Annotated in this window: 103 protein-coding genes, 1 tRNA gene, 1 pseudogene and 4 other annotated features (2 of these 109 running past the window's edge); of the genes and pseudogenes, 12 read left to right on the forward strand and 93 right to left on the reverse strand. The window is 39.3% G+C overall.

Going from position 1 to position 115343, the window contains the following annotated elements; translation table 11 throughout:
* The 3 genes in view from mreD to NSQ84_RS13020 are tightly spaced (at most 16 nt apart) and all read right to left on the reverse strand, a layout consistent with a single transcriptional unit that may run on beyond the window.
* Positions 1–351 carry the 5' portion of a rod shape-determining protein MreD gene (gene mreD / locus NSQ84_RS13010; RefSeq protein WP_144597691.1) on the reverse strand. It extends 168 nt beyond the left edge of the window, so the window shows 351 of its 519 coding nt (coding positions 1–351); it begins with the start codon at positions 349–351; its stop codon lies off the left edge, out of view.
* On the reverse strand, positions 348–1232 hold the full coding sequence (gene mreC, locus NSQ84_RS13015; protein WP_063387943.1) for a rod shape-determining protein MreC: 885 nt from the start codon (positions 1230–1232) through the stop codon (positions 348–350). The genes mreD and mreC overlap by 4 nt, the downstream gene beginning before the upstream one ends.
* Before the next feature lie 16 nt (positions 1233–1248).
* Complete coding sequence (locus tag NSQ84_RS13020) at positions 1249–2271, reverse strand: rod shape-determining protein (protein WP_063387942.1); 1023 nt, start codon at positions 2269–2271, stop codon at positions 1249–1251.
* Between the two features lie 1145 nt (positions 2272–3416).
* Here NSQ84_RS13020 and NSQ84_RS13025 point away from each other — a divergent pair.
* Positions 3417–3645, forward strand: a pseudogene (locus NSQ84_RS13025) (hypothetical protein); the annotation flags it as partial.
* 707 nt (positions 3646–4352) lie between these two features.
* Here the strand turns inward: NSQ84_RS13025 and NSQ84_RS13030 are convergent.
* From NSQ84_RS13030 to NSQ84_RS13050, 5 genes are all read right to left on the reverse strand, one after another.
* Positions 4353–4481: a hypothetical protein gene (locus NSQ84_RS13030; RefSeq protein ID WP_327873567.1), complete on the reverse strand. Its 129-nt coding sequence runs from the start codon at positions 4479–4481 to the stop codon at positions 4353–4355.
* A 263-nt stretch (positions 4482–4744) separates the two neighbouring features.
* A complete protein-coding gene (locus tag NSQ84_RS13035; protein ID WP_327873568.1) occupies positions 4745–5116 on the reverse strand; it encodes an iron chaperone in 372 nt (123 codons plus the stop codon).
* A gap of 131 nt (positions 5117–5247) precedes the next feature.
* Entirely contained in the window at positions 5248–5958 is a 711-nt protein-coding gene (locus NSQ84_RS13040) for a B3/4 domain-containing protein (protein ID WP_327873569.1), read from the reverse strand.
* A gap of 79 nt (positions 5959–6037) precedes the next feature.
* Positions 6038–6676: a LysE family translocator gene (locus NSQ84_RS13045; protein ID WP_327873570.1), complete on the reverse strand. Its 639-nt coding sequence runs from the start codon at positions 6674–6676 to the stop codon at positions 6038–6040.
* A 54-nt stretch (positions 6677–6730) separates the two neighbouring features.
* Positions 6731–7351 (reverse strand): FMN-binding negative transcriptional regulator, encoded by a 621-nt coding sequence (locus NSQ84_RS13050; protein WP_327873571.1) that lies wholly within the window; start codon positions 7349–7351, stop codon positions 6731–6733.
* Positions 7352–7472: 121 nt separating this feature from the next.
* Between NSQ84_RS13050 and NSQ84_RS13055 the strand changes: the two genes are divergently transcribed.
* On the forward strand, positions 7473–8852 hold the full coding sequence (locus NSQ84_RS13055) for a PLP-dependent aminotransferase family protein (RefSeq protein WP_327873572.1): 1380 nt from the start codon (positions 7473–7475) through the stop codon (positions 8850–8852).
* Between the two features lie 600 nt (positions 8853–9452).
* Here the strand turns inward: NSQ84_RS13055 and radC are convergent.
* From radC to NSQ84_RS13080, 5 genes are all read right to left on the reverse strand, one after another.
* Entirely contained in the window at positions 9453–10130 is a 678-nt protein-coding gene (gene radC / locus NSQ84_RS13060) for a DNA repair protein RadC (protein ID WP_339211965.1), read from the reverse strand.
* An 18-nt stretch (positions 10131–10148) separates the two neighbouring features.
* A complete protein-coding gene (locus tag NSQ84_RS13065) occupies positions 10149–10715 on the reverse strand; it encodes a Maf family protein (RefSeq protein ID WP_094246292.1) in 567 nt (188 codons plus the stop codon).
* A 199-nt stretch (positions 10716–10914) separates the two neighbouring features.
* Positions 10915–11850 (reverse strand): SPOR domain-containing protein, encoded by a 936-nt coding sequence (locus NSQ84_RS13070; protein ID WP_161939813.1) that lies wholly within the window; start codon positions 11848–11850, stop codon positions 10915–10917.
* A gap of 125 nt (positions 11851–11975) precedes the next feature.
* A complete protein-coding gene (locus NSQ84_RS13075) occupies positions 11976–13259 on the reverse strand; it encodes a folylpolyglutamate synthase/dihydrofolate synthase family protein (protein WP_066249739.1) in 1284 nt (427 codons plus the stop codon).
* A 106-nt stretch (positions 13260–13365) separates the two neighbouring features.
* Positions 13366–16008 carry a valine--tRNA ligase gene (locus NSQ84_RS13080; protein ID WP_066249741.1) on the reverse strand — a complete coding sequence of 881 codons (2643 nt, stop codon included), beginning with the start codon at positions 16006–16008 and terminating at the stop codon, positions 13366–13368.
* Positions 16009–16061: 53 nt separating this feature from the next.
* Positions 16062–16284: a binding site (T-box leader), on the reverse strand.
* Positions 16285–16430: 146 nt separating this feature from the next.
* Here NSQ84_RS13080 and NSQ84_RS13085 point away from each other — a divergent pair.
* Positions 16431–16622, forward strand: coding sequence for a hypothetical protein (locus NSQ84_RS13085; protein ID WP_063387843.1), 192 nt, complete (start codon positions 16431–16433; stop codon positions 16620–16622).
* 18 nt (positions 16623–16640) lie between these two features.
* On the opposite strand, the gene ysxE is transcribed toward NSQ84_RS13085, so the two are convergent.
* The 8 genes from ysxE to hemA all read right to left on the reverse strand — a co-directional run bounded on the left by ysxE (position 16641) and on the right by hemA (position 25229).
* On the reverse strand, positions 16641–17654 hold the full coding sequence (gene ysxE, locus NSQ84_RS13090) for a spore coat protein YsxE (RefSeq protein WP_066249750.1): 1014 nt from the start codon (positions 17652–17654) through the stop codon (positions 16641–16643).
* A 73-nt stretch (positions 17655–17727) separates the two neighbouring features.
* On the reverse strand, positions 17728–18870 hold the full coding sequence (gene spoVID / locus NSQ84_RS13095) for a stage VI sporulation protein D (RefSeq protein WP_327862657.1): 1143 nt from the start codon (positions 18868–18870) through the stop codon (positions 17728–17730).
* A gap of 133 nt (positions 18871–19003) precedes the next feature.
* The gene (gene hemL, locus NSQ84_RS13100; protein WP_144597683.1) at positions 19004–20287 is read right to left on the reverse strand and encodes a glutamate-1-semialdehyde 2,1-aminomutase; all 1284 of its coding nucleotides are present in this window, start codon (positions 20285–20287) and stop codon (positions 19004–19006) included.
* Between the two features lie 16 nt (positions 20288–20303).
* The gene (gene hemB / locus NSQ84_RS13105; protein ID WP_130156106.1) at positions 20304–21287 is read right to left on the reverse strand and encodes a porphobilinogen synthase; all 984 of its coding nucleotides are present in this window, start codon (positions 21285–21287) and stop codon (positions 20304–20306) included.
* A 3-nt stretch (positions 21288–21290) separates the two neighbouring features.
* Complete coding sequence (locus NSQ84_RS13110; protein WP_130156108.1) at positions 21291–22088, reverse strand: uroporphyrinogen-III synthase; 798 nt, start codon at positions 22086–22088, stop codon at positions 21291–21293.
* Positions 22085–23026, reverse strand: a complete 942-nt coding sequence (gene hemC, locus NSQ84_RS13115) for a hydroxymethylbilane synthase (protein WP_063387469.1) — start codon at positions 23024–23026, stop codon at positions 22085–22087. The genes NSQ84_RS13110 and hemC overlap by 4 nt, the downstream gene beginning before the upstream one ends.
* A gap of 23 nt (positions 23027–23049) precedes the next feature.
* On the reverse strand, positions 23050–23871 hold the full coding sequence (locus NSQ84_RS13120) for a cytochrome c biogenesis protein (RefSeq protein ID WP_063387468.1): 822 nt from the start codon (positions 23869–23871) through the stop codon (positions 23050–23052).
* A gap of 20 nt (positions 23872–23891) precedes the next feature.
* Positions 23892–25229: a glutamyl-tRNA reductase gene (gene hemA / locus NSQ84_RS13125; protein WP_066249765.1), complete on the reverse strand. Its 1338-nt coding sequence runs from the start codon at positions 25227–25229 to the stop codon at positions 23892–23894.
* Positions 25230–25424: 195 nt separating this feature from the next.
* On the opposite strand from hemA, the gene NSQ84_RS13130 reads away from it, so the two are divergent.
* The gene (locus NSQ84_RS13130) at positions 25425–25898 is read left to right on the forward strand and encodes a hypothetical protein (RefSeq protein WP_063387466.1); all 474 of its coding nucleotides are present in this window, start codon (positions 25425–25427) and stop codon (positions 25896–25898) included.
* A 70-nt stretch (positions 25899–25968) separates the two neighbouring features.
* Here NSQ84_RS13130 and yihA read toward each other — a convergent pair whose 3' ends face one another.
* The 13 genes from yihA to ilvB all read right to left on the reverse strand — a co-directional run bounded on the left by yihA (position 25969) and on the right by ilvB (position 43114).
* Positions 25969–26553 (reverse strand): ribosome biogenesis GTP-binding protein YihA/YsxC, encoded by a 585-nt coding sequence (gene yihA / locus NSQ84_RS13135; RefSeq protein ID WP_063387465.1) that lies wholly within the window; start codon positions 26551–26553, stop codon positions 25969–25971.
* Entirely contained in the window at positions 26550–28874 is a 2325-nt protein-coding gene (gene lon / locus NSQ84_RS13140) for an endopeptidase La (protein WP_066249767.1), read from the reverse strand. The genes yihA and lon overlap by 4 nt, the downstream gene beginning before the upstream one ends.
* Before the next feature lie 187 nt (positions 28875–29061).
* Complete coding sequence (lonB, locus tag NSQ84_RS13145; RefSeq protein ID WP_063387463.1) at positions 29062–30720, reverse strand: ATP-dependent protease LonB; 1659 nt, start codon at positions 30718–30720, stop codon at positions 29062–29064.
* 201 nt (positions 30721–30921) lie between these two features.
* Positions 30922–32187, reverse strand: coding sequence for an ATP-dependent protease ATP-binding subunit ClpX (clpX, locus tag NSQ84_RS13150; RefSeq protein WP_066249773.1), 1266 nt, complete (start codon positions 32185–32187; stop codon positions 30922–30924).
* Between the two features lie 274 nt (positions 32188–32461).
* Complete coding sequence (gene tig, locus NSQ84_RS13155; RefSeq protein WP_063387461.1) at positions 32462–33748, reverse strand: trigger factor; 1287 nt, start codon at positions 33746–33748, stop codon at positions 32462–32464.
* A 204-nt stretch (positions 33749–33952) separates the two neighbouring features.
* Positions 33953–34933 carry a tetratricopeptide repeat protein gene (locus NSQ84_RS13160; RefSeq protein WP_063387460.1) on the reverse strand — a complete coding sequence of 327 codons (981 nt, stop codon included), beginning with the start codon at positions 34931–34933 and terminating at the stop codon, positions 33953–33955.
* Positions 34934–35025: 92 nt separating this feature from the next.
* The gene (leuD, locus tag NSQ84_RS13165; RefSeq protein ID WP_063387459.1) at positions 35026–35619 is read right to left on the reverse strand and encodes a 3-isopropylmalate dehydratase small subunit; all 594 of its coding nucleotides are present in this window, start codon (positions 35617–35619) and stop codon (positions 35026–35028) included.
* A 16-nt stretch (positions 35620–35635) separates the two neighbouring features.
* On the reverse strand, positions 35636–37051 hold the full coding sequence (leuC, locus tag NSQ84_RS13170; RefSeq protein ID WP_063387458.1) for a 3-isopropylmalate dehydratase large subunit: 1416 nt from the start codon (positions 37049–37051) through the stop codon (positions 35636–35638).
* 85 nt (positions 37052–37136) lie between these two features.
* Complete coding sequence (gene leuB / locus NSQ84_RS13175) at positions 37137–38249, reverse strand: 3-isopropylmalate dehydrogenase (RefSeq protein ID WP_063387457.1); 1113 nt, start codon at positions 38247–38249, stop codon at positions 37137–37139.
* 23 nt (positions 38250–38272) lie between these two features.
* Positions 38273–39817, reverse strand: coding sequence for a 2-isopropylmalate synthase (locus NSQ84_RS13180; RefSeq protein ID WP_063387456.1), 1545 nt, complete (start codon positions 39815–39817; stop codon positions 38273–38275).
* Entirely contained in the window at positions 39804–40829 is a 1026-nt protein-coding gene (ilvC, locus tag NSQ84_RS13185) for a ketol-acid reductoisomerase (protein WP_327873353.1), read from the reverse strand. The genes NSQ84_RS13180 and ilvC overlap by 14 nt, the downstream gene beginning before the upstream one ends.
* A 45-nt stretch (positions 40830–40874) precedes the next feature.
* Positions 40875–41393 carry an acetolactate synthase small subunit gene (gene ilvN, locus NSQ84_RS13190; protein WP_063387454.1) on the reverse strand — a complete coding sequence of 173 codons (519 nt, stop codon included), beginning with the start codon at positions 41391–41393 and terminating at the stop codon, positions 40875–40877.
* Positions 41390–43114, reverse strand: coding sequence for an acetolactate synthase large subunit (gene ilvB, locus NSQ84_RS13195; protein WP_063387453.1), 1725 nt, complete (start codon positions 43112–43114; stop codon positions 41390–41392). The genes ilvN and ilvB overlap by 4 nt, the downstream gene beginning before the upstream one ends.
* Before the next feature lie 87 nt (positions 43115–43201).
* Positions 43202–43453 (reverse strand) — a binding site (T-box leader).
* A gap of 539 nt (positions 43454–43992) precedes the next feature.
* On the opposite strand from ilvB, the gene NSQ84_RS13200 reads away from it, so the two are divergent.
* A complete protein-coding gene (locus NSQ84_RS13200; RefSeq protein ID WP_063387491.1) occupies positions 43993–44352 on the forward strand; it encodes an MmcQ/YjbR family DNA-binding protein in 360 nt (119 codons plus the stop codon).
* 375 nt (positions 44353–44727) lie between these two features.
* Here the strand turns inward: NSQ84_RS13200 and NSQ84_RS13205 are convergent.
* From NSQ84_RS13205 to NSQ84_RS13260, 12 genes are all read right to left on the reverse strand, one after another.
* Positions 44728–44804: transfer RNA gene (locus NSQ84_RS13205), tRNA-Arg, on the reverse strand.
* 125 nt (positions 44805–44929) lie between these two features.
* The gene (locus NSQ84_RS13210) at positions 44930–45442 is read right to left on the reverse strand and encodes a metallophosphoesterase (protein WP_339211967.1); all 513 of its coding nucleotides are present in this window, start codon (positions 45440–45442) and stop codon (positions 44930–44932) included.
* Positions 45420–46037 carry an XTP/dITP diphosphatase gene (locus tag NSQ84_RS13215; protein ID WP_066252188.1) on the reverse strand — a complete coding sequence of 206 codons (618 nt, stop codon included), beginning with the start codon at positions 46035–46037 and terminating at the stop codon, positions 45420–45422. Before NSQ84_RS13215 ends, NSQ84_RS13210 begins: the two co-directional genes overlap by 23 nt.
* Entirely contained in the window at positions 46034–46804 is a 771-nt protein-coding gene (gene rph, locus NSQ84_RS13220; RefSeq protein ID WP_063387450.1) for a ribonuclease PH, read from the reverse strand. Before rph ends, NSQ84_RS13215 begins: the two co-directional genes overlap by 4 nt.
* Before the next feature lie 104 nt (positions 46805–46908).
* Positions 46909–47952: a GerMN domain-containing protein gene (locus NSQ84_RS13225; protein WP_339212786.1), complete on the reverse strand. Its 1044-nt coding sequence runs from the start codon at positions 47950–47952 to the stop codon at positions 46909–46911.
* Positions 47840–49870: an IS1182 family transposase gene (locus tag NSQ84_RS13230; protein WP_339211969.1), complete on the reverse strand. Its 2031-nt coding sequence runs from the start codon at positions 49868–49870 to the stop codon at positions 47840–47842. The genes NSQ84_RS13225 and NSQ84_RS13230 overlap by 113 nt, the downstream gene beginning before the upstream one ends.
* A 111-nt stretch (positions 49871–49981) precedes the next feature.
* Complete coding sequence (gene racE, locus NSQ84_RS13235) at positions 49982–50809, reverse strand: glutamate racemase (protein WP_339211970.1); 828 nt, start codon at positions 50807–50809, stop codon at positions 49982–49984.
* A gap of 10 nt (positions 50810–50819) precedes the next feature.
* On the reverse strand, positions 50820–51254 hold the full coding sequence (locus tag NSQ84_RS13240; RefSeq protein ID WP_063387447.1) for a MarR family transcriptional regulator: 435 nt from the start codon (positions 51252–51254) through the stop codon (positions 50820–50822).
* A gap of 237 nt (positions 51255–51491) precedes the next feature.
* Positions 51492–51716: a response regulator transcription factor gene (locus NSQ84_RS13245; RefSeq protein ID WP_063387446.1), complete on the reverse strand. Its 225-nt coding sequence runs from the start codon at positions 51714–51716 to the stop codon at positions 51492–51494.
* Between the two features lie 247 nt (positions 51717–51963).
* Positions 51964–52728, reverse strand: a complete 765-nt coding sequence (gene sdhB, locus NSQ84_RS13250) for a succinate dehydrogenase iron-sulfur subunit (RefSeq protein ID WP_063387445.1) — start codon at positions 52726–52728, stop codon at positions 51964–51966.
* Between the two features lie 29 nt (positions 52729–52757).
* Positions 52758–54509 carry a succinate dehydrogenase flavoprotein subunit gene (gene sdhA / locus NSQ84_RS13255; RefSeq protein WP_066247775.1) on the reverse strand — a complete coding sequence of 584 codons (1752 nt, stop codon included), beginning with the start codon at positions 54507–54509 and terminating at the stop codon, positions 52758–52760.
* Positions 54510–54545: 36 nt separating this feature from the next.
* Positions 54546–55154: a succinate dehydrogenase cytochrome b558 subunit gene (locus tag NSQ84_RS13260; protein ID WP_094246310.1), complete on the reverse strand. Its 609-nt coding sequence runs from the start codon at positions 55152–55154 to the stop codon at positions 54546–54548.
* A gap of 300 nt (positions 55155–55454) precedes the next feature.
* Between NSQ84_RS13260 and NSQ84_RS13265 the strand changes: the two genes are divergently transcribed.
* Positions 55455–55904 (forward strand): YslB family protein, encoded by a 450-nt coding sequence (locus tag NSQ84_RS13265; RefSeq protein WP_232515579.1) that lies wholly within the window; start codon positions 55455–55457, stop codon positions 55902–55904.
* A gap of 59 nt (positions 55905–55963) precedes the next feature.
* Here NSQ84_RS13265 and uvrC read toward each other — a convergent pair whose 3' ends face one another.
* The 11 genes from uvrC to zapA form a co-directional block, all read right to left on the reverse strand.
* Positions 55964–57736: an excinuclease ABC subunit UvrC gene (gene uvrC, locus NSQ84_RS13270; protein WP_094246311.1), complete on the reverse strand. Its 1773-nt coding sequence runs from the start codon at positions 57734–57736 to the stop codon at positions 55964–55966.
* A gap of 117 nt (positions 57737–57853) precedes the next feature.
* Complete coding sequence (gene trxA / locus NSQ84_RS13275) at positions 57854–58168, reverse strand: thioredoxin (protein WP_063387440.1); 315 nt, start codon at positions 58166–58168, stop codon at positions 57854–57856.
* 182 nt (positions 58169–58350) lie between these two features.
* Positions 58351–59331, reverse strand: a complete 981-nt coding sequence (locus NSQ84_RS13280; protein WP_327873917.1) for an electron transfer flavoprotein subunit alpha/FixB family protein — start codon at positions 59329–59331, stop codon at positions 58351–58353.
* A gap of 30 nt (positions 59332–59361) precedes the next feature.
* Positions 59362–60135, reverse strand: a complete 774-nt coding sequence (locus NSQ84_RS13285; protein ID WP_063387438.1) for an electron transfer flavoprotein subunit beta/FixA family protein — start codon at positions 60133–60135, stop codon at positions 59362–59364.
* 38 nt (positions 60136–60173) lie between these two features.
* Positions 60174–60764, reverse strand: a complete 591-nt coding sequence (locus NSQ84_RS13290) for a TetR/AcrR family transcriptional regulator (RefSeq protein ID WP_063387437.1) — start codon at positions 60762–60764, stop codon at positions 60174–60176.
* A gap of 120 nt (positions 60765–60884) precedes the next feature.
* A complete protein-coding gene (locus NSQ84_RS13295; RefSeq protein ID WP_327873918.1) occupies positions 60885–62561 on the reverse strand; it encodes a long-chain-fatty-acid--CoA ligase in 1677 nt (558 codons plus the stop codon).
* A gap of 221 nt (positions 62562–62782) precedes the next feature.
* A complete protein-coding gene (locus NSQ84_RS13300) occupies positions 62783–63193 on the reverse strand; it encodes a DUF350 domain-containing protein (protein ID WP_063387435.1) in 411 nt (136 codons plus the stop codon).
* Between the two features lie 23 nt (positions 63194–63216).
* On the reverse strand, positions 63217–65577 hold the full coding sequence (locus tag NSQ84_RS13305; RefSeq protein WP_130156116.1) for an endonuclease MutS2: 2361 nt from the start codon (positions 65575–65577) through the stop codon (positions 63217–63219).
* Between the two features lie 29 nt (positions 65578–65606).
* Positions 65607–67325: a DNA polymerase/3'-5' exonuclease PolX gene (gene polX, locus NSQ84_RS13310; protein WP_327873920.1), complete on the reverse strand. Its 1719-nt coding sequence runs from the start codon at positions 67323–67325 to the stop codon at positions 65607–65609.
* A gap of 120 nt (positions 67326–67445) precedes the next feature.
* On the reverse strand, positions 67446–67994 hold the full coding sequence (locus NSQ84_RS13315; protein ID WP_327873922.1) for a CvpA family protein: 549 nt from the start codon (positions 67992–67994) through the stop codon (positions 67446–67448).
* 8 nt (positions 67995–68002) lie between these two features.
* Complete coding sequence (zapA, locus tag NSQ84_RS13320) at positions 68003–68260, reverse strand: cell division protein ZapA (protein ID WP_063387431.1); 258 nt, start codon at positions 68258–68260, stop codon at positions 68003–68005.
* 151 nt (positions 68261–68411) lie between these two features.
* Here zapA and rnhC point away from each other — a divergent pair, with 151 nt between their 5' ends.
* Positions 68412–69320, forward strand: a complete 909-nt coding sequence (rnhC, locus tag NSQ84_RS13325) for a ribonuclease HIII (RefSeq protein ID WP_066247788.1) — start codon at positions 68412–68414, stop codon at positions 69318–69320.
* 32 nt (positions 69321–69352) lie between these two features.
* On the opposite strand, the gene NSQ84_RS13330 is transcribed toward rnhC, so the two are convergent.
* The 4 genes from NSQ84_RS13330 to NSQ84_RS13345 all read right to left on the reverse strand — a co-directional run bounded on the left by NSQ84_RS13330 (position 69353) and on the right by NSQ84_RS13345 (position 75881).
* On the reverse strand, positions 69353–71167 hold the full coding sequence (locus NSQ84_RS13330) for an IS1182 family transposase (protein WP_339211974.1): 1815 nt from the start codon (positions 71165–71167) through the stop codon (positions 69353–69355).
* A 175-nt stretch (positions 71168–71342) separates the two neighbouring features.
* Positions 71343–73754, reverse strand: coding sequence for a phenylalanine--tRNA ligase subunit beta (gene pheT, locus NSQ84_RS13335; protein ID WP_327873872.1), 2412 nt, complete (start codon positions 73752–73754; stop codon positions 71343–71345).
* 14 nt (positions 73755–73768) lie between these two features.
* Entirely contained in the window at positions 73769–74803 is a 1035-nt protein-coding gene (gene pheS / locus NSQ84_RS13340) for a phenylalanine--tRNA ligase subunit alpha (protein ID WP_063387428.1), read from the reverse strand.
* 45 nt (positions 74804–74848) lie between these two features.
* Positions 74849–75079 (reverse strand) — a binding site (T-box leader).
* A 49-nt stretch (positions 75080–75128) separates the two neighbouring features.
* Complete coding sequence (locus NSQ84_RS13345; RefSeq protein ID WP_327873871.1) at positions 75129–75881, reverse strand: RNA methyltransferase; 753 nt, start codon at positions 75879–75881, stop codon at positions 75129–75131.
* Positions 75882–75978: 97 nt separating this feature from the next.
* Here NSQ84_RS13345 and sspI point away from each other — a divergent pair, with 97 nt between their 5' ends.
* Positions 75979–76203 carry a small acid-soluble spore protein SspI gene (gene sspI, locus NSQ84_RS13350; protein WP_063387425.1) on the forward strand — a complete coding sequence of 75 codons (225 nt, stop codon included), beginning with the start codon at positions 75979–75981 and terminating at the stop codon, positions 76201–76203.
* Positions 76204–76217: 14 nt separating this feature from the next.
* On the opposite strand, the gene NSQ84_RS13355 is transcribed toward sspI, so the two are convergent.
* Positions 76218–77303, reverse strand: a complete 1086-nt coding sequence (locus NSQ84_RS13355; RefSeq protein WP_063387424.1) for a M42 family metallopeptidase — start codon at positions 77301–77303, stop codon at positions 76218–76220.
* 49 nt (positions 77304–77352) lie between these two features.
* Positions 77353–77841, reverse strand: a complete 489-nt coding sequence (locus tag NSQ84_RS13360) for a dUTP diphosphatase (protein WP_063387423.1) — start codon at positions 77839–77841, stop codon at positions 77353–77355.
* A gap of 122 nt (positions 77842–77963) precedes the next feature.
* Here NSQ84_RS13360 and NSQ84_RS13365 point away from each other — a divergent pair, with 122 nt between their 5' ends.
* A complete protein-coding gene (locus tag NSQ84_RS13365) occupies positions 77964–78374 on the forward strand; it encodes a hypothetical protein (protein ID WP_063387422.1) in 411 nt (136 codons plus the stop codon).
* Between the two features lie 617 nt (positions 78375–78991).
* On the opposite strand, the gene rplT is transcribed toward NSQ84_RS13365, so the two are convergent.
* Genes rplT through infC form a run of 3 tightly spaced genes read right to left on the reverse strand, consistent with a single transcriptional unit; the run spans position 78992 to position 80123 of the window.
* On the reverse strand, positions 78992–79351 hold the full coding sequence (rplT, locus tag NSQ84_RS13370) for a 50S ribosomal protein L20 (RefSeq protein ID WP_063387420.1): 360 nt from the start codon (positions 79349–79351) through the stop codon (positions 78992–78994).
* Between the two features lie 34 nt (positions 79352–79385).
* The gene (gene rpmI, locus NSQ84_RS13375; RefSeq protein WP_063387419.1) at positions 79386–79586 is read right to left on the reverse strand and encodes a 50S ribosomal protein L35; all 201 of its coding nucleotides are present in this window, start codon (positions 79584–79586) and stop codon (positions 79386–79388) included.
* Between the two features lie 15 nt (positions 79587–79601).
* The gene (gene infC / locus NSQ84_RS13380; RefSeq protein ID WP_222422773.1) at positions 79602–80123 is read right to left on the reverse strand and encodes a translation initiation factor IF-3; all 522 of its coding nucleotides are present in this window, start codon (positions 80121–80123) and stop codon (positions 79602–79604) included.
* A gap of 68 nt (positions 80124–80191) precedes the next feature.
* Positions 80192–80322 (reverse strand) — a sequence feature (ribosomal protein L20 leader region).
* A 179-nt stretch (positions 80323–80501) separates the two neighbouring features.
* Between infC and NSQ84_RS13385 the strand changes: the two genes are divergently transcribed.
* Positions 80502–80681 (forward strand): H-type small acid-soluble spore protein, encoded by a 180-nt coding sequence (locus NSQ84_RS13385; RefSeq protein ID WP_094246321.1) that lies wholly within the window; start codon positions 80502–80504, stop codon positions 80679–80681.
* Between the two features lie 20 nt (positions 80682–80701).
* Here NSQ84_RS13385 and coaW read toward each other — a convergent pair whose 3' ends face one another.
* The 26 genes from coaW to dnaE all read right to left on the reverse strand — a co-directional run bounded on the left by coaW (position 80702) and on the right by dnaE (position 113666).
* A complete protein-coding gene (gene coaW, locus NSQ84_RS13390; RefSeq protein WP_144597650.1) occupies positions 80702–81505 on the reverse strand; it encodes a type II pantothenate kinase in 804 nt (267 codons plus the stop codon).
* Positions 81506–81560: 55 nt separating this feature from the next.
* Positions 81561–83492 carry a threonine--tRNA ligase gene (gene thrS / locus NSQ84_RS13395; RefSeq protein WP_066247800.1) on the reverse strand — a complete coding sequence of 644 codons (1932 nt, stop codon included), beginning with the start codon at positions 83490–83492 and terminating at the stop codon, positions 81561–81563.
* A gap of 351 nt (positions 83493–83843) precedes the next feature.
* Positions 83844–84671: a putative sporulation protein YtxC gene (ytxC, locus tag NSQ84_RS13400; protein ID WP_063387414.1), complete on the reverse strand. Its 828-nt coding sequence runs from the start codon at positions 84669–84671 to the stop codon at positions 83844–83846.
* Between the two features lie 86 nt (positions 84672–84757).
* Complete coding sequence (dnaI, locus tag NSQ84_RS13405) at positions 84758–85693, reverse strand: primosomal protein DnaI (RefSeq protein WP_339211977.1); 936 nt, start codon at positions 85691–85693, stop codon at positions 84758–84760.
* An 18-nt stretch (positions 85694–85711) separates the two neighbouring features.
* Positions 85712–87106: a replication initiation and membrane attachment family protein gene (locus NSQ84_RS13410; protein ID WP_063387412.1), complete on the reverse strand. Its 1395-nt coding sequence runs from the start codon at positions 87104–87106 to the stop codon at positions 85712–85714.
* Positions 87107–87152: 46 nt separating this feature from the next.
* Positions 87153–87614 (reverse strand): transcriptional regulator NrdR, encoded by a 462-nt coding sequence (gene nrdR / locus NSQ84_RS13415; protein WP_063387411.1) that lies wholly within the window; start codon positions 87612–87614, stop codon positions 87153–87155.
* 430 nt (positions 87615–88044) lie between these two features.
* Complete coding sequence (gene speD, locus NSQ84_RS13420) at positions 88045–88425, reverse strand: adenosylmethionine decarboxylase (protein WP_063387410.1); 381 nt, start codon at positions 88423–88425, stop codon at positions 88045–88047.
* Positions 88426–88686: 261 nt separating this feature from the next.
* Positions 88687–89712 (reverse strand): glyceraldehyde-3-phosphate dehydrogenase, encoded by a 1026-nt coding sequence (locus NSQ84_RS13425; protein ID WP_063387490.1) that lies wholly within the window; start codon positions 89710–89712, stop codon positions 88687–88689.
* A 153-nt stretch (positions 89713–89865) separates the two neighbouring features.
* A complete protein-coding gene (gene coaE / locus NSQ84_RS13430; RefSeq protein ID WP_063387409.1) occupies positions 89866–90465 on the reverse strand; it encodes a dephospho-CoA kinase in 600 nt (199 codons plus the stop codon).
* A gap of 20 nt (positions 90466–90485) precedes the next feature.
* Positions 90486–91130 carry a sporulation membrane protein YtaF gene (gene ytaF, locus NSQ84_RS13435; RefSeq protein WP_063387408.1) on the reverse strand — a complete coding sequence of 215 codons (645 nt, stop codon included), beginning with the start codon at positions 91128–91130 and terminating at the stop codon, positions 90486–90488.
* Between the two features lie 93 nt (positions 91131–91223).
* Positions 91224–92048, reverse strand: coding sequence for a DNA-formamidopyrimidine glycosylase (gene mutM / locus NSQ84_RS13440; protein WP_063387407.1), 825 nt, complete (start codon positions 92046–92048; stop codon positions 91224–91226).
* Between the two features lie 63 nt (positions 92049–92111).
* Entirely contained in the window at positions 92112–94742 is a 2631-nt protein-coding gene (gene polA, locus NSQ84_RS13445) for a DNA polymerase I (RefSeq protein ID WP_063387406.1), read from the reverse strand.
* A gap of 89 nt (positions 94743–94831) precedes the next feature.
* Positions 94832–95746: a protease modulator HflC gene (locus NSQ84_RS13450; protein WP_063387405.1), complete on the reverse strand. Its 915-nt coding sequence runs from the start codon at positions 95744–95746 to the stop codon at positions 94832–94834.
* A complete protein-coding gene (hflK, locus tag NSQ84_RS13455; RefSeq protein WP_094246330.1) occupies positions 95733–96743 on the reverse strand; it encodes an FtsH protease activity modulator HflK in 1011 nt (336 codons plus the stop codon). Before hflK ends, NSQ84_RS13450 begins: the two co-directional genes overlap by 14 nt.
* A 205-nt stretch (positions 96744–96948) precedes the next feature.
* Complete coding sequence (locus tag NSQ84_RS13460) at positions 96949–98709, reverse strand: ATP-binding protein (RefSeq protein ID WP_066247809.1); 1761 nt, start codon at positions 98707–98709, stop codon at positions 96949–96951.
* On the reverse strand, positions 98702–99424 hold the full coding sequence (locus tag NSQ84_RS13465) for a response regulator transcription factor (RefSeq protein ID WP_063387489.1): 723 nt from the start codon (positions 99422–99424) through the stop codon (positions 98702–98704). Before NSQ84_RS13465 ends, NSQ84_RS13460 begins: the two co-directional genes overlap by 8 nt.
* A 243-nt stretch (positions 99425–99667) precedes the next feature.
* Positions 99668–100606, reverse strand: a complete 939-nt coding sequence (mdh, locus tag NSQ84_RS13470; protein WP_094246539.1) for a malate dehydrogenase — start codon at positions 100604–100606, stop codon at positions 99668–99670.
* Positions 100607–100701: 95 nt separating this feature from the next.
* A complete protein-coding gene (gene icd / locus NSQ84_RS13475) occupies positions 100702–101973 on the reverse strand; it encodes an NADP-dependent isocitrate dehydrogenase (protein ID WP_066247811.1) in 1272 nt (423 codons plus the stop codon).
* A gap of 96 nt (positions 101974–102069) precedes the next feature.
* Complete coding sequence (gene citZ / locus NSQ84_RS13480; protein ID WP_063387400.1) at positions 102070–103188, reverse strand: citrate synthase; 1119 nt, start codon at positions 103186–103188, stop codon at positions 102070–102072.
* Positions 103189–103488: 300 nt separating this feature from the next.
* Positions 103489–103878 (reverse strand): FxsA family protein, encoded by a 390-nt coding sequence (locus tag NSQ84_RS13485; RefSeq protein ID WP_339211980.1) that lies wholly within the window; start codon positions 103876–103878, stop codon positions 103489–103491.
* A gap of 136 nt (positions 103879–104014) precedes the next feature.
* The gene (gene pyk, locus NSQ84_RS13490; protein WP_339211982.1) at positions 104015–105775 is read right to left on the reverse strand and encodes a pyruvate kinase; all 1761 of its coding nucleotides are present in this window, start codon (positions 105773–105775) and stop codon (positions 104015–104017) included.
* Between the two features lie 49 nt (positions 105776–105824).
* A complete protein-coding gene (gene pfkA / locus NSQ84_RS13495) occupies positions 105825–106784 on the reverse strand; it encodes a 6-phosphofructokinase (protein WP_063387397.1) in 960 nt (319 codons plus the stop codon).
* A gap of 179 nt (positions 106785–106963) precedes the next feature.
* A complete protein-coding gene (gene accA, locus NSQ84_RS13500) occupies positions 106964–107938 on the reverse strand; it encodes an acetyl-CoA carboxylase carboxyl transferase subunit alpha (RefSeq protein WP_063387396.1) in 975 nt (324 codons plus the stop codon).
* Positions 107932–108795, reverse strand: a complete 864-nt coding sequence (accD, locus tag NSQ84_RS13505; protein WP_066247816.1) for an acetyl-CoA carboxylase, carboxyltransferase subunit beta — start codon at positions 108793–108795, stop codon at positions 107932–107934. The genes accA and accD overlap by 7 nt, the downstream gene beginning before the upstream one ends.
* A 192-nt stretch (positions 108796–108987) precedes the next feature.
* Positions 108988–110220, reverse strand: a complete 1233-nt coding sequence (locus tag NSQ84_RS13510; RefSeq protein ID WP_066247817.1) for a malic enzyme-like NAD(P)-binding protein — start codon at positions 110218–110220, stop codon at positions 108988–108990.
* 107 nt (positions 110221–110327) lie between these two features.
* Positions 110328–113666, reverse strand: a complete 3339-nt coding sequence (gene dnaE, locus NSQ84_RS13515; RefSeq protein ID WP_339211984.1) for a DNA polymerase III subunit alpha — start codon at positions 113664–113666, stop codon at positions 110328–110330.
* A 213-nt stretch (positions 113667–113879) separates the two neighbouring features.
* Here dnaE and NSQ84_RS13520 point away from each other — a divergent pair, with 213 nt between their 5' ends.
* Entirely contained in the window at positions 113880–114218 is a 339-nt protein-coding gene (locus NSQ84_RS13520) for a YtrH family sporulation protein (RefSeq protein ID WP_063387392.1), read from the forward strand.
* On the forward strand, positions 114215–114718 hold the full coding sequence (ytrI, locus tag NSQ84_RS13525) for a sporulation membrane protein YtrI (RefSeq protein ID WP_094246336.1): 504 nt from the start codon (positions 114215–114217) through the stop codon (positions 114716–114718). The genes NSQ84_RS13520 and ytrI overlap by 4 nt, the downstream gene beginning before the upstream one ends.
* Positions 114719–114764: 46 nt before the next feature.
* Here the strand turns inward: ytrI and NSQ84_RS13530 are convergent, their stop codons facing one another.
* Positions 114765–115343, reverse strand: the 3' portion of a protein-coding gene (locus tag NSQ84_RS13530) for a bifunctional oligoribonuclease/PAP phosphatase NrnA (protein WP_130156151.1). It continues 360 nt past the right edge of the window; only the last 579 of its 939 coding nucleotides appear in the window; its start codon lies beyond the right edge, outside the window — the gene reads right to left on this strand; the stop codon is at positions 114765–114767.

The following is a 115343-nucleotide window of genomic DNA, read 5'->3' on the forward strand; positions in this document are numbered from 1 at the left end:
GAAAAATTCAAGCAATGCAACGGAAAGCTCAGTTAAAAAAATTAAAACAAAAATATTGGGATTGAGCACCCGCAAAGCTTGCATCACTAAATATGCCAAGGTCGGAAATGAGAAAGCATATATGCCGATAACTTGCGTGTAAACAACATCGAACAATAAACCGAAAACAATTCCATAAATGACGGCAATTTTCCGAGAGCCGTACGCTGCCAAGATGACAATCATCAATAGTAAAAGATGGGGAACTGCCACTTGGTGATCTGAAAGAAAAGGGATCGGAACAAGATCAACGATGATGCTTTCCAATACGAAAATAAACATAACCATTACGGGGAGGAAAAACGTTCTCAAGAGTCTTCCTCCTCTTCCAATTGATTGATATCAACTGTTGGAAGAACCCGCTCGATGATCATGACACGATCTATATCATAAAAGTCAGCTGATGGGGTTATATAAGCTATCTTTGTTAATCCGTACGAATCAAGTTCGACTTTTTTTACTTTTCCGATCACTAAACCTTCAGGAAACACTCCGCCAAGGCCAGAAGTCGCTACAATTTGATTTTCTTTGATTTGAGCATTTGATTCAATGATGTTCATTTCAAGAGCATTTTCCTGCTCACTGTAGCCGACAATGAGGCCGAATACCTTTCCGTTATTCGTATGAACCATTGCTGAAATCCGGTTTTTTCTGTCGGAAGCACTTAAAAGCTGAACGGTGGACGTAAATTCAGAAGTATTTTTCACTTTCCCGATCAATCCTTTTGCCGTTATAACCGCCATGTCTTTTTTGATTCCGTGCTGTTCGCCTTTATCAATTTTGATATAATCATGCCAACGATCAGGATTTCTTGCGATGACTGTCCCTTGGATCGACTTATATTTTCTTATATCGTTATCAGCAGATAATTTTAATTCTTCTTTTAATTGTTTGTTTTCCTGTTCTAATTCCTGCAGCTTTTCCTCCAATTGAATATAATTATTCAGTTGTTTGCGAAGCAGCTCGTTTTCTTCGTATGTATTTTTTAAATGATTCAAATTCTCAAAGAAGCCCGCAATATATTGTGCGGGCTGATGAAATACCTTCTGGACTAGTCCAACCGAATCTTGAATAAACTTCTCCTGCCACGAAAGATTGCGGTCTTCCTTTAGGGAAAAACCAATCAATGCCACCAAAATAATGATCCCGACAAGGAGCACAATTAATCGTTTATTTAGAAAAAATTGTGGCATGATTTACACCTCTAACTTATCTGTGGTCTTTTGTACGATTTTTGAATAGGTGGATATGTTCAAGAGCTTTTCCTGTTCCGACCGCTACACAATCAAGAGGATTTTCCGCAATGATTACAGGCATTTTCGTTTCGTCGCTTATAACTTTGTCTAAATTGCGAAGAAGGGCGCCCCCACCCGTTAAAACAATTCCTCGATCCATAATATCCGCCGCAAGTTCAGGCGGAGTTTTTTCCAAAGTAATTTTTACAGCATCTACGATCGCATAGACAGTATCGCGTAATGCCTCTGAAATTTCTGTCGCAGTAATTTCAATCGTTTTCGGAAGGCCTGTTAACAAATCTCTTCCGCGAATTTCCATGTTTTCAACACCTTCCGGAGCGCTTGCAGAACCGATTTCAAGCTTCACCGCTTCCGCTGTCCGATCACCAATCATTAAGTTGTAGGTTTTACGGATATAGTTAATGATGGCTTCATCCATTTCATCACCGGCAACACGTATAGATTGGCTTGTCACAATTCCGCCGAGAGAAATGATGGCAACTTCCGTTGTTCCCCCGCCGATGTCTACAACCATGCTTCCGGTCGGTTCCCAAACTGGAAGGTTGGCTCCAATAGCAGCCGCAAATGGTTCTTCGATCGTATACGCATCTCTAGCGCCTGCTTGTCTCGTTGCATCAATGACCGCACGTTCTTCAACCGCAGTTATTCCCGAAGGAACACAAACCATCACATAAGGTTTTCGCGAAAAAATACCTGCATTTTTTGTTGCCTGTTTTATGTAGTATTTCATCATCGTAGCAGTCGTTTCATAATCAGCAATCACTCCGTCTTTCATTGGTCGAAGTGCTACAACATTTCCAGGCGTACGCCCGATCATATTTTTTGCATCATTACCAACTGCAACAATTTGCTTTGTATCAGTTTGCAAAGCAACAACAGATGGTTCACGCACTACAATACCTTTTCCTTTCACAAACACTAACGTATTAGCTGTCCCTAAATCTATTCCAAGGTCTCTCGTACCAATTCCAAACATAGCTGTTGTATCTCCCTTTCTTCCAAAATAAATACGTTTTTATATTCATGTAAATGTCTAATCATTATTGAAAAAACCCATAAATTATATTATAACGTAATTTTTCAAAAAAAAAAGTGCTATCAATACCCTGCGTAAAATAAAAATTTGCGAGGTATTTTTCATGAAACTTGATGAAAAGCTGATCATTGTGTTGGACGCCTCAAAAATTTTTACTAAAAAATTTTCCTAGTGGAGAATAGAGGATGAAAAATAGATGTCACAGCAAATACCGCCCGTATGAAAGCCTTGATTTAATTTATCCATTGAGAATAATAACTTAAAAATATTACAAGTCCATACAAAAAATATTATTTTATGTTTACAAATCCCCCCTTTGCACTCTTTATTAGCAATGGTTTAGAATGTCATAAAAAATAATGGTTTTTTCAGTTGATTGTGTTTCAATTCAAATGACTCCAATAAAGTATTACATAACAATTCTGCCGAAGTTTCAAGTTCATCTATTATTGAAAATCACTAAAATATGAGCTTTTTCTCCAACTTTGGCTCTTCTTATGTCGCAAACCCTTTGTAAATGCGGACATCATTTGGAGCTCGCGAGGCCGTGCAAATGTTTTTTGAAATTCCTTCTATCATGCACTTACGCGTTGTAATAACGTTAATGCCCAGCTTCAAGCAGCTTTTTATCGTGCTTTGCGCGGCTGGTCAGTATGTTATATACCGTTGATGTCTCCCATCTGTCCCCCTGCAAATTCAGCAAGACGGTGGTTGTTCGCATTACGTGTCTAGAAGCGCAAAAATCTGTCCGAAAAAGCGCTAGCAGTTCAGAATCCAAAGCTATTAACTGTAATACGTGTTAGGATTGATTTTAAATGAAGGCATACTTTTTCACCCATTTATAACTCGGGAAAATAAGTTTTTTAACCATATAAAGTGTGTAAAAATAACTCCTTTTTCGCAATGACAAAATTTTGGGTGAAATGTAATAATTAATACATATAAGTGGGTTTTCATAAAACTTTTAAGTGGTTTTCATAAAATTTTGTTGCCGGAACTGAGGTAGAATGACTAGAGTAAAATGAATTGTGATTTTTCAATAACTAAGATGGTGTTGCAAAACTAGAGTAAAAACTCGAAGTTAAGCATAAGGATTCAACATAATTTTGTTATATTCCTCGTACGAGCCGAAAACAGAGGAAGAAAAAGCTGGGAAGAGGAGCTGTTCATTTCCGAAAACGCCCGTTTCATACTGCGGAAAATGTTGCAATTGATCAACCATACGATCATATTTACGCGCTAATAAACGATGTAGATCAGCTGATTGAACCGAAACCCTCGACGCGTTCCCCTGCTATAATGTCAAGCATTTGAAGGGGGCTTCGAGGGATGTTTTTTAAAAATATTTAGTAGAAGTTCTTTTTTAAATATATTTGTTGTAAGGTACATTCTCTCATCCGATTCGTTTTGACGATCCATTGACGATCCATCCCGCGCCTATCTTCTCGGCAAGATGCCTCCCTGCCTGCGGCAATCCGTCTTAAGCCTCCGAAGCCGGCGCTTGGTCCATTTGAAGAAGTATTGTGCAAGCCGACTCATTCCGCAGCTATGCGAAGCATCTCCAGGAAGCCGCTCATTGCATCGTTGCGAGAGGAGAGAAAGCCCAATCAAAAGAAAAAACGAGGCTGTCCTCACAAGGTCATTTTATCGACCTTTTGGGACAGCCTCTGTTTCTTTTTCTTACATTTGGTTGTTTATTCCTTTTTCGAAGCAAGAATTTCTCCTTATTTCCGAATTTTATCCTTTTTCACGGCTGTTGATTATCCAAAATTAGGAATGCTTCTCCCGTAAATTTGAGCATACTTAAATAAGGCAGCTACCATCTCTGATTTCCATTCGAGAGGGAAAGGTGCTCTTTTTTCTATATTTTTATGGATATTATTGGTTAATTAACACGCGTGTTAATATATCCATTCTTTCTCCCTGTTTTGTGAAATTAACCGAAAAACTTGGCGTGTCATTTGTGCAGTCAAAATATACTCGCTCAAATTGAACAGTTCGTCACCAGAATTTCGGAGCACTCACCATTTTATCGGCGTTTTGTCCGTGACGTCCGCCCTCTTCGGATAAGTGCCAAAAGTAATTATTTCGCCATGCTTTGCGCTCCGGTGCGGTTTTGTATTAACTAAATCGCATGTTTCATTTTCCATGTTACTCGCCCCTTTATAACGTAAACGTTGTCTCATAATTGCTGGCCATTTTTGTGCGAATGTCTTTACGCAGACCGATAATATAACAGATAAGCTGTCCGGGTTCTTCACGACCATATGATACGCTCGTCATAAGGCTCTCCGTCAAAAGTTGCGTGGGCTTTTACTCTGCCCTTGCCGAATTCCATTTTTACATAATACGGAAATGCGCCATCTATGTCGAGGGAGCCGTCCCTATGCGTCTTTTGATAAGGTGCGATGTATTATTTCCGCCAAAAACTCGAATTCTCCGCCTTATCCTTGATATTAAATTCAATGATCTTCTCGAGCAATTCGTAATTAACTGGTTCAGTCCATTTAATTCGGAACAAGCGTGAAGAAGCGCTGTAGCCAGCTTGGGCGATATCATCGGCAAAATGCACCATTGTCTTTTCTTCAGGTAAAATGCTCAAATGGTTCTTTGCTGCGGCAAACATAATGATATATGTGCAATGATCGTTAAATGTGGGCTTGTTCCACTTAATTTGCGGCTCCAAATTCGGGAATTTATTAACAACCCTCATCAAAATCTCCTCTGTTCGGCTACGATGGTCGGGGTTGTCGATACCTGCTAAATATTTCGCAAAAACTTCCATGTCTTTCTTTTTTCATTTAAGTTATTTCCGCTAAAAATTCGACTTCTTGCCTTTGATGTATATTCATCGATGACAAGAAGATTTTTGTCCATATCGACTCACAGGGAATCATTTTTCAACGCAATTTGATCTTAACCAAAGATTGTAATTTCCTTATTATTAATATCTAACACTTCAATCCTCACCATACCACCCAGATTCTGTGCCACTAAATCAGACAATTCTTTAAGCGCCCTATGAAATTCATCGCTTCTTGTTTCGTCTATTAATTCAATACAAAGGAATGCATTTTTCGTATTTTCTGTTAGCATCGTCCTTTGAGCTTCACGCCAATTCCAACATCTACATATTACACCGATATCATCTTTATAAACAATCTCCCCATCATATGGCGAAGCATTTTCATCACTTCCCAATGGGATAAATGGTTCGTTGCCATTTGCTTGCGTCAGCCGAATATCGCCTACAAAAGTGTCGATATCTTCCCCACCACAAGGAAGTCCATAACGCAATGAAATGGAATTATAGATATCAACAAGCGGGTTTATTGTTTTAATGTGATTGCCATTTTTTACTCTTTTTAATAAAGCTTCAATGGAACACCTTGCCCCTTTCTTTGTCTTGAATTTCTGAAAAGCTTCTCGCCAAACAGCTATGACGGGATTACGACTGAATTCCTCCAGACGGAGAAATTTATGTGCTTCTTTCTCTGCCTCCCGCAACAGCTTCTCATACCTTTCAACATCCCTTATTGAATTATCAATCCCTTGACAAATAACGGTGCCTATTTTCGCCTGAGGGAATAACAACCAAAAATCATCTTCAATGATAAATCTAGCCATAACCTATCTCTCCATTTCATTTTGTTTATTGCCTTGGTAAAATGGTAATTCGTTGTTTCACAACATGAGGACACCACTCTTATGTTTTAGAAGGGCTCGCAAAGGCGGAGAATACCCCTAGGACAATATATAAATAACCAGTTATCCGGTTCATTAACTTCGAGTTTCCTTTCCTACCTACTATCCACTTTCGAATACTTGCTGCAAGAATGGCATATAAACTATCGCTAATAAAAGCTAGGATAATAAATATCGTTCCTAAAAGCAAAAATTGTACTGTGACCGAGCCAGCAGAAGATGCTATGAATTGCGGAAAGAAAGCTAGAAAAAAGAGTGCTGTCTTAGGATTCATCACTTCTACGAGAGCTGATTCGTAAAAAATCTTCAATAATTTTTTATGGTTCGTTTTTGGACTTTCTGAATGATTTCCATTAGATGTGGAAAATAAAGTCTTACACCCTAGATAGATAAGATAAATAGCACCCAAATATTTAACGATAGTAAAAGCTGTTGCTGATGTCATAAGGATCGCAGACACTCCAATTGCTCCTGCTAAAACATGAACAGCACCACCAAGAGAAACACCAAGAACCGATACGAGACCCGCTTTCTTCCCTTGGTCTATACTTCTTGCCATAATATAGAACACAGCTGGTCCAGGCATGACTAACAATGCAGCCGTAGCAATAACAAATAGCCAAATAGTCGAAGGCTCCATCATATGCAACTCCTTTTTTAGTGATTGGACTCCTCTTCATCGATGAAAATAAAGCTACATTTTATTTTTCAAGTTCGCTTTCATCAAAGAGGCGATTTGTTGCTCGTTTGGAAAAGGAATTTGTTCCAATTGTTTTATAATGAGCTCTTGTCTATGTAAAGAATGGTTTTGACTTAACTTTGCTTTCCCTTCCATCTTATTGATTTTTATTTTGAATCCTTGAATTCCTTTCGTCATACCGCGAAGAAGTTCAACATCTACATCCTGCAATCTGTAAGAGTTATCAGGGGCTTCATACTCCAATACCATATCATTTAAAGAGCTCATTAACTCGTGTTCATCCTCGATTAACTCAACCTCTCCATACACATGAAGGGTCACATAATTCCACGTTGGCACTGCTTGATTCGGTTCTTCATACCAAGAGGGAGAAATATAACAATGTGGGCCTTGGAAAACGGCTAAAACCGTTTGATTTTGAATATCTTTCCATTGTGTATTGGAACGAGCAAAATGACCATACAAATACGTTTTCTCCTTATTTAACAGCAAAGGTAAATGTGTAGCGAAAGGCTTTCCTTTGTGAACGGAGAACAATGTTGCAAAACTGTTCTCCTGTATCACCTTGTAGGCAACAGTTGTTTCTGTCATCGCAAAATGCTCCGGGATATACACGGAAACTCTCCCCCATCCTATTTTTTTGATATAAACTAAATATCTACAAAGTATGATATAATTTAAACTGACATTCAAAAAGGTACAATAATAAGAAAATTAACATGTCAGGGTGATAAAAATGAAAAATACAATTTTTACCTTAAACGATCACTCTCCTAAATACAAACAAATCTACGAAAAATTCAAATCTTTTATTGAGCAAGGCGACATAAAGCCGAATGAGCCATTGCCATCTATTCGTCAACTTGCAGATTCTTTACACGTAAGCCGTAATACAACATTAATGGCATATGAGCAACTTGTTGCTGAAGGGTATATTCGTGGAGAGAGCCGAAAAGGTTATTTTGTAAATGAGTTAGAGCCCCTTTTCGTTCAAGAAGTTCGCATCGCTTCTAATCCTAAGCAAACAGAGCCCGAGTCATCTGTTTGTGTTGATTTCCGTGCAGATGCGGTCGATCAATCGCATTTTCCTTTCAAAACGTGGAGGAAAATCTCCAATCAAGTATTGACAGTAAAGGACAGCTTTCGGTATGGAGAGCCTTTTGGAGAATTATGCCTCCGCGAACAAATCGCAGCCTATCTTCTTCAATCCCGTGGGGTGAGAACAGATCCAAATGCAATTATTATCGGAAGCAGTACCCAGCAAATGCTTGTATACCTTGGGCATATACTAAAGGATGAGTTCCAAAGTATTATCGTTGAAGACCCTGGTTACGACGGTGCTAGGGAAGCTTTTCAATTTCATCGTTTTACGTTTGAAACGTTACCAGTGTATGAAACGGGCGCAGATCTTTCCAAACTAGAACAAATGCAATCGCGATTAATTTACGTAACCCCTTCTCATCAAAGTCCAATGGGAGTAAGCATGTCTATTCAACAACGGCAAAAGCTTATTCATTGGGTTAACAAGATGCGTGGATATATTATTGAAGACGATTATGATAGTGAATTTCGCTATACACAAAAACCGTTTCCTGCTCTTGCCTCCATTGATTCAGCAAGAGTCATTTATCTAGGGAATTTCTCAAAATCTTTTCTTCCAGGAATTCGTTTAAGTTACATGGTGTTGCCGCAGCCCCTTTTAGATCGTTATCAACATCAATTTCGTCATTTCGAAAGCACCACGTCCATTCTTAGCCAACTCGCTATGGCGAAGTTTATGGAAGAAGGAGAATGGAGTCGCCACATTAAACGTATGCGTCTTGTTTATAAGCGAAAAATGCAACACTTAGTATCATTATTAAGAAAAGAATTTGAGGATACTATATCGATTATTGGTGAACAGTCTGGTTTATACGTATTAGTCAAAGTACACTTGAACCGTTCAGAAGAATGGCTTATCGAGCGAGCTTTCTCTTATGGTGTAAAAGTGTATCCTACTTCATGCTACTTTGTTAAAAACAATCCTGACAAACCAATGATTAAACTTGGGTTTAGTAATCTTTCTTTTGATGAAATTCAGCTTGGAGTGAAGCTCTTGAAAAAAGCGTGGTCTTGACCTTCTCCCCGACTTACGGTTGAAGTGGGGGTTCCCACTCTCTTTTGTAACGTATGAGCAAACGACATTTTAGCGAATCGATAGCTGCTTGGTATTGTCGTGTCTATGCTCTCGGTAATAACTTTCTTGCGGAAAATAGTTAGCAAAACAAATTCTTTCTTTTTCTAATAATAAGTTAGCTGGTCTGATGTGGTTGCCAAAAAAAGAACATCAATATAAATTCAAGTGCACAATCACTTAGGCAGCAGTGCGACGAGGATCTTAACTTCAGAAGTCTGTAATCTTAAATGAAAACATGCTTCCTTACAATTCATTATAAAAGACAGGAGCATCATATGAGTAATATAAAATAGAACCTTATATATGGAAGTTTTCCAATAAAGTAAAGGGATGCTATTGATTATATATCAATCCATTCTCCATCAGCAATAGATATTCAAAGATAAAAATTCATAAAACTACTAATGTCATTTTTAAGCTTAAAAAATTGGAAGTCATTTATCAATAATTTCATAGATCTAATCTTCACACATCATAAAAAGAGATGCACTTCATATCCAGTGCACCCCAACAATTGACATAGAACCTTTTAAAAAAACGTTATAAATATCCCTTTTCTTTTAAACTGACGTATTTACGCTCTCCGATTATGATATGATCTAAAAGTTCAATCCCGATCAGCTTTCCGCATTCGGACAAGCGCCTCGTGACTTCGATATCCTCTTTTCTTGGGGAGGGATCTCCTGATGGATGATTATGGATACAAATAAAAGATGCAGCTGAACATTTCAATGCCTCCTTGAAGACTTCTCTTGGGTGAACAATTGATGTATTTAAACTGCCAATGAAAATCGTTTGCTTATGCAGCACTTGGTTTTTTGTGTTTAAATATAAACCTACGAAATGCTCTTGTTTTAAAAAGCGCATTTCTTCCATGACATAATTGGAGGCATCTTGTGGAGAACGAATGACATACCGATCTTCGTATGCGAGCTGATGAATTCTTTTTCCCAATTCTAATGCTGCTATAATTTGCACCGCTTTTGCTTTTCCAATGCCGGGTATGCCCATAATTTCCTGAACTGACGCCTCTTTTAACATTCTAAGACCCCCGAAAGTTTTTAAAAGCTTATTCGCCAGTTCAAGCACTGATTCTCCCTTTGTCCCTGTTCTCAATAAAATTGCCAGCAGCTCATGGTTGGAAAGGCCTTTTGGTCCGTTGTGTATCAATCGTTCCCTTGGTCTTTCTTCTTCTGGAAAATCTCGAATAGCGAGCATATCTTTCCCCCTTGTTTGTTACCAGTGAAATCCAAAATTTTTTAATTCTCTGTACAGTCTTGAAACAGGAAGACCGACAACTGTAAAATAATCGCCATCAATTTTTTTCACTAGCAATGAGCCGAAATGTTGAATTCCATAAGCACCCGCCTTGTCCATCGGTTCGTTTGTCTCAATGTATTCCAGGATTTCATCGTCTGAAAGCGGCCAAAAAGTAACTTTTGTTGATTCAGAAAATGTCGTATGCTTTTCACCATGAATAATCGAAACTGCTGTTAAAACAGTATGTGTTTTCCCAGAAAGTGATTTTAACATGTAATAGGCGTCACGGCGGTCTTTCGGCTTTCCTAGTATTCGATTTTCGAGGATCACCGCCGTATCTGCTCCGATGACATATGCATCTTTATACCTTTCGGCTACATGAAAGGCTTTTTGAAAGGCAAGTTTTTGAATGGCTTTTTCGGGTTCAGCTTCTTCGTCCAGCCTCTCTTCCAAATTGCTTTCAATCACAGCAAATGGTATTCCTAACAGCTTGAGGAGTTCTTTTCTTCGCGGAGAGCTTGATGCAAGTATGAGGCGTTCCATTTTTATTTCATCCTTTCAACCAATACTATCCGTATGTTATCAAAAAAGGCTTTTGCAAACAATTTTTCAAAAAAGAATTATCTAATCGCCATTAATAAAAACATTTATTCAATTTACAGAAAAAACTACATTATCTAAGGAAAACTGCTTGTGAAAATAAAAAAAGAAAACGTATGCTCGAGCAAACGCTTTCCCGTTATCAAGAAAGTTTTTCAAAAAAATCTAGCAGCGACTGCTGCAGGCTCCATAGCTGTTCATTTGCCGATTTTTCTGTTTGCAGTTTTTTTACTGCTGCCAAAATTGAATCGTCTTTTATTTGACCAGCCTCATTTAATAATGACTCTACTTTCTCTTGTTCCGGGGCGGTTCCATTCACAAAAGACGAAGACAGCTTCAGCATCTCCTCAACGACCGTTTTTGTTTTTTCGTTTTCCACCTTTCCTTCCCATTTCATCTTTTTCACAAACGTTTCAATTTGATGTGATTCAGCCATGTTTTTCAACTCTTCTGCTGTCTTTTTATCCAACGCTGCCCCAACGAATACGTAATGATCGCCGCCTTGTGGAACGATAACAGAAGGCAATCCTTTAGCCTTTATCTGCCCGCTGACGGTTTCCGCCCCTTCTTTTTTTGTGAATTTTCCGGCTTGTACCATATAAACTTCAAAAACGATGTTTTCCGCACCGCTTGGCGCTGAAGCATTGCTAACATTCTGTCTTTGAGGAGACTTTGACACATCCCTCAATTCAGATGATACAGGCATTGAATCGTTTGAAATAAATTGCAGGGCTAAAACACCAAAACTCAGTCCAAGAATAACAGCAAATATGATCGATATCACATAATTTTTTATTTTAGGAGGCAGCGTTCTGCTATTGTTCTTTGAGAAGGCTATTTTCGGGTTTTCTTTCTTATCCTCCTCATCATCCGGCAAAATCCAAGGAAAAGATGTCTCCTCTTCGTTCTTATCCTCTGATGCTGCCATTTCTTTTTCAGCCTTCACCTTTTCCTCCCAGCTGGATACTTTTAATTGTTTGCCAGTTTCACTTGGTTCAGCAGAAACATCCGTGTCGTTGGAAAAATTGTTTTCCTGACCGTTGATTTTAATGGTTATTTTCGATGATGGCTTGTCCAAAATGATCACCGCCCTTTTTATGCTGGACAAACTTTTTTTTATGCTAACATATGTAAAATAAAAAAGAACGAGACATTTGTCGCCTCGTTCATAATTGTTGTCGTTATTTTTCGACATCCTCGTACTCATGAGCTATGTTTTATATGTTTTCTCACTTCACCGATAAAATAAAGGGAACCTGTAATAATGAGAACCGTTTCGTCATCCATTGTGTTGATAATCTTTTCATAGGCAAGCTCCCAATTGTCTTCATACTCTTTATCCTTCATGTCGCAAGCCTCGTATAATTCTTTCGCATCAGCTGCTTTCGGGAAATGAAAGGTTGTAAAAATAATTCGATTTGCCGTTTGTGCAGCCTGCTCGATCATTTCTTTATATTGCTTGTCCTTCACACACGAAAATAACATGATGATTTTCTTATCAGGGTAAAACTTTTGTACAGTTTCTTTCAACGCTGCCATTCCTTCCGGATTATGTGCTCCGTCCAAAATGACTCTCGGTTTTTCCTTTACTTCTTCAAACCGCCCTTTCCAAAAAGTGCGCTTCAGTCCTTCCTGTATATGCTCCTCCTCTATGATAAACGAATAATAAACTCTTAAATAATCAAGCGTCATGACACTCAGTGCAGCATTGATCGCTTGATGGTTTCCTTTCATCTGTAATGAAAGGCTGTTATATCGTTTAAAGGGGGTTTGTACAAAAAATTCATCAAAATCTCCTGCGTGAAAATCCCTAGTGAGCCAATAATGCTTTGCTTTTTTTTCTTTTGCAACACGCTCAATGACATCAAGGGCTTCCTTTTGTTCCACAGCTGTAATGACAGGAACTCCGTTTTTAATAATACCTGCCTTTTGCTCTGCAATCTCTTCTATCGTTGAGCCAAGGATGTTTAAATGATCATGTCCAATCATTGTAATCACTGAAAGAATAGGATTCGCAATATTCGTAGAATCCCATTTTCCCCCGAGTCCTGTTTCTAATAAAACAACATCCGGCACGTTGATTTTACCAAAATAATAAAACATCATCGCAGTAATGACTTCAAACTCTGTCGGTGCTCCAAGCTCCGTTTTCTCAAGCTCGTCAACAACCGGTTTGATCACATTGGATAGCTGCAATATTTCCTCTTCAGAAATGGGATTGCCATCTATCGTAATTCGTTCATTGAATGATTCCAAATAAGGCGAGGTGAAAGCACCTACTTTATATTCAGCGGCTTTTAACACCTCTTGCATAAAAGCAATCGTTGATCCTTTCCCGTTTGTTCCGGCTACATGAATGAAGCGGCATCTTCTTTCCGGATGATCAAGCTTTTCCATCATCCATTCCATTCGCTGGAGACCAGGCTTTATTCCAAAGGTTAGGCGGGAATGTATCCACTTGAGTGCTTCTTCATATGTTTGAAACATATAAATTTCCCTCCTTGAACTCTCGAACATTTTCAATGAATTTGAATGGCCGGATGTATCATAAACGTTTTGATGGAAGAAAATCCGGGGCATACCCGGATTTGTTTTAGCCTTTCAGCTCCTGAAGTCGTTTTAACACCGCCTGCTGTTTTTCTAAATAGTCCTTTTCTTTTGCCCGCTCTTCTTCTACGACTTCTTTCGGTGCTTTTTTAATAAATCCTTCATTGGCAAGCTTTTTCTGAACGCGCTCGACTTCTTTATTCCATTTCTCTAATTCTTTTTCAAGCCGTTTGATTTCTTCTTCCACATTAATGAGTCCTTCAAGAGGAAGAAATACTTCTGCCCCGCTCACAACAGCTGTCATAGCCTTGTCAGGAGCTTCAATGTTTGTATCAATTGTTAATGAGCTAGGATTGCAAAATCTCTCTAAATAGCTGCGGTTTTTCTCCAACTGGTTTTTAACTTCTTCACTATGAGCATGAATGATCATATCCACCTGCTTCTTCATCGGCGTGTTCACTTCAGCGCGAATATTACGGACTGAGCGAATCACATCAACTAGAAGCTTCATTTCGTTTGCAGCTTTTTCATCAGAAAGCTCCTGACGTACAACCGGCCATGAAGCAATTGTAATCGATTCTCCCTGATGAGGAAGGTGCTGCCAAATTTCTTCTGTTATAAACGGCATAAAAGGATGAAGGAGTCGCAATGTTTGATCTAACACATATGCCAAAATGGAACGAGTTGTCTTTTTCGCTTCCTCATCATTTCCGTACAGCGGAATTTTTGCCATTTCAATATACCAGTCGCAAAAATCATCCCAAATAAAATTGTACAGCACCCGACCGGCTTCGCCAAATTCATATTTTTCCGCAAGTCTTGTGACAAGCTCAATCGTTTCATTTAACCGTGTGAGAATCCATTTATCTACCACTGATTTTTTTCCGTTTAAATCAATTTCTTCATATGTTAAACCGTTCAAATTCATCAGTACAAAGCGGGAGGCGTTCCATATTTTATTGGCAAAATTCCACACGGCTTCTACTTTTTCAAAGCTGAATCTTAAATCCTGTCCTGGGCTTGAGCCGGTAGCTAAAAAGTAGCGCAAAGAGTCCGCACCGTATTTGTCAATAACATCCATCGGATCGACGCCATTGCCTAATGATTTGCTCATTTTTCTTCCTTCTGAATCGCGCACAAGTCCATGAATCAAAACATCTTTAAACGGTCTTTTCCCAGTAAACTCCAATCCTTGGAAAATCATCCGCGAAACCCAAAAGAAAATAATGTCATACCCGGTAACAAGGACATCTGTCGGATAATAGCGTTTATAATCTTTTGCCTCTTTATCAGGCCAGCCCATTGTTGAAAACGGCCATAAAGCAGAGCTGAACCATGTATCTAACACATCTGGATCCTGCTCCCAATTTTCAATATCTTTAGGCGGCTCATGATCAACATAAACTTCGCCTGTTTCCTTATGATACCAAGCTGGAATGCGATGTCCCCACCATAACTGACGGGAAATACACCAGTCGCGAATGTTTTCCAGCCAATGCAAATACGTTTTTTCAAATCGTTCAGGAATAAAATGAACTTTCCCTTCTGTTTTCTGAAGGTTCAAAGCAGCTTCGGCCAAAGGCTTCATTTTCACAAACCATTGAGTTGATAAATACGGCTCGATAACTGCTCCGCTTCGTTCACTATGGCCTACGGAATGGATATGCTCTTCAATTTTAAATAAAATTCCTTCCTCCTGCAGGTCTTTCACCAACTGCTTCCGGCATTCAAAGCGATCCATTCCTTCATATTTTCCAGCTTTTTCATTCATTGTCCCGTCTTCATTCATGACTAATATTCTTTCTAAATTGTGGCGGTTTCCGATTTCAAAGTCGTTCGGATCGTGTGCAGGAGTTATTTTTACTGCTCCTGAACCGAATTCCATATCGACATATTCATCTGCGACGATCGGAATTTCCCGTCCTGTTATTGGCAGCTTCACTGTTTTTCCGATTAAATGCTTATACCTATCATCATCAGGATGAACAGCCACTGCTGTATCCCCAAGCATCGTTTCCGGGCGAGTGGTCGCGACTTCAATATATCCGGATCCATCAGCCAGCGGATATTTTAAATGATAAAGAGCCCCTTTCACTTCTTTATAAATGACTTCGATATCGGAAAGGGCTGTTTTTGTCACCGGATCCCAGTTAATAATGTACTCTCCTCGATAAATAAGACCTTTTTTATAAAGCGATACAAAAACCTCTCTTACAGCTTTTGAAAGACCTTCATCAAGGGTGAACCTCTCTCTTGTGTAGTCAAGACCTAGGCCTAATTTTGCCCATTGTTTGCGAATATGGTCTGCATATTCTTCCTTCCATTTCCATGTTTCTTCTACAAATTTTTCCCGCCCGAGATCATACCGACTTTTCCCTTCTTCGCGCAGCTTTGCTTCCACCTTGGCTTGTGTGGCGATTCCCGCATGATCCATCCCTGGCAGCCACAAAACATCGTACCCTTGCATTCGCTTCATTCGGGTAATAATATCTTGAAGAGTTGTATCCCATGCATGTCCAAGGTGAAGCTTACCGGTGACGTTTGGCGGAGGAATAACGATCGTGAAAGGAGTTTTCCCCTCATCATCTTTTGCTTCAAAAAATTTTCCCTCGAGCCAAAATGCATACCGATCCTCTTCAACCGTTTTCGGATCGTATTTTGGGGAAAGAGTGATTTCTGAATTCGACATATTTATGAAAACCTCCTTATTTTCATTCTAAAATATAAAAACTCCTTCCATCCTAAAAGGACGAAAGGAGATGTTTTCGCGGTACCACCTTTTTTCACAGATACATCTGTGCACTTCTTTCAGGTAACGGCTAATGCCGGCTCCCTTTACTAAAAGCTTTCAAGGAAGCTGCTCCAGGGCGACTTTCCAACGGGATCTCCTAGGAAATCTTCCAGCCTGCGATTTCCCTCTCTGGAAGGAGTCGTTCGTTGTACTACTCCCCTTCAACACATTTTCACAAACTATATAAATTTCTATATTTAATAGTACTAAAAAATTGTTTTTTTCGTCAATATTTTCCCCATCTTCCTTAACCTTTAAACAAAAATCACAAAATGTTCTTTATTTCATAATATAAATTAACAAAGTTGAAGGTGATCAACATGAGAAAAAAAATAAAACCATACTATATTCAATCGTTTATTAAACAATTCCGATCTACTCTTGAACAGTTCATCGTTCCTTTAACGATTTTTCAGGGAATTCGAACAATCCTTTTACCAACTATGTTTGATATTATTTTATTAGCCATTTTACTATTTCTAGCAGCCGCGTTGTATATGGAACGGGGTTAAAGCTGACAGATCCCCCATTCATTCTGATGCCAATGAATCGTTTTCTAGTTTTTCATTCCATTTTAAAGCAATGTACCCGGTATTTTTCATTTGCCAGTATGCTCTTAACAGCTGTTTGCAATATTCTAATTCTCCCTTTTCGCTTTTCTTTTTTTGATATTGCCGGACAAGCTTTAATAATTTGGCTGGATAAGATAAATAGCTTACCAACAGCAATCTCTCAGTTTTTGTTAAAGGAAGCACTTTTTCGTAATCTGATATATATTGCACATTTTCATCACTAACGGTTGGTTCCGCTTCGGAGAGGTTCATAAACATTAAGAAAAGGTCATAAATTGGAGTAGCAAATGCTGCATCTTCCATATTAATAAAATAAATTTTCCCTTTTGGATCTAACAGAAAATGAGATAAGGAGACATTTACTTTGTTCAGTGCAATTCGCATGTGAGGGGATTGCTTTATTTCGTTATACCACTCATCAAGCTTTGCTTCAGCAAATAAGATGGCTTGCCTCGTTTCAAAATAATAGCTGAAGACCGCCAATTCAAAAGGCGACATATACCATTTTTTTTCGATTTGTTCCATAAATGCTTCCAGCAGGTTGAAATTTCTCTTCCACTTGTTCTGAATCTGTTGATACACATTTTCGAGCTGAACTAGAGGTATGTTGATTTCCTGTTTTGTTTTTTTATGGAGTTTCGCTAAGTGGTAAAAAAGGATTGAGGCATTTTTTTCATCAACGATTGAACCTTCCATCCAAGGCATTAAATAAAACGATTGCGTTGAGTCATTAACAAACACATTTCCGTTCGTTGTCCTATAAATCGGCACGATTCCTAAAGATGGAAAGTCGTGAAAAATTGAATATAATTTTAGAATGTTTCTTTGCTTTTTAATCGTTGTTCGTTTTAAAGCATATGTTCTTTTTTCACAATGAATTTTCAAGACATTTTTTGTTTTTTTCTCTAAATAAATCGGTTTGATTGGATAATGCTGCAAAATCCTCATGGCCGTTTTCAGATCATCGCTCATCTTCCCACACGCCTTTAAAGAAAATAAAGAAAAGCTTGAGGTGGTTGGATCCCTCTCAAGCCGCTTGCAAAAATTACGTTTGTTGTGTTTCAAGAACCGGGATATATAAAATGTCTCCTTCACTAATCTCTTTATCATGGTGAAATTGATTTACTCGATTGAGCTGCTGGAGCGTAATGTTGTAGCGTTCGCAAATATTTTCGAGCGAGTCTCCCTGCTGGACAATGTACATTCTTAATTTAGAAAATTCTTCTTCCTCATTTTTCGTAAACAATTTCGTTAAATATAAGGTGTTATCATTTTTCCTTACAGATTCTTTTTCTTCATCGTCTTTTTCGACATAATTGGAAATTTTATTGATCACTGGCTTTTCTTCTTCTATGCGGCCTTTCTCTTCCAAACTGACTTGATTTTTCTTCGCTTCAACAGTGAATGTATCGTAATCCGTTTCCGTTTCTTCTTCTCTCTTTAATGGCATCATAAAAACAATGTCTGCCGTCTCTTCATTGTCATCCTTTTGAACAGCATCACGATCATGTTCGATTTGCTCATTTTGATCGCGTTCGGCTGTATCGAATTCGAAATATTCATTAAGACTTTTCTGTTCATTGTCTTTTTCAATATTTTCCGCTTTGTTGATTGGTTCATCGTTGAAACGATTTTCTTTGATCGTTGATTCGGTTTCATCTTCTTCCCTTTCATCAGACTGTCGAACGGATGAGATTTCCGCTTCAGCATCTATGATCTCGTCCACTTCATTTGCAGCAGTTTCTTCCGCCTTCTCTTCTCGAATTCCGTAAATGGATAGATCAGCTATAAGCTTTAAACCATTTGCTTCCGGAAAATCATAATCAAATGATTCAATCGCCACAAACACCTCTTCTAAATTGGCAATTCTTTTTTTCGGTATTGTAATATCGACCGGAAGCTCGTGTCTAAATTCCATTACACCGTCATTTCTCGCTTCTACATTTTGTATATAACGGGCGATGGAGGAGGTTTGAAGAAGTTTATCATTCTGTTGCTCCTCTCCATCGAATTTGTATTCTCCGGAAAGCTCTAGAGCACCTTTTATCGTTACATATCCATCATGTTCTTCAATTGAGATGTCAGGTTCCAGTGAAATGGACAATAGTTCAGAAGGTTGAAAATGATGGCGAAACAAGACCGATTCCTCTACCGAAAATCGTAAAACGGACGTTTCTTCAATGGACATGCGGACTTCCTCCTTTCTCCAATCAATCTAATTTATCGTGCCATTAAAGATGTATGAAGGAGGATGGCAAAATATGCACGGGAAACAAAAATAAAAGGACCAGCTTCAATCAGAAGCTAGTCCTTTTAGCTCGTTATCTCAAAACCGAAAAAGCTTTTTCACATGCTTCTATTGTTTTTTCAATATCTTCATCCGAATGCTCTGTTGACAGAAACATTCCTTCAAATTGGGAAGGAGGCAAGTAAATGCCTTCATCCGCCATAACACGATAATACTTTGCAAAAAAATCAAGGTTTGATGTTTTTGCTTTTTCGTAATTGACAACATCTTCATTTGTAAAGAAAAATCCGATCATTGATCCCGCTCTATTAATTGTATGAGGGATTTCATATTTTTGAGCAGCTTTGCGCAATCCTTCCTCTAATTTATCCGCTTTTCTTTTAAATTCTTTATATGTGTCTGGTGTAAGCTGAATGAGTGTTTCATATCCGGCTGTCATCGCAAGCGGATTTCCTGAAAGTGTCCCCGCTTGATAAATAGGACCGACAGGAGCGATTTTTTCCATGATGTCCGCCCGTCCGCCATAGGCTCCGACTGGAAGTCCTCCTCCAATGACTTTTCCTAAACATGTCAAATCCGGAGTCACTCCAAAGTATCCTTGGGCGCAATGATAGTCAACGCGAAAACCGGTCATCACTTCGTCAAAAATCAGAAGCGATTCGTATTGTTTGGTGATCTCGCGCAAGCCTTCTAAAAAGCCTTCTTTAGGCGGTACAACACCCATATTTCCGGCTACTGGCTCGACGATCACGGCAGCTATGTCTTCGCCAAATTTTTCAAAAGCAAAGCGGACGCTCTCTAAATCATTATATGGAACAGTAATCGTATGCTGGGCAATTCCTTCCGGCACCCCTGGACTATCCGGAAGCCCTAATGTGGCAACTCCTGATCCAGCCTTAATGAGCAGCGAATCTCCATGGCCATGATAACATCCTTCAAATTTTAAAATTTTATTTCTTCCCGTATATCCGCGGGCAAGGCGCAATGCGCTCATTGTCGCTTCCGTACCAGAGTTCACCATCCGCACAATTTCAACGGAAGGAACCCTCTCCACAACAAGCTCCGCCAGCTTATTTTCAATCAAGGTCGGTGCCCCAAAGCTCGTTCCTTGCTCCGCTATTTTCTTTAATGCTTCAACAACTCTGTCATTGGCATGTCCTAAAATTAACGGTCCCCATGAAAGAACATAATCAATATATTCGTTGCCATCAATGTCATACACTTTAGAACCTTTTCCGCGCTCAATAAAGATCGGATTCATTTGAACGGATTTAAACGCGCGCACAGGGCTGTTGACCCCGCCGGGCATCAATGTCTTCGCTTTTTCAAATGCTTTTATCGAACGTTCATATTTCATGAAATGAGCCCCCTTTTCAATAATCAGACTGTTCATCTAACCAACGGGCAACATCTTTTGCATGGTACGTAATAATTAAATCCGCGCCGGCTCTTTTCATGCTTGTAAGCATTTCAAGGACAGTGCCTTTTTCATCAATCCATCCATTTTCAGCTGCCGCTTTAATCATTGAGTACTCGCCGCTTACATTATAAGCAACGACAGGAAGGTTAAAATGATTTTTAACATCACGGACAATGTCTAAATAAGAAAGCGCCGGTTTCACAATTAAAAAATCGCATCCTTGTTCAACATCTGCTTCTGCTTCCCTTAATGCCTCCAGCCTGTTAGCCGGATCCATCTGGTACGTCTTCCGATCACCGAATTTCGGCGTGCTTTCAGCTGCTTCCCGGAACGGTCCGTAAAAAGCACTGGCATATTTGACCGCATATGACATAATTGGAATATGAACAAATCCTTCTTCATCAAGCGCTTCCCGAATGGCTGCGACAAATCCGTCCATCATATTGGATGGAGCAATTATATCCGCCCCGGCTTTTGCCTGACTGACAGCTGTTTTGGCTAATAATTTTAACGAAGCATCATTTACAATTTGTCCGTTTTCCACAACTCCGCAATGACCGTGATCAGTATATTCGCATAGACAAGTATCTGCGATAACGACAAGATCAGAATGCTGCTGTTTAATTTGAGCGATAGCCCGCTGCACGATGCCATGATCATGGTATGCTCCTGAACCGACTTCATCCTTTTCATGAGGAATGCCGAATAAAATAACTGATTTAATTCCCAGCTTGACAACTTCTTCAATTTCTTCATTTAACAGGTCCAATGAAACTTGAAAAACTCCCGGCATCGATTGCACTGGATTTTTTTGATTTTCTCCTTCGACAACAAAAATCGGATATATTAAATCTTCTTTATGAAGGCGGGTTTCCCTGACCATAGCCCGCAGATTAGCTGTATGCCGCAATCGTCTGTGCCGTGCAAAACTCAGCATGATCTATTCCTCCCTTTTTTCTGCGTATGTACACATTTTTTCCAGCATTCCATCAATTGTATATTTTTCCGGCATAATGCAAGTACACTTTATTTTATAAGACAGCAATTTATCTCTTGTTATCGGTCCGATGCAAACAAACACAATATCCCGAACCCTGTTTTCCAACCCGTTTCTTTTGACAATTTGCATAAATGCAGAAGCTGTGGAAGAACTCGTCAGCGTAATAAAATCAATCGTTTTATTTTCAAGCAAATGCAACACTTCTTTTTCATTTTCCAACAATTGTATTGTTTCATAAACAACAAAATCAAAGAAAAAAATCTTTTTTTCTGTTAATACTTCACGTAAATAAGTGCGTGCCAAATTCCCGCGGGCAATTACTATTTTGCTGTCTTGCCGAACATGATCGATTAATTCTTCGGCTAAGCTTTCGGCACGAAACTCTTCAGGACATAAAGAAACCTTCCATCCTATTTTCTCCGCAGCTGTTTTTGTCTTTATACCGACACAAGCAACGTTGACGTTTTTCAGATCTTCTAATTCCAATGACAAGTCTTTTACATGTTCGGAAAAATATTGAACGCCGTTTGCACTAGTAAAAACAATCCAGTCTTTAGATGTTAACTGTTTTAAAACGGGGAGGGCATTGAAATCCGTTTCTGTTTTCCTCGTTGCAATTAACGGAACTTCTATAGGACAGCCTCCCGCCGCTTGAATTTTCTTTGAGAATTCGGCAGCCTGGCTGTTCGCTCTCGTCACTAACACATTAAAACCATTCAATGGTTTTTCAGCACTCATTCATGGTTTAGCTCCTTTCTCACTTGTTCGACCAGCTCTTTGGCGCCTTGAGACGATAGAAGTGCTGCCATATCCTTTCCAAGTAAATTCGGATCTTTTCCAGTTTTCGTCTCTTTATATACCGTTTTTCCATTCGGAGATGCAACAAGTGCTGTTAACACAATTTCTTCATTTTCATCAACTTGAGCTAAACCGGCAATAGGCACTTGACAGCTTCCTTCCATATCATGCAAAAAAGCCCGCTCTGTTAAAACGGCTTTCTCCGTCCGTTCGTCATTTAGTTTTCTTAAAGCTGCAAGCAGTTCATGATCATCTTCTCGGCATTCTATCGCCAAAGCTCCCTGACCGACTGCCGGAACGCACATATCAGGCGGTAAAAAGTACGCTTTTTCCAATTCGTCTTTCCAGCCCATTCGTTTAAGACCTGCTGCTGCTAAAATGATTGCATCATAATCGTTGCCTTCCCGCAGCTTCTTTAGACGCGTATCAATATTTCCGCGAATCCAACGGACGGTTACATCGGGGCGGACGGCTAAAATTTGGGCGCTCCTTCTTAAGCTGCTCGTTCCAACAACAGCGCCAGCTTTCAAATCTCTTAAAGTTTGGCAATCCTTCGAAATCAAAACATCGCGGTAATCTTCTCGTTTAGGAATGCAGCCGATCGTCAAGCCATTCGGCAAGACAGACGGCACATCCTTCATGCTGTGCACGGCCATATCAATATCACCGTTTAGCATAGCCTGCTCAATTTCTTTTACAAAAAGGCCTTTCCCGCCTACTTTTGAAAGAGTGACATCAACTATTTTATCACCTTTTGTGACAATTTCTTTTATTTCGAATTCAAATGGGGCTCCAAGCTCTTTTAATCTCTCGATCACCCAATTTGTTTGGGCGATTGCTAACCGACTTCGCCTTGACCCGACAATAATTTTTCGCATAAACATCCTCCTGAGCACATGCATTAATGGAAATTCGATAAGCTTCCAAATAAAAAGAAATTAACTAACAGCACTAAAAATGAGGCAACGTTTAAAAAGGCAATTCTTTTCCATTGCCACTCTTTTACTACTCTGGCATACAAATAAAAACTGTATATGCCTAAAACAGAAAATGAGCCGATCACTTTTGCATCATACCAGTTCAAATTTGGCACTTTTAAATAAGCCCATATCATTCCTAAAATGAGAGCTAATAGCAATATAGGTACACCGATCATATTTAAAACATATGTCATATAATCCAGTTTTGCCAAATCTTGAATGCGATGAAGCCTTTTCCCCCATTTTTTCTTTTTTAATAAGTTGTGCTGTATCAAATAAAGAATGGAAAAAACAAATGAAAGCGAAAACGCTCCGTATGATAGTATCGCCATCGTGATATGGATCAATAACAGTTCTGAAATTAACCTGCTGGATACTTCAGTCGATACTGCCTCTGAAGGAGCAAACGTCCGGATGGCCATAATGATAAAACCAATGACATTCGTAAAGAAGACAATAAAATCGACTCGAAGCAGCCGGTTGATCACAAGGGAAAGAGTGACCAATACCCATGCATAAAAATAAAGACCTTCCGCTATGTTTAAAACCGGAAATCTGCCCGTTTGCGCCATTTGCGAAAATAAAAAAAAGGATTGTAAAACCCAGACAATAGAAAGTAACCAGAAGGCTATTTTGTTTGCCTTCCGGTTATGATGCAAAAAATCTATAAAATATAAGAAAACGCTCAATGCATATAAAACAATCATCAATTCGTTTAATCTAATGATATTCCAATCAAACATATATTAGTTTTTCCTTTCACTTACATTTCAAGTGAAACATTTTTTGAATGCGTTTTTAATTGAACGGAAGGAGTTTGTTCTATTAATTCTTCATCTAAATCTAAATTAAAAATCTCTTTAAATAATTCCAAAGATTGTTCGCCATTTGGAAGAGCAGCCAGCTCTTTCACTTTTAAAATCGGATCTCTCAACATTTGATTGACAATGCTTTTCGTATGTTTATTTAATATTTTTCTTTCGCGTTCTGTCAAATTCGGCAGCTTCCGTTCAATACTTTTCATTGTTTCCGATTGGATAAGAAGAGCTTTTTCCCTCAATGCAGCAATAACCGGAACAACCCCTAATGTATTCAGCCATTTCGAAAACTCCAAGACCTCTCGCTCGATCATGATTTCAATTTGTTCAGCCGCTTCTTTTCTTTCCTGCAAATTCGCTTCGACAATTCCTTCCAAATCATCAATATCATATAAAAAAATGCTGTCTATTTCACTCAATGCAGGATCTAAATCGCGTGGAACCGCAATATCCACCATCAGAAACGGGCGGCCTTTTCTTAACTTTTCAACATCTAACATCATGTCTTTCGAAATCACAAAACTCTTTGCACCTGTTGAACTAATTAAAATATCTGCCTCAATAAGCGCACACTGAAGCTCAGACATCATTTTTGCTTGTCCGGAAAAACGCTTCGCCAATTCACTCGCCTTTTCAAATGTACGGTTCATAACCGTAATTTGTTTGACTCCGCTGCCATGTAAATTTTGTACGGCAAGCTCTCCCATTTTTCCTGCGCCTAAAATAAGCACATGCTTGCTGGATAGGTCGCCGAAAATTTTTTTTGCCAATTCTACGGCAGCATAGCTGACGGAAACAGCATTTGAACCGATTTCCGTTTCCGAATGGGCTTCTTTAGCCAATGTTACTGCCTGTTTAAACAGTTGATTAAAAATCGTTCCGATCGTGTTATGTTCTTGAGCTAATAAAAAGCTTGAACGGACTTGTCCTAAAATTTGCGTTTCGCCTAAAATCATAGAATCCAGGCCGCATGCCACCCGAAACAAGTGCTGAACAGCCTGTTCATTTTCAAAGTATTTTAGATACGAATCGAACTCCTCAATGTCCATATTGAACCATTCAGCTAAAAATGCTTTTATATAATAACGCCCTGTATGAAGCTGATCAACAACTGCATAGATTTCTGTCCGGTTGCAGGTGGAAACGATCACGTTTTCCAAAATGCTTTTTTCATTCTTCAACCGTTTCATTGCAGAAGCTAAATCATTGCTGCTAAAACTCAACCTTTCGCGAATTTCAACAGGGGCTGTTTTATAATTTAACCCAACAGCTAAAATATGCATCTCCGACCCCCCAAAAGCAAATACATACTGACTTTATTATAACAAAATATCGACAAAAAAATGTGAACAGTATATGAAACTGTATGATATGATGATAAAGTAAGAAACAGATATAAATTATATTAATTATTATATTAAAAATATTATCAAAAAAGAGAGCCGGAATCAAGTCATCAAAACAGAGGTGATCGTTAAGTGCGTTGGACGTTTGTTGCTATGATTATGCTGGAGATCGGGCTTTATTTCTTGTTGAAAAATTTCGATCTCTTTTTCAATATGAACATGAACACTTTGCCTTTCTTTTTTATCATGTTTGGCATCGCCTTTATGGTTCAGGCAAAAGCGGAAAAGGATGACCAAGCAATCGTTCCTGCCGTTCTGCTGCTTGGCCTTGGCATCCATTTTTTATGGGGAAAATCATTCCCGTTCTGGCCTGATGATTTAACCGCAATGATCTGGATCATTGCCCTTGCTTTCATTATTCGGTCTGCTCAAGCAAAAAGCGGATTTGCACAAGGATTTATCCTTCTTTTGATCGGAAGTTTCCTTTACTATTTTCCTTCCGCTTTGACATCTTTTATTCAAAAGAGCGTTTCCAATTGGCAAGCCTTTTGGCCGATTCTTTTTGTTATTGCAGGTTTGTATTTATTGTTTTTCAGAAAAAAATAAAAGGAAACAGCTCGAAGCGGTTAAGCTTCTCGAGCTTTTCCTTCTGTATCCAGCCTAAAGCAATTTCATTTTATGATAGGAATGGATAAATGGCTGACCATGCATCCTCTTTTCCGTAACCAGTTTCTGCTGAAAAAAGAATAAGCGGATCATTTTTTTCCATTTTTAGCGTTTCTTTCACTACTTTTAAGTGTTTTTGCCATTTTCCTTTAGGAATTTTATCCGCCTTTGTGGCGACAATTACAGCAGGAATTCCATGATATTTTAAAAATTCGTACATCATGACATCATCAGATGTAGGTGCATGGCGGATGTCTATGATAAGAATACATGCTTTAAGCTGTTCTCTTTTGAGCAAATACGCTTCGATCATTTTCCCCCATTTTTCCCGCTCCCTTTTCGACACTTTGGCAAATCCATATCCGGGAACATCAACGAAATAAAATTGATCGTTAATTAAATAAAAGTTTAACGTTTGCGTTTTCCCAGGCTTTGAAGAGGTTCTCGCCAAATTTTTTCTATTGATCATTTTATTAATAAACGAAGATTTCCCGACGTTAGACCTTCCTGCCAGAGCGATTTCTGGAAAATCGGTTGATGGATATTGATCAGATTTAACCGCACTTATGACAATTTCTGCTTTTGTTACCTTCATTCTTTTTCTCCTGCCAATGCATGTTTTAATACTTCATCCATATGTGAGACAAGAACAAAAGTCAATTCTTTTCTCACGCTTTCCGGTATATCATCTAAATCCTTTTCATTTTCCTTCGGCAAAATAATTTTCTTTAAACCGGCACGATGGGCGCTTAATGTTTTTTCTTTTAAACCGCCTATCGGCAGAACGCGGCCTCTTAAAGTAATTTCACCTGTCATTCCGACTTCTTTTCGAACCGGTCTTCCAGTTAATGCTGAAATAAGCGCCGTTGCCATCGTAATGCCTGCAGACGGTCCATCTTTTGGAACAGCTCCTTCAGGCACATGAATATGGATATCATATTGTTCGTGGAAATCTGGATCTATCTTTAGTTCTTTTGTTCTAGATCGAATATAGCTGAAAGCGGCTTGAGCCGATTCCTTCATGACATCTCCGAGCTTTCCGGTTAAAATCAACTTGCCTTTACCCGGAGAGATGGACACTTCAATGGACAGCGTATCGCCGCCGACCGTCGTATATGCGAGACCGGTCGCCACACCGATTTGATCCTGCAATTCTGCCTGACCGTATCGAAACAATTTTTTGCCCAAAAAGTCTTCAAGAGTTTTAGCGGTTACAACAATTCTTTTTCTTTCACCTGTTACAATCGTTTTCGCTGCTTTTCGACATATTGCTGCGATTTGGCGTTCTAACCCTCTTACCCCTGCTTCGCGCGTATAATAACGAATTATATTTAAAATTGCTTCTTCTCTTATTTGCAAGTGACCTTTTTTCAGTCCATGCTCTTTTAATTGTTTTGGAAGAAGATGATCTTTGGCGATATGAACTTTTTCTAATTCGGTATAACCGGCAATTGTGATAATTTCCATTCTGTCGCGCAGCGGACCTGGAATAGTTGCTAAATTATTAGCTGTCGCAATAAACATGACTTTTGATAAATCATACGGCTCTTCAATATAATGATCGCTGAAATTATGGTTTTGCTCCGGATCCAGCACTTCAAGGAGAGCAGCTGAAGGATCACCACGAAAATCGCTGGACATTTTATCAATTTCATCCAGCAAAAATACCGGATTAATCGTTCCCGCTTTTTTCATCCCTTGAATGATCCGACCCGGCATCGCACCGACATATGTTCTTCTATGGCCTCTTATTTCCGATTCATCCCGAACGCCGCCAAGAGAAATTCGAACGAACTTTCTATTTAATGATTTTGCAACAGAACGGGCAAGAGATGTTTTCCCAACGCCAGGCGGTCCCACTAAACATAAAATAGGGCCTTTAAGCGAATTTGTTAATTTTTGCACTGCTAAATATTCAAGCACCCGTTCCTTTACTTTATCTAGTCCGTAATGCTCTTCATTTAAGATCACTTCCGCCAGCTTTATATCCAGTCTGTCCTCTGTTGCCTTGTTCCACGGCAAGGAAATGAGCCAGTCTAAATAATTGCGGATCACCGCACTTTCAGCGGATGTTGAAGGGATTTTTTCATATCGGCTGAGCTCTTTCATAGCCGTTTTATAAACATGTTCCGGCATTCCCGATTTTTCGATTTTTTCAGTCAAATCTTCTATTTCGCCCGTTTTCCCTTCCTTTTCTCCGAGCTCTTTTTGAATGGCCTTCATTTGTTCGCGCAAATAATATTCTTTTTGCGTCCGTTCCATTGATTGACGGACCCGCTGGCCTATTTTCTTTTCAAGCTGCAGAACTTCCTTCTCATTATGGAGCATTTGAATAATTTTATTTAATCTTTCTTTCACATCAAATGTTTCTAATATTTCTTGCTTATCTTTCAGCTTGATCGGCAAGTGGGAAGCAATAATATCGGCCAATCTTCCTGGTTCATCTATATCCAAAACGGTTGCAAACGTCTCACTTGAAATTTTTTTAGACATTTTTATGTATTGCTCAAAATATTCAAGCGCAGTTCGCATCAAAGCTTCTTCTTCAACATCTTTTTGAAGCGGTTCTTCATAAGTATCAACTTGTACAGAAATATATGGTTCCTTGCTTTCAAAACTTTTGATTTCGCCTCTTTTTTGTCCCTCGACAAGCACGCGAATGGTGCCGTTCGGCAGTTTGAGCATTTGCTTAATTTTCGTCAGCGTTCCAATATGGTATAAATCATCCTCTTTTGGATCATCTATTGAAACTTCCTTTTGTGTTGTTAAAAATATCATATGATCATCCATCATCGCCTTCTCAAGCGCCTGTACAGATTTATCGCGTCCTACATCTAAATGTAGCACCATCGATGGATAAACTAACAAACCTCGAAGCGGTAGGAGGGGGACGATTCTATTCTCTTTTTTCGCCATATTTTTACACCTCCATCATGTGAAAAATAGATTATACAGCGTCCTTGTTCAATTCTATCCTATTCTTTCTGCACTGTCTATTTTCAAACTTATCTTTATTGAAAGGAATAAATAACTGCCTCAACAAAAATAAAGGTTCAGTGCCACGGCCTGAACCCTGTTAGGCATTTGGAATGAAGACGCTGCTTTAAACCGATTTTTTCTCTATGATTGTCTCTGGATAAATTTGCTCCGTTGGAGGATTGATGAGCGCACAATCTAACACTTCCTGAAAGCTTCGAACAGGAATAATTTCAATGTCTTCAATCGTTTTTAAAATTGACTGCATATTCTCCTCTGGTATGATCACTTTTTTGGCACCTGCCATCTTGGCAGCTTTTATTTTTGGAATAATTCCGCCAATCGGTTTTACATTCCCATGAATGCTGATCTCTCCAGTCATCGCAACGGTATTATCAACAGGAATTTTGTGGATAGCAGAAAAAATGCCGGTTGCCATCGCTATTCCTGCACTCGGTCCATCAACAGGTACCCCGCCGGGAAAGTTTACATGAATATCATAATCATGGGCATTAACTCCCATTGATCGTAACACTGTTATGACATTTTCAACGGAGCCTTTGGCCATGCTTTTTCTTTTGATGGATTTTCCGCGGTCGCCAATGTTTTCTTCTTCTACAATACCTGTAATGTTGATCGTTCCTTTTTCTTTTGCCGGAATAACCGTCACTTCCACCTCTAATAAAGAGCCGCTGTTTGGTCCGTAAACAGCAAGACCGTTCACCAGTCCAACTTTAGGTTCATTTCCAATTTTCTTTTCATATTTTGGTGTAAGCTGGCTGGAATGGACAATCCATTCAATATCTTCGACTTTCACTTCATTTCGGTCCTCGGTGATAGCAATTCCAGCAGCAATTTGCATCATATTGGCAATTTCTCTTCCATTGCGGGCATAAGAAGTTAAAATGGATATTCCTTTTTCTGAAATTTTTACATTTACTTTTTCAGCCGCTTTCCGAGCAACGACCGCGAGTTCATCGGCCGTTAAATCTCTAAAAAATACTTCAAGGCAGCGCGAGCGAATGGCGGGCGGTATTTCAGATGGTGTTCTTGTAGTTGCCCCGATCAAGCGAAAATCAGCCGGGAGACCGTTTTGGAAAATATCATGAATATGACTTGGAATTTGAGAATTTTCTTCACTATAATAGGCGCTTTCTAAAAAAACTTTTCGGTCTTCAAGTACTTTTAACAGTTTATTCATTTGAATGGGATGGAGTTCGCCAATTTCATCAATAAACAACACGCCGCCGTGTGCATGAGTCACTGCTCCTTGTTTCGGCTGTGGAATTCCGGCTTGTCCCATCGCCCCAGCACCTTGATAAATGGGATCATGAACAGAACCTATTAAAGGATCAGCTATTCCCCGTTCATCAAATCTCGCTGTTGTTGCATCCAATTCAACAAAAACAGCATTATGTTGAAAAGGAGACTTTTTATTTCTTTTCGCTTCTTCAAGAACGAGCCTTGCAGCAGCCGTTTTTCCTACACCAGGAGGTCCGTAAATAATAACATGCTGGGGATTCGGCCCGCATAAAGCCGCTTTTAATGCTTTGATGCCATCCTCCTGTCCGACGATGTCAGAAAAGCTTTTTGGACGAATTCGTTCTGAAAGCGGCTTTGATAATTGGATAGCTCTCATTTTTCTCAATTGTTCCATTTCTTTTTTCGACTCGCGGTCAATGGAAATTTTTTGCGTCCGCTGATTCCGCAATAAATTCCAAAAATAAAGACCGACAATGACTCCGAAAATTAATTGTATGAAAAGGGCAATCCCTGTCCAGTTCATCCTGAGTTTCCTCCTCAACAAATGTTTATCCCCTATTATCTCCTTTGCATATACGGATTAAACATATGTTGAGGACGGATTTTAATGAAAAGAAGGATCGAGTTGTATGAACTCGATCCTTCTTATTTTTATGAGAACAACTATCCTTTTACAAAACCAAACTGCTGCAAATTCAGACTAAAAAGCCCGTCAAAACGTGTCTTATGCGGAAGTTTTCGTATCTTCATTTATAATGGTTCCATCATTTGCAATCAGCTTCGGAGGAATTTTTTCTCTTACAGTGTTTGCCGTGATGACACATTTTGTAATATCATCACGAGACGGCAATTCAAACATCACATCAAGCATAATGCCTTCAATGATAGAACGAAGGCCGCGCGCACCTGTTTTTCGTTCAATTGCTTTTTTCGCAATTTCTGATAATGCTTCTTCTTCAAATTCCAGCTCAACGCCATCTAGCTCGAGCATTTTTTGATATTGTTTAACAAGCGCGTTTTTCGGTTTTGTTAATATTTCGACAAGTGCTGCTTCATCAAGCGGTTCAAGGCTGGCAATGACAGGCAAACGCCCGATAAATTCCGGAATTAACCCGAATTTTAATAAATCCTCAGGTAGCACCTTTGAAAGCAGCTGCTTTTGATCAAGCTCTTTGTTTCGGCTATCTGCTCCAAATCCAATGACCTTTTGCCCTAATCTGCGCTTGATGATTTGCTCTATGCCGTCAAATGCTCCGCCGCAAATAAATAATATATTAGTCGTATCGATTTGGATAAATTCTTGATGCGGATGTTTTCTTCCGCCTTGTGGAGGAACACTTGCTACAGTTCCTTCCAAAATTTTCAGAAGTGCTTGTTGGACGCCTTCACCAGACACATCTCTTGTAATGGATGGATTTTCTGATTTTCTAGCAATTTTGTCAATCTCATCGATGTAAATAATTCCTTTTTCCGCTTTTTCCACATCGTAATCAGCAGCTTGGATTAGCTTCAGCAAAATATTTTCAACATCTTCCCCAACGTATCCAGCTTCCGTTAACGACGTTGCGTCAGCAATTGCAAATGGAACATTCAAAATGCGTGCAAGCGTTTGTGCAAGCAGCGTTTTTCCGCTTCCTGTCGGCCCGATTAACACAATATTACTTTTGGACAGCTCAACATCATCAATTTTATTGTTTGAATTAATCCGCTTATAATGGTTGTAAACTGCAACCGCCAAAGATTTTTTTGCCTGCTCCTGCCCGATTACATATTCATCTAAGATGCTGAGAATTTCTTTCGGTTTCGGAACATCCTTAAATTCAGCCTCTTCTTCCGTGCCAAGCTCCTCTTCTACAATTTCTGTGCAAAGTTCAATACATTCATCGCATATATAGACGCCAGGACCAGCAACCAGCTTTCTCACTTGATCTTGAGTTTTTCCGCAAAACGAACATTTTAACTGTCCCTTTTCATCGTTAAACTTAAACATGATATCACCCCTTAATTTCCTTCATTGCCTCCCCACCCATATATAAACCGCACGCATGAATCGGGGAACAATGCTTTTCAAACAAAAGAAAAGTATGTATCGCATTTTATCATAAAACAAAAGAAAAGCGGTAATGAAAAGTATGTATAGTTATGTGACAATTATTATGTACAGTTTCGAACGATTTAACGCTTTTCATTTTATAAAACAAGGCACGATCAAATCGCGCCTTGTTATCAACTTTATCAAAGATCATGATGTTCCTGTAACTATATTATGCAACATCTTTTCTATTTTCTACAAGAAAATCGACCGCTTTTTTAATTTTTAAATCTTCTTTTATTCCTTCTGTTGAACCGAGTGCTCTCTTAACGCTTTCAACTGGCATATTGTACATGTCAGCCATTTTTTGCAGCTCTTCATTTACTTCTTCTTCTGTCACATCAATGTTTTCAGCTTTCGCAATTGCTTCTAATGTTAAGTTATATTTCACGCGCTTTTCAGCGTCTTTTCTCATTTGTTCACGCAATTCTTCTTCGCTTTGGCCAGAGAATTGGTAATACAGTTCTAAGTTCAAGCCTTGCAATTGCAAGCGTTGTTGAAATTCATTCATCATTCTTTCAAGTTCATTGTCAATCATCACTTGCGGAATGTCCACTTCAACATTTTCTGCAGCTTTTTCAACAAGTTCATCACGAAGTTTATTTTCAGCTTGTGTGTTCTTTTGCTCTTCTAAACGCTCTCTAATTTTCGCCTTTAATTCTTCAAGTGTTTCAACCTCATCGTTTACATCTTTTGCAAATTCATCATCCAATGCAGGGAGTTCTTTCGTTTTGATTTCATGAATTTTCACTTTAAAGACAGCCGGTTTTCCAGCAAGCTTTTCCTCATGATATTCTTCAGGGAACGTTACTTCAACATCCTTTTCTTCGCCTGCTTCAAGCCCGATCAACTGATCTTCAAAACCAGGGATAAATGTGCCGGAGCCGACTTCCAAAGAATAATTCTCAGCTTTTCCGCCTTCAAACGCTTCGCCGTCAACAAAACCTTCGAAGTCGAGGACGACTGTATCTCCCTCTTCCACTTTTCCTTCTTCTTTCACAACCAATTCAGCATGCCGTTCTTGAAGCTGTTTTAATTCGTTTTCCACATCTTCATCCGTAACGGTTGTATCTTCTTTTTGGACATCCAAACCTTTATATTCGCCAAGTTTCACTTCTGGTTTGACCGTTACTTTAGCCGTAAAAATAAGCGGTTTATCTTTTTCAATTTGTTCAATATCAATTTCAGGACGGTCTACCGGTTCAATTCCAGCTTCTTCAACCGCTTTTGGATAAACTTCTGGAAGCAAAATATCAAGCGCATCTTGATATAGCGCCTCAACACCGAATCTCTTTTCAAAAATAGGGCGCGGCACTCTTCCTTTGCGGAATCCTGGAACGGCTACATTTTTTACAACTTTTTTAAATGCTCGATCCAGCGCTTCTTTAAATGTTTGTGCATCTACTTCAACGGTTAAGACTCCTTCGTTTTTCTCTAATTTTTCCCATTTAACTGACATTTGTTTCCCTCCAACAATCTATAAATATTATTCGTGAGTACACGATAAAAATTTTTTATATGCCTTGTCCGTAAAGAAACAAGCCATAAAATAAATATGTCAAAAAAGGATAACCGGCACCAATAGCAAGAAAGGTGCATACAAAAAATATACATTTTACAACCATTTTATTATACCATAGGATACAATCCTTTCAATAGGACTCTACCATCTAATGTTTGAAATTTCTTCAATTTGTCTAATTTTATCGCAAACTGAAATAAACTCAGCACTTTTTATGTTGTAAATCCGCTCAACTTCCGTCAGCTTGATGACGATCCCAAAAATTTCGTAGCCAACGTAATGAAGCGCTGCTGCCCAAATATTTGCATTTTCCGGTTTAGGATGAAAAGGATACATGACATATAAATGACGAATCCATATATCTTTTACAGCTTCGAAAAGGGTTGGATTTTCATTTCCTAAAAAATCGTCCAAAAGATTGAGCACTTTTTTGGCAAACGTCATTTCTAATAAATCTTGAAGATGGATAGGATTTACAGCGGTAGTTTCCCCGAATTTCTCAACGGTCATTATTCGTGCTATTTCATGATCTCGCAATATTTGCAGCAGCATTGTTTTCACAACCGGATGGACCGTTTTTGACTGAAGCATCTCTTCAATCGTATGTAAATTTTTTTTAACATTATTATTATTTTTGATCGAATGTATGTAGGAAATTTGCTTGTCCAGCCTGCTGAAAAGATCATCGTCATTCGGTTCTGGACTGATTTGCTCTTCGCTCATCCTCCGGCTAAAATGAAGCAGCTTGTAAAACTGTTCTGCATGTGCTGCCGGAAGTTTATTTTCTTCCAAAACCGCTTCAATCGTCGTTTTTACCTCATCATATTGTCCAAGCTGTACTAAAATCGTTAAATACATCTGCAATATTTCAAAATAATTTCCTTTTGCTTCGTGAAGCATTTTTTTACAAATTTGTTTTGCTTCCTGATATTCTCCAAGCTCCATTAAGCATAAAGCAATTCCTATTTCAATATCAGGGTGATTTGAATTCCAAGATCTCGCCTCTAAAAAAAGGTCGAGCGCTTGTTCAAATTGTTTATTATGTAACGCATTCATTCCTTTTTCAATCAATCGTTCTTTAAGTCGGGGAAAGGGAATGATTTTTCCATTCGCTTTTTTCATTGTAGAAAACCTCTTTATGATTTTGCTACAAGTTTACCAGCTGGGCAACGAGAAAACAAGAATCAAAAGAAAAAGCGGAGGATGCAATATCATCATCCCCACGCTTTTGCCTTTTGTTCAAATTGGCTGATCTGCTCTTCATATAATAATGTAAATCCTATTTCGTCGCGTCCATTTAAAAGCATTTCCTTCCAATGTTCATTAATGTCAAAATGAAACTCAAATCCTTCTTGATCAAATACTTTTTGCTGTTCTAAATCAATCGTACATTCGTACACATTTCCTTCCGCTTTTTTGAGCAATGTTTCAAACACTTCTTCATTGACCCGTATCGGCAGGATTCCGTTTTTTAAACAGTTTTGATAAAAAATATCTGCGAAGCTAGGCGCGATAATTGCGCGGAAACCAAAGTCTGCTAAAGCCCATGGAGCATGCTCTCTTGATGAACCGCAACCGAAATTTTCGCCAGCTAGCAAAATTTGTGCGCCTTTGTAGACTGGCTGATTTAACTCGAATTGTGGATTTTCCTCACCATTATCTAAATATCTCCAATCAAAAAAAGCAAATCTTCCATAACCTGTCCGTTCAATTCGTTTTAAAAATTGTTTCGGAATGATTTGGTCCGTATCCACATTTGTTCTATTTAATACTGCAATATGGCTAGTTAATGTTGTAAAAGGCTGCATGCTGCTTCTTCCCTCCTCATTTTACTGCTTCAAGCTTCTCTGTCCGAATATCAACAAACTTACCATAAATTGCTGCCACTGCTGCCATTGCAGGACTCACTAAGTGAGTTCTTGCCCCTTTCCCTTGACGTCCTTCAAAGTTGCGGTTGGAAGTAGACGCACATCGTTTTCCAGGAGGCACGACATCGTTATTCATGCTTAAACACATGCTGCATCCAGAATCTCTCCATTCAAAACCAGCATTGATGAAAATTTCATGCAATCCTTCTTGTTCTGCTGCTTGTTTTACTTTTTGGGAGCCTGGAACTACGATCGCTTTCACATTTGGAGCAACCTTTCGTCCTTTAATTACATTCGCCGCTGCACGCAAATCAGTTAGTCTTGAGTTTGTACATGATCCAATGAATACATAATCGATTTCAATGTCTTGAATGTTCGTTCCCGGTTCAAGTCCCATGTACTCATACGCCCGTTTGAAGGAAGCTGCTTCATTTTCATTGCGTGCATCCTCAAGTGTCGGAATCGAATGGTCAACAGGCAGCACCATGCTTGGATTTGTACCCCAGGTAACCATCGGTGCGATGTCTTCCCCGCGGATTTCAATTGTTTTATCAAATGTAGCTCCTGGATCAGATCTTAAAGATTTCCAGTAAGCAACTGCTTTTTCGAACTCTTCCCCTTTCGGAGCATATTTTCTTCCTTTTATATAATTAAAGGTTGTTTCATCCGGAGCTATTAAACCGGCGCGGGCACCTGCTTCGATTGACATATTGCAAATAGTCATCCGTTCATCCATTGATAAGCTTTCAATCACTTCACCCGAATATTCAATAACATAGCCTGTACCGAAATCAACACCAAATTTTCCAATAATGTAAAGGATGACGTCTTTGGCCGTGACTCCTTCTGACAAAGATCCTGTCACTTTCACTTGCAAAGTTTTCGGACGGTGCTGCCATAATGTTTGAGTGGCCAAAACGTGTTCTACTTCACTTGTTCCGATTCCAAATGCCAGCGCCCCAAAAGCGCCGTGTGTCGATGTATGGCTGTCTCCGCATACAATAGTCTTTCCTGGAAGAGTAAGCCCTAATTCCGGACCGATAACATGGACAATTCCTTGATCATCGCTGTCTAATCCTGCCAGAGTAATTCCAAATTCTTGGCAGTTTCTTTCTAAAGCACTTATTTGGTTTTTAGCTACATCATCTTCAATGACAAAGCGGTTCACGGTTGGGATATTATGATCCATTGTGGCAAAGGTGAGATCAGGACGTCTCACTTTCCGTCCGTTTTGTCTCAATCCTTCAAAAGCTTGCGGTGATGTAACTTCATGTATGAGATGAAGGTCAATATAAAGCAGATCCGGTTTTCCCTCTTCCCTTACGACCACATGATCATCCCAGATTTTTTCTATTATGTTTCGAGGCTTCATTTTCTTTTTCCCCCTATTTCCTGTTTTGTATCTATTAAGAAAACGGTGAGCTCCTCCTGCCGGAAAAGCCCACACCCCCCCCATTTTATTCGTAGGAATCGATAATATTTAATAGTGCATAATCGTTCGCAAGCACTTCTTTGATTTCTTCCACCATTTCAGTTGTATGAATAAATGCACCTTCATTATTTGTTAAATCTCTCGTGCACTTTCCGGAATCCAACACATGTTTAACCGCTTTTTCAATGGCTCTAGCTTCTTCATGAAGATCAAAGGAATAGCGGAGCATGAGCGCACCAGATAAGATCATTCCGACAGGGTTTGCCAGGTTTTGGCCGGCAATGTCAGGAGCTGATCCATGCACTGGTTCATATAAGTGCAATCCACTGTTTGATAAGCTTGCTGAAGGAAGCATGCCCAACGATCCAGTGATCATGGATGCTTCATCGCTTAAAATGTCACCGAACATATTTTCCGTCACAATCACATCAAACTGACTTGGCATGCGGATCAATTGCATGGCCGCATTATCAACAAGCATATGCTCCAATGTGACATCAGGGTATTTTGAAGCCAATTCTTCAGCAATTTCACGCCAAAGCTTGCTAGTTGTAAGCACGTTTGCCTTATCAACAGACGTTACTTTTCCTCGGCGTTTTTGCGCCATTTGAAAAGCTGTTTCTAAAATGCGTTCAATTTCTTTCCGTTTATAAAAAAGCGTGTCAACCGCTGCTTCTTCTCCGTCTGAAACGATTCTTTCACTCGGTTTCCCGAAATAAAGTCCGCTTGTCAATTCGCGTACAATCACCAAGTCAACATCTTCTATTTTTTCTCCCTTTAACGGAGATATTTCTTGAAGGGCTTTATAAGTTTGAACAGGGCGGATATTTGCAAATAAGTCCAACTCTTTTCGAATGCCTAGCAATCCTTTTTCCGGACGGAGTTCAGGAAGATTTTTATCCCATTTCGGACCGCCTACAGCTCCTAATAAAACCGCATCGCTTGAACGACATAATTCAATCGTTTCTTCAGGAAGAGGTGTCCCGCACTTATCTATCGCTTCTCCGCCAATTAAGCCGAATTCAAATTCAAAATCATGTTTGTAATATTGTCCAATAGCCTTTAAAACCTCAATAGCTCCGTTCGCTACTTCTTTTCCAATGCCGTCTCCCGGCAAAACAGCGATTTTTTTCTTCATCACGTTCCACCCCTTTCATGATTTTATACAGTCGCCTGATGTTTTTCCTTCGCTGTATGTTTGAGTAATATCGCCCTGTTGACAGCATTTAGATAGGCTTTGGCAGATGCTTCAAGCACATCCTGGGCAATGCCGCGTCCTCCCATTTCAATTCCGTCCACGTTAACTTTTACATATACTTGCGCTAACGCATCGCGTCCTCCTGAATTAGATTGGATTCGGTAGTCCAGCAAAGTGACGGACTGCTTCAAACAGCGTTCTAACGTATTGTAAATAGCTTCTACGCTTCCATTTCCTGTCGCAGCCTCTTGAATTTCCTCGTTTTCTTTCGTTTTCAGCGTCACAGTGGCAGACGGGACTCCAGTCGTACCATATGTTACCTGCAGCGCCGCAAGTTCATATGTTCCTTCTTCACCTGTTAATTGTTCTTCTAATACAAGAGCTACAAGATCATCTTCCGTCAATTCTTTTTTCTTTTCAGAAAGTTCCTTAAAAGCAGTGAATAAACGATTTGTCGCTTCTTCATCCATTGTAAAGCCTAATTCCTTGAGCTTTACCCGAAATGCGTGACGACCAGAATGTTTCCCTAATACTAAACTGTTGGACTGTACCCCAACAAGTTCAGGAGATATGATCTCATATGTTGTTTTTTCTTTCAGCACACCGTCTTGATGTATGCCAGATTCATGGGCAAAAGCGTTTTTCCCGACGATCGCTTTGTTTGGCGGAACTATCATTCCTGTCAATTTGCTCACTAAATCACTTGTTCTCTTAATTTCATTTAAGCGTATGTTTGTTTCAACTTTGTAATAGTCTTTTCGAATGTACAGAGCGACAGCCACTTCCTCTAAAGCTGAATTGCCCGCACGCTCTCCAATTCCGTTAATCGTACCTTCAATTTGCCCTGCTCCATGTTCTACAGCGCTGAGAGCGTTCGCTACTGCCATTCCTAAATCGTCGTGGCAATGAGCGGACAAAATGACTTGATCAATGTTTTTCACATTTTGTTTTAAATATTCAAATATTTTGCCATATTCAATCGGAGTGATATAGCCTACAGTATCAGGAATATTGATGACTTTCGCGCCGGCTTCAATCACTTTTTCAACAATTTCCGCCAAAAAATCGAGTTCAGTGCGGCAGGCATCCTCTGCAGACCATTGTATAATAGGGAAAAATTTCGCTGCATATTTGACGGATTCTACTGCACGCTCGATCACTTGCTCCTTCGTCATTTTCAATTTATATTCCCGATGAACAGGCGATGTTGCAATAAACGTATGAAGTCTTGGCTCCGCCCCGTCTTTCAATGCTTCCCACGCCGCATCGATATCTCCTTTAACAGATCTCGCCAATCCTGTAACAGAAGAATTTTTGATTGTTCTGGCAATTTCCTGTACTGAGCGAAAATCGCCTGGAGAGGAGGCAGGAAAGCCTGCCTCAATAATGTCCATTCCAACTCGTTCCAGCTGTTTTGCGATTTCTAATTTTTCTTTTAAGTTTAGGTTTACTCCAGCGGATTGCTCGCCATCTCTTAAGGTTGTGTCAAAAAAGTTAATTTTTCGCACCAGTTACCACCGCTTCCTTATTTTTAGGCTTTACAAACGGCATCATGTCTCTTAACACTCTTCCGACCTGTTCAATTTGATGCTCATTTTCACGATTGTTGATCGCGTTAAACTGCGGTCTTCCTACTTGGTTTTCCAAAATCCATTCTTTCGCAAATTTTCCAGTTTGAATATCATTCAATACAGCTTTCATGTTTTCTTTTACATGCGCATCGATTACGCGCGGTCCAGATACGAAATCACCCCATTGAGCTGTATCGGAAATGGAGTATCTCATGTTGGAAAGCCCGCCTTCATACAGTAAATCCACAATTAATTTTAGTTCATGCAAACATTCAAAATATGCAACTTCAGGCTTGTAACCTGCTTCAACAAGCGTTTCAAATCCAGATTTCACAAGGGATGTTAACCCGCCGCAAAGAACTGCTTGCTCACCGAAAAGATCCGTTTCTGTTTCTTCTTTAAACGTTGTTTCAAGAACGCCGGCACGTGCGGATCCGATTGCTTTTGCATATGCTAAAGCCAATTCTTTCGCTTGACCTGTTACATTTTGTTCAACAGCAATCAATGCCGGAACCCCAGCTCCTTCAGTGTAAGTTCTTCGCACAAGATGACCTGGGCCTTTAGGTGCAACTAAAAATACATCCACATCGCTTGGCGGAACAATTTGATTGAAATGAACGTTAAATCCATGGGCAAATACGAGAGCATTTCCTGCTTTTAGTCCCGGCTTCACTTCATTTTCATAAAGCTCTCTTTGCTTTTCATCCGGAACAAGCACCATGATAATGTCTGCTTCTTCAACAGCTTCACGAACTGTTTTAACTTCCAATCCATCCTCTTGAGCTTTTTCAAATGATTTACCTTTTCTAACGCCAACTACTACATCTACGCCGCTTTCTTTTAAATTTAAAGCATGCGCGTGACCTTGAGAACCATATCCTAAAATCGCTACTTTCTTCCCTTCTAATACAGCTCCGTTAATATCTCCGTTATAGTATACTTTTGTCATTGTACATCTCCCTTTCTTAAATGTTTTACTATATTTAAAAATGTATTAGACGATTGAAAAAGTTTTTTCGGACTGCTGCAGCTTTTGTGTACCGCGAGGAAAAGCTGTCAGTCCTGTTCTGGCTATTTCCTTGATGCCGTACGGTTTCAATAAGTCAATCAGCGCTTCAATTTTGTTCGGCTCACCTGTTACCTGTACGACAACGCTGTCTCTGCTAACATCAATGATCGATGCGCGAAACGGTTCGATCACACCGTATATTTCCATTCTTGTCGATGGATTTGCAACAACTTTAATTAATGCTAGTTCTCTTGCAACAATTGATTGATTTGTGATATCCATCACTTTCAACACATCAATTTGCTTATTTAATTGCTTTGTAATTTGTTCAACTTCTTTTTCTTCTTTAACATTTACAACAAATGTAATTCGCGAAACGCCTTCTATTTCCGAATGGCCGACAGAAATGCTTTCGATATTATAGTGTCTTTTCGTAAACAGGCCAGTAATTCGGTTTAAAACTCCTGATCTATTCATGACAGTCAGCGTAATGATTCGCTTCATTTCTTTATCCCCACCATTTCATTCAGTCCTTTGCCAGGAGCAATCATTGGATATACGTTTTCTTCCGGTGCTACGACGATTTCAATCAGCTCCGGCTCTCTGTTTGCAAAGCTTTTTTCCAACACTGTCTTAAGATTTTGATGATTTTGGATTCTTACTCCTTTTATTCCAAACGCTTCTGCCAATTTAATAAAATCAGGCTGCGTTTGAAAGACGGAATGAGAATAACGTTTTTCATAAAAGAGTTCTTGCCATTGGCGAACCATACCGAGCGAATTGTTGTTCAGAACGATTACTTTGATTGGCAAATTGTGCTCTTTGATTACCGCAAGCTCTTGGAAGGTCATTTGGAACCCTCCATCACCCAATATCGCGACAACCGTTCTGTTGCGGTCAGCAAACTGCGCGCCGATAGCTGAAGGGAGTCCAAAGCCCATCGTTCCAAGTCCGCCCGATGTCACCCATCTGTTTGGCGAATTAAAGCGATAATATTGCGCAGCCCACATTTGATGCTGGCCTACATCTGTTGTAACAATTGCTTCTCCTTTTGTTTGTTTATAAATTTCTTCGATCACTTCTTGAGGTTTGATTTCATTTTCAGATTTTTCATACCATAATGGATATTCTTTTTTATATTCAGCAAGATGCTGAATCCACTCTTGATGATCGCCTTTATTTCCTTCCTGCTCGATCAAAAGCTTCAATACTTGCTTCGCGTCGCCGACAATCGGAATTTGTGTGGGAACATTTTTACCAATTTCGGCAGGATCAATGTCAATATGTGCTACAGTTGCATTAGGCGCAAAATGTTTAAGATTTCCTGTTACTCTGTCATCAAAGCGGGCTCCGATGCTAATCAATAAGTCGCATTCATAAAGAGCCATGTTAGCCGCGTATGTTCCATGCATTCCTGCCATTCCTAAAAATAGAGGATGATCCGCTGGGAAACTTCCTAATCCAAGTAGAGTGTTTGTGATCGGAATTTGCTGCTGCTCAACATATTCTCTCAGTTCATTCGCAGCATTGGCATGGAGAACGCCGGCACCAGCTAAAATCACCGGTTTTTTTGCACTGCTGACCGATTCCACCAGCCTGCGGATTTGCAAGTAATTCGGCTCTAATTTCGGCTGGTAGCCAGGCAATGACAATTCCATATCATATTCGAAATTGCCTTCCGCCTGTGAAATATCTTTTGGAATATCGATCAATACAGGTCCTGGTCTTCCAGTTGTTGCGATATGAAACGCTTCTTTAACAATTCTCGGTAAATCATTTATATCCCGAACTTGATAATTATGTTTTGTAACGGGCATGGTAATTCCGATCACATCTGCTTCTTGGAAAGCATCAGAACCGATCACAGTTGTTGCTACTTGCCCTGTAAAGACGACGAGCGGCAAAGAATCAATTAATGCATCCGCAAGCCCTGTCACTAAGTTGGTTGCACCAGGTCCTGAAGTGGCAATGACGACACCCGGTTTTCCGGATATACGTGCATATCCTTCAGCAGCATGGATTCCTCCTTGCTCGTGTCTTGTTAAGACGTGAAAGACTCCAGAATTATATAGCTTATCATATATTGGCAAAACGGCTCCACCGGGATAGCCGAAAATGACTTCTACATTTTCCCTTTTTAAGGCTTCGATGAGCATTTCCGACCCCGTCATGGTTGTTGTTGTACATTTGGTTTTCAACTCATCCAACTGTACATTCGCAGTCATGAATATATCCTCCTTTTAAACAGATGTGATAGAATTTTTAGATAATGAAAAACCTTCCCGCCCCTATGAAACCCACTTATAGCAGGCCAAAGGGGCGAGAAGGTTGAATTCCCGCGGTACCACCCTTCTTCGTGATCAAATCGATCACCTCATGAACGGAATATCCGTTCTTTTCCTAACGAGTGCATTGGGATGCACCCGGCCAATCCTACTCGCTGTCCGCTTTCGAAAAGGCACTCGGAGGCGAGTTCATCCTTGGTGATAACGCCGGTTTTCAGCTCCCCCGGCTCTCTGGAGTTATCTTAACCAAAGATTACTAATCCTCTTCATCGTTTTCATCTATAAATTTTTACATTCAATCCTTATACGAAAATTTATGTTTGAGCCTTATAATACGCTGATTTTTCAAAAGTGTCAACACCATTTTTATGAATTATTTGATTATTTTTATGAAACAGTTTTTTGGTAACGTTTACAAACTCATTATTTCAACATTTTATAATACAATGAAAATTTTTTATGCTCTAAATTGAAATAAATATCGATTCCAAACCATTAGGCAAAATGTGCGTAATATTTTATTTAAATTAATTTGAATAGCCAACGTTTTCAACAAATGCGGCAAAAGAAAAAACATCCATTTTATTCGAAATTACACCAGTTTTTCTTAAAGGCTCGGCAACCCGAACACTTCAGAAAGAGGGCTGTAATCTGTTTTAAACAGTAATGCAGCATATGTATGTTCTAAAACCTTGAACGTTATTCGATTTTAAATAAAAACCCTTCACTTGAAACGAGCAATTTCGGAAGAAGGAAAAAAGACAAAGTATGTTGTATAAAAAATATTTGGAACAATATATGGTGGAGGAGATTATATGATGAACAAACAAAAGCTTGAATCTTTCTGTCTCAAACTTCCCGGTTCTGTTCATGATTACCAAATTGATTGGGAAGCAGACCGATATAAAGTGGGAGGCAAAATATTTGCGATTATAGGATGTGATTCTGAAGGAAAGCCAATCATCACGTTAAAATGTGATCCGCATCATTCTGAACAATTAAGAGAAAATTACGATGGCGTCATTCCAGGCTACTATATGAACAAAAATCATTGGATCTCAATATATTTTAACACGAACATCCCGGAGGAAATTTTGGAAAACCTGATTTTTCGTTCCTACGAACTTGTTTTTCAAAAATTGCCGAAGAAAATACAAAAGCAAATAAAACTGCAATAACTTAGGAAATAATGACATTGCTGTTTTGGGCGTCACTTATTAGATGTGAACTCCTCCTCAGTGAAAAGCCTCAAATCTTTTTAAATGGAGCTTAGAATTGGATTTGCATCCACGGATTTCGCTTATACACATGCTAGTCTTTTAATGCATAGAAACCATAGGCCTGCAGCAATAAATTTTTAAACATTGAAACGATAAAAAGCAGAGCAAGCTAAATCCTTACTCTGTCTAATAAACTGTATTAATTATTTTTTTAAATTACTAATTGTTCAAACTCTTTATCAGAAAAGCAAAAATTAAAAGCTCATAAATATTGACATATCAATATCTATGAGCATTATGTAATAAATTCATCCTATTCAAAATTAACATAAATGGCGTCCCAGGAGAGATTCGAACTCCCGACCGACGGCTTAGAAGGCCGCTGCTCTATCCAGCTGAGCTACTGGGACATCGGATAATTTTTTATTATTTTTTCGAAAGACAATGTTTATTATAATTTCATGCTAAAAGTATGTCAACTACTTTTTTAAAAAAATTTTTTGAGGGAGGAAAATTCTCCCTCAAGGAAGAGTGGTTAAGCAAATTGGAATTTAGTGGACAAGTTTGAAATTTTCTCTCCATGAAGATTGTAAAAATCTACAATTGCTTGGCCATTCATCAATTCTAGTATAGCATAAGTTTTTTCATTTCTCATCCTCGGAAGGAAAATACTTCCTGGATTAATAAACAATGTCCCGTCTACAAGCTCGACTCCGGCTATATGCGAATGGCCGAAACAAACAATGTTTGCTTGCACTTCCTCTGCACGATATTTTAATTTCATTAAAGTCGTTTTGACAGAATATAAATGGCCATGGGTGATAAAAAAGCGATAGGTTCCAATTGTTTCAATGATTTCATTCGGGAAGTTTCCAAGGAAATCGCAATTTCCTTTCACGATCAACATATCTTGAATTTGTTCCGCTCCATCATTCAGCTCTGAATCACCGCAATGGATGATTGCTTCTACTTCGTTTATATGCCTTTTCTTAATTTCCACAAGCTCATCCGTAAGACCGTGACTATCACTTATAATTAAAACTTTCACGATTAGCCTCTCCCCAATCGCCTATTAATTTTTCTAGTTTCTTCAAAGCTTTTGCACGATGGCTGATTTCGTTTTTTTCGAACTGCTCTAGTTGAGCCATCGTTTTTTCTTTGCCGTCCACAAGAAAAATAGGATCATATCCAAAGCCATTGTCACCGCGAGGTTCAGTTGTAATTTGTCCTTCACACACACCTTCCACCGTCATCGTTTCAAGGTCTGGAGCAGCAAACGCCAAAACACATATGAACCTTGCTTTTCGATTTTCAACGCCTTCCATTTTTTTTAAAACCTTTTGAATATTTTTTTGATCATCTTTTTCATTTCCTGCATATCGGGCCGAATAAACCCCCGGTTCGCCATTTAAAGCATCAATCGAAAGCCCGGAATCATCTGCAACAACGGGTTTATTAAGCAATTGGCTGATTGTCTCCGCTTTTAGAACAGCATTTTCATAAAAAGTTTGGCCGGTTTCTTCAACATCTGGCAAATTCGGATAATCCAACAGTGACTTGACCTGTATTCCTTTTTTTTCTAACATCGCGCGAAATTCTTCGATTTTCCCTTTGTTTTTGGTGGCGATCACCAATTCTTTCATGAGCATCCCTCTTCCCGCTGATCCCTGTTATTGATAATTTTTGCAGTCCATTCCCCTAATGCCGCTTTTTGTTTTTCGATTAGTTCCAAAATTCCTTTTTCAGCATATTCCAACAGTAAGTTCAGCTCTTCTTTTGAAAACGTGGATTCTTCCCCAGTTCCCTGCAATTCAACAAAATGGCGGCTTGATGTCATAACAACATTCATATCAACTTTTGCCGCTGAGTCCTCTTCATAATTCAAATCTAAAATGACTCCGTGTTCAGGAACGATCCCTACAGACGTAGCTGCTAAAAAATCTGTTACTGGATATGTATCTAGTACACCGTCATTGAATAATTTACCGAGAGCGAGATTTATTGCAACATAAGAACCTGTTATGGAAGCCGTTCTCGTTCCCCCGTCCGCTTGAATTACATCGCAATCAATCCATAATGTTCTTTCACCCAGTTTCTCCAAATCAACTACTGCACGCAAGCTTCTTCCAATCAGCCGTTGAATTTCCATTGTCCTTCCGGAGATTTTTCCTTTTGATGCCTCCCGGACCGTTCTTTGAGCCGTTGCACGCGGAAGCATGGAGTATTCTGCGGTAATCCATCCTTTCCCTTCACCTCTCATAAAAGGAGGGACACGGTCTTCTACACTTGCGCTGCATATCACTTTTGTATCTCCAACCGTTATTAAAACAGACCCTTCCGGATGCTTCAAATAATCCGTTACTATTGTGACTTCTCTTAACTCATCTTGATTTCTGCCATCAAGGCGCATTGTTTTCCCTCCTACCAACTGCAATGTACGAAAACATGAAAGAAGAGGCAGCTATCATGCTCGCCTCTAAAGTCTCATTCTTATAGTATATCAAAAATAGATGTTTAAAAACTACCTGTGTTTACATTTTCAGGTCTTGACACTGGCTCTGACAAACTTTTTCCATCTTCATTCACAAGGTCTTGCTTGCCGTTCACTTTTAGTGCTACTTTTTCTATTCCTTCCTGCTCCGTCAATGTAAGCACAAGGGAGTTTATAACATGATTGGAAACGATCTTTTTCTCCTCATCATAGCTTCCATAAATCGCTTCGTTGAAGTTTAAAGTGACTTGACCGTCTTCATATTTTGGCTTTTCAATCAGCTTCACTTCAGACTGAAACTCGCTTAATAATCCGCTTGAACGGTCTGGACCTTCAACTAATGCGTTAACAGCAGCTACGACTTCGTCTTTTTCTTCATTGCTGATCCTCTTTGTCACGGGAACATAATATACGTTATCCCCTTCCTCCCCAATATAATACACGGTTAGAGGATGAGTATCCGTAATATCAACGGCATCGCTCGTATCAATATTGATGCCGTCTTTTCTAGTCGTTCCTTCGCCGATTGGGGTTCCGTTTACTGGCATTTCTTTCAGTTCATGGCCGTTCACCCAGAGCTTTACTTTATTAATATTTTTAAATTGGGTTAATGTCCATGTAATTGCCTGCAAAATTTTTTCTTCATCTTCCGGCTTGTAGTTAGTAAATTCATTTGAGAAATCTACAATAGCCGTTCCGTCTTTAATATCTACTCCTTTAACAACTGTATCTTCCGGCAATACCGCACGGAACCCGTTCGGGAGAATGTTTGAAACGGGCCCTCCAGCCACTAAATATTCAACGGCTTGTTTGGCTACTTCCTTCGTGTTAGGCAGCTCCAATGTTTGTGGAACGACCATTCCATTTTTGTCAATTAAATACAGAACTCTTTTCACCGTTTCCTTTGAGGATTCCTCTTTGTCGGACGTTGATTTCGCTGAGTCTAATTGTTGATCAAGCTGATCCCCGTCCTCCAAATAGGTAATATCCTGCGGCGGATCTATTTCTTGTTTTGAACTCTTGCTTCCAAATGAAGAACACCCTGAAAGCAAAACAAAAGTAGCCAAAACTGCTGCTGTCACATTCACCCATCTGTTTTTTGGCATAACAATCCCTCCTAAGGCAGTTTGTACTACTATGTATACGAGCATTGAAAAAAAATAGACCAGCTCCAACCAAAAATTCAATGGACAAAAAAACGGGGCTGTCCGATAAGTCCCTAAAATGAAGCAAGTGGAGAAAAACAATGCGTTTCTCTCCACTTGCTTTTATATTTTTTCGATTTTTATCTGAAAGTAGCTGGCGGATGCCGGCTACTTTCAGGAAGTTGTGGGCTAATGCCACAATCCCAAACTCAACATGTACTTTGTCGAGCCCCCGTAAAGAAAATCTGCGGAACGACCGATTGCCCTTGATGTGACCGAACACACTTTCTGCCTCGACTTTGCGTCGAGCGTAGATGGCGGCTTTCTCTTCACATTCAAGGGCTGTTTTGGCCTTTGCTTTCATTTCTTCGAAGATGGGATTCCAGTGAACTTGACGATTTCCCTTCGCTTTTGTGCATTTCGCTTTCAATGGGCAATCGGTACAATCTTCACATTCGTATATTTTGAAGCTTTGTTCATAGCCAGATGGATTCTTTTTGTTTTGGTATTTTTTAAACGTTACTCTCCTTCCATTCGGGCAAATAAAACAATCATCCTCTTCACAATAGGTCCAGTTTTTGGCATTTTTAATGTCTTTTTTGTATGTACGTGTTTGTTCTTTTACATAGCTCCCATAAGGAATTAGAAACTCAAACCGGGGCTCTTTCTCATCACCAACTGCATATACATAGTTTTCTTCACTACCATAGCCTGCATCCGCAATAACTGTTTGGGGCATCGGTAATGAAGTGGAGGCTAGCTTCTCCATATGTGGGATAAAGCAACGTGTATCGGTTGGTCGTTGATGAATGGTATAAAACAAGATAAACTGATTCTCTGTCCCGATTTGCACATTATACCCTGGCTTCAGTTGACCATTTTTCATATGATCTTCTTTCATTCGCATAAAAGTTGCGTCTTTATCCGTTTTTGAATAGCTGTTACGATCGCCAAAGATTTCATTCTGTTCCTTGTATTTGGCTAGTCGAGGTAAAAAATTTTCTCGAATCCGTTTTAAAGGTTTTTTCCATTTCTTGCGTTCTGTTCGTTTTTCCTTCCGAACTTTTGTATCAGATTCCTGTTCGATTTCCTCTGTTAGGATTTCGACTTTTTCTTCTAATTTTTGAGCGATGGCTTCCAAGTTCTGTTCCGTGATTTCTGGATCTTCTTTCGCCTCTTTTTGTGCTGTTCCTGCTTCTAATTGGGTTAATTCTTGAATGTACTGAAGTGTTTCTTGAATTTTTTCTCTTACCTTCGCTTCAAATTTCAAGGTTGATTTTTTCCACACGAAAGAATACTTATTGGCATTGGCTTCAATTTTAGTACCATCCAAAAAGTAGTTTTCCATCGTGATGTAATTTTCTTCAATCAGCTTCAGAATCATCGCTTCAAATAACTCATCCATTAGGACCTTCATCCGTCCGCCTCGGAATTCGTTGATTGTCCGGAAATCTGGTTGTTGCATCGCTGAAAGCCACATGGCAGGAATATTTTCTTTAACGAGTTTTTCGATTCCTCGACAAGAATAAACCTTTTGAGAATAAGCATACAGAATGATTTTCAGCATCATTTTGGGATGATAGGAGCTTCTGCCGCCGCCTTTATAATGAGAAAACAATTGTTCATCTGGTATCGCCTCCACCATTTCGTCCACGACACGTGCCACGTGATGTTCGGGTATGAGCGATTCAATATCATAAATCATTTGAACTTGACGGTTGTCATATGGTTTGAAAGTAGGAGCTAAATTTCTTTTAGCAGGAGTTTTTTCTTCTTTTCCATCTAGAGGAAGTGTCATTTGTGTGTTATAATTTTCAGGAGTAATCATTTGATTGCTCATAAAAAATCGTCCTTTCTGTAATGTTGTGTCGCAACTTCATTTTACTAGAAAGGACGATTTTTTTGTGCATTTTTTTTAAAAGTGAAAAAATGAGGGGCTCCAAAAAGTCAGTTACCCTGACTTTTTGGACAGCCCCGTTTTCGTTAAAGTTATACTTTCTACATGATCAATGTGATGACCGAACCATTTTGAAGCAATCTTTTGAAACATTTGTTTCGACCCAGTAGTTAAAAATTTGTGGTTTTTATTGCCATCCTCTTGGTTTAAACAATGATGAAAGGATAAAATAGCGCTCACTTCCCGGGCTGTTTCATCTCCCGAGGTGATTATTTTTACGTCTTTCCCGATATATTTTTGAATTAAAGGCCGTAATAGAGGATAATGTGTGCATCCTAAAATAAGCGTATCAATTCTCTTTCCTTTAAAAGGAAGTAAAGATTCTGCAACAATATATTCCGCCCGTTCACCTTCAAATTCGCCGCTTTCTACTAACGGCACAAACTCAGGGCAAGCGAGACTCTCCACAATGACGGAACTATTAATCGTTTTGAGCGCACGAACGTACGCGCCGCTCGATATAGTTCCTTTTGTTCCGATCACACCAATATGCCCTGAGCGTGTAGCATTTATGGCAGCTCTTGCCCCTGGTTGAATTACACCAATCACAGGGATATCAAGTTGTTCTTGAATTTCTTTTAATACAACTGCTGTTGCAGTATTACAAGCAATGACAAGCATTTTGATATGAAAGTTTGAAATTAAATAGTTGGTCAGCTCCCATGTAAATTGTCGAATTTCCGTTTTCGGCCTCGGGCCGTACGGACATCGGGCGGTATCACCCAAATAAATTAATTCTTCTTTTGGAAGCTGCCTCATCAACTCTTTAACAACAGTTAATCCACCAACACCTGAATCAATAACTCCAATTGGTCTATTCAAAAAATCGCCTCTATTCTTTCATTTCTTGTTGCAATTTTGCTAATAGCTTTTCCAATTGAACAATTTCTTGATCCGAGAAGTTTTTCAAAACTTCTCTTAAATATTCTTGCCGCTTCGCTAATGCAGCCTCGATAACGCGTTGTCCATTTTCAAGCAATTGAATCCTGACTAATCGACGATCCTTTTCGTCTTTCACCCGTTTAACAAGGTTGTTTTTTTCCATTCGATCAATTAAATCCGTGATCGTGCTGCATGCAAGATACATTTTATTTGAAAGTTCTCCAATTGTCATGTTTCCTGATTCATTCAATAACAGAAGCGCGTCAAATTGCGGAGGAGTAATCGAGTAGTTGCTTAAAATATCACGGCCCTTCTTTTTTAAGATCGCAGCTATGCAGCGGAGGGATTTTTCTATTTCTTCAACAGTATTGAAAACGTACGTCATAACGGGGAACCCTTTCTTTCAAGATTAACAGATAAGATCAAATCTATTTTCCATTTTTTTATGTAAAATTTCAAGCATAGCCGTACTTTCAAAATGTGGAAAGACGAATTTTTTCAAAAAGTCACAAGCCTTTTTAAGAAGCCAATGATTCATAGAAAAAGAGTAAAACAAACTCTTTCCTTATCAATCTAAAAAAGGCAGCCGACGGCGAAGTTCCACTAAGGCTGCCTCTTCTGTTTAAAGCTTTAGTTCTCCCATACGAAGAAGTTCTACGACTGCTTGTGAGCGCCCTTTCACACCTAATTTTTGCATAGCATTTGAAATATGGTTCCGCACCGTCTTTTCGCTTATGAAAAGTTCACTGGCTATTTCTCTTGTAGTCTTATCTTGCACTAATAACTCAAATACTTCTCTCTCTCTCTTTGTTAGCAGCGGCTTTGGCTGAAAATCCTTCTCATTCAAGTATTGTAACCCTCCTTGCAGATGAGAGCCAGTCGACAGGATGGATTTAAAAATTGTCACCATATAGTATGATCGCAAAAAGATGACCGTGACTAGATTCATAAAAGAAAGGTGCATTTTAGGCGAAAAGAAGCTTTTTTACGTTAAAGGGACTCGTTTGAAGGAGGAAATGTTCGAGAAAGATTCAACCGTTTCTAAAATTAGGAACACCTTGACATAGCAAGGTGTTCCTTTTTCACAATATACATCAGCTGTCAATATAGTCGCTTCCGAACATTTTACGAAATGCGTGAACAGTTGTTTCTCTATTTAATGCTGCAATCGATGTTGTAAGCGGAATTCCTTTTGGACAGGATTGAACGCAGTTTTGGGAATTTCCGCAGTTCGCAAGTCCGCCGTCGCCCATAATAGCTTCCAAGCGTTCTGATTTATGCATCGCGCCTGTCGGATGAGCGTTAAACAAACGAACTTGTGATAATGGCGCTGGACCGATGAAGTTCGATTTGCTGTTTACGTTTGGACAAGCTTCAAGGCATACGCCGCACGTCATACATTTTGAAAGCTCATATGCCCATTGGCGTTTTTTCTCAGGCATTCTTGGTCCTGGTCCTAAGTCATACGTACCGTCAATTGGTATCCATGCTTTTACTTTTTTCAAAGAGTCAAACATGCGGCTGCGGTCTACTTGAAGATCGCGAATAACCGGGAATGTGCGCATCGGCTCGAGACGAATAGGCTGTTCCAGCTGATCAATAAGCGCTGTACATGATTGGCGGGGCTTCCCGTTAATGACCATTGAACAAGCACCGCATACTTCCTCTAAACAGTTCATATCCCATGTAACAGGCGTTGTTTTTTCGCCTTTGGCATTAACAGGATTACGGCGAATTTCCATTAAGGCCGAAATAACGTTCATATTCGGACGATATGGCACTTCAAATTCTTCTTGATATGGTTCCGTGTCTGGTCGATCCTGTCTAGTGATAATAAACCGCACTTTTTTTTCACTCATTGTTTACTCCCCCTTTTCTCCCAGCTTTTTTAATGTTTCTTCGTATAGTCACGCACACGAGGCTTAATGAGTGATACATCAACATCTTCGTAGTGGAATTTAGGAGCTTCCTTCAAGCCGGCAAACGTTGCCATAGTTGTTTTGAGCCACTCTTCATCATTTCGTTCCGGAAATTCTGGTTTATAGTGAGCACCTCGGCTTTCATTACGGTTATAAGCCCCAAGCGTAATAACCCGAGCCAACACAAGCATGTTTCTCAACTGGCGAGTAAAGCTTGCGCCTTGGTTGCTCCATTTCGCAGTATCGTTAATATTAATTCTTTCCCAACGTTCCATAAGCTCTTGAATTTTTTCATCTGTTTTTAGAAGTTTATCATTGTAGCGTACGACTGTAACATTATCCGTCATCCATTCACCAAGCTCTTTATGAAGAACGTAAGCATTTTCGTTTCCATCCATTTTCAGGATTTCGTCCCATTTGCTTTGTTCTTCTTTTACGCGTGCATCATATAATGTGGATGGTAAATCATCAGCTGATTTTTCCAATCCATTCATATATTCAACAGCTTTTGGTCCTGCAACCATACCACCGTAAATTGCAGAAAGCAATGAGTTTGCTCCAAGCCGGTTCGCACCATGCTGAGAGTAATCGCATTCACCAGCTGCAAACAAACCAGGGATGTTTGTCATTTGATCGTAATCGATCCATAGACCTCCCATAGAATAATGGACGGCAGGGAAAATTTTCATCGGCACTTTTCTTGGATCTTCACCCATGAATTTTTCATAAATTTCGATAATACCGCCTAGTTTAATATCAAGCTCTTTTGGATCTTTATGAGAAAGATCAAGATATACCATGTTTTCGCCATTAATGCCTAATTTCAAGTCTACACATACATGGAATATTTCTCTCGTTGCAATATCACGAGGAACAAGGTTTCCATATGCCGGATATTTTTCTTCAAGGAAATACCATGGTTTTCCGTCTTTATATGTCCAAATTCTTCCGCCTTCGCCGCGTGCAGACTCGCTCATTAATCGAAGCTTGTCATCTCCAGGGATGGCTGTCGGATGAATTTGTATAAATTCCCCGTTTGCATAATAAGCTCCTTGCTGATAAACGATAGAAGCAGCCGATCCCGTATTAATCACAGAGTTTGTTGATTTACCAAAGATAATTCCAGGTCCTCCTGTCGCCATTATTACGGCATTCGAACGGAAAGCTTGAATCTCCATTGATTTTAAATCTTGAGCAACGATGCCACGGCAGCGTCCTTCATCATCTTGTATGATTCCTAAAAACTCCCAGCCTTCATATTTCGTCACAAGACCTGCTACTTCGTGACGTCGAACTTGCTCGTCCAATGCATATAAAAGCTGTTGTCCAGTTGTTGCTCCGGCAAACGCTGTCCGGTGATGCTGTGTTCCTCCAAAACGACGGAAATCCAACAATCCTTCTGGTGTACGGTTAAACATAACACCCATGCGATCTAAAAGGTTAATAATTCCCGGTGCTGCTTCACACATCGCTTTAACCGGTGGCTGGTTAGCCAAAAAGTCTCCGCCATAAATCGTATCATCAAAATGGATCCACGGAGAGTCTCCTTCTCCTTTCGTATTTACCGCCCCGTTGATCCCTCCTTGAGCACATACTGAATGGGAACGTTTTACAGGTACTAACGAGAATAAGTCAACAGACACCCCGGCTTCCGCAGCCTTTATAGTTGCCATTAAGCCAGCCAAGCCGCCGCCGACAACAATTAATTTTCCTTTACTCATTTTTTCGCCCACTCCCTTGAACGCAATTTAGTTAGATTAGACAAACGCAAAAATGGCACGAAGACCTACGATTGAAAGCAACACAAAAATACCTATTGTCACATAAGTTGAGACTAGCTGAGATTTTGGAGTAACCGTAATTCCCCAGCTGACTGCAAAAGACCATAGACCGTTGGAAAAATGGAAAATCGCTGAAAGAACGCCTACTATGTAAAACACTAAACTAACAGGATTGCTTAAAATGGATTCCATCATATCAAAATTAACTTCAGCCCCAAACATCGCGGCAATACGAGTTTCCCATACATGCCATGCAATAAAAACAAGGGTAATAATACCAGTTACACGTTGAAGCAGGAACATCCAATTGCGGAAATAGCCAAAGCGGCCCACATTGTTTTTTGCTGTGAAAGCAATATAAATCCCATAAATGGCGTGGTATAACAGAGGAAGGAAAATAACGAAAATTTCCAGAAAATAGCGGAATGGTAAATTTTCCATAAAATGCGCTGCGTTGTTAAATGCTTCTTCGCCCCTTGTGGCGAAATGGTTGACAGTCAGGTGTTGAATTAAAAATACGCCAATCGGTACAACACCTAAAAGAGAATGTAGTCTGCGGTTTGCAAATTCTCTGTTTCCAGACATATGCGTTTACCCCCTAATCTTAATAAATTGAAAGATTTCTTAAAATCTCCTGCTCCCCCTGCTTGGCATGTAAAAATCCGCCGACAAAATATGACGAAATCTTAAAATAATAGGACAAATTCATTGTACTCCCATAAAGTAGTACCGTCAAGAAAACGTCTACAAAGTATTATTCAGTAATATCATTTTTTCTGATCGGAAAATAGAATATTTCCCGTATCCGAAATTGATTTTATAAACTCTTTCATCTTATGTGAAAGCTGATATAATATAATTGTTCGCTAGAAAGAGGGGAAACGATTGAAAGAGCTGTCATATCACGATCAATTAAAAGAATTAGAAGAAATAACCTTACATCCTTTTAGCGTTTTGCTGCTTCGCGACTATTTACTTCCTGAACTTCTAGGAAAAGAGCATCATTCCATTTTGTATTGGGCAGGCAAACAGCTAGCTCGAAAAATTCAATTATCTACGTTAGAAGAACTTATATCTTTTTTTTCATCAGCCGGATGGGGCGATCTTCATATTATTCGCCAGAAAAAAAACGAAATGGAATTTGAATTAACAGGCCAATTGATCGAAAAAAGGATGAAGCTTTTCAAAGATTTATCCTTCCAACTAGAAGCAGGATTTATCGCGCAGCAAATCGAATGTATGAACGGTGTCGTCACAGAAGCGTATGAACAGATAAACAAACGCTTAAACAAAGTTATTTTCATTGTAAAATGGGATGAAAAAGATAAAATTTAACAGAATGAAAGGGCAGTAGGAGGATTTAAAAGCTTCCTCCTATTTGTTTTATTACATCGCTATTCGCTGAAATATTGTAAAATGTTTTGTGCTGTTTTTTCAGGCATTCCTGCCTGTTTTAGCTCTTCAAGCGATGCCTTTTTAATATTTTCAACGGAACCGAACGATTTTAACAGTTGTTTTTTACGCTTAGGTCCTATGCCGGGGATTTCATCTAATACAGACTTAAACGTATTCTTTTGGCGGACTTGTCGATGAAACGTAATGGCAAAGCGGTGCACTTCATCTTGAATGCGCTGAAGCAAATAAAATTCTTGGCTGCTTCTTGACAATTGAACAGCAGCTTCCCGGTTGCCGAGAAGCAAATCGCTCGTTTTGTGCTTGTCATCTTTCACAAGCCCGGCAACAGGAACGTCAAGTCCCAGTTCGTTTTCTAATACATCCATAGCTGCTTGTACCTGTCCTTTTCCTCCATCAACAATAATAAGGTCCGGCAACGGCAGCTCCTCCTTCAGCACTCTAGTATATCGCCTGCGAATTACTTCCCTCATCGATTCATAATCATCAGGCCCGCTGACTGTTTTTATTTTAAACTTTCGATACTCTTTTCTCGCAGGTTTTCCATCTATGAAAACAACCATAGCCGAAACAGCGTCCGCGCCTTGAATATTGGAATTGTCAAAAGCTTCAATCCGATGTGGTGTAGGAATATTCAACTGCTTTCCTAAATTTTCAATTGCTTTGATCGTCCTTTCTTCATCTCGTTCAATGAGTGAAAACTTCTCTTTTAACGAAATTTTTGCATTTTGATAAGCTAGCTGTACGAGATCTTTCTTTTTTCCTTTCTTTGGTTTGCTGACCTGTACTTGTACTAAAGCTCGAACCATTTCCTCATTGACATCTTCCGGAATGACTATTTCTTTCGGAAGAAAATGGTCGTTCTTTGCGTAAAATTGACCAATAAATGTTAAAAATTCCTCCTCTGGCTCTTGGTACAGAGGGAAAATGGACACATCCCGTTCTATCAGTTTTCCTTGTCTGATAAAAAATACTTGGACGCACATCCATCCTTTATCGTAATAATAAGCAAATACATCGCGATCAATAAAATCATTGAGAACCATTTTTTGCTTTTCCATTGTTGCTTCGATATGCGCGATTTGGTCCCGATATTCTTTTGCCCTTTCAAATTCAAGATTTTCTGCACATTTCAGCATTTTTTCTGTTAATTCTTTTTTGATCTCCTTATATCCGCCATTTAAAAAACGGATGATGCTTTCCACCATTTGTTTGTTCGTTTCTTCGGAAACTTCGTGAACACAAGGCGCAAGACACTGGCCCATATGATAATAGATGCAAACCCGGTCTGGAAGCGAATTGCATTTTCTCAAAGGATACATGCGGTCAAGCAGCTTTTTTGTCTCTCTCGCAGCTTGGACGTTTGCATACGGTCCAAAGTATTTTCCCTTATCTTTTTTTACTTTTCGTGTGACGATCAGCCGCGGATGGCGCTCGGAAGTAATTTTAATATACGGATAGCTTTTATCATCTTTTAGATTGACATTGTATTTCGGTTCATGTTTTTTAATTAAATTCATTTCTAATAGAAGCGCCTCAATATTCGAGGATGTTACGATATATTCAAAATCGGCAATTTCTTGAACGAGTCTTAACGTTTTTCCGTCATGTGATCCAGTAAAGTAGGAACGAACCCGGTTTTTCAATACTTTTGCCTTTCCAACATAAATGACGGTTCCGTTTTTGTCCTTCATTAAATAACAGCCAGGCTTATTCGGAAGAAGCGAAAGTTTTTCTTTTAAATGCTCATACATCGGTAAAACACTCCAACTTATTCTAATCTGTGCTGGATTTATTCAGCCGTTTTCATTTAAAAGCAAGAAGGCGCTCCAAAAGGTAACTTTCGAGAGCGCCTCTTTTTATATTTTATATTACAAATGTTTGTTAAGCAATTGCGCTAAAGCTTCTTTCGGCTGGTAACCGATCGCTTTATCCACTGCTTCACCATTTTTAAAGACGATTAACGTCGGAATGCTCATGACTCCGTATTGACCGGCAGTTTCTTGATTTTCATCCACGTTAAGCTTAACAATTTTTACTTTGTCACCAAGTTCTTGATCCAATTCTTCAAGGACTGGGGCAATCATTTTACATGGACCGCACCAAGGCGCCCAGAAATCTGCCAATACTACACCCTCGCTTGTTTCTTGGGAAAAATTCTGGTCAGTAACGTTTACAATTGCCATCTTAATTCCTCCTAATTCACTTTTTCTATGTGAAGTATACCATGTTCTTTCGCTTGAAGCGAATGTTTTGATCTGCAACTATTTTTTCATATTTTTTGTATTTTATGTACGTCGTGACCCGTCTCCACTTATACTAGGAGGAATGGATTTGTTCAAAAAAATACGAGTCCATTCAGGACACGTTAAGAGGAATGGATTTTTAATTTTTTAAATTCTTCCATAAGCATTGGCACAACTTCAAATAAATCTCCGACAATACCGTAGTCTGCGACGTTGAAAATGTTCGCTTCCGGATCTTTATTGATTGCAACAATTACTTTAGAATTCGACATTCCCGCTAAATGCTGAATGGCTCCAGAAATTCCGCAGGCAATATATAAATCCGGTGTAACGACTTTTCCCGTTTGTCCGATTTGCAGCGAGTAGTCACAATAGTTTGCATCACAGGCACCGCGTGACGCCCCTACTGCTCCTCCGAGCACAGATGCCAATTCTTTTAGCGGTTCAAACCCTTCTGCACTTTTTACCCCTCTCCCTCCGGCAACGATCACCTTTGCTTCAGATAAGTCAACGCCTTCCGCTGCATTTTGGACAACCTCACGCACGATCGTGCGCAGATCTTTTATTTCTACCGATATGGAAGCAACTTCTCCGCTCCTTGATTCATTTTTTTCGAGAGGTGGAATATTGTTCGGACGAACGGTCGCAAAAATAATCCCATCCGTAATGATTTTTTTCTCAAAAGCTTTTCCTGAATAGATCGGTCTTGTGAAAACAACGTTACCGCCCACTATTTCTACAGCGGTAGCATCAGAAATAAGACCTGCGTTTAATTTAGCCGCTATTTTTGGAGATAAATCTTTGCCTAATGCCGTATGTCCGAAAATAATAGCGTCAGGCTTTTCACTGTCAATGATCGCCATGACAGCTTGTGAATACCCGTCCGGACTATAATATTTCAATTTTTCATCTTCCACGATGACAACCCTATCCGCTCCATAATAAATCATGTCATTTGCAAGCGTTCTAACGTTCTCTCCAATTAATCCGGCGACCACCTCTCCGCCTTCGGATATTATCTTGCCGGCTGCAAGCGCTTCAAATGATACGTTCCTTAAAAATTGATCCCTTATTTCTCCCAATACGAACACTTTTCGAGCCATTTTTTCATCCCCCTGCTATATTCGTCTCCACTAAATAACTTTTGCTTCTGATCTCAATAAAGAAACAAGTTCCTTCACTTGATCCTGCAGTTCCCCTTGCAATATTTTTCCTGCTTCTTTTTTAGGCGGCAAATAAATTTCTAACGTTTTTGTTTTCGGCATGACATCTTCTTCTTCAAGATCTAAATCATCGAGCTCCAACTCTTCAAGCGGTTTTTTCTTTGCCTTCATAATTCCCGGCAAAGACGGGTATCTCGGTTCGTTTAAACCTTGTTGGGCAGTTACTAAAAGAGGGAGTGTTGTTTCAATGATTTCCGAATCCCCTTCAACATCTCTCACAATTTTCACGTTTTTTCCATCTATTTCAATATTTGTGATCGTTGTGACATACGGAATGTCAAGAAGCTCCGCCAAACGGGGGCCTACTTGGCCAGATCCTCCGTCAATGGCAACGTTTCCAGCTAATATAATGTCCGCTTCTTTATCCTTCAAAAATTCATATAGAATTTTTGCTGTTGTAAACTGATCTCCATCTTCCAAATCTTCCTCAATATTTATTAAGACAGCTTTATCGCATCCCATCGCAAGAGCCGTTCTCAGCTCTTTTTCGCTTTCTTCTGATCCTACTGTAACAACAGTTACTTCTCCGCCATGAGCCTCCTTAAGCTGCAGCGCTTCTTCAATGGCATATTCATCATAAGGGTTTATGATGAATTCTGCATCATCCTCGGAGATTGATCCGTTTTCAATTAAAATTTTTTCTTCTGTGTCAAAAGTTCTTTTCATAAGGACAAAAATATTCACCTTTCCCATCCCCTTTTTAAAAATTGATCATTCTCTTTTTATGAATGATTGCTTTTAAATCCGTTGATTAACAGCTCAGGAATTTTTTCTGCAATTGCGAGGAGATCGTATTTTTGATCTTTCATTACCCACGTTGTCGCCGTTTCGTCCATCGTCCCAAAAATCATTTGTCTTGCCAGCCTTAAATCCAAATCTTGTCGAAACTCTCCCGTTTTTTTTCCGAATTCGATCACTTCGTCTATTACTTTCAAATATTCTTTAAAAATTTCATTTATGCGCCGGCGCAATTCTTTGTTTACTTGCCGCAATTCCAATTGAAGAACCACTGCCAAATTCCGATCATGAACTAGCATTTGAAAATGCTTTTCGATCAGCGCAAACAATTTTTCTGCAGCAGTCTGCTTTGCATCAATGCTTTTTTTCACTTCAGCGATATGATTCATCAATCTTTCTCGAAAAAGGGAGATTAAAATATCCTCCTTGTTTTTAAAATACAAATAAATCGTTCCATCTGCTACGCCCGCCTGTTTGGCAATTTTCGAAACCTGAGCGGAATGATAGCCGTTCTCCGCAATGACGACAATAGCTGCATCAATGATTTGTTTATATTTTGCCTTTTTTTCTTTCAACGTGTATCTTCCCTTCAAAATGAATGAATGGTCATTCATTTATATGATATTTAGATTAAGCCTTTTTGTCAAGCATTGAGGGAAGTTTTTATTCTCGTTCAAAACCGATAGATGTCCGTTTTATATTTTTCTTTCTTCCTCTACTAGTTTTCTTCTTAAAATTTTTCCTACTGCTGTTTTCGGAAGCTCGTCGCGAAATTCGTATTTTTTCGGCACTTTATACGGGGCAAGATGTTTTCGGGCGAATTGGTCAAGCTCTTGCTCCGTAAGCTGTGCTCCTCCCTTTGGTACAACATAAGCTTTCACGGTCTCGCCTCTGTAAGGATCCGGAACACCTGCAACGACAACCTCTTTAACCTTTTCATTAGCATACAACACTTCTTCTATCTCGCGGGGATAAATATTGTACCCGCCAGCAATAATCATATCTTTTTTACGATCGACAATATAAAAGAATCCGTCTTCATCCATATAGCCGATATCTCCTGTAAAAAGCCATCCGTCTTTGAAAACCGCTTCCGTTTCCTCTCGGTTGTTCCAGTAGCCTTTCATCACCTGCGGTCCTTTTACAATAAGCTCGCCGAATTCGTTGACATCTGCAAATCCTTCTTTTTCAGCCGAATAAATGGCTGCATGCGTATTGGGCCAAGGGATGCCAATGCTTCCTTTTTTCTTGACATCTGAATAAAATAAGTTTGCATGCGTAACGGGAGAAGCTTCCGAGAGTCCATATCCTTCAACAAGCTTCCCGCCTGTTTCTTTTTCAAAGCGCTCCTGAATTTCTACCGGAAGAGGAGCCGAACCGCTGATACAATATTTAACCGAGGACAAGTCGTATTTTCGCAAATCTTTATGATTTAAAAGAGCAACATAAATCGTTGGCACTCCTGGAAAAAGCGTTGGCTTTTCTTTTTCAATCGCTTTCAAAATTTCGGTTGAATCAAATTTGGGGATTAAAATCATTTTAAAACCTTCCATGATCGATAAATTCATTACAGTCGTCATGCCATATACGTGAAAAAAAGGCAAAACTCCTAGTATGGACTCTTCTCCTTTCCTGCATTTATACATCCAGGCAGCACACATTTTCGTATTGGAAATTAAGTTTTCATGCGTCAACATCACCCCTTTAGGCGTCCCTGTCGTCCCTCCTGTATATTGCAAAAGGGCAATATCTTCTTTCGGATCAATATTTACTGTCAATTCTTTAGCAGGCGATGTTTTTAAGATCTCTGTCCATACATGAACACCATTTGCTGCGTTTACCTTTATTAAAAGATTTTGCTCCTTCTTTTGAATGAGCGGGTATAGAAGATTTTTTGGGAAAGGCAAATACTCTTGGATCTTTGTTATTATGATATGTTTGATATTTGTGAGAGATTTCAATTTCGAGGCTTTTGGATAGAAAAGATCTAATGTAATGAGATGTGTAGCACTGCTGTCATTCAACTGGTACTCCAGCTCTGATTCTGTATAAAGAGGGTTCAATTGAACGACTATTCCGCCTGCCTCCAGAACTGCATAATAAGCAATAACTGCCTGTGGACAGTTTGGAAGCATAATCGCTGCCCGATCCCCTTTTTCAAACCCTGTTTGCTCCAAATAATTAGCCAATTGAAGCATCTGTTCGTATAGCTTGCGGTACGTAATGTTCTTTCCAAGAAATGAAACGGCTGTATGCTTCGGAAACTGATTAGCCGTATCTTGAAAATATTTGGAAAGCGGCTTATTCTCCCAAGAGATATTATGCGGAATTTCCGAGGGATAAAAATTGAGCCAAGGTTTTTGACATTCCATTTATCTCCTCTCCTTTGAAAAATAATGATGATTTTATTTCATTATATCAAAATAAAATTCAGAAATATAATTATTTTTAGAATTTTAAATAGGAAAAAGCGGAGACCTTTTCTTTTCTCCGCTTTTTCAAGCAAAAAACACCATATAAATAATACCGATCGCAATAAACAGACCGCACAAACCAAATAAAATTTTAGCCAGCGTTTCCATGTTCCCCTCTCCTAATTTGTAATTCCTGCTCCGATTACAAAGGACAAGCCTATGGATATGACCATTGAGATAAAGCCAACTGCACGGTTATCCTTTTGAATTTCATCATCAATATTAAATTTAGGAGTCAGAAATTCAAAAATAAAATATCCGATTAAGAGCAAGGCAAATCCGTAAAAGCCCCAGCCAATCATTTCAAAAAGACCGTCATGCTGTTCAATTGAGAAGCGGAAAACGTTTGAAATCCCGAAAATTTTGCCGCCTGTTGCCATTGCAACAGCCACATTGCCTTTTTGGATTTCTTCCCAGTTTTTATATTTCGTCACCAATTCAAAAATGACTAAAAATAAAACCCCGCACAATATGACAACACTATAATTAGCAGCAGTTTGAACATATACGTTTTCCCAAAACAGATTCATGTTTACTCTCCTTAAAGAAAAGTTTATTTGAACTCCACAATCGTAACACCTGTTCCGCCTTCATTTGCTTCACCGAAACGGACGTTTTTAACAGCGCGGTGGTTTTGCAAAAATTCCCGCACCCCTTTTCTTAAAGCGCCCGTCCCTTTGCCATGAATAATGTGCGCCCGCGGATATCCTGCGAGAAGACAATCGTCAATATATTTTTCAAGACGGATGAGCGCATCTTCATATCGCTCTCCCCGCAAATCAAGTTCTAATGAAACATGAAAATCCTTCCCTTTTACTGTTGCGAGCGTTTTTTCTCCCTCTTGTTTCGGGCTGCCAATATATTCAAGATCTTCTTCTTTTACTTTCATTTTCAATATTCCAATTTGTACAAGCCATTCACTTTCATTTGCTTTTTCAAGCAGATGTCCTTTTTGATTTAAGTTGATCACTTTTACCTCATCGCCGGGGCGCAGCTGCTTTTTGCTTTTTTGTTTTTCAGATTTTTGTTCAGTATTTATAAATTCAGGCGCTGCATATTCAAGCCGCTTTTTTGCTTCTATTAATTCATGCTCTTTAATAGCTGAACTGTGCTCTTTTTGCATGTTTTTCAATTTTTGAATAATCTGATCTGCTTCTTTTTGCGCTTCTTCCAGCCTTTTTTTCACCATTTCCTCAGCTTCTTGATATAGGCGGTCTTTCTGCTTATTAAATTCAATGATTTGTTCTTGTAGTTCTTTATGAAGTTTTTCTGCTTCTTTCAGCGTTTTTTCAGCTTCCATCCAATCCTCTTCAGCACGTTTTTTGCTTTCCTCAAGGGAGGCAATCATTGCATCCGTTTTGGATCTGTCAGCGCTCATGAACGATTTGGCGCGCTCAATAATTTCTTTGCTCAATCCAAGCCTTTTTGATATTTCAAACGCATTGCTTCGGCCAGGTACACCGATCAACAATTTATACGTCGGCGATAATGTGTCGACATCAAACTCAACGCTTGCATTGATCACGCCCTTACGGTTAAATCCGTATGCTTTCAATTCGGGATAGTGGGTGGTTGCAACAACTTGCGCTCCTCTGTTTAAAGCTTCATCCAAAATTGCAATGGCTAGAGCAGCACCTTCTCCAGGATCTGTACCTGCCCCAAGTTCATCAAATAGTACGAGTGAGCGATCATTAAGTTCCTGTAAAATTTTGACGATGTTCACCATATGAGAAGAAAATGTACTCAAATTTTGTTCAATTGACTGTTCATCCCCAATATCTGCGTAAACTGCCTCAAATACCGGCATTGTAGATCCTTCTTCAGCAGGGATTTGCAGACCTGATTGCGCCATTAGTGCGAGCAGTCCAATTGTCTTCAGCGTCACCGTCTTACCGCCGGTGTTTGGACCGGTAATGACAATCGATTGAAAATCTTCCCCAAGTTCAATTGTATTTGGCACAACGGTTTCAGGGTCAATAAGAGGATGGCGGGCTTTATATAGCTTCATAATGCCACGATCATTTATATTTGGTTTTGTAGCCTTTAATTTTTTAGCATACAATGCCTTGGCAAACATAAAATCGATTTCACCCATTACAGTGATATTATGAATGATTCCCTTGCTTATGTCAGCAACCATTTTCGACAATTCCGTTAAGATCCGTTCAATTTCGCGCCTTTCCTTAATCCGCGCTTCATTTAAAGAGTTGTTCGCTTCTACGATAGCCTGCGGCTCAATAAACAGAGTTGCTCCTGAGGAAGATTGATCATGGACGATTCCTCCGTAAACTCCTCTATATTCTTGTTTGACAGGAATGCAATAGCGGTCATTTCGAATCGTAATAATGGCATCCGAAAGATTTTTTTGTGCAGATGGGGAGCGAATGATCGATTCCAGCTTTTCGCGAATACGAGCCTCCAGTGTACGGATTTGACCTCTTATCGCTTTTAATTTATCGCTCGCATCATCAACAATTTCCCCGTCATCGCGTATGCAACGTTGAATTTCTTTTTCTTCTTTTAAATAAATTCCGATTTCGCTGACCAATTGTTCTAAATGAGGAAGTGAAACCTCCTCTTCTTGAGTCAACTTTTCAATAAATTGCTTCATTTGTCTTGAAGCATATAACACGGCAGAAACAGCCACAAGCTCTTGCGGACCTAAAGTTCCGCCTATTTGCGCACGCTTTACGCTCGGCCGTATGTCGCTTAATCCTCCGAAAGGGGCAGAGCCTTTCAATCGGAGCACTGTTAGTGCTTCATCTGTCTGCTCCTGCCTCTTCAGTACTTCGTTGATGTCTCCTGACGGCATAAGCTTTAACGCTTTCTCTTTTCCTAAAGAAGAAGAAGCATGCTCTTTCAGCAGTTCCCTTATTTTATTAAATTCCAAAACATGTAACACTCGTTCCTGCAACTTCTCAAAACCTCCTGACAGTTGAATGGTCAGTCTTTCCTTTTTAAAAATTGCTTTAATTGTTCAACATCCCACGTATTCACAACGTCATCCGGCTGAATGAAAGCTTTTCGCGCATACGCAACCCCTATCTCCATATGTTCTAGCATGTTTATGCTGTGGGCATCTGTATTAATCACAACCTTTACACCGTATTCCTTCGCTTTCTTCAAATGTTCTACACATAAGTCAAGCCTGTTCGGATTTGCGTTCAATTCTAAAATAGTATCTGTTTCCTTTGCAAGTTCTAAAAGCATTTCTATATCAACATCGTATCCTTCTCTTCGCCCAATTAACCTTCCAGTCGGATGAGCGATAATATCAACATGGTAATTATATAGGGCTGCTTTCAGCCTTTTCATAATTACACTCTGCGGCTGGGAAAAGTTCGAATGGATCGATGCAATAACTATATCTAGCTCTTTTAGACAATCGTCGTCATAATCAAGTGTACCGTCCGGCAAAATATCCATCTCGATTCCTCTGAAAATCGTAAAATCAGAATATTGTTCATTCAACATGTCAATTTCTTCTTTTTGTTCTTTCAGCTGCTCAGGAGTCAAGCCGTTGGCTACTTTTAAAAATTGCGAGTGATCTGTAATCGCGATGTACTTGTAGCCTTTTCTTTTAGCAGCCTCAGCCATTTCCTTGATTGAATGAGCGCCGTCGCTCCATGTTGAATGCATATGGAGATCTCCCTTTATTTCCTCGAGCGAAATAAGATTTCCTTTGTATTTTTCCACTTCCTCCCCATCTTCCCGAACCTCTGGCGGAATGTAGGGAAGCTGAAAGTGTGCATACAGCTCTTTTTCTGACTCAAATGTGAGCACTTTTCCGGTTTCTATAATTTCTACGCCGTATTCGCTTATTTTTTCTCCTCTTTCCTTCGCTAGCTGGCGCATTTTTACATTATGCTCTTTTGAGCCTGTAAAATGGTGCAAAGCCGAAATGAATTCCTTTGGGTGCACGATGCGAAAATCGACCTGAACCTTGACATCAAACTTGAGTTCAATCGATATTTTCGTATCGCCTTTCGCAATGATTTCAGTAATATTCGGCATTGTTAAAATGTAATCTCGCACAGCTTCTTTATTTTTCGCCGCAATAATAAAGTCAAGGTCTTTTATCGTTTCTTTCATTCTTCTTAAGCTTCCTGCGCGAGAAAAGCGAACTATTCCGTTTCCTTGTCCTTTTTCTAAAAATTTCTCTATTTTTTCTGCAATCGGCAGCATATAAGCAAGAGGCAGTCGGCCCGGTTTTTTATTCATTTCATCGATCGCAGCCAATATTTTTTCTTCCGTTACTTTTCCAAAACCTTGTAAACTTTGCACTTTATGTTCTTCACAGGCTTTTTTTAAAGAATCGATGTCCACAACACCTAAATCCTTGTACAATTTTGCAATCTTCTTTCCGCCCAGCCCTGGCAATTGAAGAAGAGGGATTAACCCTTCAGGAACTTCCTTTTGCAAGGTTTGCAGCGTTTTTGACTCGCCGGTTTTTATGAATTCTTCGATGACTGCACTCGTTCCTTTCCCAATCCCACTGATTAAAGTAAAATCGTGGATGTCTGATAGGCTTCTCGCATCCCTTTCAAGGGCATTGGCAGCTTTATAAAACGCGGAGATTTTAAAAGGGTTTTCGCCTTTTAACTCCATATATACCGCAATTTTCTTTAACAGGCTGACAACATCCTTTTTGTGAACCGTCATGTTTTACGTCACCTCTTGAATCTTAAACAATATAAAAATCACCTGCTATTGAACTATTTAATAGAAACAGAGAAGGACGATGGGGGTCTAAATAAAGATGTTTCCATCGTCCCTTTACGTCTAGCTTCCTTTACCGAAATAGCCGATCCAAAGATCGTGAATTTTATCAGATAAGACAGGGGTATGATTGACAATTAAATCAGCCAGCAGCGATTTATCGATAAGATTTTGAATTTGCTCGGCTGGAATGAGCGCTGCCAAAAAAAGCAGAATGAATAAAATGAGGTATGTTTCCGCAAAACCTAAAACCGCACCCAGCAAGCGGTTGATTTGCTTAAGTATTGGAAGCATCGCAACAAAATCAAACATAGATCCGATGATGTGAAGCGCTATTTTTGATCCGATAAACAAAAGCACGAATGCAACTCCGCGATAGTAAGCTTCCTCCAAATGGCCCCCTGTCAATATAGATAGAGCAGCATTTGAATTTCCTATATTTGGATACGGTACCCATAATTCCAGTTTAGGAGCAAGATCGTCAAAATATGTTCTGGCAATTATGAAAGACACTATAACACTTGATAAATAAACTACTTGGAGAATAAATCCCCTTTTAAGGCCAGTGAGCAATCCGAATACTAAGAAAAATAAAATGATCAAGTCAAGCATTTTAAATTTCAATCCTTTTCTTGAAGTTGCTTTTCTAGTTCTTCAAATTTCTCCTTTAATTTGAGATAATCATGAACAGCATTAACCGCAGTTAGTACTGCCAGCTTGTTTAAATCTAGAGATGGGTTTTTTTGACTGATTTCCCGCATTTTTTCGTCAACAATTGAAGCGACAAGCTTCATATGATTTACGCTCTCATTTCCAACAATCGAATACTGCTGTCCATATATATAAACAGTCGCTTTATTTTTAGGTTGATCAGACAAAGCGAATCCTCCATCCTCTATGAAAAAATATCGCAAAATGATTCAAAATCCTAATCATAATCATAACATGTTTGTCGAAAAGATGGAAAGAAGAACAAAAGAAAGGGTACAATAATATAGCATCCATTTTAGGAAAGCGAGGCGTTTTTTATTGTCCAATATCGTCATAAAAGTTGATCATGGGGGAATTCAAACTTTGAAAGATTTTTATAATCCTTTCATTATAGACAGAACCCCTCCAGGTGCCGTCTTTTCTGCCAAATTGACAAACTGTACGATCACTGCTTACAAGTCGGGAAAAGTGCTTTTTCAAGGATCTGCCGCTCAGCAGGAAGCAAACAGATGGGAAAAAACAGCAAAAACAGCCCCTTCTCAAACAGAGGATGAGCTTCAACAGCTTCAACAGATGTCAGTCATCGGCTCTGATGAAGCAGGAACGGGGGATTATTTTGGACCGATCACGGTTGCTGCAGTATTTGTCCCTAAAGAAAAAAGAAAACTGGTTCAGCAGCTTGGAGTAAAAGATTCAAAGGCTTTGACAGACAAACAAGTTTTTTCAATCGCCAACACTTTAATAGAGAAAGTTCCGTACAGCCTCTTAATTTTGCGCAATGAAAAATACAATCAATTGCAAAAATCTGGAATGAACCAAGGGAAATTGAAAGCTATCCTTCATAATCAAGCGATTCATCATTTACTCAAGAAAATTTCTCCTGATAAACCAGAAGCTGTGTTGATCGATCAGTTTGCAGAGCCGAATGTTTACTTTCAATATCTTAAAGACCGGGATGTTCCGTTTAAAGACATAACCATCTTTAAACCGAAGGCGGAGCATATACACATATCTGTCGCTGCAGCATCCATTATCGCAAGATATGCTTTTTTAAAAGAATTAAACAGCTTATCCAACGCAGCCGGATTTTATTTGCCAAAAGGAGCCAGCCATACTGTTGATGAAGCTGCTGCCAAATTAATAAAGGAAAAAGGGAAAAACACACTTGGCAAAATGGCAAAGCTTCATTTTGCCAACACCGAAAAAGCTTTGAATCTATTGAATTGAAATGACGAATCCGGAAATCTTATTTTCTGAGGTTAGCAGGAACAATTTATGATTTCAATAAAGGGGCTGTCCGATAAGTCCCTAAAATGAAGCAAGTGGAGAAAAACAATTCGTTTCTCTCCACTTGCTTTTATATTTTTTCGATTTTTATCTGAAAGTAGCTGGCGGATGCCGGCTACTTTCAGTATGTTGTGGGCTAATGCCACAATCCCAAACTCAACATGTACCTTGTCGAGGCCCCGCAAAGAAAATCTGCGGAACGACCGATTGCCCTTGATGTGACCGAACACACTTTCTGCCTCGACTTTGCGTCGAGCGTAGATGGCGGCTTTCTCTTCACATTCAAGGGCTGTTTTGGCCTTTGCTTTCATTTCTTCGAAGATGGGATTCCAGTGAACTTGACGATTTCCCTTCGCTTTTGTGCATTTCGCTTTCAATGGGCAATCGGTACAATCTTCACATTCGTATATTTTGAAGCTTTGTTCATAGCCAGATGGATTCTTTTTGTTTTGGTATTTTTTAAACGTTACTCTCCTTCCATTCGGGCAAATAAAACAATCATCCTCTTCACAATAGGTCCAGTTTTTGGCATTTTTAATGTCTTTTTTGTATGTACGTGTTTGTTCTTTTACATAGCTCCCATAAGGAATTAGAAACTCAAAACGGGGCTCTTTCTCATCACCAACTGCATATACATAGTTTTCTTCACTACCATAGCCTGCATCCGCAATGACCGTTTTGGGCATCGGTAATGAACTGGAGGCTAGCTTCTCCATATGTGGGATAAAGCAACGTGTATCGGTCGGTCGTTGATGAATGGTATAAAACAAGATAAACTGATTCTCTGTCCCCATTTGCACGTTGTATCCGGGCTTGAGCTGACCGTTTTTCATATGGTCTTCTTTCATGCGCATGAAGGTTGCGTCTTTGTCTGTTTTCGAGTAGCTGTTACGGTCACCGAACATTTCCTTTTGTTCCTTGTATCTTGCCATTCGGGGCAGGAAATCTTCACGAATTTGTTTCACCGATTTCTTTAATTGACTGCGTTTTTTTCGCTTCTCTTTCCGAATGGATGTATCGGTCTCCTTTTCGATTTCTTCCGTTAGCGTTTCAACTTTTTCTTCTATTTCTTTTGCGATTTCCTCCATGTTTTGTTCGGTGATCTCTGTATGTTGATCGCTTTCCTTTTGCCCTGTTCCGGCTTCTAATTGGGTTAATTCATGAATGTGCTTTAGTGTTTCTTGGATTTTTTCTTTTAATTTCTCTTCGAATTTCAAAGTGGATTTTTTCCACACAAAAGAATACTTATTGGCATTGGCTTCGATCTTAGTGCCATCCAAAAAGTAGTTTTCCATCGTGATGTAATGTTCTTTTATCAATTTGAGAATCATGACTTCAAAGAGCTCATCCATGAAAGCTTTCATCCGTTCCCCTCGGAACTCATTAATGGTGCGAAAATCTGGTTGTTGCATCGCTGAAAGCCACATGGCAGGAATATTTTCTTTAACGAGTTTTTCGATTCCTCGGCAGGAATAAACCTTTTGAGAATAAGCATACAGAATGATTTTCAGCATCATTTTGGGATGATAGGAACTTCTGCCGCCGCCTTTATAATGAGAAAACAATTGTTTATCTGGTATCGCCTCCACCATTTCGTCCACGACACGTGCCACGTGATGTTCGGGTATAAGAGATTCAATATCATAAATCATTTGAACTTGACGGTTGTCATATGGTTTGAAAGTAGGGGCTAAATTTCTTTTGGCAGGAGTTTTTTCTTCTTTTCCATCTAGAGGAAGTGTCATTTGTGTGTTATAATTTTCACGAGTAATCATTTGATTGCTCATAAAAAATCGTCCTTTCTGTAATGTTGTGTGGTAACTTCATTTTACTAGAAAGGACGATTTTTTTGTGCATTTTTTTTAAAAAGTGAAAAAATGAGGGGCTCCAAAAAGTCAGTTACCCTGACTTTTTGGACAGCCCCTGTTAGCTGGAATTATTTTAGGGATTTATCGTCCTGCGTTAGCTGCGAAGAACTGCTGAAAATTTTTCCTCTACCGCCTTAATTACTTTTTCATGAGCTTTTGCTGCTTCCTCATCCGTCAATGTTCGTTCAGGATCGTAGTAGCGGAGTGAAAATGCGATCGATTTTTTCCCTGCTCCCAAACGTTCTCCTTCATACACATCGAAAATGGAAATCTCTTTTAACAGTTTTCCGCCCGCTTCCCGGATCGTTTCTTGAAGCTCGCCAGCATGCACATGCTGATCAACGACTAAGGCGATATCCCTTGTAATGGATGGGAACCTTGGAATCGGCGTATATATGACTGGCTTAGCTTCATATTGAATGAGATCGGCTAGCTTCAGCTCAAAAACATATGTTTCATCTAAATCATACTCTTTTTCAACTTCCGGATTTAATTCGCCGACAAATCCGATGAATGATCCGTTTAAATAAATATCTGCCGTTCTGCCGGGATGCAGCCCTTCACGTTTTGCCTGTTTATACTCAATTTCATCCAACAGTCCAAGCAGATCAAATAAACCGTCTAAAATTCCTTTCACAACATAAAAATCAACTTTTGTTTTTTCCCCTTGCCATGGGTGATAAACGTAGTGACCCGTCATGACGCCTGATAAACGTTCTTTTTCCAAAGGCTTTTCTAAAGCATCGTCCGAAATGAAAACAGAACTAATTTCATAAAGATGAATATCATCGATTTGCCGCGCTTTATTATATTTTACAGACTCAAGCAAATGAGGAAGCAGGCTTAAACGCAAAACACTCCGCTCTTCACTCATCGGCAATGCTAATTGAGTAAAGCTTGACGTCTCCAGCGTAAATTGTCCCGCCTTTTCTTTGCTCGTTAATGAATATGTGATCGCTTGATAAAGCCCGGCGCCTTCCAAAAATCTTCGCACTTTTCTTCTTTTCAATTGATAGTCTGTTAATGCTCCGGATGTTGAAGATCCTTCAGGCAATGTTGACGGAATATAGTCATATCCGTAAAGGCGGGCTACTTCTTCAATTAAATCTTCTTCAATCGCAATATCGCCTCTTCTTGTCGGAACGGTTACTGTAAAAAGACCGTTTTCTTCAAAGGTTTCAAATTGCAAGCGGTCAAAAATTTCTTTTATTTCATCTACTGCAATGTTTGTCCCTAAAACGTTGTTAATTTTCTCAGCGGAAATGGTGATCACTTTTTTCTCGATTGAAAAATCATGAAATTCTGCTTCACCTTCTAAAACAGTTCCGGAGGCGTATTTTGCGATCAATTGTGCTGCCCGCTCTGCTGCAGCTTTTACCCTGTTCGGGTCAACTCCCTTTTCAAATCTCAAGCTCGCTTCACTTCTAAGTCCGAAATCCTTCGACGCTTTTCGGACAACACTGCCTTTAAAATAGGCGGCCTCAAGCAAAACGGTCGTCGTATCGTCTCTTACTTCAGAATCGGCCCCTCCCATTACACCAGCTAATGCAACAGGTACTTTGCCATTTGTGATCACAAGGTGATCGCTTGTAAGCTTTCGTTCTTGATCATCAAGGGTCACGATCGTCTCTCCGTCATGTGCGCGGCGAACGAGTATTTCCTTTGATCCGAACCGGTCATAGTCAAACGCATGAAGCGGCTGGCCGTATTCTAATAAACAATAGTTTGTAATATCGACGACGTTGTTATGCGGTCTGATTCCGGCTTTTATTAAGCGCATTTGCATCCATAAAGGGGAAGGGGCAATTTTGACATTTTTAATAATTTTAGCTACATAGAATGGATTATCTTCTTTTGCTTCAACATTCACAGTAATATAATCAGTTGCTTTTTCTTCGGCAGCCTCATAATGAACTTCCGGCTTTCGAACCTCTTTCTTTAAAATTGCTGCAACTTCATAGGCAACACCGATCATGCTTAAACAGTCAGAACGGTTTGGTGTAAGACCTAATTCAAGTACATAATCGTCCATAAACAGCTGTTCAATCGCATTTTTTCCAACTTCAGCATCACTAGGGAAAACAAAAATGCCGTCAGAAAACTCTTTTGGGACAAGCTTTCCTTCAATGCCCAGCTCTTGCAAAGAACAAATCATACCATTAGATTCTTCACCGCGCAGCTTTGCCCGTTTAATTTTGAAATTGCCCGGCAAAACCGCACCAACTTTGGCTACCGGCACTTTTTGACCTTTTTCAACGTTTTGGGCGCCGCATATAATTTGCACTGGTTCTCCTTCTCCGATGTCAACTAAACATTTGCTTAATTTTTCTGCATTTGGATGCTGTTCTTTTTCAAGCACCTGTCCAACTACAACATCTTTTATTCCTTCATTAACAGCTTGAACATTTTCAACTTCAATGCCGCTCTTCGTTATTTTTTCAGCCAGCTCCTCAGGGGAAATGTCTAGATCAACATATTCAGAGAGCCATTTGTATGAAACGAACATGAGAAAACCTCCTTTTAAGCTTGTTTAAACTGTTTCAAAAAACGCACATCGTTTGTATAAAAATGACGAATATCATCAATTCCATATTTCAACATGGCAATCCGTTCCGGTCCCATTCCAAATGCAAAACCACGGTATTTTTTCGAATCGAATCCCGCCATTTCCAAAACGTTTGGATGAACCATCCCTGCTCCTAAAATTTCAATCCAGCCTGTTCCTTTACATACATGACAGCCTTTCATGGAGCATTTAAAACAGGATACATCGACTTCCACCGACGGTTCAGTAAACGGGAAAAAGCTCGGACGCAGACGAATTTGCCTGTCTTCACCGAACAGTTTTTTCGCAAACACTTCGAGCGTTCCTTTTAAATCGCTCATGCGAATGTTTTCATCCACAACGAGCCCTTCAATTTGCGTAAATTGATGGGAGTGCGTTGCATCATCTGTATCACGTCTGTATACTTTCCCTGGACAAATGATTTTTACAGGACCTTTCCCTTTATATTTTTCTAGCGTTCTCGCCTGAACTGGAGATGTGTGTGTGCGCAGCAAAATTTCATCAGTTATGTAAAAGGAATCTTGCATATCCCTTGCCGGATGGCCTTTCGGCAAATTGAGCGCTTCAAAATTGTAATAATCTGTTTCAACTTCTGGACCTTCCTCTACTGTGTATCCCATGCCGATAAACAAATCTTCAATTTCTTCAATGACCGCTTGGAGAGGATGATGGTTTCCTGTTCGAACTGGTCTACCTGGAAGGGTAACGTCAATCGTTTCTTGCTGTAATTTTTTCTCGATTTCTGCTTTTTCGAGTTGTTCTTGCTTACTTGTTATTTCCCCGGCAATCACTTCCCGAATTTCATTTGCTAACGCACCTATTTTCGGCCGTTCTTCTTTCGAAAGCTTTCCCATTCCGCGAAGAACTTCGGTAATCGGTCCTTTTTTTCCAAGATATTGAACGCGAATATTTTGCAATTGTTTTAAATCCGTTGCTTCCCGTACCTTTTGCAACGCTTCATCGCGAAGCTTTGTTAATTCTTCCTGCATGTAAATTCCTCCTTTTTTTAAAATAAATAAAAAAACCCATCCCAAAAAAGGGACGAGTTGAATTTCGCGGTACCACCCTTATTAACAAAGAAAGAATCTTTGTTCACTTCATTATCATAACGGCACAGCCGGAGCGCCTTTACATGCTTCCGCATGGTCCTGGCGTCAACTCTGGAGGTGAATTCGTTTGCCTCTACCATAAAAATGCTTCCAGTCTACGGCATTTTCTCCCTAAATGGCGACCTGCAAACTACTCTTCTCCGTCATCGTTATTCCTTTATTCAATTGCTTTTAATTATAAAAAAAAGAAATTAAAGGCGCAACATTATTTGCGAAGATGGTACATGAAAATAGCTGAAGCAACGGCAACATTTAATGACTCCGCTTTTCCATAAATCGGAATGTGTAAATTTTGATCCGTCATATCCAGCAGCTCTTTTGAGACCCCATTTCCCTCATTTCCTACAAGGAGGGCAAATGTTTCAGATGGAGGGATCTCTTTATAGAAAACAGCATTTTTTGTTGAAGTTCCAAATACAGGAATTTCCTCTTCCTTCAATTTGCTTATAATCTGTTTTAATGACGAATTGACCACAGGCAAATGAAAAATTGATCCTTGTGTCGCCCGGATCGTTTTACTATTGTACAAATCAACCGTCCCTTCACCTAAAATCACAACATCCATTCCAGCCGCATCTGCAGTACGAATGATCGTACCGAGATTTCCTGGGTCTTGAACCGCATCTATTAACAGCCATTTTTTGGCGTTCAAATCGATTTCCCACCTAAGCTGCTTACAAACAGCCATGACACCTTGCGGGGAATCCGTTTCAGACAGAAGCGAAAACACCTCTTTGGAAACAATCGTTGTCGGAATAGTACCTTCGAAAAAATGATTTGGCAGCTTCGCTCCTTCTAAAACAATTAACTCTTGAACAATTGATTTATATTTGAGAGCTTCCTCGATTAAATGCAAGCCTTCAATTAAAAACAGCCTGCGCTCTTCCCGTTTTTTTCTTGATTGCAGCTTTTTCCATTCTTTTACTCTTTCATTTTTAGTTGACGCAATCCGTTTCAATGATGGTGTCTCCTTCAACTGATAGTTCATTTCATATACATATTATAGAAAACAAAAGAAAAAATAAAGAAGAATGAAGAAAAACGAGGTGAAGGATATGAATTTTGATTTGCGCAATGCAGTCATTGCCAACATATCGCAAAATTCAAAAGACGAGCTGAGAGAAACGATCGTTGATGCCATCAATAGCAAGGAAGAAAAAATGCTTCCAGGGTTAGGCGTGTTATTTGAAATTATCTGGAACCATTCAAGTCAGCGTGATCAGCAGGAAATGGTTGAAACACTTGAACAAGGATTAAAAGAGACTGGAGCTGGGAAATAACCAGCTCCTGCTTTTTAGTTGTATGTAATGTTTTCAACCGTTTTTTTGTCGAGGCGTTTAATGACTTCTGTCAATAATTGAACCGTATGTTCAAAGTCTTCGCGATGAATCATCGCAGCGTGTGTATGAATGTAGCGCGTTGCAATCGTAATGGAAAGCGTTGGAACACCATTTCCTGTTAAATGAATCGATCCGGAGTCTGTACCGCCTCCCGGCATAGCATCATACTGATATGGAATGCCGCATTCTTCAGCGACCCCTACGACAAAATCGCGAAGCCCTTTATGGGAGACCATAGAAGCATCATATAAAATAATTTGCGGACCTTTCCCCATTTTTCCCATCGCTTCTTTTTCGGAAATGCCTGGAGTGTCGCCGGCTATTCCGACGTCTACGCCGAAAGCAATATCAGGCTCAATATAATGGGCTGATGTGCGGGCTCCTCTTAATCCTACTTCCTCCTGAACGGTTCCTACACCGTAAACGACGTTCGGATGGTTTACCCCTTTCAGCTTTTTCAAAACTTCGATCGCTATTGCACAACCGATGCGGTTATCCCAAGCTTTCGCCAAAAGGATTTTATCATTTTTCATAACGGTGAACTCAAAATAAGGCACAATTTGGTCGCCGGGACGAACACCAAATTCCATCGCTTCTTCTCGGCTGCTGGCGCCAATATCAATAAACATGTCTTTGATCTCTACAGGCTTTTTTCGTGCTTCTGCCGGCAAAATATGCGGCGGCTTGGAACCGATGATGCCGGTCACATCTCCTTTTTGGGTGACAATCGTCACTCTTTGTGCGAGCATAACTTGATTCCACCAGCCACCAACAGGCTGAAAGCGAATGAACCCTTTATCATCAATTTGCGTAACCATAAAGCCGACCTCATCAAGATGGCCCGCGATCATAATTTTGGGTCCGCCTGATTCTCCTTCTTTTTTGGCAATTAAACTGCCGAGTCCATCCGTTTGGATATCATCCGCATAATCTTTTATGTACCCTCTCATTACTTCTCTGACTTCCCGTTCATTGCCGGCGATGCCTTTCGCGTCTGTTAAATCTTTTAACATTTTCAATGTTTCATCCCATTTCTCCACACTGAAACCTCCTTTAATTTATATTCTTCATTTTTTCCAAACGGAATTGTTAATATCCTTGATTTTGTCTAGCATGATTGACTTCATTTTTCGCCATGTATGCTGAAATAATATCTTCCTCTGAAAAGCCCAGCGCAGAGCCGAGTGTAACATAGTCGTTAAATAAATCGATATACGCTTGGACAGACAAATATTCACTGAATTTTGCCGTTTTTTGATAAACGTTTAAAAAAAGATCGGTCAGGCTTTTATCGATTTTTCTTGCTTTCATTTCCGGCAATTTTTCAATATACAATTCATGGCCGATCGACAATAAAAAATGAAGGCCGTCTACATACTCTTCCAAAATAACCTCTCTGTCGGAAGGCGGCTTAACGCTCCAAAATTTAAAGCAGCGCGTTTCATTAGCCAATTCGCCAATTTCGACAAGCAAGGCTAAAACTTTTCTCTCGATCAGCCTTTCTTCCTCCAAACCGTGTTTCTTTTCAATTTTTTCATCCAATTCTTTTTGCATTTTATATAACTGTTCAAAATCCATTTTCTCAACCCCTAAAATATATCTAAAAAAATTATAGCAAATGTGATCATTAATGAAACCCCTTCAATTCCTTTTTCGTAATGTATATGTATGAATATGACCTTCGGGGAGGTTTAAAGTAAATGATTGTCATCCTTCTTCGTCTTTTCATAATTGCTGCGATTATTTTCCTAATTTATTCATTCATTAAATATTTATTGAACCCGAAGCGAAAGTTAGAATTGGCTCATGAGCAAAAAAAATTTTTCTTTCTTGATGATAAAGAAAATGTCCACAAAAATTTTTTGTTAACGCATAAAGGAGTTTTATTTGAAGGGGAAAAATATTTAGGCACGACTGAAACTTCTTTTGAAGTTATCTCCGTTTTTATTTGGACATCTACTCCAAATAAGTTAAGGGGGTTTACAAAAGAAGATTTTCAATTTATAGAATCGAAAATAAAAGAAGCATATCCTTACGCCAAAATCGACTGGAAAAGTCCAATTAAAGAGTTTTTGAATCGGAACGAATCGGAATTTCCGACACTATCTTAAGACAGTAAAAAAGAATGAGCAGCTTGACATTCCCGTTCAAAATTGACAGCGTTAAAAGACTATGCGGTCCATGACTGGACGATCATGGTGTCGCTTTTTTGATCAATCTATGCAACATTTCTGATTTAAAAAGAAAATAAGCATTCTGAAGGCAGTTCCCATTGCGGGAGCTGCTGTTAGCTTCCATTTCTATTTTTATCCCATTACCTTTTCTCTTCCTCTATGAAATTTTGTAAAACAGCTCGGTAATTGATTATAATTTTTCGAAGTCTCCTTTTTAATTGGGTTTGATCACTTTCATTATAAAACAGAGTGCTTCGTAAATGCTTTTTTCATTTTGATGATATTCTTGATCCCAACATTTAGTATAGAACCTAAATTTTTTGCATCGGCCTAAAAAACCCTTGAACTTTTGACTTTTTTCACTGTCGAGAAACGTAAAGCCATAATCGTTTACCTTTTCAGCCATATAAAAATCCCCTCCAAATAGAAGTGCAGCATCCGCGAGTCATTGCGCAGATTTTTTACACGTCTACTTAAAGGGGATCAATAATGTGCTGTTCAATTATGTCCAGCCCAAAGGGCAATGTACGTTTATAGGTGGCTTGCTTTTTCGATTACTTATTTAATTCAGCTTTAGCTGTTTCGGCGAGTTGTGCAAATCCTTTTTCATCATTTACTGCTAAGTCAGCAAGCATTTTTCTGTTTACTTCAATGCCAGCAAGCTTTAAACCGTGCATGAACCGGTTGTAGGAAAGACCGTGAATGCGCGCAGCAGCATTGATTCTCGTAATCCAAAGCTTACGGAAATCGCGTTTTCTTTGGCGACGGTCACGGTATGCATACATTAAAGATTTCATTACTTGCTGGTTAGCAACTTTATATAAACGATGCTTCGAACCGTAATAACCTTTTGCAAGCTTAATAATTTTTTTGCGGCGTCTGCGTGTCACTGTACCGCCTTTAACACGTGCCATAATGCATTCCCTCCTAAAAAATCGAAGTTAAAAATTATTTTATATTGTCAAGCATTTGATGAATACGTTTAAAGTCACCTTTGCTTACTAATGCTGGTTTGCGAAGTTTGCGTTTTTGCTTTTGAGTTTTGTTAGCGAATAAATGACTAGTAAATGCATGAGACCGTTTCAAATTTCCGTTCCCAGTTTTTTTAAATCTTTTCGCAGAGCCGCGATGAGTTTTCATTTTAGGCATAAAAGGATCCTCCTTCTATTTCTTTTCGTTTTTCGGTGCTAGCACTAGAAACATGCTGCGCCCATCCATTTTCGGCTTCGTTTCAACAGAACTGATGTCAGCGCATGCTTCAGAAAATCTTTCTAGAACTCGTTGGCCGATTTCTTTATGGGTAATCGCTCTTCCTTTAAAGCGGATCGATGCTTTCACCTTGTCACCCTTCTCCAAAAATTTCCGAGCATTGCGAAGCTTTGTATTAAAGTCATGCTCTTCAATTGTTGGGCTTAGGCGGACTTCCTTCACATTAATAACTTTCTGCTTTTTACGCGCCTCTTTTTCTTTCTTTTGCTGCTCGAAGCGGTATTTTCCGTAATCCATGATGCGAGCAACCGGCGGTTTTGCATTCGGAGCAACAAGAACGAGATCCAAATTGGCATTTGCGGCAATATCAAGCGCTTCTTGCCGTGATTTAATGCCTAATTGATTACCGTTTTGATCGACCAGTCGAACTTCACGAGCGCGGATGCCCTCGTTTACTAACATGTCTTTGCTAATAATGAGCCACCTCCAAGATTTTATAAACAAAGTGCACGTTCGCCTTGACAGAGCTTATACATTCGTTTATGCAAATAAAAAACGCGTAGACGCACACTGCACCCACACGTTGAATACACGAACTTTTTGTCCAATGTATAAACCTGTCAACAGCAACGATGTGCGTCAATCAGGTGAGAAGCGGGTGCTTCTGCTTGTTCTCCTTGACTATAATATTCTATCATGGCAAAGCAGCTTTGTCAAAACAACATTTCTTCAAAAACGATACCATTTTAAACTATTCAAACAGAAAATGCAAGAGACTATTTGAATGAACATACATAAATCGGAATGGAGTGGACATGATAATCAATATATCATATAACTATTGGAGTGATCGAAATGGATGCAAACCGCGTAAAACAAATTTTATCCTCGCCGGCTGATATTGAAGTTCTCTATAACGGAGCTTCCGTTTGGATTGATCAGCTAAATGAAGATGGAAAAACAGCAACCGTTCATGTAAGAGGTCCGTTTAAAGAACGTACGGTTGTAAATATTTCTGAGCTTGAAGAAAAATAATTCCTCCATTGTTTTAAACTTTATTGATATAAAATAGCTCCCAATGCTCCGGTAAAAGAACCGTTTGATAAAAATATGCTTTGCAGACCTGTCATGGAATCAAAGCTTTGGATGATTTGTTGTAATGGAGGGTTTTGCGAAATTGCAGCTCCAACATAGACACACGTGTCCACTTGATGAAGCTCGGCACATTGCTTTGCCAAAAGAACGATCGTTTCACCAATCAATTGAAATAACGCTGCAGCAGCATCTTTTTTCCGTGCTCTCGATAAATCCGGATTGCCAAAATTAGCAGCGGTTAAATCTCCTAAAATTGGAGGAGCCTCTTCTCCATACAAATCTTTTACCAACAAATCAACATGGCTTCGATCACCTTTTTTCGCCAAATCAACGATTTGATAAAAATTGCTCTCCTGCAAAATGAGCCGGCTTAAACCGGAAATAACACCGCCGCCGATACCGCTACCAAGCAGACGCTCATAACGCTCGCCCTTCATAAGGAAAAAAGATGTTCCCGTTCCGATGCTGACGATTAAAAAATCGCTCTTTGGCTCCTTTCCTTCTTTTACTAAAAGCTCTCTTGTTCCTATACAAACTGAATCAAATTCTGGAATAAAGGTCACATCAGCTCCGGTCAATTTTTCTTTTACTTTTGCAGCTCTGCCTCCTGTTATTCTATAGCGGGCAGCCGGCTTCAATCTCTTCATCCAAGAAAGAGCTTGATCCATTTCATCAATTGGAAACCATTTATACCGATATCGCCCATGTTCAACATAAGCAATTTTTAATAAACTTCCCCCTGCATCAATTCCTACTATTTCCATCCGTACACCCCTCGCTTATGTTTCAAAAAAAGGAAATCAGCAAACGCCGATTTCCTTATTTTCTCCCTTCTTTTCCAACAGATACAGCAAATGTCTCCAGCGGCATGGATTCTGATTTTTGTTCTCCATACTTTCTGACATTGACCGTCTCATTTTCTGCTTCTTGATCACCGACAACGACCATGTACGGGATTTTTTGCATTTGTGCCTCACGAATTTTATAGCCGATTTTTTCATCCCGAATATCGACTTCAACGCGCAAGCCTTCTTGCTGAAGACGCTGTTCTACTGTTTTGGCATAATCAAGATGCACTTCCGGCGAAACAGGGATGACTTTCACTTGCACAGGTGCAAGCCAAGTTGGGAAGGCGCCTTTATATTCCTCAATTAAGAAGGCAACAAACCGTTCCATCGTTGAAACAACTCCGCGGTGAATAACAACTGGCCGATGATGTTTGCCGTCTTCGCCAACATATGTTAAATCAAGCCGTTCCGGAAGGAGAAAATCTAGCTGAACAGTCGATAATGTTTCATCTTTTCCTAAAGCCGTCCGCACTTGTACATCCAATTTCGGTCCGTAAAATGCCGCTTCACCTTCCGCTTCATAATAATCCAGCCCGAGTTCGTCCATTGCGGCTTTCAGCATCGACTGGGCCTTTTCCCACATTTCATCATCATCATAATATTTTTCTTTATCCTCAGGATCGCGGTAAGATAATCGGAACGAATAATCTTTTATACCAAAATCCTCGTATACCTCTTCAATAAGGCGGACAACTCGGATGAATTCGTCTTTAATTTGATCCGGCCGCACGAAAATATGCGCATCGTTCAACGTCATCCCGCGAACACGCTGCAGCCCTGTCAATGCCCCTGACATTTCGTATCTGTGCATTGTTCCAAGTTCTGCAATGCGGATCGGCAATTCCCGATAGCTGTGAATTTCATTTTTGTAAATCATCATATGATGCGGGCAGTTCATCGGACGCAATACAAGCTCTTCGTTATCCATCTTCATTGGCGGAAACATATCATCTTGATAATGGTCCCAATGGCCGGAAGCTTTATAAAGATCGACGCTGCCGAGAACAGGTGTGTATACATGCTGGTATCCGAGTTTAATTTCTTTATCAACAATATAGCGTTCGATAATCCGGCGGATAGTTGCACCTTTTGGCAGCCAAAGCGGCAAGCCTTGTCCAACCTTTTGAGAAGTGGTAAACAGGTTTAATTCTTTTCCAAGCTTGCGATGATCCCGCTCTTTCGCTTCTTCAAGCATGCGGAGATGTTCTTTAAGCTCTTCTTTTGTAAAAAATGCTGTACCGTATATGCGTTGAAGCATTTTGTTTTTGCTGTCTCCACGCCAGTAGGCGCCGGCTACGCTGAGCAATTTAAATTCCTTTATTTTTCCGGTAGAAGGAACGTGGACTCCTCGGCATAGATCGAAAAATTCTCCTTGCTCATATATGGAAATGATTTCGCCTTCCGGAATATCATCGATAAGCTCAAGCTTTAAATGGTCGCCGATTTCCTCATACATTTTTTTTGCTTCATCGCGGCTTACTTCTTTACGAATAACCGGCAAATTTTCGCCGACAATTTTTTTCATTTCTTTTTCGATTTTAGGCAAATCTTCGTGTGAGATCGTTTCATCCATATCGATATCATAATAAAAACCGTTTTCAATGACGGGCCCAACTCCCAATTTTACATTTGGGTAAAGCCGTTTAATCGCTTGCGCCATTAAATGTGCTGTACTATGTCGTAAAATTTCTAACGCTTCTTTTGTATCAGGCGTCAAAATTTCAATCTGGCCGTCTTGTTCAATCGGGGTTTTTAAGTCAATAAGCTTTCCATTTATTTTACCTGCAATGGCTTTTTTCTTTAATCCAGGGCTGATGGATGCAGCGATTTCTTCCGTTGTTGTTCCGTACGGAAATTCTTTTACAGAACCGTCTGGAAAAGTAATTTTAATGGCTTCTTTCATCTTCTTTCCTCCTTTGTTTTTTCTTGCAAAAATAAACACCCGTCCCTAAAAGAAGGGACGAGTGTTGTATGTAAAACCCGTGGTTCCACCCTAGTTCCCGCTCAAAACTTTGCGCGGCTCATTTTGATAACGGAACAATCCGCCAGCTATTACTTGGCAAAAGCCGTTCACAGCTGAAGTTTAGAGGTGGTAAGAGCATTACACGAGTTAGGAAGGTTTCAGCCTGTGCCTTCCCTCTCTTTGAACTGTGATAATACTCCCGTGTCCTCATCATAACCTTTTCGTGATGAATGATTTCAACCGTATTATAGACTGATTCGCCACCAAAAATCAAGGAGTACTGAAAGAAACTTATCGTTTTTGAAAGCTAGCCCTTGAAAAAAATCGAACCCGTTCCTGAAAGATGTTTTGGATCGTTTGAATCATTGCTTCCTCCTGTTGATCGGAGTATATATAAATTTCTAAAGGAGCAATGGATACAAGCGGGGCCAGCAAATGGGAATCAATATACATCGGGTGGCGATAAATAAATTCCCGATCAATCCACTTTTTCAATTCCAGCTCTTTTATTTCGATGAACTTTTCATTAAACACTTGAAAGGAAGTATCATGCAAAATATGAATCGTTGATAATTTCGGTTTTTTATTGAGAACATATTCCCGCAAGCTTTGAATAAAATTTTGGTATTCCTGCTCCATTTTATACTCTTCAATGGAGAGACCGACATATTCCGAAAGTCTTGATAAATAATCAGACAAGCGGAATTGAATAAATGATTCTATAGAAAAAGATTGGTTTGGCCGAAGGAAATTCGTTAAAGCAGAAATAATTAAGTTTTCTCTCGGCTCAAAATGTTTGATCATTGGAATTTCCGCCCGCTCTCCTTCCAAGATCGATTGAGCAATATGTAAAATTTGCTGTTTTTCATCTTCATCCTCAAAATAAAATTGTTTTTCAATTATAAAAAGAAGGAGACGGGGCTCTTTCACATTTAGAAAAAAGTCAACAAATGATGGTACGAGCACATCAGATATAAATGTTTCCCAATCATCTGTTTCACATGTTAATACTGTGCCGTTCAGCAAGGCTGCTTGGAAATCAAAGTTTTCCTTCTCTGTATTAAGCAATTGATGCAGATAAGAAGCTTCTTTTTCCGTTTGAAAAGTTATTTCCAGCAAAAAAAGATCCCCCCCTTTATATAGCAAGTCCTGTTTCTATATATATGGGGGGATGGCATTATTTAGAAGTGTTTGCTGTCCAGCGGTTATTCTTGTCTGCGATTTTTTCCTTTCAATTCCACGGGAATGGCCAAAAAACGAATCCTTTCCATAATTCTTTTTGCCTTTAGCTGTTCTATTTCGCCTTTTTGTGAATAAGTCAGGTGGTGTTCCAATTCGCTAAAATTAAAGTTGGATGTAAAAAAGGTCGGTAAATTTTCAAGCATGCGGAATTGGAGAATCGAGCCTAAAATGTCGTCTCTCATCCAGCTTGACATCGATTCAGCACCAATATCATCAAGCATTAATACCGGAATTTTTTTAACCGCATCAATCTTTTCATTCAGTGAATGATCTTGAAGAGCGCTTTTTAACTCCCTGACAAACTCCGGAACATATACAAGCATGGAAGGAACGCCTTTTTCCGCCAGCTCATTCGCGATCGCTCCAAGAATAAATGTCTTTCCCACGCCGAAGGAACCGTATAAATACAATCCTTTTAACCGATCATTTTGACCGTATTGCTCAACAAAATCTTGCACGAGAGACACTGCCTTCAGACGGTTCGGTTCGTTTAAATCAATATCCTCAAGGTGTGCATTGAGGATTTCCTTTGGTACATACATGCATTTAATGAGCGATTCTTGTTTTTTTCGAGCATCATATGCTTCTTTTCTCGGGCATTTATCATATTTCAGGTAGATTGTTTTTCTTTCAATAATTAATGTAGGGTGATATCCTTTTAAAATATTTTTGCACTCATCTAAATTTCGGCATTCACGGCAAAACTTGCTCTGCGTTACAAATTCATATAGTTTGCCTAAGCTGCGGTCAATCATATGTTCATCGATTTGATTTTTATGCTTTTCTAAAAATAACCTGACATCTTTGTCCGATTTTATTTGCTGTTTCAAGTTCAAATACGTTTCCCGAAACCCTTTGCTGTTCATGAATTGTTTTAAATGATTTTGCAGGGATTCCATCTTCCTCCCTCCTTTCACCTAGTCCTTCTGTTTATTTTTATATTTTTTAATCCGCTCCTGCAGCTTTTGTTTTTCTTTTTCAAACGCTTCCGGATCGATGTTTTCTACCTGTTGATTTTCGTTTTCCAAAAGCCATGAAGGGAGTTTTTCTTTTCGAACGATTTTTTTGCTGACAGTCTTCTTATCCTTTGTTTCCGCCCAGGTTAAATATTTCTTATGTTCTTTTTTCGCCACATCCACTGCATCCTTCACAGTTTTAATTCCTAATCGAGCCCAGTGGCTGGCAATTTTCTCAACATACGCTCTTGACAATCTCATATTTGTTTTTAGCAGGACATAATAAATTAAAACATTGACAACTCCGGGAAGCAGCTTTTGCTGAAACATGACATCTTCAATAATTTTCAAATCCGCTGCGGACGGTTCAATCCCGCCTGAAATATCTTTTAGAAACTGTCTTGGAGAGATGGATTCAAGCTGTCGAATTAATTCCTTATCTTTTGACTGTTCAATTTCTTCGTCTTTCACCCGCTGATTCAAAGGCTGAAGCCTATCAACAAGCTCTGGAAGACGGTTACCGTGATTCAGCTTATACCAATCCCTCGCCCATTTTCGCAGCTCGTCTAAATTAATTTGCTCATCATGATCCAAAGAACGGATGACCAGATTTTTCATTTCAATTGGATCAATTCCATAAACATATGCTAATTTCTCAACAGCTTCCTTAACCGCAGGCGTGATCGCTTTTTTGGGCACAATATGCTCTGATAAACCGGCATAAAACAATTGAAAATCAAAGGACTGGTTTTGAATCGAAATCGGTTTCCCAGGCGCATGATCAAAAAGCTCCTGATCGTTTTCCTCAGGTTCCATTGCAATATTGGCTGAAAGCTCAGATGGGTGGATCGATTGGTATACTTCATGAAATGATCTTGTCACATCTTTGGCGTTGCTATCAACCGATTTATCGGAAAAATAGCTTTTCAATCTTTGGTACACCGTTTTTCCAACTCTGTTATATAAATATATGTTCAACATTCCATCATAAAAAAATTGTTTGGGGGAAAGAGGTCGTTGAAGTTCATAAATATATTTTTTCGGTTCGCTTTCATCGACAAGGTATGTTTTTAAAAGACCTATTCCTTCTAATTTCAAACGGTCATGATAAATTTCATTTAATGGGGATTGAGTAACAGCCATTAAAAAATGGTGGGTCGATTCCGTCCCCCAAAGACGGTTTTGTTCAAGCTCGCTCCAAAGCGTCATGTATAAGTTTAACGTTCTTGGCCCGATTAAGGGCTGGTACAGTAATGTAAGAACTTTTCGGTCAAATTCATGAATCAAACTGCTCGTACATTTCACAACGTAGCGATCAACAGGCAGCAGCTCTTTCCAGTGATGATGTCCAATCATTTTTTCAAAACCTTCCCAAATAGCATGTCATAATCTCGCAGCTCTTTTATGAACGTTCTTTTTTGATCAGTTCTTTCAATTCCTCAATAAAGACATTTATATCTTTAAATTGCCTGTAAACAGAAGCAAATCGAACGTATGCGACTTCATCAATTTCGGCTAGTCTGTCCATCACCATTTCGCCGATCGTTTCGCTTGATATTTCCGATGTACCTAGATTTCTTAGTTCTTTTTCAATATCATGCGCAGCATCTTCCAATTTTTTTAAAGAAACCGGTCTTTTCTCACAAGCTTTAATCATCCCGCGCAAAACTTTTTCCCTGCTGAACTCTTCTCGTGTTCCTTCCTTTTTCACAACGATGAGCGGAATTTCTTCCACTTTTTCAAACGTTGTGAACCGATATTGACATTCCTCACATTCCCTTCGCCTCCGAATTGATCTCCCTTCATCGACTGGACGCGAATCTAAAACACGTGTTCCAAAATGGTGGCAGGAAGGGCATTTCATATCACCAGCTCCAATCTTTTTAACTAAATCAAAAAAGCTCTACCTACATCTTATTAAATAGCATTGGATCAGACAAGAAACTTTCAAGTTCTTGTATTTTTGTTATAGATAATTCGACTGAATGAAATGGATTTCTGTCAGTCCGGTCCAATCAAATGATGTTCGAACCGCCAAACAGTGATGGCAGCCATGCCAATAAAAGATTTTTTATTTTTGCATCACTACCATGAATGATTTTAAAAACATCAAAGCCTCTTTTTCATAACGGCTTTGCAGGGGGTAGAATAACTCGGTCCTTTGAGGCCGCAAATAAGATGCCTCTAAATACCATTCAATATGAAATATTATTCTTTATTATAATATAAAAAGAGGTGCAGTAAAAAGCTGACACCTCTTTGCATTTCCATTCAAATTTTATTCTGTTTTCACTTTAAAGTGCTTTTGCTTGACCCTGTTTGATTTGAACAGGACCCATACCGCGAGGAATTTCAATATTTTCGCGCGTTTGAGCACCTAAAGCTTCAGAAATGTAATCCGCTGCAATATTTGGATTTAAATCACCGCAAGTGTACACATCAATGCTAGCATATCCATGCTCTGGAAAACTATGAATTGTTAGGTGTGACTCTGAAATGATCACAACTCCGCTTACACCTTGAGGCGCAAACTTATGAAACGCAACCTCCCGGATTTCAGCACCTGATTTTAATGCTGCATTTACAAACGTTTTTTCAATAAATTCCAAGTCATTCAACTTATCAAAGTCGCATCCCCACAGCTCAGAGATAACGTGACGTCCCATTGTTTCCATAGCCATGGATCCCCCTTTATAAATTTTTATGAATTCTTCGCACTCTGGTATGTTTAACTACCACGGGGGAAAGTTAGTCCAAAGAGGTCCTAACCCTTTAAGTAGCCACATTACCTTGCGTTTAAGAAGTTCACGAAAAATAGTATATATGGTTTGATTTGTTTTTGCAACATACTTTGTCAAAAATTTTGCGCTGAAAAAAGTATCCAAACAAAAAGAAGAAGAGGGTCAATCTTTGTAAAGATCAACCCTCCCATCATTTTATACAGCTGCGGCCAATTTATTCAATTTGCTTGCTACAAGTTTTGCTAAATCCACAACGCGGCAAGAGTAGCCCCATTCATTATCATACCATGCAAGCACTTTTACCTTTCTTGTTCCCATAACCATTGTCGTTAAACCGTCGACAATAGCAGAGTGCGGGTTTGTGTTGTAGTCAACTGATACGAGCGGTTCTGAAGAAAAATCTAATATCCCCTTCAGCTTTCCTTGAGAAGCTTGGATAAACGCTTCATTTACCTCTTCAACGGTCACATCGCGTTTTAGATCTACAACAAAGTCTACGAGGGAGACGTTTGGTGTAGGCACTCTTAATGCAAGACCGTGCAATTTTCCTTTTAATTGCGGTAAAACTAAACCGATCGCTTTTGCTGCACCGGTAGTTGTCGGAATGATTGATTGGGCGCACGCTCGCGCTCTTCTTAAATCTTTATGCGGATTATCAATATTTCTTTGATCGTTCGTATATGCGTGGACAGTAGTCATTAAACCATATTCAATGCCAAACTGTTCATCAAGAACTTTTGCAACAGGCGCTAGACAGTTTGTTGTGCAAGAAGCATTCGAAATAATGACATGGTTGTCAGGATCATATTGTTCTTCGTTTACACCGATAACAATCGTTACATCTTCATTTTTTCCAGGTGCTGTTAAAATAACTTTCTTCGCCCCTGCCTCAACATGCATCATCGCTTTTTCACGGGAGTTGAATTTTCCTGTCGCTTCAATCACTATGTCCACATCTAGATCTTTCCAGGGAAGTTCAATAGGATTTCGATTGTTCAAAAGAAGCACTTTATGGCCATTTACAATTAAATGATCTTCTTTTGGAATGACTTCTCCTTCAAATTTCCCATGGTTTGTATCGTATTTAATTAAATGAGCCAATGTTTCTGCTGGATAGCTTGCATTGATTGCTACGATATTCAAATCTCCTTCTAAAATTGCTTTTCTGAATACCATTCGGCCAATTCGGCCGAAACCGTTAATGGCAACCTTAGCACTCATGTGAATATCCCCTTCCGGCATTATGTTACACTTTTTATCTCCTATTCTGTTAATTAGTATATCATATTTATAAAATAACGAAACAATTATTTTAATCGTTTCTTAAAAAAATATATACTAAAAATAAAAAAAACCGCTCTATTTGCGAGCGGATTAACCAATTCCCCAATTCATGAGAATGTTTTCCAATTGCTGTTCCGTTTCTTCTAATGTTCCATCATTGTTGATCACTGCATCGGCAAATTTTACTTTTTCTTTCAAAGGCATTTGTGCATTGATGCGTGATAAAGCTTCTTTCTTCGAAAAATTATTCCTTTTCATTAATCGTTCCAGTTGATTTTTTTCTCCCGTATAAACAACAATCACTTTATCCACTAAATGCTTCAAATTGCTTTCAAATAGAAGGGGAATATCAAGAACTACTGCTTTCGCACCTTCTGAGATCAATTGTTCCTGTCGCCTTTTCATTTCCAGCCTGACCTCAGGATGTACAATACTGTTTAGCTTCTCCCGCTTATCTTCGTTTTGAAATACAATGGAGCCTAATCGAGCTCGGTTGATCGTTAAGTCTTCGTTTAATATTTCCTTTCCGAAAGCATTTACGATCTCTGTATATGCTTTTTTGCCGACTTCTACCACTTCTCTTGCAATTAGATCTGCGTCAATAACTGGAATGCCTCTTTTTTTAAGCATTTCAGACACAGTGCTTTTTCCACTTGCTATGCCTCCAGTTAATCCAATAATCATTGTCATATCATCATTCTCCTTTATCCTTACATGGCCCAAACACCGATCATTATTAATAATAAACCCGGGATAAATGAAAACTTTTCAAAAAACGAATAGGATGAAGCAAATCGGCCGGATTTCATTCCAATATAAACAAACATCGTGCTCATACAAGTGACGAAAATAGCTGTTAAAAAAGGTTCATACCCTGCTAAAGCCGCACCGATTCCTGCTCCGAATGAATCGAGCGAAAGAGCGATCCCAAGCAGCAAAGCTTCCACGCCTGTAATCTCGCCAGATCGATCCATATCAACTGCAGCAGGCTTTTTCAATATATGAATGACAATGCCTAACGATTTTAATTCCATATTTAAAATCGTTTTTTCACTCTTTTCCTCATCTTTCTCATCCTCTGATTCATTGTTGCGGAAAAAGGAATATAACACAAACATGCCAAGCAAAATGAAAATAGCTCCGCCAAGCCTATCCGTAAAATAGGGAGGAAGAACACTTTGAGCTATTTGTCCGGCCATCATCGCAGCGAGCAACACAATCGCCGAACAGCATGAAATAGTGATAATCGATTTAATTGGAATTTTTACTTTACGCAAACCGAACGCTAAGCCAACAGAAAAACTATCAAGACTGACTGCCAACGCCAATATTAAAACCGATCCGATTTCCGTCATTTTATCAAATGCCCCTTCTTTCCTTTTATTGCTAACATAGTAATATGAAAACCGCCTAAAATGTGTTCGCTTCAGAAGGTGGCATAAATCTTTCTACACTTGGCAAGATGAACAAAAATGTGTGCCTCTTCCCCCAATTTTTATTTTTTGGATAGGGCTTCCGCAAATTTTACATTGTTCTTTTTCTCTTGCATAGACAAATAAGTCCAGTTGAAACATCCCGATTTGCCCTTGTGAATTGACGTAGGATCGGACAGTACTTCCTCCTTTTTCAACTGCTTCCTTCAGCGTTTGAATAATTTCCCGATGCAATATTTTCACTTTTTCCGCTGTCAAATCTTTTGCCAGCCGCTCCGGATGAATGCCTGATCGAAACAATACTTCATCAACGTAAATGTTTCCTAATCCCGCCACTATTTTTTGGTCAAGCAAAACCGTCTTGATGTTTCTAGAGGTAGACTGAAGCTTGCTCATAAGTCTTTCAGCAGTAAATTGTTCCGAAAAAGGCTCCATCCCTAACTGGGACAAAGGAGGATGCTTCTCCTCCTCGCCCTTTTGATACAGATGCATAGTGCCAAATTTGCGAACATCCCGATATCTTAATTCCGTTTCATCTTGAAAGCGAAAAATGACATGTGTGTGAGGTTCAATGGGCTTTATTTTTGGATACAGTCCATATCTTCCTTCCATTCGTAAATGTGATACAAGAACATATCGATCTAAATAAAATTTTAAAAATTTCCCTCTTCTTCCGATTTCATTGATTGTTTCCCCTTTCAAAACGCGGCAAAACTGCTCTGCGTCTTCGGGACGTTTGATGATTTTCGGCCATGATACGATAACTTCATCGATGACTTTTCCTATGACAAGCTCCCTTAATGTTTTTCGAATCGTTTCTACTTCAGGAAGCTCAGGCATTATGTTCACCCCTTATCTCCACTCGAAAAAGGCGGGGGAGCTTCCCTTTCCGCCTTTTTCAAATTATTTCGCTTCATACCACGTAGAACCGTAAGAATAATCAACCTTTAACGGCACTTTTAGCTGAATGGCATTTTCCATTACTTCCGGAACAAGCTTTTCTAAAATTTCAATTTCATCCTTTGGCGCTTCAAACACCAATTCGTCATGAACTTGAAGCAGCAGCCTCGTTTGCAAATTTCGTTTTTCAATTTCTTGCGCCATATCGATCATCGCTTTTTTGATAATATCCGCTGCACTTCCTTGAATCGGAGTATTCATGGCTGTTCGCTCGGCGAAGCTTCTGATATTGAAATTTCTGCTCGTAATTTCCGGAATATATCTCCGACGCTGCATTAGTGTCGTTACATAGCCTTTTTGCTTCGCCTCTTGGATTATGCCATCCATATATTCTTTAACGCCTTTATAAATTTCAAAATATTTTTTAATAAATTCACCAGCTTCTTTTCGGGTAATTCCTAAGTTTTGCGACAATCCGTAATCGCTGATTCCGTAAACAATCCCGAAATTAACTGCTTTTGCCTGTCTTCTCATGTTGGAGGTCACTTTATCTTCTTCAACATGGAACACATCGATCGCCGTTTTTGTATGAATATCAAGATCTTGTTGAAACGCTTCAATCAATTTTTCATCTCCAGATATATGCGCAAGCACTCGCAGTTCAATCTGGGAATAGTCCGCTGCAAAAATGACCCAATCTTTTTCAGAAGGGATAAATGCTTGACGAATTTTGCGGCCTTCCTCAAGGCGAATCGGAATGTTTTGCAAATTCGGGTCTGTGGAGCTTAATCTTCCGGTTTGCGTTAATGCTTGATTAAATCGGGTGTGGATTTTATGCGTATCACGATGGACAACCTTCAGCAGCCCTTCAATATACGTCGATTGAAGCTTTCCGAGCTGCCGGTAATGCAAAATTTTCTCCACAATTTCGTGCTGTCCTCTCAATTTTTCTAAAACGTCCGCAGAGGTCGAATACCCCGTTTTGGTCTTTTTCAAAACCGGTAGATTGAGCTTTTCAAATAAAATCGGCCCAAGCTGCTTCGGAGAATTAATGTTAAATGACACTCCAGCTAGACGATGAATATCCTTTTCTAATTGCTTCAGCTGTTCATCAAGCTCTTTTCCCATTTCTTTCAGACGGTTGACGTCTATCTTTACTCCTGTTGTTTCCATGTCAGATAAAATGGCTGACAGCGGAAGCTCCAATTCGCTGAATAAATGAAATTGTTCATTTTCTTCTAATTCTTGTATTAATAATTCTTCCAGCTCATAAATGGCTAACGCTTTTCTGGCAAGATGTTCGCCTAAAATGTCTTCATCAGGGATATGACGTTTAGCGCCTTTTCCGTAAATCACTTCATCCTTTTGAACTAAATGTTTATTTTTTGCCTTGGCAAGCTCGGCTATGTCGTCAATCGTTTCAGACGGGTTTAAAATGTATGAGGCAATGAGAACATCAAACTCAATACCTGCTAAATCAATGTTTCGCCAGCGCAGCGCCACAATTGATTTTTTTGCATCATACACCACTTTCCGCTTTGTTTCGTCCTTCACCCATTCTATGAACTCTTTTGAATGTAGCGCAATTTCGGCTGGAATGTAAAAACATCCATTTTCGTTTGCGATAGAAAACCCGATGATTTCTCCAGTATGATAATTTTCATCAATGATTTCCACTAAAAGAGCTGCCTTCTCTGATAAAACCTTGTCTGACAGCTTTTCAACTTTTTCGAACTTAATCGTCGGCATTTCATCCGCTTCTTCATTCTCATGCTCTCCCATTTTGTCTAGGAGCGATTGGAAGCCTAGTTCCTTAAAAATTTTCACTACTTTTTCTTTGTCATAGCCTTTATACTCAAGGTCTTGAATTTTTATTTCGACAGGAGCTTCACAATGAATTGTCGCAAGCTGTTTGCTCATTAATGCTTGCTCTTTATAGTTTTGTAAGTTTTCCTTTAATTTTTTTCCATTTACTTCTTCAATCGAATTTAAAATATTTTCGACTGTCTCAAACTGTTTCAGCAATTTAATCGCGGTTTTCTCTCCAACGCCGGGCACACCTGGGATATTATCTGATTGATCGCCCATCAATCCTTTCAAATCAATAATTTGTGCCGGGCTTAGCCCATACTTCTCTTGAATCGATTCAGGCGTGTGCGGTTCAACATCCGTAATTCCTTTTTTCGTGATGGAAACGGTCGTTTTTTCAGTTGCCAGCTGTGTTAAATCCTTATCTCCGGAAATAATTTTCACTTCAAAATCTTGCTTCTCAGCTTGTCTCGCAACTGTTCCAATAATATCATCAGCCTCATAATTTTCGAGTTCATATGTTGTAATTTTGTAGGCATCAAGCAAATCCCGTATAAATGGTAGCTGCTCCGACAATTCAGGCGGGGTTTTTTGCCGAGTTCCTTTATATTCTTTAAAAGTTTTATGCCGGAACGTTGTTTTCCCTGCATCAAATGCAACAAGAATATGTGTCGGTTTTTCTTCCTCCAGTACTTTTAACAGCATATTTGTAAAGCCGTAAATTGCATTCGTATAAATCCCCTTATCATTATTTAAAAGCGGCAAAGCGAAAAACGCTCTGTAAGCAATACTGTTTCCATCAATTAAAACTAGCTTCTTTGTCACTACTACTAGCCTCCTTCAACTAAAAAAGCCATGCCTTCCTTCTATTCTACCATTACTTTCAGCAGAAGAAAAAACATGGCTTATCGATTTTATTCTGTTTCTCCCATTAATATTTTGGCGTATGGAGAATCGAACGGGAGAACGATGACTGTTTCACCGTCGATTGTTTTCTTGTAGGATTGAAGTGTTCTATATAATTCATAAAATTTAGGATCTTTTGAATAAGCCTGGTTATAGAGCTTCGCCGCCTCCGCCTCTCCATGACCGCGGATGGTTTCAGCTTGAGCTTCAGCTTTTGCCAGCATTTCTTTTACTTGTCTGTCCGTTTCAGCAACAATTCGATTTTTTTCTGCATCCCCCATCGATAAATATTCTTGGGCTTTTGATTCCCGCTCTGATATCATCCTAGTAAATACCGATTTTTCATTTGCTTCCGGCAAATCCGTCCGTTTAATTCTTACATCAACCACCTTAATGCCGAAATGATTTTGTTCAAGCAGGTTATTAACAATATTTGTGATTTTGTCATTCAGGCTCCCGCGGGAAGACTTTTCATCATTAATAATTTCATCATAATTCAGTTTTCCAAGCTCCGATCTCACAGTGGAAAAGATAAATTCCGACATTTTTGCCTCTGCATTGACAACTGTTCTTGCATTGGCGATCATTTCTTTCGGATCTTCGATTCTCCAAACCGCATAGTTGTCAATTAATATTCGTTTTTTATCCTTTGTATTGATTTCCGCTTCCTCCACATCATACGTTAATTGATGCTTTGGAAGACTTTCAACTGTTTGTATGAAAGGAATTTTTAAATGGAGGCCAGGCTTCTCTATAATTTTTACAACTTCGCCAAATTGGCGAACGACTTTATATTCATTTTCTTTCACAACAAAAACGTTGCTGAATAAAAATAGCAAACACGCAAATAAACCGGCTATAACAGACCCTAGGCGTATGTATTTCTTCCATTCAAAATTAATTTTCTTTTCATTCTTGTCCATTGTTTTCACCTCTTTTTTGCGTGTTCTCGCTCGATTGATCAGCTTTTTGCTGACTTTGCTGATCATTAGGCAGCACTTGCTGCATAGGCTGAACAGGAAAATACTTCATTGTATTTCCATCATCCTTCATAATGTAAATTTGCGCATTTGGCAGCACGCTGTCTATCGTTTCTAAAATTAGACGTTTTTCTGTGATTTCTTTTGAATTTTTGTATTCATTGTATAAAGAATTAAATAGTGCGACTTCCCCTTTCGCTTGTTCAATTCTGGACGCTCTGTCACCTTCAGCTTTGGAGATGATTGCATCGCGCTCTCCTTCTGCCTCTTTTGTTCGTTTATTCCTATATTTATTGGCTTCGTTTATTTTCGTATTCATCATTTCTCTTGCATCCGTAACGTTTGTAAACGCCTTTCGAACTTCTTCGTTCGGCAAATCAACATCCTGCAATTTGACCGCAATGATTGAAATGCCAATATCATACTTTTTCATCAACGAGCTTAATAATTCTTGCACTTGAGCTTCAATTTCCACTTTTCCGCTCGTTAAAGCATTGTCAATTTTTGAACTTCCAATAATGCTTCTTAACGAAGCAGATGTTGCATCCCGCAAAATTTCCTTTGGATTTTCAGCATTGAACAAATATTTTGCCGGATTCGTTATTTTCCATTGAACGACCATATCTGCTAACACAATGTTTTCATCGCCTGTAATCATTTTTGTTTCCTTCGGAAAAGACTCAACTTTTCCATCTTTCTCTTTATATCCAAATTGTAAACTGAATGTTTCTTTGGATAGTTTTTTTACCGATTGAATCGGCCATGGCCATTTAAAATGAAGCCCAGGCTCAGTTATACCCTCTTCCACTTTTCCAAATGTAGTAATAACCGCTTGTTCCGACTCGTCTACAGTATACCAGGAAGTAATCGCAGCAAGACCGAGAATGCTGATCAGAAAAATAAATCCAATAATTGTTAATAATCTTCTTATGCTTACCATTATATCCCCCCATCTCTCTCTATTTATTATTTCATACGAAAAAAGTACGATTTTGTTTCATTTAAAAAACGCAGCCATAAAAAAAAAGACGGAAACGTAATTGTTTCCATCTGCAAATGGGCTCCTTGGATGAAGGGGTTTTCGAATGCCATTTTAACAATCAAATGTTAACTTAGCATAAATTGGATGTAAATCTTATGTTAAACTATTCATTGTATCTTTGAAAAGTCACAGTAAAAGTCGTTCCAACACCAACGGTGCTTTTGACTGTCAAATTTGCTTGGTGGGCTTCTACTAAATGTTTTACGATCGCAAGCCCTAAACCAGTTCCACCTGAGTTTCTGCTTCTAGCTTTATCAACTCTATAAAAACGCTCAAAAATTCTAGGAATTTCCTCTTCTCTAATTCCAATTCCGGTGTCTTGAACAGAAATGGCTACTTCATCATGTCCAGCCTTAACAGAAAGGGTCACTTTTCCGCCAGCTGGCGTATACATAATTCCGTTGCTGGCTAAGTTTATAAAAATTTGCTTCAGCCGATGAGGATCGCCTTCAATAAAAACAGGCTCGTCTGGAACATCCAATATAAAATCAATATTTTTTTCTTTCGCTTTTCTATCTAGCAAATGATGAATTTCTTTTAAAAACTCGTTTACATTGCATTTTCTAAGCTCCAGCTGAAAGCCCTGCTGCTCGATTTTTGATAAATCTAATAAATCTTGAATTAAAGATTGCATTCGTTCGCTTTCTTTTAAAATGATGGATAAAAAAAAATGCAATGTTTGTTCATCTTTCATGGCGCCATCCAGCAATGTTTCAGAAAACCCTTTGATGGAGGTGATCGGTGTTTTTAATTCATGAGATACATTTGCTACAAAATCTTTTCGTATTTGTTCAAGCTTTTTCAATTCGGTAATATCGTGAAAAACAAGAACGACGCCTTTCCATACTTCGCTTTTTCCAATGATTGGAGCACCGTAAACTTCAAAATGCTTTCTTTCGATGTTAACAGGAAGCATAATATGCTTTCTTATATTTGATTCCGTCAAAAAAATTTCTTCGACCATTTGAATAATTTCTTTATATGCGATCGCTTCTTGGTAAGATTTATATAAATAATCCTCTTGATTAATTTGAAAAATTTCTTTAAAGGCTTTATTCATCAGGCTAATATAGCCACGTTCATCGATGAAAAGAAGACCGCTTCCCATGTTTTCAATCAATGTTTGCAGCCTTTCCTGGTGCAATTCCTGGGTTCTTGTCATGTCTTGAAGGTTGCGTGCCAAAATGTTGATGGATTTGCTCAACATACTCGTTTCGTCGCCTGATGAATTTTCATATGTTCTCGCTTTGTAATTTCCTTTTGCAAGCTCCATCGCCACTTCTGTCGCCGATTCGATCGGTTTCGTATACTGCTTCATAATGCGGGTGCCAAAAATTAAAATGATCGTTAATGCCGCAATAAGACTCCCTATAATGAAAAACCAAATTTCTTTATTCATCGCTTCGAAATATTTGATGGAAGTCCCGAAAACTAAAAATCCCTTTCGTTCATCTTGTTGAAAGATGGGAATACCGTAAAATAACAAATCAGCTTGATCGAGATCTAGGCGAAATCCTTCCTTTGCATTTCGGTGGTTGGTCAAGATCAGTTCTGATAATCTTTCGTCGCTTTGATGAAAGCTAGGACCTGTTTTAAAAACGATGTTTCCGTCCATATCCATAAAAAGAAGGAGTGAGTTTAATTTTTCGCTCATTTCCTCCATTTTATGCTTCATTTCGGTAGAACCTATCTTTTCATTCTCAATGACCAGCTTGATCAACTCGGCTTCTTTTTTAAATTGCTTCTCATAATTGATGAAGTAAAACGATTGAAATAATTGTCCTAAAATAAATCCAAAACCAAGCAGAACAGTAATAATTAATGCTGTAAACGCAAGAAGCAGTTTTGAACGGAACTTACTCATTTAGCTTTGGATCCTCCAGTTTGTAGCCTAGACCTCTGATCGTTTTAATATATTCAGGCTTTTTCGTATTCCGTTCAATTTTTTCTCTTAAATGGCTGATATGAACATCCACAATTCTTGTATCACCGGCAAAATCATAATTCCAAACAGCGCTTAATAACTGATCCCTTGTCAAAACTCGGCCTTTATGTTTCGCAAGATAAAGAAGCAGTTCAAACTCTTTCGGTGTAAAGTCAAGTCTTTCTTGTTCAAAATAAGCTTCATATCGTTCAGGCATAATTTTTAAATCACCGATAATAATGTTGTTTTCTTCCGCTTCTTTTTTTACATGCATGTGAGCATCTTCTGATCTGACACGCCGCAGGATTGCTTTTACCCGAGCGATAATTTCTCTTGGACTGAACGGTTTTGTCATGTAATCGTCCGCACCTAACTCAAGCCCAAGCACCTTATCAAATTCATCATCTTTTGCCGTAAGCATTAAAATGGGCGTCATCACTTTGCGCTGTCTAAGCTGTTTACAAATTTCCATACCATCTATACTCGGGAGCATTAAATCAAGCACAATTAAATCCGGTGCATCTGTAATTGCTTTTTCAAATCCTTCGCTTCCATCCTGAGCAGTAATGACTTCATAGCCTGCTTGTTCAAGATTATACTGAAGAAGAGTCACAATCGATTGTTCATCATCCACTACTAATATTTTTTTACTCATAAAATCCTCCAATAATTTTCTCCTACTGTTCTTATTATTCTTTATTATTATTATAGTCCACGAAGCAGAAAGAACCAATACAAGAAAAGCTGCTTTCAGAAGATTTTAAAGAATCGATAGAAACATGATGGAGCGGTTTTGAAGCGGAAATTGAAAAAGCGGACGAATTTTCTGTGCAAGCTCTCTTTTTTCTTTTATAAGAAAAAGGAGGAACATAACATGTCCTCCTTTTTCTATCATGCACTATATTAATGCTTTCATAACATTTCTTACAGATTCCGCAGATTTTTCCAAAGCTGATTTTTCTTCATCCGTCAGTTCAAGCTCAATAATTTGCTCTAAGCCATTGCCTCCAAGAATTGTTGGAACGCCTAAATAAATACCTTCAAAACCGTATTCTCCTTCTAAATATGCAATGGCAGGCAATACGCGGCGCTGATCTTTAACAATCGCTTCCACCATTTCTACAAGAGATGCGGCTGGTGCGTAGTATGCGCTTCCGTTTCCAAGCAGGTTAACAATTTCTCCCCCGCCTTTTCTAGTTCTTTCAACAATCGCATCCAATCGCTCTTTCGGAATTAATTTTTCTAACGGAATGCCCCCTGCGTATGAATAGCGAACTAATGGCACCATGTCATCTCCGTGGCCGCCTAACACAAATCCTGTAATGTCTTTGACTGATAAATTCAATTCTTGAGCAACAAATGTGCGGAATCTTGCGGTATCTAAAACTCCAGATTGACCGATGACGCGGTGTTTTGGAAATCCGGATTCTTTATAAACAGTGTAAGTCATTGCATCAACCGGATTTGTCAGCACAATGATAATGGAGTTTGGGGAATATTTTACAACTTCTTTTGTGACGCTTTTCATTACTTTTTGGTTGGTCTGCACTAAATCGTCTCGACTCATTCCAGGTTTTCTTGCAATTCCTGCCGTGATCACAACAATATCGGAATCAGCCGTTTCCTCATAGTTTGATGTTCCGATAATGTTCGCATCAAATCCAAGAACAGGGCTTGATTCAAGCATGTCCAACGCTTTCCCTTTTGTCGGATTCTCTGCTTGCGGAATGTCAACGAGCACAACATCTCCCAGCTCTTTTTTTGCCAGCAAAAAAGCTGTTGTCGCACCAGTAAATCCAGCACCAATGACAGAAATTTTCTTTCTTTTAATCGCCATTTCAAGCATCCATCCTCTCTTTTATGTAAGTGATTTTTCAAAAATGAATCTAAATGGAGAGCTACTTCGTAAAGAAGCAGCTCTCAGTTCTTTGTTTAACCCATGTTTTTAATCAATTCATTGCCGAATTCAGAGCATTTTACTTCCGTAGCTCCGTCCATGAGGCGTGCAAAGTCATAGGTGACAACTTTTGAAGCGATCGTTTTTTCCATTGCTTGAATGATTAAATCAGCTGCTTCTTTCCATCCTAAATGTTCAAGCATAAGCACTCCAGAAAGAATTACGGAAGATGGATTCACTTTATCAAGTCCGGCGTATTTTGGTGCTGTACCGTGTGTTGCTTCAAAAATCGCATGCCCTGTCTCGTAGTTAATGTTTGCTCCTGGAGCAATACCGATTCCGCCTACTTGTGCAGCCAAAGCATCCGAAATGTAGTCTCCATTTAAATTCATCGTTGCTACTACATCAAACTCGCGCGGACGAGTAAGAATTTGCTGTAGGAAAATATCTGCAATTGCATCTTTAATAATAATTTTTCCAGCTTTTTCTGCTTCTTCTTGCGCTTTGTTAGCCGCTTCTTTTCCTTCTTTTTCAACAATGCGGTCATACTCAGCCCATGTGAATACTTTATCGCCAAACTCTTGCTCAGCCAATTCATATCCCCAATTTTTAAACGCGCCTTCTGTAAATTTCATAATGTTCCCTTTATGAACAAGGGTGACAGATTTTCTTCCGTGTTCAATTGCATAGTTAATGGCCGCACGGACAAGCCGTTTCGTTCCTTCTTCAGAAATAGGCTTAATGCCGATTCCGGACGTTTCAGGGAAACGGATTTTGTTTACTCCCAGCTCTTTTTGTAAAAATTCAATGACTTTTTTTACTTCTTCTGTCCCTTTTGCATACTCTATGCCGGCATAGATGTCTTCGGTATTTTCACGGAAAATTACCATGTCTGTATCTTGAGGACGTTTTACAGGGGAAGGAACTCCATTGAAATAACGGACAGGTCTTAAGCACACAAATAAATCCAGCTCTTGGCGAAGAGCAACGTTTAAAGAACGGATTCCTCCACCTACAGGAGTTGTTAACGGACCTTTGATCGCAATCATATACTCGCGTATCACATCAAGCGTTTCTTGAGGAAGCCATTCCCCAGTCTCTTTAAAAGCTTTTTCACCAGCAAGCACTTCTTTCCAAACGATTTTCTTTTCGCCATTGTATGCTTTTTCTACAGCTGCTTCCAGCACTTTTGACGCAGCTCTCCAAATATCAGGACCAGTGCCGTCTCCTTCAATAAACGGAATTATAGGATCATTTGGAACGTTTAAAGTACCATTTGTCATTGTAATTTTTTGACCTTCTGCCACAATCATTACCTCCTAAATATGTATTCTCTATTTGTGTATAAAAGCATGGCCATGCTTAACAGGGAAGAAAAAGGAATCCCTTTTCTATTTTACCTGTTAGCTGCGCTTTTCGATAGGGATAAATACTTGTTTTTCTGGTCCTGTATATTCCGCACGAGGACGAATCAATCGATTGTTTTCATATTGCTCTAAAATATGGGCTAACCATCCAGATGTGCGGCTTATTGCAAAAATCGGCGTAAATAAATCATGATCAATACCTAAGCAATGGTATACAGACGCTGAATAAAAATCAACATTCGGCGGTAAAGATTTTTCAGATGTTACGATTTCCTCAATTTTAGTTGACATTTCATACCATTTCGTTTCACCGGTGATTTCTGTTAGTCTGCGGGACATTTCTTTTAAATGTTTGGCACGAGGATCCCCTTTGCGATAAACTCGATGACCAAATCCCATAATTTTTTCTTTGTTTGCTAATTTTTCGCGAATGTAAGATTCTACATTTTCAGGTTCACCAATTTCTGTTAACATTCGCATAACGCGTTCGTTCGCACCGCCATGCAACGGTCCTTTCAATGCTCCAATTGCCGCAGTAATTCCGGAATAAATGTCCGAAAGCGTTGCCACACATACTCTTGCAGTAAATGTCGAAGCATTCAATTCATGGTCTGCATGAAGGACGAGCGCTTTGTTGAAGGCTTCAATGGAAGTTTGATCAGGTTCTTCACCTTTTAACATATATAAGAAATTAGCGGCAAAGCCTAAATCTGTTCTCGGTTGAACAGGCTCCAATCCTTTGCGGATGCGGGCAAAAGCAGCGACAATTGTAGAAATTTTCGCCTGCAATCGAATTGCTTTTCGATAATTTGCCTCATCAGACATGTTGTCCGCTTCTTCGTCATACAATCCAAGCAAAGATACAGCTGTTCTCAAAGCTGCCATCGGATGTACTTTATCAATCGGATAAGTTTTAAAATGTTCTAATATTTCATTCGGTATCGACGCATTCTCAGCAAGCTGCTTTCTTAATTCCTCTAATTGCTCCTTATTCGGAAGCTTTCGATGCCAAAGCAGGTAAACAACTTCTTCAAAGCTTGCGTTTTGAGCTAAATCGTCAATATTGTAACCAACATATGTCAATGTATCATCAATAATAGAACTTATTGATGAAGTTGTGGCTACCACGCCCTCTAGTCCACGCGTTGCTGTCATGGCTATCTCCCCTTTACATAAAATTTTCAACTGCAATTCAAATAGAAATAAACAAAATTCATAAAACTTTCATTTTTTCACAAAAAGAAAATGCTTTCATTTCTTTTGTGAAATATTTTTTATCAGTGAAATGATCACCAAACATATGAATTAAAAAATACACCTCTATTATAAACAATTATCAGACTTTTGTGAATCAGATAAATAAGATATTTTTTACGGAATTCTTTTTTTTAATAAAAAAATCTTATAGAATTGAATAAGAATTACTTATTTCAGCATAATAAATCTTTTATTGAATTATGGCCGAATAATATGGATCGTATGTTTATCAATCCATTTTTTTATGAATTGAATAAGAAAAGGTTTTATCCAATTTCTTGTGATTGGAAATAAAAGAAACAAACCGACGATATCCGAAATAAATCCCGGCGTCAATAGCATGATTCCTCCGACTAAAATAGCCATTGCATCCAAAATGGCATTGCTTGGAATGCGCCCATATTGAATTTCCTTTTGAAGATTTCGCACAGCCTGAATTCCTTGTTTTTTCGCCAAATAAGCCCCAACAAAGCCTGTTAAGATAATCAATAGCACAGTCGGAAGCACCCCGATCGTCTTTCCAGATAAAAGCAAAACCCCTATTTCACAAGCCGGTGCAACAATAAAAAAAATCAATAATGTTCGCATATGCTATCTCCTCCATATATAAAATACCCGTTCCCTACTCTTTACTATACAAAAGAGAGATGTAAAATACTCGTTTCTTAATCTTTACTATACAAAAAAAGAGAAGGAACTGAAATCCTTCTCCTTTCAATCAAAATTATAGAACGCTCGCATGTCCTTTATATATCATCCCTTGTATTGCATCCACAGTAACTTCCATACCATCCTTCAAAATTTCTGTTGCATTTTCTACCCCGACAATGACTGGAATGCCAAGGCTCAAACCGACTACGGCCGCATGGCACGTTAAGCCGCCTTCTTCCGTAACAAGTGCAGCTGCTTTTTCAATCGCTTCCATCATGTCTTTGTCGGTCCCATTCGTAACGAGAATTGAACCTTTCACCATTTTCTCAACAGCTTCTTTACTATTCTTTGCAACGATAACCTTTCCAAATGCCGATGCTCGTCCAATCCCTTGACCTTTTCCTAAAACATCGCCAACAACATGGACTTTCATCAGATTTGTGGAACCTGTTTCTCCTACAGGTACTCCGGCTGTAATAATCACTCGATCTCCATGTGTAATAATTCCAGTGTTTATAGATTCACGCACAGCTATGTCAAGCATTTCATCTGTTGTTGTAGCAATTTGTCCTATTGTTGGATGCACACCCCATACAAGGGCAAGCTTACGGCATACTTTACTGCTGGATGTTACTGCAATAATCGGCGCTTTTGGCCGATATTTCGAAATCATTTTGGCCGTATAGCCGCTGACTGTTGGCGTGATAATGGCCGAAACGTCCAAATTAATCGCCGTATAAGCTACTGATTGTCCAATTGCATTTGTGATCGTTGAATCAGCAACTTTCGTATGTTTCGTTAAGGCTTGGCGATAATCTAAAGCTTGTTCAACGCGGGAAGCAATTTTATGCATCGTCTCCACTGCTTCTACCGGATATAAACCGGCAGCTGTCTCGCCTGAAAGCATAATTGCATCGGTTCCATCAAAAATAGCGTTTGCTACATCGCTGGCTTCCGCCCGGGTAGGTCTTGGGTTTCGCTGCATCGAATCAAGCATTTGAGTAGCAGTAATAACAGGTTTTCCTAATTGATTGCATTTGCGAATCAGTTCCTTTTGGACAAGCGGAACATCTTCAGCGGGAATTTCTACTCCTAAATCTCCTCGAGCAACCATTAGCCCGTCGGAAACTTCCAAAATTTGATCAATATTGTCAACGCCTTCTTGATTTTCTATTTTCGGGATAATTTGAATATCGTCAGCTTGGTGTTCCTCCAACAGTTGACGAATTTCCAATACATCGGAAGCGCGGCGAACAAATGATGCAGCGATAAAATCGACTCCCTGCTCAATGCCAAACAAAATATCTTTTGCATCTTTCTCCGTAATTCCAGGAAGATTGACACTAACTCCAGGAACATTGACTCCTTTTTTATTTTTCAAAATTCCGCTGTTTAATACCTTCGTTTCAATTTCCTGTTTTTCTTTATCAATCTTTGTAACTTCTAAACCAATTAATCCGTCATCAAGCAATATTTTAGAACCAACGGAAACATCATAGATTAATCCTTTATATGTAACCGAAATTTTTTCTTTCGTGCCGACAACCTCTTCCATTGAAATAAGAAGGCGTGATCCTGCTTCTAATTGTATCTCCCCGTTTTCCATTGTATGCGTTCGAATCTCAGGGCCTTTTGTGTCCAATAATATTGCAACACTTTTGCCCAAGCGCTTCGCTGCCTCCCGAATGTTTTGAATTCTCGCTTTATGCTCCTCATGATCTCCATGCGAAAAATTGAGCCGTGCCACATTCATGCCGGCCTTAATTAGTTTTTCCAACATTTCGATGCTCTCGCTTGCAGGACCTATTGTACAAACAATTTTCGTTTTTCGCATAAATTGGCATACCTCCTAAACATTATGAAAACGATCCCATGTTCATACTTTATATAGAAAGTTCTTTTGAAAGCTTGTACATTGACTTGTCAACCGTATGAGGCTGATCCAAAATTTCTAAAATGTCATGATCCACAAGCTGATTATTTTGGATGCCTACACATCGTCCGCCTTTACCATTAAGAAGCAGTTCCACCGCATAAGCGCCTAGTCTGCTTGCCAATACTCTATCAAATGCGGTAGGCGATCCGCCGCGTTGAATGTGGCCTAATACAGAAACACGCGTTTCAAAGTTTGTCATCTCTTTGATCTTTTGGCCTATTTCGACGCCGCTTCCCACACCTTCAGCGACAATAATAATACTATGTTTTTTCCCTCTTTCATGGCCTCGTTTTAATCGATCGATGATTTCCTCTATTTTGAAATCTGCTTCCGGAATTAAAATGGTTTCCGCACCTCCGGCAAGCCCGGACCATAAAGCGATGTCACCGGCATCCCGACCCATTACTTCTATTACGTATGTACGCTCATGGGAGGTAGCTGTATCACGAATTTTATCAATTGCTTGTATCACCGTATTAAGTGCTGTATCAAAACCGATCGTATAGTCAGTTCCAGGTATGTCATTGTCGATGGTGCCCGGCACCCCAACGCATGGATATCCATGTTCAGTCAACTTTTTTGCGCCCATGTAGGAGCCGTTTCCGCCAATAACGACAAGACCTTCAATCCCGAATTTCTTCAATTGTTCAATTCCTTTTTTTTGTCCTTCGATTGTTTTAAATTCTTCGCACCGTGCCGTATAGAGCATCGTTCCACCGCGATGAATGATGTCACCTACTGAACCAAGTTCAAGCTTTTGAATTTTTCCCGAAATAAGACCTGAGTAACCATTATAAATTCCATAAACTTCTAATCCATGAAAAATTCCTTTGCGGACAACGGCACGAATTGCAGCGTTCATACCAGGAGAATCGCCGCCGCTCGTTAAAACGCCGATTTTTTTCATAATTTCACCTCTCTTGGACTGCTCAAACAAAGCTTACATAAAATAATGATCATATTATCTGATAATCGCTGAGCATAGTAAGCTTAGAATAGTTAAATTCTTTATTATTATACACAAAAAGAAGCGATGCGAAAGATAAAAATAAAAAAATAACGTGCGGCTCCATCAAGGAGCGCACGTTACTGCGTATTTGTCACTTGTTCGTCAATAACGGCCCCAATACTTTTAAATTTTTCGTACCGATGCCTGATCAGCTCTTCTCCGCTCATATTGGTCAATTCTTTTAATGATCGTTTTAAAGCCTGTTCAATGTGTTTAGCTTGCAATTGGACATCCCTATGTGCCCCGCCTTTTACTTCCGGAATGATATCATCAATGACACCAAGCTCTTTTAAATCTTGGGCAGTGATCTTCATTGTTTCTGCCGCTTTTTTAGCTAAGCCGGCATCCTTCCATAATAGGGCGGCAGCCCCTTCGGGAGAAATAACTGAATAAGTAGAATTTTCCAACATATATATATGATTTCCTACTCCTAATGCTAATGCGCCGCCGCTTCCCCCTTCTCCAATGACAATACATATAATTGGAACAGAAAAACCGGCCATTTCAAACAAATTTCTGGCAATTGCTTCACTTTGTCCCCGCTCTTCTGCAGCTTTTCCTGGGTAAGCTCCTTTTGTATCGATAAATGTAATAATAGGGCGGTTAAACTTATTCGCCTGTTTCATAAGGCGCAATGCTTTACGGTAACCTTCAGGATGCGGCATACCAAAATTTCTTCGGATATTGTCTTTCGTATCTTTTCCTCTTTGCTGCCCGATTACCGTTACAGGGATCCCATGAAATTTTGCAACGCCTCCTACAATCGCTTCGTCATCACCAAAATATCTGTCTCCGTGGCATTCGAAAAAATTTTCAAACAACAGCTCAATATAATCAAGCGTTGTAGGGCGATTCGGATGGCGTGCGATTTGGACGCGATTCCACGGGGAGAGGTGATCATATATTTCCTTTTCTAAATTTTTTAGTCTTGTTTCCAGCTTTTCAATTTCAGCCGACAAATCTACATCCGCTGTTTTTGTAAATTCCTTTAATTCATGAATTTTTTTCTTTAATTCTATAATCGGCTTTTCAAATTCCAGTTCTCCTACCAATCTACATCCCCCTTTGCTTGGTGTATATCCAAGAGGTTGATTAACGTATCCCGCAGTTGGTGGCGGTGCAATACAGAATCAAGCTGCCCATGCTTCAGCAGAAATTCAGCAGTTTGGAAATCTTCCGGAAGCTCTTCTCTGATCGTTTGTTCTATGATTCTGCGCCCTGCAAAACCGATTAATGCACCAGGCTCGGCAAAATTGTAGTCACCTAAAGAAGCGAAGCTAGCCGATACTCCCCCTGTAGTCGGATGGGTCATAACCGAAATAATGAGTCCGCCTTCATCGCTGAATAATTTTAAAGCAGCGCTAGTTTTCGCCATCTGCATTAAACTGAGGACGCCTTCTTGCATACGAGCACCGCCTGAAGCTGTGAAAATAATAAAGGGGATGTTTTTTTTCTTCGCTTTTTCAATTGCCCTTGTAATTTTTTCTCCAACTACCGAACCCATGCTCCCCATGCGAAAACTCGCATCCATAACGGCAATCACTACTGGAAATCCGCCGATTGTTCCTTCGCCTGTCACGACAGCTTCATTTAGCTTCGTTTTCTCTTTGTCTTTTTCTAGCTTTTCTAAATACCCTTCAAAATTAAGAGGGTTTTCAGAACGCATATCGCTGTCATATTCTAAAAAGCTGCCATGATCTAAAAGGCTGGCAATTCTTTCTCTCGCTCCCATTTGAAAATGGTAGCCGCAGTTGTTGCACACTTTTAAATTTTTTTCAATTTCTTTTGAGTACATAATCTTTTTACATTTTGGACATTTTGTCATAATACCTTCAGGAACATCATATTTTGCATGTCCGGAAGGGATCGATGCATATTTTTTCTTTTTTGAAAAAATGTTTTTTATCAAAATAGAACCTCCCTTTTTGGCTGAATAATGTCTTCATTGCAAGGGATGACACCTTCAATCAATCTTAAATCTTCCGGATCTTCTTCCTATATCTTTTGAGAGGTATTCAAATATTATAAATATATCATATTTTTCTTTCTCCCAACAGCAGAGAAGAGAGGTTTCTCATTCTTTCGCCATTTGTAGCCGCTTTTATTTTCCAATAATAGCAAGCTTTCTTGTTTTTTCCGCAACTTCTTCCGGATCTACTTTTATGCGTGCAACACCTGTTTCCATTGCCGTTTTCGCAACAGCTGCAGCAACACATGGTGCAACCCTTGGATCAAACGGCGCCGGAATAACATAATCAGGACGAAGCTCATCTTCCTTAATAAGAGAAGCAATCGCTTCAGCAGCAGCCATTTTCATCTGTTCATTTATATGTGTTGCTCTTACATCCAATGCTCCACGGAAAATCCCTGGAAATGCTAAAACGTTATTCACCTGGTTAGGGAAATCTGAACGTCCTGTTCCAATGACTTTTGCTCCAGCTTCTTTCGCATCGTCAGGCATAATTTCCGGATCTGGATTGGCCATAGCGAAAATGATCGGATTATCCGCCATTAATTTTACCATTTCTTTTGTTAGTGCTCCTGCGACTGACACACCGATAAAAACATCCGCTCCTTCGATTACATCGGCCAAAGAGCCCTCTAAGCGATCATGATTTGTATATTTAGCCACTTCAGCTTTTATGCTGTTCATTCCGTAAGGGCGTCCATCGAAAATGGCTCCTTTTGAATCGCACAAAATAATGTCACGAACACCATAGCGATATAATAATTTTATAATAGCTATTCCAGCCGCTCCTGCTCCGTTTGCGACAACTTTAATATTTGACATCTCTTTGCCGACCAGCTTCAACGCATTTAATAAACCAGCGACAGTTACAATGGCGGTTCCGTGTTGATCGTCATGGAAAATCGGAATGTTCGTTTCCTTTTTTAAACGCTCTTCAATTTCGAAGCAATTTGGTGCGGCAATATCTTCCAAGTTTATGCCGCCAAAAGTCGGCTCAAGAAGCTTTACTGTCTCAATAATTTTTTCCACATCTGTCGTATCTATACAAATAGGGAACGCATCGACACCTGCAAAGCTTTTAAATAAAACAGCTTTTCCTTCCATGACAGGGAGAGCTGCCTCCGGTCCGATGTTTCCAAGCCCTAAAACAGCTGTTCCATCAGAGACAACCGCCACCATATTCCCCTTCATCGTATACTCATACACTTTGCTTTTATCATCATAAATTGCCTTGCACGGCTCAGCCACTCCAGGAGAGTATGCTAAACTTAAATCTTTTGCATTTCGTACCGGAATTTTTGATTTTGTTTCAAGTTTTCCCTTCTGAACACTATGAATATGTAATGCTTCTTCTCTTAATGACAACCTTTATCACTCCTTAACAACATGGATAATCGTCAAAATGGAAAGACCACTTTTTAGATATTTCTAAAATATTATACATGCAATCCGTTGTAAAGAAAAAGACATGTTTATTCTCTCAAGGCGACATTCCTTTCTCCGAGCAATGCCCGCAATCGATTCAAACATTGTTCAGACGGTTGTACACCAAATGTTTCGGGAAGCTTGACCGCTTTCTTTTTTCGTTCATGGTAAATAAATACAGGTATGCTGCCTGGATAATCCTGCAATACTTTTTTTATTTCGAGAAGCTTTTGTTTCTCTGATGCTTCATCTGCAATTTTTAAAAATAAAGCACGCTGCCGTTTAAATTCCGAGATGTCTTTTACGTCTTGAATTATATATTGAACATGTTCATTTCTAATTTCCGGTTTTCCGGTCAACAAATATACATTCCCTTTCTTTATTTTTCCGCTGAACTTTGCGTATTCATTAGGAAACAAGACCGCTTCTACATCCCCGCTTTGATCGCTTATATTGAGAAAAGCCATCGCCTGGCCGCTTTTTGTGCGAATTGCCTTTACGTTCGTCACATACGCGCCCACATGAACTTTTTTTTCAATCCATTGCGATAAATCCATTAATCGAACTGCCCCCAGCTGCTTCAAAACCGAATCATAAGGCTGAATCGGATGGCTTGATAAATAAAATCCTAATGTTTCCTTTTCGAATTTTAATTTTTCTTCAATGGTGAACGGTTCCACTTCCACATACTTTGGTTTAATCGCAGCAAGATCGTCAAGCGGAAAAACGATTTGCTCTTTTTCATCCATTTTGAACAATTCTGCATGCTCGAGCGCAACATCAATACTAGCAAGCAACGTTGCCCGATCTTGCCCAAAATCATCCATCGCACCAGAAAAAATGAGCGCTTCTATTGTTCGGCGATTGACTGCCTTTGAAGACATCCTGATACAAAAATCAAACAAATCTTCAAAAGGCTTCTTTTTTCTTTCTTTTGCAATTTCTTTCATGGCGGCAATGCCAACATTTTTAATCGAGGCAAGTCCGAATCGGATAGATCCGTTTTCCACTAAAAAAGAAAAACCGCTTTTATGAATGGACGGCGGCAGGATTGTAATTCCCATTTCTGAAGCTTCTCGAACATATTGCGCTAATTTTTCTTGATTTCCTCCGATGCTCGACATTAACGCAGCCATAAAATATAAAGGATAGTGGGCTTTTAAATAAGCAAGCTGATAGGCAATCATGCTGTAGGCAACAGCGTGGCTGCGGTTAAAACCGTAGTTGGCAAATTTAACAATGAGATCGTATACTTTATTCGCGATTTTTTCGTCGTATCCTTTTTTTAAACAACCTATAATAAAGCGATTTCTGTTTTCATCCAAAATCGTTTTAATTTTTTTGCCGACGGCCCGTCTCAACAGGTCTGCTTCCCCTAACGAAAAACCGGCCATTTTCGCTGCGATTTCCATTATTTGCTCTTGATACACAATGACTCCGTATGTCTTTTCTAAAATAGGCTGCAAATCTTTATGCAAATATTCTACCGGCATCCGGCCGTGCTTCCGTTCGATATAGACAGGAATGTTTTCCATCGGTCCTGGACGATACAAAGCATTAACCGCAACCAAATCTTCCAAATTAGTAGGTTTTAGCTTTTGTAAAACTTTCCTCATTCCTTCTGACTCAAATTGGAACACACCTGTCGTATTTCCTTCCGATAAAAGGGAAAACGTTTTTTCATCATCATAATTTGTAAAGTGAACAGAGAGCTTTGTTCCCTCGTAACGTTCAATTAAACGTTTGATATCTTCTATTAACGTTAAATTTCGCAGACCTAAAAAATCGATTTTCAACAGCCCGATTTCTTCTAAAAAATCCATTGAATATTGTGTTAAATATATATTGTGATGACCATTTTGAATCGGAATGACTTCAGTCAGCGGATAATCGCTTAGCACCACTCCCGCAGCATGCGTCGATACATGCCGTGGCAAGCCTTCCAGCTTTAAAGCCGTTTCAAAAATTTCCTTTCCTTTTTCCATTGAATGAAGGATGTTTCGAAATGCTGCCGATTGTTCAAATGCTTCTCTTAAAGTAATTCCAAGCTTTGAAGGTATGTGCTTTGCGAGCACATCCACCTCTTTATTCGAAGCTCCAAGCGCTTTTGCCACATCTCGAATAGCAGCTTTGGCCGCAAAAGTACCGAAAGTGATGATTTGAGCCACATGCCCTTTTCCGTATTTTCGCGCAACATATTCAATCATTTCATCCCGTCTTGTATCCGGAAAATCAATATCGATATCTGGCATTGAAACACGTTCAGGATTTAAAAAACGCTCAAACAATAGATTATAGCGAATTGGATCTACATTCGTAATATCTAGTACATATGCCACTAAAGAGCCGGCTGCTGAACCGCGGCCTGGACCGGTTACAATACCTTTTTCATGCGCGTATTTCATAAAATCCCAAACGATTAAAAAATAATCGCTAAAATTCATTTTTTTTATAACAGACAGCTCATACGAAAGCCTTTTGACATACTCGTCCGAAGGGGATGTTACTTTTTTTCTTAATCCTTCAAAGCACAGCTGTTCAAGAAAATCATCGCTGCTCAATCCTCCAGAAAAGGGGTATTTGGGCAATTTTGTTTTGCCTAATTCTATTTCAACATGGCATTCGGAGGCGATCCGAACAGTATTCTCAATGGAATCAGGAAAGTTCGCGAAATTGTTTATCATTTCCGCCGGGGATTTTAAATAATATTCGGAAGCAAACGCTGCGTCTTGTTCTTCTACAGTCGTTCCGTCTTTAATCGCCAGCAAACAGCGGTGTGCAAATGCATCATCCTTTTCAACATATAAAACATCGTTCGTTGCGACAATCGGAACTTTGATCGTTTCTCTCAGCTCCGCAATTTTTTCATTTAATTGCTGCTCTTCCGGCAAGCCGTGATTTTGTACGGATATGTAAAAAGAATTTGGATCGAGCATGCTTTGAAAAAACTCCACCGCTTTTCCTGCCTCTGCAATCTGTCCGTTTATAAGCAGCTGCTCAATCAAGCCTTGTCTGCCAGGTGTGATCACAAAAAGATCCCTGCTGTATTGTTTAAAAAAAGAAAGCGGAAGTCCTTTCGGAAACTTTGTTTGCAGCAAACTGCTTAATTTAAGCAAATTGCGGTATCCGCTGTTATTTTTAGCAAGCAAAACAAAAGGATACGGTTCGTTTTTTATGATAACGGTAGCAGTTAAACCGAAAATCGGTTTAATCCCGTGTTCTTTACAAATTTTATAAAAAGAGATCGCTCCATACATGACATGATGGTCTGTCAAGGCTAGAGCTGTTTGACCAGTTTTTTTCGCATAGCGGACAAGCTTGTCCAATCCAGCAGCACTAGCCAGCAAACTATAGGCGCTCTTCACTTGTAGGTGAACAAAAGGCAATGAAGACCCCACCTTTTTTCAATGATTTCTTAAAACAATTATAGTCATTGTTTTCAATGAAAGACAAACTTCATACTTTCATCTTCCCATCCATATACATATAAAGAAAGAGAATAAACCAAGCCTTTTCACTGCTTGCTGAAACCGGCTATTTAGCAAGTTTATTATAATCATATTTCCCCAATGAACGGAAGAAAGGATGGTGGAAGCTCAATGGAAACAGATACTTTTATTGCAACCTTTATTAAAGTGTATTTTATTGCGTTAGGAGTCATTTTCGGCGGCTCGTTAATCGGCGGTATTGGCGCATATATTACAGGCGATGCTCCTCTCACCTCCATTTTCAGAATGGCAAACAAATTGAAAATTTGGGCTCTTGTTGCAGCTATTGGAGGGACGTTTGATGCGTTTTACAGCTTTGAACGAGGGATTTTTGAAGGAGCGACAAAGGACATTGTGAAACAGATTTTGTTAATCATTTCCGCCATGGGCGGTTCTCAAACAGGCTGGCTCTTAATCTCTTGGTTCACACAGGAGCATGTTTCGCAATGAGAATCCCGCCTTATTATAAAAAGCCTTCATGGCAGCGTTTTTTTGCCGGAGTTGCCGTAGGAGCTCTTATTAGCTGGGGGTTTTTTCTATATTCCTTTGGCTATTACCAAGAAAAACAAGTAAAAATCATTTCAACACAGCAAGAAACGATCGAACAATTAAAAAACGACATTCAAATTTGGCAGAGGGATTACAAAGAGCTAAATAAGAGAAACTTAGAATTATTGACTGTACAGGATGTCGAAATCGAAATTAAAAATGCGGAAAAATATAAGCTGGATGAATTAATGAAATATTCGATTGAAAATACGATCAAAAACGATTTAGCTGATTTAATTGCAAAAGATATTGACAGTGTTGTGAAAACAAGGCATTTAATTGCCAAAACGATTGAAAATAGAAAATATAAAATAGATGACAAAGAATACAACGCTACTGTCGTGGAGCTTGTCATTACACCGACCATTATTGTTGAAGTAGAATTGAAATTGAGCAAATAATAATGCCAACTTTTCTCCTATTATGAGGAGGGAAAAAGCGCCCTCCTTAAGATGTTTTACATAAAGCGACCAGCTCTTGAATGATTTGATCCGCAGTTTCCCAGCTGTCGATCGTAGCTCCGGCCGCAAGCGGATGGCCTCCGCCTTTAAAGCGTTTTGCAAGCTCATTGATCACGATTCCCTTCGAGCGGAATCTGACCCGAATTTCGTTGTTTTCCTCGACAAACAGCACCCACGCCTTGATCCCTTCAATATTTCCTAAAGCACCGACGAGCTGTGAAGCTTCGGAAGGAGTGACGCGGTATTCGTCCAATAGTTCTTTAGGAAGCTTTATATAAGCGGCCCCTGAATCAGTCAAAACGAAATTTTGCAGGACGTAACCGTTCAGCTTCGCCACATTAAGTTTCGTTTTATACATTTCGTCGTATATTTGCGTAAATGAAAACCCATAGTCTATAATCTCGCTTGCATATTGGAACGTTTTTTTCGTCGTATTTGAAAACAAAAATCTTCCTGTATCCCCAACAATTCCGGCATAAATGAGACTGGCTGCTTTTTTCGATAATGTTAAGCCTTGATCTTTGCCAAATAGATAAAATTCATAAATCATTTCGCTGACAGAGCT

The organism is Aeribacillus sp. FSL K6-3256, assembly GCF_037965805.1.
Taxonomy (GTDB): domain Bacteria; phylum Bacillota; class Bacilli; order Bacillales; family Aeribacillaceae; genus Aeribacillus; species Aeribacillus composti.

Excerpts from the sequence above, each read along its gene's own strand:
- mreC (WP_063387943.1), bottom strand. The coding sequence starts at position 1,232 with ATGCCACAATTTTTTCTAAATAAACGATTAATTGTGCTCCTTGTCGGG.
- NSQ84_RS13020 (WP_063387942.1), bottom strand. The coding sequence starts at position 2,271 with ATGTTTGGAATTGGTACGAGAGACCTTGGAATAGATTTAGGGACAGCT.
- NSQ84_RS13030 (WP_327873567.1), bottom strand. The coding sequence starts at position 4,481 with ATGGAAAATGAAACATGCGATTTAGTTAATACAAAACCGCACCGGAGC.
- NSQ84_RS13035 (WP_327873568.1), bottom strand. The coding sequence starts at position 5,116 with ATGGAAGTTTTTGCGAAATATTTAGCAGGTATCGACAACCCCGACCAT.
- NSQ84_RS13040 (WP_327873569.1), bottom strand. The coding sequence starts at position 5,958 with ATGGCTAGATTTATCATTGAAGATGATTTTTGGTTGTTATTCCCTCAG.
- NSQ84_RS13045 (WP_327873570.1), bottom strand. The coding sequence starts at position 6,676 with ATGGAGCCTTCGACTATTTGGCTATTTGTTATTGCTACGGCTGCATTG.
- NSQ84_RS13055 (WP_327873572.1), top strand. The coding sequence starts at position 7,473 with ATGAAAAATACAATTTTTACCTTAAACGATCACTCTCCTAAATACAAA.
- radC (WP_339211965.1), bottom strand. The coding sequence starts at position 10,130 with ATGCTCGCTATTCGAGATTTTCCAGAAGAAGAAAGACCAAGGGAACGA.
- NSQ84_RS13065 (WP_094246292.1), bottom strand. The coding sequence starts at position 10,715 with ATGGAACGCCTCATACTTGCATCAAGCTCTCCGCGAAGAAAAGAACTC.
- NSQ84_RS13075 (WP_066249739.1), bottom strand. The coding sequence starts at position 13,259 with ATGTTTCAAACATATGAAGAAGCACTCAAGTGGATACATTCCCGCCTA.
- NSQ84_RS13080 (WP_066249741.1), bottom strand. The coding sequence starts at position 16,008 with ATGTCGAATTCAGAAATCACTCTTTCCCCAAAATACGATCCGAAAACG.
- NSQ84_RS13085 (WP_063387843.1), top strand. The coding sequence starts at position 16,431 with ATGAGAAAAAAAATAAAACCATACTATATTCAATCGTTTATTAAACAA.
- ysxE (WP_066249750.1), bottom strand. The coding sequence starts at position 17,654 with ATGAGCGATGATCTGAAAACGGCCATGAGGATTTTGCAGCATTATCCA.
- spoVID (WP_327862657.1), bottom strand. The coding sequence starts at position 18,870 with ATGTCCATTGAAGAAACGTCCGTTTTACGATTTTCGGTAGAGGAATCG.
- hemL (WP_144597683.1), bottom strand. The coding sequence starts at position 20,287 with ATGAAATATGAACGTTCGATAAAAGCATTTGAAAAAGCGAAGACATTG.
- hemB (WP_130156106.1), bottom strand. The coding sequence starts at position 21,287 with ATGCTGAGTTTTGCACGGCACAGACGATTGCGGCATACAGCTAATCTG.
- NSQ84_RS13110 (WP_130156108.1), bottom strand. The coding sequence starts at position 22,088 with ATGAGTGCTGAAAAACCATTGAATGGTTTTAATGTGTTAGTGACGAGA.
- hemC (WP_063387469.1), bottom strand. The coding sequence starts at position 23,026 with ATGCGAAAAATTATTGTCGGGTCAAGGCGAAGTCGGTTAGCAATCGCC.
- NSQ84_RS13120 (WP_063387468.1), bottom strand. The coding sequence starts at position 23,871 with ATGTTTGATTGGAATATCATTAGATTAAACGAATTGATGATTGTTTTA.
- hemA (WP_066249765.1), bottom strand. The coding sequence starts at position 25,229 with ATGCATATTTTAGCTGTTGGGTTAAATTATAAAACAGCCCCTGTTGAA.
- yihA (WP_063387465.1), bottom strand. The coding sequence starts at position 26,553 with ATGAAGGTAACAAAAGCAGAAATTGTCATAAGTGCGGTTAAATCTGAT.
- lon (WP_066249767.1), bottom strand. The coding sequence starts at position 28,874 with ATGGCGAAAAAAGAGAATAGAATCGTCCCCCTCCTACCGCTTCGAGGT.
- lonB (WP_063387463.1), bottom strand. The coding sequence starts at position 30,720 with ATGAACTGGACAGGGATTGCCCTTTTCATACAATTAATTTTCGGAGTC.
- clpX (WP_066249773.1), bottom strand. The coding sequence starts at position 32,187 with ATGTTTAAGTTTAACGATGAAAAGGGACAGTTAAAATGTTCGTTTTGC.
- tig (WP_063387461.1), bottom strand. The coding sequence starts at position 33,748 with ATGTCAGTTAAATGGGAAAAATTAGAGAAAAACGAAGGAGTCTTAACC.
- NSQ84_RS13160 (WP_063387460.1), bottom strand. The coding sequence starts at position 34,933 with ATGAAAAAAGCGAATGGAAAAATCATTCCCTTTCCCCGACTTAAAGAA.
- leuD (WP_063387459.1), bottom strand. The coding sequence starts at position 35,619 with ATGCAGCCTTTTACAACATTAACTAGCCATATTGCAGTATTAAATAGA.
- leuC (WP_063387458.1), bottom strand. The coding sequence starts at position 37,051 with ATGAAGCCTCGAAACATAATAGAAAAAATCTGGGATGATCATGTGGTC.
- leuB (WP_063387457.1), bottom strand. The coding sequence starts at position 38,249 with ATGAAGAAAAAAATCGCTGTTTTGCCGGGAGACGGCATTGGAAAAGAA.
- ilvC (WP_327873353.1), bottom strand. The coding sequence starts at position 40,829 with ATGACAAAAGTATACTATAACGGAGATATTAACGGAGCTGTATTAGAA.
- ilvN (WP_063387454.1), bottom strand. The coding sequence starts at position 41,393 with ATGAAGCGAATCATTACGCTGACTGTCATGAATAGATCAGGAGTTTTA.
- ilvB (WP_063387453.1), bottom strand. The coding sequence starts at position 43,114 with ATGACTGCGAATGTACAGTTGGATGAGTTGAAAACCAAATGTACAACA.
- NSQ84_RS13200 (WP_063387491.1), top strand. The coding sequence starts at position 43,993 with ATGAACAAACAAAAGCTTGAATCTTTCTGTCTCAAACTTCCCGGTTCT.
- NSQ84_RS13215 (WP_066252188.1), bottom strand. The coding sequence starts at position 46,037 with ATGAAAGAATTGGTGATCGCCACCAAAAACAAAGGGAAAATCGAAGAA.
- rph (WP_063387450.1), bottom strand. The coding sequence starts at position 46,804 with ATGCGCCTTGATGGCAGAAATCAAGATGAGTTAAGAGAAGTCACAATA.
- NSQ84_RS13230 (WP_339211969.1), bottom strand. The coding sequence starts at position 49,870 with ATGAGCAATCAAATGATTACTCCTGAAAATTATAACACACAAATGACA.
- NSQ84_RS13240 (WP_063387447.1), bottom strand. The coding sequence starts at position 51,254 with ATGACGTACGTTTTCAATACTGTTGAAGAAATAGAAAAATCCCTCCGC.
- sdhB (WP_063387445.1), bottom strand. The coding sequence starts at position 52,728 with ATGAGTGAAAAAAAAGTGCGGTTTATTATCACTAGACAGGATCGACCA.
- sdhA (WP_066247775.1), bottom strand. The coding sequence starts at position 54,509 with ATGAGTAAAGGAAAATTAATTGTTGTCGGCGGCGGCTTGGCTGGCTTA.
- NSQ84_RS13260 (WP_094246310.1), bottom strand. The coding sequence starts at position 55,154 with ATGTCTGGAAACAGAGAATTTGCAAACCGCAGACTACATTCTCTTTTA.
- uvrC (WP_094246311.1), bottom strand. The coding sequence starts at position 57,736 with ATGTATGAGCATTTAAAAGAAAAACTTTCGCTTCTTCCGAATAAGCCT.
- trxA (WP_063387440.1), bottom strand. The coding sequence starts at position 58,168 with ATGGCAATTGTAAACGTTACTGACCAGAATTTTTCCCAAGAAACAAGC.
- NSQ84_RS13280 (WP_327873917.1), bottom strand. The coding sequence starts at position 59,331 with ATGGCTCGAAAAGTGTTCGTATTGGGAGAAATAAGGGATCAATTTTTA.
- NSQ84_RS13295 (WP_327873918.1), bottom strand. The coding sequence starts at position 62,561 with ATGGAATGTCAAAAACCTTGGCTCAATTTTTATCCCTCGGAAATTCCG.
- NSQ84_RS13300 (WP_063387435.1), bottom strand. The coding sequence starts at position 63,193 with ATGAATCTGTTTTGGGAAAACGTATATGTTCAAACTGCTGCTAATTAT.
- polX (WP_327873920.1), bottom strand. The coding sequence starts at position 67,325 with ATGACGGTTCACAAAAAGGATGTTGTCAGCCTGTTAAAGAAAATTGCG.
- NSQ84_RS13315 (WP_327873922.1), bottom strand. The coding sequence starts at position 67,994 with ATGCTTGACTTGATCATTTTATTTTTCTTAGTATTCGGATTGCTCACT.
- NSQ84_RS13330 (WP_339211974.1), bottom strand. The coding sequence starts at position 71,167 with ATGAGCAATCAAATGATTACTCGTGAAAATTATAACACACAAATGACA.
- pheT (WP_327873872.1), bottom strand. The coding sequence starts at position 73,754 with ATGTTCGTTTCATACAAATGGCTCTCTGAATATGTTGATCTAGACATT.
- pheS (WP_063387428.1), bottom strand. The coding sequence starts at position 74,803 with ATGCAGGAAGAATTAACAAAGCTTCGCGATGAAGCGTTGCAAAAGGTA.
- sspI (WP_063387425.1), top strand. The coding sequence starts at position 75,979 with ATGAATTTTGATTTGCGCAATGCAGTCATTGCCAACATATCGCAAAAT.
- NSQ84_RS13360 (WP_063387423.1), bottom strand. The coding sequence starts at position 77,841 with ATGGATTTTGAACAGTTATATAAAATGCAAAAAGAATTGGATGAAAAA.
- NSQ84_RS13365 (WP_063387422.1), top strand. The coding sequence starts at position 77,964 with ATGATTGTCATCCTTCTTCGTCTTTTCATAATTGCTGCGATTATTTTC.
- rplT (WP_063387420.1), bottom strand. The coding sequence starts at position 79,351 with ATGGCACGTGTTAAAGGCGGTACAGTGACACGCAGACGCCGCAAAAAA.
- rpmI (WP_063387419.1), bottom strand. The coding sequence starts at position 79,586 with ATGCCTAAAATGAAAACTCATCGCGGCTCTGCGAAAAGATTTAAAAAA.
- NSQ84_RS13385 (WP_094246321.1), top strand. The coding sequence starts at position 80,502 with ATGGATGCAAACCGCGTAAAACAAATTTTATCCTCGCCGGCTGATATT.
- coaW (WP_144597650.1), bottom strand. The coding sequence starts at position 81,505 with ATGGAAATAGTAGGAATTGATGCAGGGGGAAGTTTATTAAAAATTGCT.
- thrS (WP_066247800.1), bottom strand. The coding sequence starts at position 83,492 with ATGAAAGAAGCCATTAAAATTACTTTTCCAGACGGTTCTGTAAAAGAA.
- dnaI (WP_339211977.1), bottom strand. The coding sequence starts at position 85,693 with ATGGAATCCCTGCAAAATCATTTAAAACAATTCATGAACAGCAAAGGG.
- NSQ84_RS13410 (WP_063387412.1), bottom strand. The coding sequence starts at position 87,106 with ATGATTGGACATCATCACTGGAAAGAGCTGCTGCCTGTTGATCGCTAC.
- nrdR (WP_063387411.1), bottom strand. The coding sequence starts at position 87,614 with ATGAAATGCCCTTCCTGCCACCATTTTGGAACACGTGTTTTAGATTCG.
- speD (WP_063387410.1), bottom strand. The coding sequence starts at position 88,425 with ATGGAAACAATGGGACGTCACGTTATCTCTGAGCTGTGGGGATGCGAC.
- NSQ84_RS13425 (WP_063387490.1), bottom strand. The coding sequence starts at position 89,712 with ATGAGTGCTAAGGTTGCCATTAACGGTTTCGGCCGAATTGGCCGAATG.
- coaE (WP_063387409.1), bottom strand. The coding sequence starts at position 90,465 with ATGACAATGATTATTGGATTAACTGGAGGCATAGCAAGTGGAAAAAGC.
- ytaF (WP_063387408.1), bottom strand. The coding sequence starts at position 91,130 with ATGACGGAAATCGGATCGGTTTTAATATTGGCGTTGGCAGTCAGTCTT.
- mutM (WP_063387407.1), bottom strand. The coding sequence starts at position 92,048 with ATGCCTGAGCTTCCTGAAGTAGAAACGATTCGAAAAACATTAAGGGAG.
- NSQ84_RS13450 (WP_063387405.1), bottom strand. The coding sequence starts at position 95,746 with ATGGACAAGAATGAAAAGAAAATTAATTTTGAATGGAAGAAATACATA.
- hflK (WP_094246330.1), bottom strand. The coding sequence starts at position 96,743 with ATGGTAAGCATAAGAAGATTATTAACAATTATTGGATTTATTTTTCTG.
- NSQ84_RS13460 (WP_066247809.1), bottom strand. The coding sequence starts at position 98,709 with ATGAGTAAGTTCCGTTCAAAACTGCTTCTTGCGTTTACAGCATTAATT.
- NSQ84_RS13465 (WP_063387489.1), bottom strand. The coding sequence starts at position 99,424 with ATGAGTAAAAAAATATTAGTAGTGGATGATGAACAATCGATTGTGACT.
- mdh (WP_094246539.1), bottom strand. The coding sequence starts at position 100,606 with ATGGCGATTAAAAGAAAGAAAATTTCTGTCATTGGTGCTGGATTTACT.
- citZ (WP_063387400.1), bottom strand. The coding sequence starts at position 103,188 with ATGACAGCAACGCGTGGACTAGAGGGCGTGGTAGCCACAACTTCATCA.
- NSQ84_RS13485 (WP_339211980.1), bottom strand. The coding sequence starts at position 103,878 with ATGCGAACATTATTGATTTTTTTTATTGTTGCACCGGCTTGTGAAATA.
- pyk (WP_339211982.1), bottom strand. The coding sequence starts at position 105,775 with ATGCGAAAAACGAAAATTGTTTGTACAATAGGTCCTGCAAGCGAGAGC.
- pfkA (WP_063387397.1), bottom strand. The coding sequence starts at position 106,784 with ATGAAAAAAATCGGCGTTTTAACGAGCGGCGGCGATTCTCCTGGTATG.
- NSQ84_RS13520 (WP_063387392.1), top strand. The coding sequence starts at position 113,880 with ATGGAAACAGATACTTTTATTGCAACCTTTATTAAAGTGTATTTTATT.
- ytrI (WP_094246336.1), top strand. The coding sequence starts at position 114,215 with ATGAGAATCCCGCCTTATTATAAAAAGCCTTCATGGCAGCGTTTTTTT.